The sequence below is a fragment of the Thioalbus denitrificans genome (assembly GCF_003337735.1).
GTDB classification, from domain to species: Bacteria; Pseudomonadota; Gammaproteobacteria; order DSM-26407; family DSM-26407; genus Thioalbus; species Thioalbus denitrificans.
Genome location: NZ_QPJY01000001.1, coordinates 713989 through 829331 on the forward strand (window position 1 = coordinate 713989; position 115343 = coordinate 829331).

The window sequence follows — 115343 nt, forward strand, 5'->3', positions numbered from 1 at the left end:
GACAACGGCGGCGCCGAGGACGTGGGCGAGGACTTCGCCGACTGGTGGAACGTCTCCGTGGACTATGACAATGGTCCGCTCTCCGTGGGCGCCTCCTACCTGGCGGCCCAGGGTGACGTGGACGGCGCCCTGTGGGGTCTGGCCGCGAAGTACAACTTCGGCATGTTCGCTCTCATCGGCCAGTTCGAGCAGGCTGACGAGGACTACATCGCTGCTGCGCGTCCCGGCAACTTCGGCGGCACCGCCGTGGAAGGTGATACCACTTCCTGGGCACTGGGAGGCGAGGTCTACCTCGGCAACAACACCCTGCGTGCCACCTATGGCAGCGTGGACAGCGACGAGAACGACGGCAGCACCTGGACCCTGGGCGCCGAGCACAACTTCAGCAAGCGCACCCGCGTCTTCGTCGAGTACGAGGATTCCGAGCTGAACCGCGTGAAGCACACCGCCTTCAGCACCTCCGACTACCACGACATCGAGGGTCAGCGCTTCGGCGTCGGTATCCGCCACGACTTCTAATCTCCCGACGGAGAGCTGAAGTGAAGACGGGCGCCCTTGGGCGCCCGTTTTTTATGATCATCCCTCTCCGCGTGTCGCTGCTGAACAACCAGTGTTGCAATTATGTCGGTCTTGTATTAAACAGTCGCATTACGAACGATTGAGTTGATTGCCAGCGGATCTCCTATCCGCCGGCTATTCGGGGGGATTATTAGAATGAAGAAACGACTTATCACAGTAGCTGTGGCTGTTGCCTGTGCCTCACCGCTGGTGGCTTCGGCCGACGCCATCATGTACGGACGCGTCAACGTCAACCTGGTGCACGAGGATGCCAAGCTCACCGTGTGCACCGATGGTTGCCTGAGTGCAAGCGACGATGCCTGGGACCTGCAGAACAACGCCTCGCGCATCGGCGTGAAGGGTTCCGAGGACCTGGGCAACGGCCTGGCCGCCATCTTCCAGTTCGAGTTCGGCGTCGACGCCTCCGACTCCGGCGACCTCAGTGGCCGCCTGGCCTATGCCGGCCTGACCGGCGGTTTCGGCACCATTGCCGTGGGCCGGCAGTGGACGCCCTACTACGGCTCCGTCGACAAGACCGACATCATGCAGGTCAACAGCATGAACAGCCATTACCTGGGGCTTACCCGCGTCGGCAACGCCGTGGCCTACGTGACCCCGAGCTTCAACGGCCTGTCCGGCAAGGTTGCGCTCGTGATCGACAACGGCGGCGCCGAGGATACCGGCGAGGATTTCGCCGACTGGACCAACGTCTCTGTCGACTACGACAACGGCCCCCTGTCGATTGGCGCTTCCTGGCTGCGTGAGAACAGTGGTGAGGGTGACCTCTGGGGCGTGGCCGGCAAGTACAACTTCGGCATGTTCGCCCTGATCGGCCAGTACGAGAATGCCGACGAGGATTACTACGGTGACGATACCACTTCCTGGGCGCTGGGCGGTGAAGTCTACTTCGGCAACAATACCCTTCGCGCCGTGTATGGCGACATGGACTTCGGGGGGTTCGGCGATGGCACCAACTGGGCCGTCGGTGTGGAGCACAACTTCAGCAAGCGCACCCGGATCTTTGCCGAGTATCAGGATTTCGATGCCGAGGCAAATCTCGCCAACGAATCCGCGAAGGCGGAGCTGAAGCGCTTCGGCGTCGGTATCCGCCACGACTTCTAATCTCCCGACGGAGAGTTGAAGTGAAGACGGGCGCCTGCGGGCGCCCGTTTTTTTGTCAAAGCATGTTGTAATAGTGAGACGGTTTGTTGCTATTTCGGCAATCAAGTGCTACATACTATTCATCATCAACATGAGGTGCTATCAATGCGCCTCGATCATTATCCATCAACAGGGACCGGAGCCAGAATTCCATGAAGAAGAACCTGCTTACCCTGGCCGTGGCCGCCGCCTGTGCGCTGCCTCTGGCCGCTTCCGCAGACGCCATCATGTACGGTCGCGTCAACGTCAACCTGGTGCATGAGGACTTCGATACCGGCGGGAACTTCCGCCTGGCCAACGACGACGATGCCTGGGACCTGCAGAACAACGCCTCCCGCATCGGCGTGAAGGGCTCCGAGGACCTGGGCAACGGCCTGGCCGCCATCTTCCAGTTCGAGTTCGGCGTCGATGCCTCCGACTCCGGCGACCTGAGCGGCCGCCTGGCCTATGCCGGTCTCACCGGCGGTTTCGGCACCTTTGCGATGGGCCGCCAGTGGACGCCCTACTACGGCTCCGTGGACAAGACCGACATCATGCAGATCGGCGCCATGAACGATCACTACCTGGGCCTGACCCGGGTGGGCAACGCCGTGGCCTACGTGACCCCGAACTTCAACGGGCTGTCCGGCAAGCTGGCCCTGGTGGTGGACAACGGGGGTGCCGAGGACCTGGGCGAGGACTTCGCCGACTGGTGGAACGTGTCGGTGGACTATGACAACGGTCCGATCTCCATCGGTGTGTCCTACCTGGGTGCCGAGGGCGATACCGACGGTTCGCTCTGGGGCGTGGCCGGCAAGTACAACTTCGGCATGTTCGCCCTCATCGGCCAGTACGAGAGCGCCGATGACAATTACACCGGTGATGATGACACCACCTCCTGGGCCCTCGGCGGCGAGGTCTATCTCGGCAACAACACCCTCCGCGCCGTCTACGGCAGTGTCGATGCCGGTTACATGGGCGACGGCAACAACTGGGCGCTGGGCGTGGAGCACAATTTCAGCAAGCGCACCCGCATCTTCGCCGAGTACGAGGATTCCGACTACCAGAAGACCACCTGTGCGGGTGATGGCGACTTCACCTGCTACCTCGAGGGGCAGCGCTTCGGCGTCGGTATTCGCCACGACTTCTGACATCGGAATCGACTGCTGACCATGACGGGCGCCTGCGGGCGCCCGTTTTGCATGGGGCGTTCCGCAGGAATGTTGTAATTTGTCAACTCATGTTGTGAATGTGTTACTCATGTGCTATCTAATCAACTACGCGATTCCTGATTTTTGCACTTGGGTAAGACCCGGGAGATTCACAAAATGAAAAAGCAGATCATCACCCTGGCTGTCGCCGCCGCCTGCGCCGCACCGCTGGTCGCGTCCGCCAACCCCATTCTCTACGGCCGGGTCAACGTCAACCTGGTCAACGAGGACATGGACAGCAAGCTCTGCCAGGCGGGAACGACCCGCTGCGTCAGTGACAGCAGCGAAGCCTGGGACACCCAGAACAACGCCTCCCGCATCGGCGTGAAGGGCTCCGAGGACCTGGGCAACGGCCTGGCCGCCGTCTACCAGTTCGAGTTCGGCGTCGATGCCTCCGACTCCGGCGGCCTGAGCGGGCGTCTGGCCTATGCCGGCCTGACCGGCGGGTTCGGCACCTTCGCCATGGGCCGCCAGTGGACGCCCTACTACGGCTCCGTGGACAAGACCGACATCATGCAGATTGGCGGCATGAATGACATCTACCTCGGCCTGACCCGCGTCGGCAACGCCGTGGCCTACGTGACCCCGAACTTCAACGGCCTGTCCGGCAAGCTGGCGCTGGTCATCGACAACGGTGGCGCCGAGGACGTGGGCGAGGATTTCGCCGACTGGTGGAACGCCTCCGTGGATTACGACAACGGCCCGCTGAGCGTCGGCCTCTCCTACCTGGCCGCCCAGGGTGACGTGGACGGCGCCCTGTGGGGTCTGGCCGGCAAGTACAACTTCGGCATGTTCTCCATCATCGGCCAGTACGAGGACGCCGACGAGGAGTACGCCGGCGCCGTGACCACCAGCAGCTATGGCGACTGGTATGCGCCGGGCGCGGTGGTGCCCGCCGATGATGCCAAGGCCTGGGCCATCGGTGCCGAGGTCTACCTCGGCAACAACACCATCCGGGCCGTCTACGGCGATCTCGATGCGGGTGATGCCGGTGAGGCCACCAGCTGGAGTCTGGGTGTCGAGCACAACTTCAGCAAGAGGACCCGCATCTTCGCCGAGTACCAGGACCTTGAAGCCGAGAAGAACTACTTCACGACGGGGAATGTGAAGGAGAATGCCGACGAGCAGCGTTTCGGCGTCGGTATCCGTCACGACTTCTGATCTCCCCCGGGAGCGGCGGATTAACAGGACGGGCGCCTTCGGGCGCCCGTTTTTTATTGCGCCATTGAGCGTGAACGCCCGTTGCGCCGGTCCGAACCGGCCTGCCCGCCGGTCGGCGGGTGTGGGCAGGGGCCACAAGAATCCCGGATAGCGATCGAGCACTGTTGCATTAACCACAAAACTATTGTGTGAATGTGACGAAGTTGTTATAAATTGTGACGCAGTTCACAACTCGATTGACTTTCAGGGAGAGTGTTCAATGAAGAAGCTTGTCACGATTGCAGTTGCCGCCGCCCTTGCCGCACCGCTGGCCGCTGCTGCCAACCCCACCCTCTATGGCCGTGTCAACGTGAACCTGGTCCACGAGGACACCGACTTTTTCGAGGATGGCAGCAGCGAGGCCTGGGACGTGCAGAACAACGCCTCCCGCGTGGGGGTGAAGGGCTCCGAGGATCTGGGCAACGGCCTGACCGCCGTCTATCAGTTCGAGTTCGGGGTGGACGCGTCCGATTCCGGCGATGTGAGCGGCCGACTGGCCTATGCCGGCATTGCCGGTGGCTTCGGCGTCTTCGCCATGGGTCGGCAGTGGACCCCGTATTACAACACGGTGGACAAGACCGACATCATGCAGATCAACGGCATGAACGACTCCTACATCGGTCCCAGCCGCATCGGCAACGCCGTGGCCTACATCACGCCGACCTTCAACGGCCTCACCGGAACCCTGGCGCTGGTCATCGACAATAATGGCGATGCGGGTGACCTGGCCGAAGTGCTGAACCTGGGCAACACCGGCGACGATGGCGTGGACATGATCAACGCCTCGGTGGACTACAGCAACGGCCCGATCTCCGCCGGTGTCTCCTACCTCGGCCTGGAGGGTGACTGGGACATCTCCATCTGGGGTCTGGGCGGCAAGTACACCATCGGCAACTTCGCCCTGATCGGCCAGTACGAGAATGCGGATGACCTGGATGTCGATGCCTGGCGTGTGGGCGGCGAGGTCTACCTGGGCAGCAACACCCTGCGCGCCGTGTACGGCAGCGTGGACGCCGGTTCCGACTACGACAGCTGGGCCATCGGCGTGGAGCACAACTTCAGCAAGCGCACCCGGGTCTTCGCCGAGTACGAGGACAGCGAGCTCAATGGCCTCTGGAGTGCGGAGTTGGGGGCTGGCGCCGAGCAGCAGCGCTTCGGCGTGGGCATCCGCCACGACTTCTGATCTCCCTGCGGGAAAGTCGGATGTGGACTGTGGGCGCCTGCGGGCGCCCACAGTTTTTTGTCAGTCCATGGGGAAGCATGGTGCGGGGTATTTCGGGGACAGTTTACTTATTTCATATCGGGCCTGGGGGTGGACCGAGTCTGAACCTATAAGTTTGTTTCACCTGACGCTGAGTCGGAAATAAGTAAACTGTCCCCGAAATACCCAGAAATGTGAATTCGTTTGTTGTAGTCACAAGACATCAGTTGTATTATTGCCACCATTAGGACGCGGTCCTGGCCGTACTCTCTGTGATTAACCTACTGGAGCTGCATTCATGAAGAAGATCCTCTCTGTCGCCATTGCCGCGGCGCTGGTCGCCCCGCTGGCCGCCACCGCCAATCCCACCCTCTACGGGCGCGTCAACGTCAGCCTGGCCCACGAGGATCTCGATGGCCTGGATTCCGCCTGGAACGTGCAGGACAACGCCTCCCGCATTGGCGTGAAGGGTTCCGAGGACCTGGGCAACGGCCTGTCCGCCATCTACCAGTTCGAGTTCTCCGTGGACGCCTCCGATTCCGGCAACCTGGGCGGTCGTCTGGCCTTCGCCGGCATCACCGGCGGCTTCGGCACCTTCGCCATGGGCCGCCAGTGGACTCCCTACTACAACACCGTGGACAAGACCGACATCATGGAGTCGGGCTTCTCCAACGACTACTACCTGGGCCTGTCCCGGGTGGGCAACGCCGTCGCCTATGTGACCCCGAACTTCAACGGGCTCTCCGGCGCCGTGGCGCTGGTGGTCGACAACGGCGGGGCCGAGGACACCGGCGAGGACTTCGCCGACTGGACCAACGTTTCCGTGGACTACAGCAACGGCCCGCTCTCCGTGGGCGGCTCCTGGTTGCGCGAGAACAACGGCGAGGGTGACCTCTGGGGCCTGGCCGCCAGCTACAACTTCGGCATGTTCTCCATTATCGGCCAGTACGAGGACGCCGATTCGGATTACTATGGTGACGACGCCACTTCCTGGGCGCTGGGCGGCGAAGTCTACTTCGGCAACAACACCCTGCGTGGCGTTTACGCCAACGTGGATGCCGGGATGTACGGCGACGCGACCTCCTGGATCATCGGCGCCGACCACGCCTTCAGCCAGCGCACCAAGGTGTTCGCCGAGTACATGGACACCGAGCTGGCCAGCTCCGACATGCTGAAGGGCTACACCGACGGCCAGTACTTCGGGGTCGGCATCCGCCACGACTTCTGAGTCGGACCCGGTCGGAAACTCGAGACGGGCGCCTTCGGGCGCCCGTTTCGTTTGCGGATGGTGTCGAGTCCCGGGTTTCGTGTTGCGAGGCGGATTCGTTGTTCACCACGAAGGTGGAAAGAAGAGGCAGTTTAACCGCAGATTACGCTGATTAACGCAGATGGCCCTTTGTACGAAGGCATGTTGAGGTGTCAGCTAGATATGCAGGGGCATCTGCCCGGTAAAGACTGTATCGGTAATCGACGGCTAAATCTGCGTATTCTGTGTAATCTGCGGAAAAAGTCTTTGTGTCCCTTCTTGGTGTCCTTCGTGCCTTCGTGGTGAGACCTTTTCCGTCGTCGGCAATTCGGGGACAGTTTACTTATTTCCAGGGTCGTCGAGGGGGCGGCATGGAAGGAGCCAGCCACGGAAATAAGTAAACTGTCCCGGAAGTGTCTACCCGCCCAGGTAGGCCCGGCGCACCGCGTCGTTGCTGAGCAGATTGTCGCCGCTGTCCTCCAGCACGATGCGCCCCGTCTCCAGGACATAGCCGCGATCGGCCAGCTGCAGGGCCCGGTGGGCGTTCTGCTCCACCAGGAAGATGGTCACTCCCTCGTCCCGGATCTCCTCGATGATGCGGAAGATCTGGCTGATGATCTGCGGCGCCAGGCCGAGGGAGGGTTCATCGAGAAGCAGCAGGCGCGGCCGGGTCATGAGGGCCCGGCCGATGGCGAGCATCTGCTGCTCGCCGCCCGAGAGGGTGCCGCCGCGCTGGCGCCGGCGCTCGGCCAGGCGGGGGAACAGCTCGAACACCCGCTCCATGTCCGCCCGCAGCTGCTCGGGCTGGGAGAAGAAGCCGCCCATGTGCAGGTTCTCCTCCACCGTGAGGCCGGGGAAGATGCGCCGGCCCTCGGGCACCACCGCGATGCCATGACGGATTACATCCCAGGTCTGCAGGGAGGTGATCTCACGGCCCTCGAACAGCACCTTCCCCGAAGCGGCGCGGGGATCGCCGCAGGCGGTCATCAACAGCGTGGTCTTGCCCGCGCCGTTGGCGCCGATCAGGGTGACGATCTCGCCGGCGTTCACCGCCACCGAAACCCCCTTCAGGGCCTCTACCTGCCCGTAGCGGGTATGGACGTTCTGCAGTTCGAGTATGGGTGTCATGTTCTCAAAAGCATCTCACCACGAAGGCACGAAGGACACGAAGATTTCAAAGGACGCGACGTCGTATGCCTTGGCGCAACAGTGGTACGTTGAAGTTGATGAGCAGGCCAGTGCCGATGCTTGTCGCCTTCATGTAGCTGAGCAACTGCGCCTCATGGATGGGCATGAGCCGTTCAACGCTCTTCAGCTCCACGATCAGGCTACTTCCCACGATGAGATCGACCCGATACGCGCAGTCCAGCAACAGCGACTTGTAACGGATTGCGACCTCCTGCTTCTGGGCGAAAGCCAATCCCCGTTGGGCCAGCTCATAGGCAAGGCACCGCTCATAAGCCGATTCCAACAACCCTGGACCCAGCTCCTTGTGTACTTCCAGGGCGCAGCCGATGACGCGCCTGGACAGGGCATCGAATTCCATTTCGCCCCCGGTTATTGTTTCGATCTCTCGTTTGTTTCACGCAGGAATTTCCGTGGTCTCCTCCTGCGGTCCTGGTCCACCAGTCATCGTCTGTCCCGTGCAACGAAACCACGCTCAGCTTCAGATCCTTCTTCGTGTCCTTCGTGCCTTCGTGGTGAAAGCAATGTTCCATATTATCAAGCCTCTCCGAGGTAGGCCTTGATAACCCGGGGATCGGACTGGATCTCGGCGGGGGTGCCGGTGGCCAGGGGGCGGCCCTGGTCGAGTACGACGATCTTGTGGGAGATGTCCATCACCATGCGCATGTCGTGCTCGATGAGGAGGATGCCGACCCCGTGTCCGTGGTGCAGCTCCAGCAGCAGGTCATCGAGAGCCCGGGTCTCCTGCGGGTTGAGGCCGGCGGCCGGTTCGTCCAGGAGCAGGAGCTTCGGGGCGGTGACCATGCAGCGGGCGATCTCCAGGCGCCGCTGCTGTCCGTAGGAGAGGGTGCCGGCGGGCTGGTTGGCCACCTCCAGCAGGCGGACCCGGCGCAGCCATTCCACGGCCCGATCCAGCGCCTCCTCCTCGCTGCGGCGGTAGGCGCGGCTGTTGAGCAGACCGTGCAGCAGGTTGGTCTTCACCCGCGTGTGTTGCGCCACGAGCAGATTTTCCACCACGGTCATCTTGCGGAACAGGCGGATATTCTGGAATGTCCGCACCAGGCCGAGGCGGGCGATCCGGTGCCCCGGCAGGCGCTGAATCGGCCGGTTGTTGAAGCTTACGCTTCCGCCCGTGGGATGGTAGAAGCCGCTGACGCAGTTGAACACGGTGGTCTTGCCGGCCCCGTTGGGGCCGATGACCGCGACAATCTCGTCGCTGGTGACGCTGAAGGAGACGTTGTCCACCGCCAGCAGTCCGCCGAAGCGCATGCTGAGGCTGTCCACCTCCAGCAGGGCGCTCATGAGGGGATCTCCATGTGCGGGCGGCTGCTGGGCATCAGGCCCTGGGGGCGCCAGACCATCATCAGGACCATCACCAGGCCGAAGATCAGCATCCGGTACTCGTTGAATTCGCGTGCGATTTCCGGCAGCACCGTCAGGGCGACGGCGGCGAGGATGACGCCCAACTGCGATCCCATGCCGCCCAGCACCACGATGGCCAGCACGATGGCCGATTCGATGAAGGTGAAGGACTCGGGATTGATGAAACCCTGGCGGGCCGAGAAGAAGGCGCCGGCGAATCCGGCGAAGGAGGCCCCCAGGGTGAAGGCGGAGAGCTTGATGGTGGTGGGATTGAGGCCCAGGGAGCGGCAGGCGATCTCATCCTCCCGCAGGGCCTCCCAGGCGCGGCCCACCGGCATCCGCAGCAGGCGGTTGATGACATAGAGGGTGAACATCACCAGCAACAGGGCCAGCAGGTAGAGGAAGATCACCTTCTGGCCGCCGTCGTAGGCGATGCCGAAGAACTCATGGAAGGGGACGTTGCCCTCGCTGGCGCGGCGGGAGAATTCCAGTCCGAACAGGGTGGGCTTGGGAATGCCGCCGATGCCGTCGGGCCCGCCGGTGAGGTCGTCCCAGTTGTTGAGCACCAGGCGGATGATCTCGCCGAAGCCCAGGGTGACGATGGCCAGGTAGTCGCCGCGCAGCCGCAGTACCGGGAAGCCGAGCAGGCAGCCGAAGGTGGCGGCCAGGAGCACGGCGATGGGCAGGCAGGTCCAGAAGCCGAGGCCGTAGTACTGGTTCAGCAGGGCGTAGGTATAGGCGCCCACGGCGTAGAAGGCCACGTAGCCGAGGTCGAGCAGGCCGGCGAAGCCCACCACGATGTTCAGTCCCAGCCCCAGCATGATGTAGATGAGGGCGAGGGTGGCCACGTCCACCGGGCCGCGGGCGGCGAAGAAGGGCCACAGGGTGGCCAGCACGATGACCAGCCCGATGGCCAGCCGCCGGAAGGTGGCGTTGTCGCGCAGGGGGTGCCCCAGGTCGGGCAGGCGCGGCCGGGGCAGTCGCGCGAGCACCGGTCCGCGCAACAGCCGGCCGAAGAATACCACGGCGATGGCGATGGCCACCGGCCATGGCTCCCAGGCGAGATCGATGCGGGGACCGTCCACGGTGATCTGGATCCCCATGATGGGAATGCTCAGCAGGGCGGCCAGCCCGGCGGCCAGCAGTGCGTCAGTCAGCTTGTGTCTCAGCATGTTGTTGGCTTGCTCGTTGAGCGCAAAAACCATTTCACCACGAAGGCACGAAGGACACGAAGAAAGGACATGAAGACTTTAACCGCAGATTACGTTGATTTACGCAGATTTTCCGTCGATTGCCGGGTTGAATGGAGGCCAGCCGGAAGCATGTGTCCAACTGGCTGAGGCCCCGACATATCAAGCAGGAACCACCACTGGACTTTCCATGAAATTCAACCTGCATCAATCAGCGTCAATCAACGTAATCTGCGGTTAAGAAATCTTTTGCCCTTTCTTCGTGATCTTCGTGCCTTCGTGGTGGATCTGAAAAAACATCTCAGACCTTTTCCACCTCGGGCTTGCCCAGCAGGCCGGTGGGGCGGAACAGCAGCACCAGCACCAGCAGGCTGAAGGAGACCACGTCCTTGTACTCGGTGGTGAGGTAGGCGGAGGCGAAGCTTTCCGAGAGCCCGAGGACAACGCCGCCGAGCATGGCCCCGGGGATGCTGCCGATACCGCCCAGCACGGCGGCGGTGAAGGCCTTCAGGCCGACGATGAAGCCCATGAAGGGGTTGACCACGCCGTAGTAGAGGCCCACCAGGACGCCCGCCACGGCGGCCAGGGCCGCGCCGATGACGAAGGTCAGCGAGATGACCCGATCGGTGTTGATGCCGAGCAGGTTGGCCATGTTCCGGTCCTCGGAGGTGGCGCGACAGGCGCGGCCGAGGCGGGAGCGGCCGATGAACAGGGTGAGCGCCGCCATGGACGCCACGGTGGCGACGGCAATGATGATCTGCATGTAGGAGAGGTAGACCTGGAATCCGGCCTCGTCACCGAAGCGCCAGCCGCCCGTGATCAGGGGCTGCATCGCCACGTCGCGGGCGCCCTGGGAGAGCTGCATGTAGTTCTGCAGGAAGATGGACATGCCGATGGCGGAGATGAGCGCCACCAGGCGCTCGCTGCCGCGCAGGGGGCGGTAGGCCAGCCGCTCGACGGTCCAGCCGTAGGCGCTGGTGACGATGATGCTGATGAACAATGCAATCAGCAGCACCAGCGGGATCGGGGTGATGCCGAGCATCCCCAGCGCGGTGATCACGATGAGCCCCACGTAGGCAGAGATCATGTAGATCTCGCCGTGGGCGAAGTTGATCATCCCGATGATGCCGTAGACCATCGTGTAGCCGATGGCGATGAGGGCGTAGATGCTGCCCAGCGTCAGGCCGTTGATGATCTGCTGGGAGAATTGGAGCAGGGAGTCGCTCATCTGTACCGGTCTGTCATGTTGGGCGAAGACTGCATTTTTACCACGAAGGCACGAAGGACACGAAAAAAAGGCGAAAAACATTTGACCGCAGATTACGCTGATTAACGCAGATTGAACGGCACAAGAAGATCGGTTGCACGGCTGAACCAGGCCGGGATGGGCGAGAACCGGTGGGGTGTTGGTCCCTCAACCATGCACAGTCCCCCGTATTGTCGCTTGGGGATTCAGTAATCGACGGAAAAATCTGCGCAAATCTGCGTAATCTGCGGTCAAACAGTCTTTATTCTTCGTGTCCTCCGTGCCTTCGTGGCGAACACAAAAAGACGCCCCGCTCCGGCCGGGAACGGGGCGTCGTGGGTGGTGGCGGCGTTACTGGACTTCGGTCTTGGTGGCGTCGGCGTGCCACTCGTAGATGACGAAGTTGAACTCCTTCAGATCGCCCTTGTCGTCGAAGGCCACCTTGCCGATGGGGGTGTCGTAGGTGGTCTCGCGCATGGCCGCGGCAATGGTCCCGGGATCGGTGGAGCCGGTGGCCGCAATGGTGTCGGTGATGATCTGGACCGCCGCGTAGGAGGGCATGACGAACGGGCCGCTGGGGTCCTCGCCCTTGGCTTCGAAGGCCGCCACCAGGTCGGCGTTGGCCGGATCCTTGGTGAAGTCGGCGGGCAGGGTCACGTAGAGCCCCTCCGAGGCGGGGCCGGCGATGGCGGAGATATCCTTGTTGCCCACGCCCTCGGGGCCCATGTAGCGGGCATCGAAGCCCTGCTCCCGGGACTGGCGCAGGATGAGGCCCAGTTCCGGGTGGTAGCCGCCGTAGTAGACGAAGTCCACGCCCAGGCTCTTCATCTTGGTAATGAGGGCGGAGAAGTCGTTCTGGCCCTTGTTCACGCCCTCGAACAGCACCGGCGTGATGCCCGCGGCCTCCACGGTCTTCTTGACCTCCTCGGCGATACCCTGCCCGTACTGCTGCTTGTCATGCAGGATGGCCAGCGCCTTGGGCTTGATCCTGTCGGCGATGAAGTGGCCGGCCACCGGTCCCTGCTGGCTGTCCAGGCCGATGGTGCGGAAAATCATCTTGAAGCCGCGCAGGGTGATGTCGGGGTTGGTGGAGGCCGGGGAGATCATGAGGATGCCCTCGTCCTCGTAGATGTCCGAGGCGGGCTGGGTGGACCCGGAGCAGAGGTGCCCCACCACGAACTTGATGCCCTGGTTGACCACCTGGTTGGCCACGGCCACGGCCTGCTTGGGCTCGCAGACGTCGTCCATGAGCACGGCGTCGATCTGCATGCCGTTGACTCCGCCGGCGGCATTGATGCGCTCCACCGCCATCTTCGCGCCGATCATCTGCATGTCACCATACTGGGCGACCGGTCCGGTGATGGGACCGACCACGGCGATCCTGAGATCCTCCGCCTGGGCCGCGGTGGCGCCCAGCAGCGCCGTCCCCAGTGCCAGTGCGGTCAGCGTATTCTGCAACGGTTTCATGGTTATTGTTCCTCCCGGAGGATGGTTGGCGAATCCGTGGTGGCAGTCCCGGCGGCCGTAAGCCGGTCCGCCGTGCAATGAAAATTGAAGTTATAACAACGCCAAAGGGGGCGCAAGGGTACGCCGTGCCCCGCTCCCGCCCCGCACCCTGCAGGCGTGGACCCGGGGGCGATTTCCCGCCCCGCGAGTATGGAGGGGGCGAAGAAAAGACAACAGCGTCCTATCCGCCCGATTTGTCATGCCATGCCCAATGGGCTACAAGAAAGGGCTGGAACCCAGTGCCAGTGTTCCTGACCCGCCGGGACGGAGCCCGTGGTGACCGTTCGTGCGAATGCCCGGTGTTGCCCGTATCGGCCCCCGGGCATCCCCACCGATCGTCGCATGGGTCCTTTCCGGCGCTGCAATGACCACCAACAAGGTCAACGGACCAGGAGGAGATTCATGAACAAAGCCCTGAAGCTGCTCTCCGCGGCTGCTCTCAGCCTTGGACTCGCGGTGCCTGCCACCCAGGCCCAGGCGGAAACCTTCATCACCATCGGCACCGGTGGCGTGACCGGCGTCTACTATCCCACCGGCGGCGCCATCTGCCGGCTGGTGAACAAGGGCCGCAAGGAGCACGGCATCCGCTGCTCGGTGGAGAGCACCGGCGGTTCGGTCTACAACATCAATACCATCCGTGCCGGTGAGCTCGATTTCGGCGTGGCCCAGTCCGACTGGCAGTACCATGCCTATCACGGCACCAGCAAGTTCGAGGAGCAGGGTCCGTTCAAGGAGCTGCGGGCGGTCTTCTCGGTTCACCCCGAGCCGTTCACCGTGGTGGCCCGCGCCGACTCGGGCATCACCAACTTCACCGATCTGAAGGGCAAGCGGGTCAACGTGGGCAATCCCGGCTCCGGCCAGCGCGGCACCATGGAGGTGGTGATGGAGGCCATGGGCTGGACCATGGATGACTTCACGCTGGCCTCCGAGCTGAAGGCGGCCGAGCAGTCCAAGGCCCTGTGCGACAACAAGATCGACGCCATGGTCTACACTGTGGGTCACCCCAGCGGTTCCATCCAGGAGGCCACCACCGCCTGTGACAGCGTGCTGGTCACGGTGGACGGCCCGGTGATCGACAAGCTGGTGGCCGACAACGCCTACTATCGCAAGGCCGTCATCCCGGGCGGCATGTACCGCGGCAATGACCAGGACACCGTCACCTTCGGTGTCGGCGCCACCTTCGTCACCTCCACCAAGGTTGCGGATGACGTGGTCTACAACCTGGTCAAGGCGGTGTTCGAGAACTTCGACGACTTCCGCCGTCTCCATCCCGCCTTCGAGCATCTGAAGAAGGAGCAGATGATCAAGGACGGTCTGTCCGCTCCCCTGCACCCCGGCGCCGAGAAGTACTACAAGGAAGTCGGGCTGCTCTGACCCGGCATGGGGAACCCGGCCGGCGGGCCCTGTTCCGCCGGCCGGTCCTGATCGCCTGCGGGGTCGGGTTGCGGGGCGCTGTTCCTCTCCCTGCCGACTCCGCCCCATTGATCGCATGGCGGCAAGCCGGTCGCCATGCCCGCCCGGCCGCTGTCGAAACCGGCCTTGGGGAGACTGCCAATGAGCGCGGAGAATACCCGCAAGCCCATTGTCGATGAGGATTCGCTCCAGGATCTCGTCGCCCAGGCCGATACCGGCGCACGTCAGCCGGGCGGCTTCGCCGGACGGCTCCTGGTCGCCGTTCCGCTGACCTGGTCCCTGTTCCAGCTATGGTATGCCTCGCCGCTGCCGTTCATCTTCAGGTTCGGCGTCCTCAACGACACCGAGGCACGGGCCATTCACCTGGCCTTCGCCCTGTTCCTGGCGTTCACCGCCTATCCGGCATTGAAGCGCTCACCGCGCGACCGGATCCCGATCCAGGACTGGGTGTTCGCGCTGGCGGGCGCATTCAGCGCCGGCTACATATTCCTGTTCTACAGCGAACTGGCGGACCGGGCCGGCGCCCCCACCGGCTTCGACCTGGTGGTGGCGGTGAGCGGCATGATCCTGCTGCTGGAGGCCACCCGCAGGGCCCTGGGGCCGCCGTTGATGGTGGTGGCCGGCGTGTTCCTGCTCTATACCTTCGGCGGTCCCTACATGCCGGACGTGATCGCCCACAAGGGCGCGAGCCTGACGAAGGCCATGTCCCACCAGTGGCTGACCACCGAGGGTGTGTTCGGCGTCGCGCTGGGCGTCTCCACCAGCTTCGTGTTCCTGTTCGTCCTGTTCGGCGCCCTGCTGGAGAAGGCCGGCGCCGGCAACTACTTCATCAAGGTGGCCTTCTCCCTGCTGGGCCACCTGCGCGGCGGGCCGGCGAAGGCGGCGGTGGTCTCCTCGGCCATGACCGGCCTCATCTCCGGTTCCTCCATCGCCAACGTGGTCACCACCGGCACCTTCACCATCCCACTGATGAAGCGGGTGGGATTCCCGGCCTACAAGGCCGGCGCCGTCGAGGTGGCCTCCAGCACCAATGGCCAGTTGACGCCGCCCATCATGGGCGCGGCGGCGTTCCTGATGGTGGAGTACGTGGGCATCTCCTACCTGGAGGTGATCAAGCACGCCTTCCTGCCGGCGATCATCTCCTACATCGCCCTGGTCTACATCGTCCATCTCGAGTCGCTCAAGGCGGGCATGGAAGGATTGCCGCGCCGCCACCGGCGCACCCTGGTCCAGAGCCTGCTCGGTTTCCTCACCGTGTTCATCGGCCTGATGGCCCTCACCGCGGTGGTCTACTACGGCATCGGCTGGCTCAAGGATGTCTTCGGCGAAGCCTCCATCTGGATCATCTCGGTGCTGGCCCTGGCCGCCTACGTGGGGCTGGTGTGGCATGCCGCGAAGTACCCGGAGCTGGAGGTGGACGATCCCAATGCCGAGATCCTGGAACTGCCCGACCCCGGACCCACGGTGAAGTCGGGGCTCTACTTCCTGCTGCCCGTGGTGGTGCTGGTCTGGTGCCTGACCGTGGAGCGCTTCTCGCCGGGGCTGTCGGCCTTCTACGCGACCCTGTTCATGATCCTGATCGTGGCCACCCACCGGCCCCTGCAGTCCTTCTTCCGTGGCCGCGGCCGGCTGGCGGCCGCGGCCCGGCAGGGTTTCGACGACCTGGTGCAGGGGCTCATCATCGGCGCCCGCAACATGATCGGCATCGGCGTGGCGACCGCGGCGGCGGGCATCGTGGTGGGTACGGTCACCCTGACCGGCATCGGGCTGGTGATGACCGAGTTCGTGGAGTTCATCTCCGGCGGCAACATCATGCTGATGCTGCTCTTCACGGCGGTGATCAGCCTGCTGCTGGGCATGGGGCTGCCCACCACCGCCAACTACATCGTGGTCTCCACCCTGATGGCTCCGGTCATCGTGACCCTGGGCGCGGAAAACGGGCTGCTGGTGCCGCTCATCGCCGTGCACATGTTCGTGTTCTACTTCGGCATCCTGGCCGACGACACCCCGCCGGTGGGGCTGGCGGCCTTCGCCGCCTCGGCCATCGCCCAGAGCGATCCCATCCGCACCGGCCTGCAGGGCTTCAGCTACGACATCCGCACCGCCATCCTGCCGTTCCTGTTCATCTTCAACACCGAGCTGCTGCTCATCGGCATCGAGGGCTGGTTCCACCTGCTGCTGACCATCGCCAGCGCGGTGGTGGCCATGCTGGTGTTCGCCGCCGCCACCCAGCGCTTCATGCTGGTGAAAAACCGGCTGTGGGAGACCCTGGCGCTGCTGCTCATCTCCTTCACCCTGTTCCGCCCCGGGTTCTGGTGGGACATGATCTACCCACCGATGATCGAGGTCGAACCCACGCGCATCGAGGCCGTCGCCGCGTCGATGCCGGCCGGCGGCAAGCTGTATCTGAGCGTGGCCGGCGAGACCATCGACGGGGATTTCGTCAGCAAGCTGGTCCAGCTGCCGCTGGGGCCCGCGGGTCCCGGGGCCGAGCGGCTCGCCCGCGCCGGGATCGAGGTCCGCATCGAGGGCGACCAGGTGTTCGTGGACAATGTCGTCTTCGGCAGTCCCGCCGCCGAGGCGCGGGTGGACTTCGACTGGGAGGTGCTGGGGCTGCAGGAGCCCGCCGACATTCCGCCCAAGCAGATCATGTACCTGCCGGCGATCATCCTGCTGGGGCTGGTCGTCGTCAGCCAGCGCAGCCGCCGCGCCCGCCTGCAGCCGGTGCCGGCGGCGGAGTGAAGTGCGCGGCCGATCGGAAAGCGCTCACCACGAAGGCACGGAGGACACGAAGAAAAAACCATTTAACCGCAGATTTACGTTGATTGACGCTGATTTTTATTTCCGGATGAGGGTTGCGCTGTCGTTCCCTGGTTGCCCGCTTGCGGCCGATGGCACGCTGCATTCTAAACACCGCAACCGGGATTGTCGGTAAGCAATCCCGTAATCGACCACAGGAATCAACGTCAATCAGCGTAAATCTGCGCTAATCTCATTTTTGTCTTTTCTTCGTGCCCTTCGTGCCTTCGTGGTGGAATTTTTTCTTACGCAACAGTCCAGAGGCGGAAATCATGTACCGGGATATCCTGTTGTGCGTGGACCTGGAGGATGAGAGCAGCTGGCGCAAGGCCCTGCCCACGGCGGTCGAGTATTGCCGGGCCTTCGGCTCGAGGCTGCACGTGCTCACGGTGATCCCGGACTTCGGGTTGAGCATGGTGTCCCAGTACTTCCCCGAGGACTACGAGGCGAAACTCCTGGAGCAGGCCGGCGCGCGGCTGCACGAGCTGGTGCGTGAGCAGGTGCCGGAGGAGGTGAAGGTGCAGCACATCGTCGCCCAGGGCACCATCTACCACGAGATCATCCAGGCGGCGGAGCAGGTCGATGCGGATCTCATCGTCATGGCCTCCCACCGTCCCGAGCTGGAGGACTATCTCATCGGCCCCAATGCCACCCGGGTGGTGCGCCACTGCAGCCGTTCGGTGCTGGTGGTGCGCAACTGAGTCATGTGACCATGCGGCCCGGCCGGCTGGTTGCCCTCCACGGCGGGCGGATGGCCGGGATTGCGCCGGGTCGCTACGGACTCCAGAGCAAGGAAGAATCATCGCCATGTTCAAGACCATACTCGTCCCGGTGGATCTGAAGGACACCCCGCTGGCCCGCAAGGCCATGGCCATCGCGGTTGACCAGGCACGCCAGGAGAACACCGGCCTGCACCTGATCTCGGTGCTGCCCGGCTTCGGGATGCCCATCGTGGCCTCCTACTTCCCCACCGCGGCGATGCGCGAGGCGAAGAAGGAGATACGCGCCAAGCTCAAGGCCTATGCCGAGCAGCATGTCCCGGAGGATGTCCAGGTGGCGGTAGCCGTGGCCGAGGGCAACCCCTACGAGCAGATCCTGAAGCAGGCGAAAAAGATCGGGGCGGATCTGATCGTCATGCCCAGCTATGCCAGGCGGGGTGGCGATGAGGTTCTGCTCGGCTCCTGCGCGTCGAAGGTCGTGCGTCATGCCCACTGCTCGGTGGCCGTGGTCCGGGTCTGAACGGGGCCGGGGAACTAGTGTACTGCGTCACTCTTGGAGGCACATTCAGCGAGTCGTTGGCCGGTCAGATGCAAGGCGCGCTTGCGCAGGAATGGCAGGCCCCCTTTCAAGCAAGCGCAACGCCGCAGATGGCCGGCCAACGGCTCGCCCGCAGGGAGCCCCCCGAAAGCGCCATGACTGCGTTGCAGCGCTTGACAAGGGAACAGCCATTGCCTGCGCACTGCGCCTTGTCCTGGCACTTTCGGGGGGCTCTGAAAGTACCTCCAAGAGTGACGCAGTACACTAGGTAACGGATGAAGGATAAATGGACCGCATCCTTCGAAAGCCGGGGTAGGGTGCGCCGTGCGCACCGATCTGCTGAATCGAGGCTTCCATGAGCCACGTCTTCTATCGCAATCCGTACAAGAAGTACCCGGTGGTCGCCCGCGGCAAGGGCGTCTACCTCTACGACAGGCAGGGCAAGCGCTACCTGGACGGCTGCGGCGGGGCGGTGGTCTCCGCCATCGGCCACCATGTTCCGGAGGTGGTGGAGGCCATCAAGGCCCAACTCGACTCGGTGGAGTTCGCCCACACCAGCCAGTTCACCAACGATCCCCAGGAGGAGCTGGCGGAGCTGCTGGCCGAACGGGCGCCGGGCGGGCTCGACTTCACCTACTTCGTCTCCGGCGGTTCCGAGGCGGTGGAGTCGGCGCTGAAGATGGCCCGCGCCTACTGGGTGCAGATGGGGCGGCCAGAGAAGTGGATGGTCATCGGCCGCGAGCAGAGCTACCACGGCAACACCCTGGGGGCGCTGGCGGTCGGCGGCAACCTGTGGCGCCGGGCCATCTATGAACCCATGCTCTACCCGCGGCCGCGGGTGGCCCCCTGTTACTGTTACCGCTGTCCCTTCGGCAGGCACCCGGAGAGCTGCTCGCTCGAGTGCGCCGACGATCTGGAGCGGGCCATCCAGGAGGTGGGGCCGGAAAAGGTCTCGGCGTTCATCGCCGAGCCCATCGTGGGGGCGACCGCGGGGGCGCTGACGCCGCCGGCGGGCTACTTCCAGCGCATCCGTGAAATCTGCGATCGCCACGATGTGCTGTTCATCGCCGACGAGGTGATGACCGGGCTCGGCCGCACCGGGGCCTGGTTCGCCATGAAGCACTGGGGCGTGGTGCCCGATCTCATGTGCCTGGCCAAGGGCCTGGCGGCGGGTTACGTGCCCGTGGGCGCCACCATGGTCCACCACCGCATCAACGACACCTTCCACAACCGGCGCAACGTCTTCCAGCACGGCCACACCTACATGGGGCACCCGCTGGCGGCGGCCGCCGGGGTGGCGGTCATCCGCTACATGAGCGAGCACAAGCTCGTGGATCGCAGCCGCAAGCTGGGCAAGTACCTGCGCGAGCAGCTCCAGGCCGCCTGCGGGGATCATCCCCACGTGGGGGAGATCCGCGGCCGCGGACTGTTCGTCGGCATGGAGTTCGTCAAGGATCGCGAGAGCCGGACGCCCTTCGAGCCGGAGACCGGCTTCCACAACCTGGTGGGCGACGCGGCCTTCGAGCTGGGCCTGATTCTCTACCCCACCGGCGGCACCATCGACGGCCGCCGCGGCGATCACGTCCTCATCGCCCCGCCGTTCATCATCACCCGCAGCCAGATCGACCGCCTGGTGGAGATCCTGGGCCGGGCCCTGGAGCGGGCGACGAAACAGGTGGCGGGCAGGGGTTAGTCGGGAAAATACATTTTCACCACGAAGGCACGAAGGACACGAAGAGAGGATGTATGAACCGCAGATTTGCGTTGATTGACGCAGATTCTTTTGCGCGAATGATGGTCTTGCGGCAGTTCTCCGGCAGCCGGATTTTACCCGATGGCTTTGGCGCTCAAACACCGTGGCCTGGATTTTCGGTGTGCAATCCAGTCATTCGCTGTACGAATCAACGCCAATCAACGCAAATCTGCGGTTAACTTCTTTTCTTGTTTTTTCTTCGTGTCCTTCGTGCCTTCGTGGTGAACCAGGAGTTCTATCAATATGACGGCCATCGAGACGGGCGGGGAGGTGGTGATCACCGTGGCGCCGAACGGGGCGCGGCGGGGGCGGGTTGACCACGCCGCGATTCCCCTGACGCCGGAGGCGATCGCCGCCGAGGCGAGTGCCTGCGAGGCGGCGGGGGCGGCCATCCTGCACCTGCACGTACGCGACGGGGACGGGGCCCATTCCCTCGATCCGGGGCGTTACCGCGAGGCCATGGCGGCGGTGGCCGGGGTCTGCGATCTCGTGGTGCAGCCCACCACCGAGCGCGCGGGCCGGTTCGGGCCGGCGGAGATGATGGCGGTCCAGCGGGCGCTCGCCCCGGAGATGATCTCGCTGAACCTGCAGGAGCTGCTGGGCGGGGACAGCGAACCGGAACAGGCCGCGGCGCGGGATTTCCTGGTGGAGATCCATGCCGCCGGCACGATACCCCAGTACATCGCCTACGCGCCGGAACAGCTTCAGCGACTGCGCGCCTGGTGGGACCAGGGCTGGATTCCCCAGCAGAATCCCTACGTGCTGCTGGTCGTCGGCCGCTACGCCGGTCCCCCCGGCAGCCGCGCCGACCTGCTGGCCTGGCTGCCCCTGCTGCCCGCGGCATGGACCTGGGGCGTATGCGCCTTCGGTCCGGAGGAGCTGGCGATCAATACCCTGGCGGCGCTCGCGGGCGGTCACTGCCGGGTGGGATTCGAGAACAACCTGGAGCGCCGCCCCGGGGAGCTCCTGGCCAGCAACAGTGCCCAGGTGGAGCGCCTCGGCGGCGTGCTCGCCGAGCTCGGCCTCGCGCCGGCCACCGCCGCCCGGGTCCGCGCCCGCTTCGGGATCGAAAGACCATGACAACGCACTACAGCACCTGTCCCCTGGACTGCCCCGGTGCCTGCGCCCTCGCGGTGGAGGTTGAGAACGGGCGCCTGGCCCATATCGGCGGCTGGAAGACGCACCCCTTCACCCGCGGGGTCATCTGCGGGAAGGTGAACCGCTACCGCGAGGTCCAGGAGGGGGCGCGCATCCTCAGACCCCTGCTGCGGGACGGGCCGAAGGGGAGCGGCCGGTTCCGCGAGGCGGACTGGGACGAGGCCCTGGAGGTTGCGGCAGGGCGCCTGCGGGCGGCCATGGCGCGCCACGGGCCGCAGACGGTGCTGCCTTATTACTATGGCGGCACCATGGGCGTGGTGCAGCAGAAGGCCGTGGAGCGCCTGGCCCATCATGCGGGATTCTCGCGCCTGGGGCGGACTATCTGCTTCCCCATCGCGGAGTCGGGCTGGCTGGCCGGGGTGGGCGCCACCATCGGTCCTGCGCCCGAGGAGGCGGCGGAGAGCGACCTGGTGGTGCTGTGGGGCATCAACGCCGTCTCCACCCACGTCAACTTCATGACGCTGGTAAAGGCGGCGCGCCGCAGGGGAGCGCGGCTGGTGGTGGTGGACCCCTATCGCACCCGCACGGCCAGGCTTGCCGATCTCCATCTCAATCCCCGTCCCGGCACCGACGCCGCGCTCGCCTGCGCGATGATGCAGGTGCTGCTCGAGGAGGGGTTCGCCGACCGGGACTACCTGGCGCGCCAGACCGATTTCGATGCCGGGGTGGAGGCCCATCTCGCCACCCGGACGCCGGAGTGGGCCGCGCCCGTCACCGGACTGGACGCGGAGACGATCCGGGCGTTCGCCCGTGCCTACGGGCGTGCCGCGCGGCCCTTCATCCGCATCGGCCTGGGGATGAGCCGGCAGCGCAACGGTGCGGTCAACGTCCATGCCGTCTCCTGCCTGCCGTCGGTGACCGGGGCCTGGCCCAGGCGCGGCGCTGGGGCCCTGTTCGCCACCGGCGCCGCGTTCCGGGTGGATGACGGGCCGGTGCGGCGCACCGACCTTGCCGACCCCGCGGTGCGGGAGCTGGACATGAGCCGGCTGGGCCGCTGGCTCACCGACCCGGGGCTGGAACCGCCGGTGACGGCCCTGCTGGTCTTCAACGCCAATCCGGCCGGTTCCTGCCCGGAGCTGGGGCGGGTCCATGCCGGGCTGGCGCGGGAGGATCTGTTCACCCTGGTGCACGAGCAGGTGATGAGCGATACCGCCCGGTTTGCCGACGTGGTTCTCCCGGCCACCACCTTCCTGGAGCATCCGGATCTCTACAAGTCCTACGGCCAGTACACCCTGCAGTTGGCGGAGGCGGTGCTGCCCCCGACCGGCGCGGCGCGCTGCAACCACGAGGTGGTCAACGCCCTGGCGCGGCGCCTGGGGCTCGACGGGCCGGATTTCAGCGGTGACAGCGAGGCGATGATCGACCGGGTGCTGACGGCGTCGGGACTGCCGCCGCGCGCGGAGCTGGCCCGGCGGCACTGGATCGATTGTGCGCCCCCGGAGGCGGATACCCACTTCCGCGCGGGATTCCCCCAGCCCGGCGGCCGCTTCAGGTTCCGGCCGGCGTGGTCCGATCCGGCCATGCCGGCGCTGCCAGATCACTGGCCGGTCAACCGCCGCGACCTGCCGGAAGCGGCGCGCTATCCCCTCGATTTCATGACACCGCCGGCCCACGAGGTGCTCAACACCACCTTCAGCGCCACCCCTTCGGCCGCCCGGCGGCTGCCGCCGCGGCTCTGGATTCACCCGGAGGACGCCGTTGCGCGCGGGATCGCCGATGGCGACCGGGTGGCCGTCTACAATGACCTGGGGCGGCTGCACCTGGTCGCCCGGGTGACCACGGATGTGCGCCCCGGGCTCACCTTGTGCGAGTCCAATTTCCGCAGCGGGGATTTTCCGGGCCCGGGGAATCTGAACCACCTCGCCCATGGGGATCCGGTGGCGCCACGGGGCGGGCCGGCCTTTCACGACAACCGGGTGGAGGTGGCCCGGATGGTATCCTGAGCCCGGCCTCCCGACGCGCGCCGCGGGCGCATCGTAAGCAGCATGACGGCCGTGCGGAAGGCCTGCCCGCAGGGCGGTTGCACGAGGACCCGGGGGTTGAGCCTGCCTGGATGGGCGACTCCCGCGCCACCTTCCGAACGCGACCGGCGACGGGGATGCGGCTGCGTATAACCCTGCGATAAGCAGGTCAATATGGCTCCCGATTGACGAAGCGCAAGGAATCCGGCCTTTGGTTGGCGTAAGGTGAGGCGCTCTCAGGAGGCTATTAATGTTATTAATATCATTGGGTTGTGAAATTAATATGCCTTAAGTGCAGGCTGCCGACTGAGAATTGTCAGAAACTGTATTGAAGTCTTTCGGGTTGTCAGTGCCGACCCGTTTCACTACCATATTGCAGGTTTTTATCTATTAGAAAGTGGTGAACTGTTAATCGCTTGGGCGCAGTCCTCAAGTGCACACATCGGAGACCTGGGGTAATGAGTAACGAGGGTGTAGATAAAGGCCGGCGCCGCCTCCTCATCGGGGCGACCACGGCCATGGGCGCGGTGGGCGCCGCCTACGTGGCGGTACCGTTCATCAAATCCATGTCGCCCAGTGCCAAGGCACGGGCGGCGGGTGCTCCGGTGGAGGCGGACATCAGCAAGCTGGAACCGGGCCAGCGCATCACCGTGGAGTGGCGCGGCAAACCGATCTGGCTCGTCCACCGTACCGAGCAGAACCTGAGCGATCTGGAGACGCTGCGCGATGTGCTCGCGGATCCCGATTCCGAGATGCCGCAGCAGCCCGATTACTGCAAGAACGCCACCCGTTCCATCAAGCCGGAAATCCTGGTGGCCATCGGCATCTGCACCCATCTGGGCTGTTCCCCCACCTACCGGCCGGACGTGGCGCCCGAGGACCTGGGCGCGGAGTGGAAGGGCGGCTTCTTCTGCCCCTGCCACGGTTCCAAGTTCGATCTGGCCGCGCGGGTCTACAAGGGCGTGCCCGCACCCACCAACCTGGTGATTCCGCCGCACAAGTATCTGTCCGACACGCTGATTGTGGTCGGTGAAGATGGGGAGGCCGCCTGATGAGCAGTCTGATGACCTGGATTGACGAGCGGTTCCCGCTCACCAAGGTGTGGAAGGAACACCTGTCCGAGTACTATGCGCCGAAGAACTTCAACTCCTGGTACTTCTTCGGCTCCCTGGCCCTGCTGGTACTGGTGCTCCAGATCCTGACCGGCATCTGGCTCGCCATGAGCTACAAGCCCGACGCGAAGCTCGCCTTCGACTCCGTCGAGTACATCATGCGCGACGTGGAGTGGGGCTGGCTCATCCGCTACATGCACTCCACCGGGGCCTCCGCCTTCTTCCTGGTGGTCTACCTGCACATGTTCCGCGGCCTTCTCTACGGCTCCTACCGCAAGCCGCGCGAACTCATCTGGATCTTCGGCGTCGTCATCTACCTGGCGATGATGGCCACCGCGTTTTTCGGCTATCTGCTGCCCTGGGGCCAGATGTCCTACTGGGGTGCGCAGGTGATCGTGAACCTGTTCGCGGCGGTGCCCTACGTCGGCCCCGACCTGGCGGTCTGGGTCCGCGGTGACTTCGTCATCTCCGATGTCACCCTGAACCGTTTCTTCGCCTTCCACTTCCTGCTGCCCTTCATCCTGGTGGCCCTCGTGTTCCTGCACATCGTGGCGCTGCACAAGGTGGGTTCCAACAACCCCGACGGCGTGGAGATCAAGAAGGGGCCCAAGGGCAACCGCTGGAGCGATACCGCCCCGGCCGACGGCATTCCCTTCCACCCCTACTACACGGTGAAGGATATCTTCGGCGTGGGCGTGTTCCTCATCCTGTTCTCGGCGGTGCTGTTCTTCGCCCCGGAGATGGGTGGCCTGTTCCTCGAGCACCCCAACTTCACCCCGGCCGATCCGCTGACCACGCCGCCGCACATCGCGCCGGTCTGGTACTTCACCCCCTACTACGCCATGCTGCGTGCCGTTCCGCCCATGTTCGGCTCCCAGTTCCCCGGCGTGGTGGTGATGTTCGCGGCGATTGCGGTGTTCTTCTTCCTGCCGTGGCTGGATCGCAGCCCGGTGAAGTCCATCCGCTACAAGGGGCCGCTGTTCAAGTTCTGGATCGTGGTGTTCGCGATCTCCTTCGTGATCCTGGCCTGGCTCGGCATGCAGCCGGCGACCGGTTTGCTGACCAACCTGGCGCGGCTGTTCACCGTGGTGTACTTCCTGTTCTTCCTGCTGATGCCGTGGTACAGCAAGATCGACAAGACCAAGCCGGTTCCGGAGCGGGTGACCGATTAAAGGGGTTCGTGAACGATGAAAAAGATCATTCTTGCAAGTCTGCTGGCCCTCGCCCCGCTGGTCTCCCTGGCCGCCGGTGAAGGTCCGCAGTTGGATAAGGCCGGGATCGACCTCGAGGACAAGGCGTCCCTGCAGCGGGGTGCCGGCCACTTCTTCAACTACTGCGTCGGCTGCCATTCCCTGAAGTTCATGCGCTACAACCGCATGGGCCAGGATCTGGGCATCTCCGACGAGGTGCTGAAGAGCACCATTCTGCCCTCCTACAAGAAGGCGGGTGACACGATCACCGTCTCCATGCCCGAGGATCTGGGCAAGAAGTGGTTCGGCAAGGCGCCGCCGGATCTCTCCGTGACCGCCCGCTATCGTGGCACGGACTGGATCTACACCTATCTGCGCTCCTTCTACCTGGATGACAAGCGTCCCTACGGCGTGAACAATCTCGTCTTCCCCGACGTGGGCATGCCCCATGTGCTGTGGGAACTGGAGGGCGCGAAGAAGGCGGTCTACAAGACCGAGACCAATGCCGAGGGCAACGAGCACCAGGTGTTCGAGGGCTTCGAGCAGGTCAAGCCCGGCAAGCTTACCCCGGCCGAGTACGACCGTTTCGCCCGGGACCTCACCAACTTCCTCACCTATGTGGCCGAGCCGGTGCGGGTGGAGCGCGAAAAGTTGGGAATCTGGGTTATCCTATTCCTGCTCGTCTTCACTGGAGTGGCCTATCTGCTCAAGAAGGAGTACTGGAAGGACGTGCACTGACCGCTTGCCGGCCGGGGCGGGCTGCGTGCCCCGGGTGCAATTCTTCCTGGCTGTACTGAACCGGGGGGGGGCGGGGCATACCCCGACCCCCCTCGGTCGTTTGTGTTCAACCTGATTGGAGGACCGTGATGGCGGTCGTGGCCAACAAGCGCTCGGTAATGCATCTCTATTCTGACCCCGTGGATCCCTTCAGCCACCGTGTGCGCGTGGTGCTGGCGGAGAAGGGGGTCAGCGTCGAGATCGTGGATGTTGATCCGGACAACAAGCCTGAAGATCTGCATGACCTGAATCCCTACGACACGGTGCCCGTGCTGGTGGACCGTGACCTGGTGGTCTACCAGTCGCGCATCATCATGGAGTATCTGGACGAGCGCTTTCCTCATCCGCCCCTGATGCCGGTCTATCCCGTGGCCCGCGCCCAGAGCCGGTTGATGATCTACCGGATCGACCGGGACTGGTATGCCCAGATGAAGCAGATCCAGGCCGGGCCCGAGAAGGCGGCCCAGCAGGCCCGCAAGGTGCTCCGCGACAGCCTGACCACCCTGGCGCCGCTGTTCGAGAAGCAGCCCTTCTTCCTTGGCGAGGAGTTCTCGCTGCTGGATTGCGCCCTGCTGCCGGTGCTGTGGCGGTTGCCCGCGCTGGGGGTGGAACTGCCGCCCCAGGCGCGGGATCTCGAGGCCTATGCCAAGCGCATGTTCCAGCGCGAGAGCTTCCGCGCCAGCCTGAGCGGGCGGGAGAAGGAGATGCGCAACTAGTGTGCTGTTTCGCCCTTGCAGGCGCATTCAGCGCGCCGTTGCAGGGCCATCCGCGGTGTTGCGCTTGCTTGAAAGGGGGCCTGCCCTTCCTGCGCAAGCGCGCCTTGCATCTGACCGGTCAGCGACTCGCTGGATGTATCGAAATCTGGCTCGTCCGCAGAATCCGTGGATGGATGTTTCGCTCGCAGCGAGCGCCAAGTGTATGATGCGCACGGACAAATGGTGGCAGCGAGCCGAATTATTCGGGTTGGTTTTTTCCGCAACGGAATTTCTTGCTCTCGCCAAGACGCCAAGAACGCCAAGGGATTGGGAGAATGACGGAAGACGCGATGGGGAAGCCGATCGTTGACACTGCGGTGCAGAAGCTCGGGATCACCCCCATCGTCAATCGCCTGGAAGAGAATTGCTGTTCCCTTGGCGTTCCTGGCGTCTTGGCGAGAGGAAAGCTCTTCTCTCTGCGCCCATGAATTCTGCTGACGAGCCCGAAATCTATGGGCCACAGTACTAGTACCATGACATCAAGCCGACCCTACCTTGTCCGCGCCCTCTACGAGTGGATCGTCGACAACGGGATGACCCCCCACCTGCTGGTGAATGCCGGCTATCCCGGCGCCGACGTGCCGGAGCGATTCGTGGAGGAGGGGCGCATCGTCCTGAACGTGGCGCCACAGGCGGTCCGCGCACTGGATCTGGGCAATGACGCCATACGCTTCAATGCCCGCTTCGGCGGTACGCCGACGGATGTCTACGTGCCCGCTGGTGCCGTGCTCGCCATCTATGCCCGCGAGAACGGCCAGGGCATGGCCTTCCCCGAGGAAGAGCCCCCACCCGAACCGCCCACGCCGCCGGAGGACGAGCCCCAGGACAAGCCCCGACGTCCCCACCTCAAGCTGGTGGACTGACTGCTCGAGCGTGTGCGGGTATCGGGACGACTGTCCATCCACGGATTGGCGCGGATCTACGCGAATTCTTCCTGCTTTCAGGCCGGACCTGTAGCCCTGTTCCACGGCAGTTTCCACGTTCAGGCCTGCGAGCCGGGGACCCGGTTGCAACATAATCAACGCCGATCAACGGTTGAATACCTGTGTCGGCGGGTTCGATGGGTTCCGGGAAGCTGCAGTTCAGCGCTGGGGGCGGCGGAAGGGCACGACCACGTTGCCGGGCTGCTTGTAGTCGGGGATATCCAGCTGCGGCGGCTCGCAGGGAGCCGGATCGGGCTCGGGCAGCCGCAGGTGCAGCACCCGCACTCCCCGCATGGCCAGTTCCCCCTCCTGCCGGGTGACGCCGTTGTCACTGAAGGCGAAGTCGTAGATGCGCACCAGCGCCGGCATCCTCCGCCCCGGTTCCCGTTCCAGGCGCATCCGCTTCAGCGCCACCGTCTGATCCAGCAGCTGCAGCCGCCGCAGCCGGCAGGCCTGGTCGGCAAAGCGCACCGCCGCCTCCCGTGCCTGCAGGCCCGTATGCCATGCCCGCCCCGCCAGGGCCGCGAGGACGAAGAACCAGAACCAGTTCAGACTGTTCATGGGGTCAGTTTACCGTCGGGCATCTGCCGGTTCACCACGAAGGCGCGAAGGTGTTGAACAAAGGTGCCGGGCCGTATCCCGAGACTGGCCAATCGGATCCCGGCCCGCTGTTGCCCGCAGCGCGTTTCTGCGTGGGGGTGGGGCTATTCTACATCCTGTGATGGCCGCAGCGTCCGCGGACGGCGGTCCTGGTGGTGGAGGGAGTGCGATGATTGCCGCGGTCTGTGCCGACATTACCACCCTGAGGGTGGACGCCATCGTCAACGCCGCCAACCGCTGGCTCCGGCCCGGCGGCGGGGTGGATGGCGCCATTCACCGGGCCGCAGGGCCGGAGCTGGAGGCCGCCTGCGGGGCCATCGGCGGCTGCCCCACCGGCGAGGCAAGGGTCACCCCGGGGTTCGGGTTGCCGGCGCGCTGGGTCATCCACACGGCGGGCCCCGTGTGGCGCGGGGGCGGAGAAGGGGAGGAAAGGCTGCTGGCCCGCTGCTACGCCAGCAGCCTGGAGGCGGCCATGGGCTGCGCTGCCCGCAGTATCGCCTTCCCGGCCATCAGCACCGGAATCTACGGGTTTCCCCGCGAGCGGGCCGCGGCCATCGCCCTCTCGGTCATGCGGGCGTACGAGTCCCGGTTCGCGCTGCTGGTGGCCTGCTGCTTCAGCGTGCCGGATGCGCTGCTCTACCGGCGGCTGCTGGCGCAGCCGCCGGCCTGAGCCGGAACCGCCTCATGGGCGCGAACGTCAGTCGATGTACTCGAAGACCTTCACCACCCGCTGCACGCCCTTGACCTGGCGGGCGATGGCCACCGCCTTGTCGGACTCCGCACGGCGCACCAGCCCCATCAGGTAGACGGTGCCGTTCTCGGTCACCACCTTCACGTTGTTCCCGTTGAAATCCTTCTCCGCGAACATGAGGGTTTTCACCTTGGTGGTGATCCAGGTGTCGCTGGTGCGGGTCATGACGGAGTTGGGCGCCGAGACGGTGATCTCGTTGACCACGCGCCGGACCTCGGGGTAGGCGCTGACGATGCGCTCGGCGCGCTCGCGCAACTCGGCGCGGGGCGCCTGGCCGGTCAGCAGCACCAGGCCGTTGAAGCTGGTGGAGCTGATGTGGGTCTGTTCGTAGAGTTCCTTGTCCGAGAGGATCGCATCGAGGGTCTTCAGCTCGACGGCCTGGTCGTCCACCATGGTGCCTGCCGTGCGACGATCGATGGCGACCGCCGTGCCTGTGGCGGCGGCCCCGCCGACGACCACCGGAGCGCAGGCCTGGAGCAGGGGGAATATCAGCGCGCCCGTCAGGGCGGTCATGAGCAGTGTGCGGGTTTTCATGGGGTTTGAACCTCCTGTCCGAAGAGACGATGGTCGATGAGGTCGCACAGGCAGTGTATGGCCAGCAGGTGCACCTCCTGTATGCGAGCCGTGCTGGTGGCCGGCACCCGGATCTCCACATCCGCCTGGCCGAGCAGGCCGGCGAGGGTGCCGCCCGCGCGCCCGGTCATTGCCACCACGCGCATGTTGCGATCGTGCGCCGCGTTGACCGCTTCGACGATGTTCGACGAGTTGCCGCTGGTGGAAATGGCCAGCAGCACGTCGGGCGGGTGGCCGAGGGCCCGTATCTGCTTGGCGAACACATCGTCGAAGCGGTAGTCGTTGCCGATGGAGGTCAAGGTCGAGCTGTCGGTCGTCAGGGCAATGGCCGGCAGCCCGGGACGCTCCCGCTCGAAGCGGTTGAGCAGCTCCGAGGAGAAGTGCTGGGCATCCGCCGCCGAGCCCCCGTTGCCGCAGGCCAGTATCTTGCCGTCACTGAGCAGGCTCTCCACCAGTATCTCGGCGGCCTGGGCGATGGCGGGGGCCAGAACCGCCGCCGCCTCGGTTTTTGTCTTGATGCTGTCCTGGAACAGACCCCGGACCCGTTGTTCAAGTTCCATCGGTTCGTCGGTTTCCTGATTCTGCGGTGCGCCGGTTATGTCTCTAGTGTACTACCTGTGGCCGGCCTGATCGGAGGTCGCCGGCAGCCGCTGATGTGCGCCTCAGTCGGTACCGAAGGCATCGCGAATCCAGTCGATGCCGCCGTTGCCGTCGCCAGGCCCGATGGCGACGACGTCGAAACGGCAGGGCCGATCGGCGGCCCCGGGGTGAAGCTGCAGGTAGTGCCGGGCGGCCGCCAGGATGCGGGACATCTTGCGCCTGTCGACGCTCTCCGCCCCGCTGCCGAAGCGGTCGCTGCGGCGGTAGCGGACTTCGACGAAGACCAGCGTGGCGCCCTCGCGCATGACGAGATCGATCTCGCCGCGACGACTGTTGAAGTTGCGCTCCAGCAGGCGTAATCCGGCGGCCGTGAGATGCCGGCAGGCACGCTCCTCGGCCTCGCGCCCCCGGTCCGTCGGGCGGGTTCCGGAGCCGGGCGGGGTGTTCAAGGGTTGACCGTGAATCCGGGCTCGACGTCGGGTGTCGCAATGCCCTGCTCGAAGTGGGCCCAGACCAGCGACCGGTGCACCCGTCCATCGGGTGCCAGGCTGAGCAGGCCTGTGCGGCCGGGAATGCTCAGGCTGGGATCCTGCGCCAGGGCCTGTAGGCGGGGAACCAGCGTGTAGGCGTCGAGTCCCAGGGCGAACAGGCGCGAGAAGCGTTCGGCCGAATCGGGCCACAGTGCGGCGAAGTGCTCCTTGAGCGCGAGATCCTCGGCGCCGGGATCGATGATCCAGGGCAGATCGGCGAAGTGGATGCCGTCCATGTCCTGGTCCGCGGAGGGGTTGTGGCCGCCGCTGTAGACATGGGAGGTGGCGTACACCGGCAGGTCGCTGGCGTAGTAGAAGTCCAGCAGGGGCCGGATCTGCCGGGCATCGCGCGGGAAGGCGGCCAGGAACACGGCATCGGCGTCCTGGCGGCGCTGGGGCTGGAACTTCAGCTGCCGACCCAGCTGGCCGGACAGCTGGCTGCGGCGCTGCTCGCTCTCGGTGATGTTGAGCAGGTCCTTCACCGAGTCGGCCAGGCTGTCGCCGCTGTAGTACTGCGTCTCCGCCACGCTGCCGCCGGCAGCGTACCAGGCCTCCAGGAAGGCCTGGGCCACCCGTTCGCCCCACTCGCCGGCGGGTACGAGGACGAGCACGCGCCGGTGGCCGTCATCCCAGGCGCGGCGGGCGGCTTCCCGGGCATCGTCCTCCGGGGCGAGACCGAACTGGTACAGCCCAGCGGGCGGGGGCGATACATCCACCCGGTTGAGGGCCAGGATCGGAACCGTGAGCTCGCCGCCCGTGACCAGGTCCGCCAGCTCCTCCTTGGTCAGCGGCCCCACCACCATGCCGGCCCCGGTGGCAACCGCGGCCTCGTAGGCGGCGCGGGCGCCGCCCGCCCTGGTATCGTGGACCTGCACCCGGGGTGCGTTGCTGCCGTGGCGGTCGGAGTAGTAGGCCGCCATGAAGCCCTCGCGAACGGCCTGCCCGATGGGGGCCAGCTCACCGCTCAGCGGCAGCAGCAGTGCCAGCCGATCGGGGTACCGGGCCGGTGCGGCCGGGGTTTCCGGGCTGGCCAGGAGATAGCGCTGGGCCGGGTGGTCCGGGTAGCGGGCGCGCCAGTTGTCGAGCTCCCGCGCCTGCTGCTCGGGGTTGCGGGCGAACAGCCGCTGTACCATGACCAGTTCCAGCCAGCCGCTGTAGGTGTCCGGTGCGGGCCGGGTGCGCTGTGCCGAGAGCTGCTCCGGAGACAGGCGGTTGAGATCGGCCCAGGTGCTGCGCTGGTTGGCGAGGATGGCCTCGGGGTTGGAGAGCAGGAAATCCAGGGCGATCCGCTCCCGGGCGGCATCCGCGAAGCGCCCGCTCCGCTCCAGGGCCTCGGCGCGGATACGGTGGTAGCGGCTCTCGCTGCGCGCGTCGAGGGGCGTTTCCTCCAGTCCGCGGAGGCTTGCCAGCGCCGCCTCGGGGTCGTTGTCACGCAGCTGCAGCCCGCCCGTCACGATCGCCCGGCGGGCAGCGAGCGCGGGCGGCAGGGCGCCGCTTCCCAGCGCCTCCAGCGTGGCGCGCGCGGCGGCGCCGTCGTCCGCTTCCAGCCAGGCCTCGGCGGCGCTCAGCAACAGTGCCTCGCGGCGCGGCGGGGACGCGGCGTCGGCCAGTCGTCTATACTCTCGGGCCGCCTGCGCGGGCTGTCCCGAGCGCAGCAGGGATTCCGCCTGCGCTTCTCCGCCCGTCGGGGCGGTGGTGGCCACGGGAGCCATCCCGGTACAGCCGGACAGTACCAGGACCAGGCTCAGCAGGGCCGCTTGCAGAAGGTGACGAGTCATGGCGCTCATGGCGCGACAGTATCTAACAGCAACGGCGTATTGCAAAGATCGGGAGGGGACGTGGCGACCGGTTCCGGGATTCTGTACATAGTGGCGACGCCCCTCGGCAACCTGGGGGACATGACCCCGCGGGCCGTCGCGGTGCTCAGGGAGGTGGACCTGATCGCGGCGGAGGATACCCGCCACAGCACGCCCCTGCTGCGCCACTTCGCCATTGCCACGCCCATCACCTCCCTGCACGAGCACAACGAGGCCCAGCGCGCCGCGACGCTGCTCGATCGCGTCGAGGCGGGGCAGTCCCTGGCCCTGATCTCCGATGCCGGTACCCCCCTGCTGAGCGATCCGGGCTTTCTCCTGGTGCGGGAGGCGCGCTCCCGCGGCCTGCGGGTCTCCCCGGTGCCCGGCCCCAGCGCACTGGTGGCGGCGCTGTCGGTGGCCGGGTTGCCGGTGGAGCGATTCGTGTTCGAGGGCTTCCTCCCGGCCCGCTCCGGTCCACGCCGCACCCGGCTGGAGGCGCTGGCCGGCGAGGCCCGCACCCTGGCCTTCTACGAGTCCCCCCACCGCATCCGCGAGACCCTGGCGGACATGGCCGCGGTCCTGGGCGGAGAGCGCGAGGCGGTCCTGGCCCGGGAGCTGACCAAGATTCACGAGACCGTGCGCGGGGGCAGCCTGGCGGAGCTGGTGGAGTTGCTGGAGCGGGATCCCGACCAGCGCCGCGGCGAGTTCGTGATCCTGGTCCACGGGGCTCCCGAACGGGCCGGAGAGGATGAGCGCGACGGGGAGCTGGTGCGGCAGCTTGCGGTCCTGCTCGGGGAGCTGCCCTTGAAGCAGGCGGTGCAGCTGGCCGTGAAGCTCACCGGCCGGCGCCGCAACGAGGTCTACCGGCTGGCAATGCGGTTGAGCGAAGGTGATTGAGGGCGTGAGTGCGTGAGTGCGTGAATGCGTGAATGCGTGAATGCGTGAATGGTCGGGCCGGATTCATCCGGCCAGGCGGTGCCCATTCCCCATCCGGCCGGCCGGCGCTTCGCAATGAATGAATATCGCCCCCCTGGCGGCCGGCCGCTGGTATAATGCTTGCGGGAGTCGGCCGGACAGCCGCGCCGCCTGCGGGCGGGGAGGAAAGTCCGGGCTCCACAGGGCAGGGTGCCAGGTAACGCCTGGGCGGCGCGAGCCGACGGAAAGTGCCACAGAAAACAGACCGCCAAAGCGCCCTCCGGGGCGCCGGCAAGGGTGAAAAGGTGCGGTAAGAGCGCACCGCGCCGGTGGCAACACTCGGCGGCACGGTAAACCCCACCCGGAGCAAGACCAAATAGGGGAGCAATGGCGCGGCCCGCGCCGCTCCCGGGTAGGTCGCTCGAGGCGCACGGCGACGTGCGCCCCAGATGAATGGCTGTCCACGACAGAACCCGGCTTACAGGCCGACTCCCCCATTTCTCCTCGCCTGCTTCCCGGCCCTTCCGGGAGGCGGCCTCCGTTTGATCGAGGCTGGTGCGCGGGTGGTCGCGGAAGGACCGCTCCCGGTGGTGATCGGCCGTTTTTTCCGTCGGCTGCCGGGGGGTCCAGGCGCCCCGTGAAGCCTGGAACCGGTCGGGAGAGGTGAAACGATCGCCCGGAAACGACGGTTTCCGCCTCATGGTGAGATTCTACTTGAACTTCCCGGACTAACCCCATGTGCCTGTGCCCAATGCTTTCGCGGGCGCAACTCCCACCTTGTCTCTCGAGCGTAAGTTACTGTGTTAAAAGCAGTAAATTCCCCGTTTTGGGGACCGATTCCCTTGACATTGATCTTGGCCGATACCTATAGTGTCGAAAAGTGGAATTAAGTGGGAAAAAATGGGCCGTCAGGCTCCGGGGGGTCGGGGTTGTTCCGAGGGATCACCAATCTCAATCTGGACGCCAAGGGGCGGATGGCCATGCCCACCCGCTACCGCGACCTGATCCTGGAGCGTTGCGACGGCCGCCTGGTGGTGACCATCGACACTGACGAGCGCTGCCTCCTTATCTATCCCATGCCCGACTGGGAGCTCATCGAGGGCCAGATCAACGCCATGGCCAACGTGAATCCCAGGGCCCGCCGTTTCCAGCGACTCCTGGTGGGTTATGCCACGGAAACGGACATGGATACCAACGGACGACTGCTGCTGACCACGCCGCTGCGCCAGTACGCCGGACTGGACAAGCGTACGGTGTTGATCGGCCAGGGCAAGAAGCTGGAACTCTGGGACGAGGAGAACTGGAACATCCGCCGCGATACCTGGCTTGAAGAGACCACGCTCGGGGGCGAGGACCTGCCTCCCGAGCTGGCGACCCTGTCGTTGTAGGCGGATGGCGGAAGTGGCGGTACATCATCCAGTCCTGTTCGGGGAGGTGCTGGAGGGGCTGGCCATACGCCCCGGGGGCATCTACGTGGACGGCACCTTCGGCCGCGGCGGACATGCGCGGGCGATTCTGGAGCGGCTGGGACCCGAGGGACGGCTGCTGGCCTTCGACAAGGACCCGGAGGCCGTGGCGGTGGCGCAGGCTGACCTGGCCAACGATGAACGCTTCGCGATCGTGCGGGGATCATTCGCGATGCTTGAGGCAGAGGTGGACAGCCGGGGCTGGACGGGCAGGGTGGATGGCATCCTCCTGGACCTGGGGGTCTCCTCGCCCCAGCTGGACGATGCCCGGCGCGGCTTCAGCTTCCTTCGCGATGGTCCGCTGGACATGCGCATGGACCCCGACAGCGGGATCGGCGCGGCCGACTGGCTGGCGCAGGCGGAGGAGGGGGAGATCGCGCAGGTGCTGCGCGGCTACGGCGAGGAGCGTCATGCCCGGCGCATCGCCCGGGCCATCGTCCGTGCCCGCGAGGAGGAGCCCATCAGAACGACCGCCCGGCTGGCGGCGGTGGTGGCCGCGGCGAATCCTTCCCGTGAAAAGGGCAAGCACCCGGCCACGCGTGTCTTCCAGGCCATCCGCATCCATGTGAACCGTGAGCTCGAAGAGCTGGACGCGACCCTGGCGCAGGCACTGGAAGTGCTCGCCCCGGGCGGGCGGCTCTGTGTCATCAGCTTCCACTCCCTCGAGGATCGCCGGGTGAAGCGTTTCATCCGCTCCCACGAGCGGGATACCCGCTACCCGGACGACCTGCCGGTGCCGGCCAGCGAGCTCCAGCCGCGGATGCGGGCGGTGGGGCGTTCGGTGCGCGCCGGGCCCGGGGAGGTGGAGCGCAATCCACGCGCCCGCAGCGCGGTGCTGCGCGTGGCGGAGAAGCTGGCATGAGTGGCCGGGGCGATACGCCGCCGCATGTCCGGGGCGCGCCGCGCGCCGCACGCGGCATCGGCCTCACCCGGGCGGAAGCGATCGGCGTCACGGTGCTGCTGGCACTGCTGCTGGTTTCGGCATTGGGCGTCGCCTACAGCAAGCATGTCAGCCGGCGGCTGTTCGTCGAGCTGCAGGGGTTGCAGCGGGTGCATGACCAGTTGAGCGAGGACTGGGGGCGGCTGCTGCTGGAGCAGAGTACCTGGGGGACCCACGGACGGGTGGAGTCCGAGGCGCGGGAGCGGCTGGGCATGGTTCTGCCCAGTCCCGATGCGGTGGTGATGGTGAGGCCATGAGCGGCGCGGAGCGGGAATACGCAGACTATCGCGGACGGCGCGTTTTCGTGCTGATCGGGCTGGCGCTCGCCCTCGGAACGCTGGGCTGGCGGCTCCTGGATCTGCAGGTGCTCGACCGGGATTTCTACCGCCATCAGGGTGACGCCCGCATGCTGCGCACGGTCACCATGCCCGCCCACCGCGGCATGATTACCGACCGCAACGGCGAGCCGCTGGCGGTGAGCACGCCGGTGGCCACGGTCTGGGGCAACCCGCGCGAGCTGGCCGCGGCCCGCGCGAGCTGGCCCGGGCTGGCGCGGACCCTGGGCCTGAGCCTGGAGAGCCTGGAGCGCACCCTGGCCGCCTATGCCGATCGGGAATTCTTCTATATAAAGCGCCAGGTGCCCCCGGATGTGGCCGAGCGGGTCGAAGCGCTGGAGGTGCCGGGGGTCTACCTGCTCAAGGAGTATCGCCGCTACTACCCGGCGGGAGAGGTGACCTCCCACGTGTTGGGTTTCACCGATGTGGATGACAGTGGCCAGGAGGGGATCGAGCTGGCCTATGAGCAGTGGCTGCGCGGCGTGCCGGGCAGCAAGCGGGTGCTCAAGGACGGGCGCCGGCAGACGGTCCAGGACGTGGAGCTGATCAATGCCCCGCGCCCGGGTCGCGACCTGGCGCTGAGCCTCGACCTCAGGCTCCAGTACCTCGCCTACCGTGAGCTCAAGGCGGCCATCCAGGAGTACGAGGCCCGTTCCGGCTCCATCGTGATCCTGGACGCCCGCTCCGGCGAAGTGCTGGCCATGGTCAACCAGCCGTCCTTCAACCCCAACAACCGGTCCGGACTGACCGGGGGGCGCTACCGCAACCGGGCCGTGACCGATCCCTTCGAGCCCGGCTCCACCATGAAGCCCTTCGCCGTCGCCGCGGCCCTCGAGAGCGGGCAGTACACCCCGGAGACGCCGGTGGAGACCAGCCCGGGCTGGATGCGCGTGGGCCGCGACACGGTCCGCGATGTGCACAACTACGGCCTGCTGGACGTGGCCGGGGTGATCCGCAAGTCGAGCAACGTGGGCGTCAGCAAAATCGCCCTGTCCCTCCCGCCCGACCGCCTCTGGGGGCTCTACTCGCGGGTGGGGTTCGGCATGGTCTCGGCCAGCGGATTCCCGGGCGAGACCAGCGGGCTGCTGGGGGATTTCAGTCGCTGGCGTCCCATCGAGCAGGCCACCTTCGCCTTCGGCTACGGTCTGTCGGTCACCTCCCTGCAACTGGCCCACGCCTACGCGGTCTTCGCCGCCGATGGTGTGCGCAACCCGGTCACGTTCCTCCGCCGGGATGAGCCGATCGAGGGTGAGCGCGTCATCGACCATCGGATCGTTGCGCAGATTCTGCCCATGCTGGAGTCGGTGGTGCAGACGGGCGGTACCGCCACCAAGGCCGCGGTGCCCGGCTACCGGGTGGGCGGCAAGACCGGCACGGTGCGCAAGGCCATCGCCGGCGGTTATTCGGAAGACCGCTACATCGCGGTGTTCAGCGGCCTGGCGCCCATCAGCCAGCCGCGGCTGGCGGCGGTGGTGATGATCAACGAACCCGGCGGCAAGGCCTACTACGGCGGCCAGGTGGCCGCCCCGGTCTTTTCCCGGGTCATGGCCGGCGCGTTGCGGCTGCTCAACATCGCTCCGGACGCGCCGCCGGAGCCTGGCGATGCCGTGCGCATGGCCAGCGTCGACAAGGTGAAGCCATGATGGCGGCCGAACGGATTCCCGCGGGTGTACCCCTCGGCCGGCTCCTGGAGGGCATGGCGCTGCTGCTCCCGGGCCAGGACCGCGAGGTGACGGGGCTGGCGCTGGACAGCCGTGCAGTGATGCCGGGGGACCTGTTCCTCGCCGTCGCGGGGGAGACCCGGCACGGTGGCGAATACGCGGCCCAGGCGGTGAGAGCCGGTGCCGTCGCGGTGGTCTGGGAGCAGGGCGAGGGACTGCCCGCGGTCCCCACTGCGCTGAGCGTTGCCGGTCATCCGGATGTGCCCGTAATCGGCGTGGATCGTCTCGCCCTGCGGGCCGGGGTGATCGCCGACCGGTTCTACGGCGCACCATCCGCGGCGGTGACGGTGGTGGGCATCACCGGCACCAACGGGAAGACCTCCTGCAGCCATTTCCTGGCCCAGGCCCTGGAGGGTGCCGGGCGCCCCTGCGGGATCATGGGTACGGTGGGCTATGGGCGTCCGGGGCAGCTGGAAGCCGCCAGCCACACCACTCCGGACGCGCTGGCCGTACAGCGCTGGCTGGCGCGGTTCCGGGACAGCGGGACGGAAACCGCGGTGATGGAAGTCTCCTCCCACGGCCTGCACCAGGGTCGCGTTGCGGGCGTACGCTTCCACGCCGCGCTGTTCACCAACCTGAGCCGCGATCATCTCGACTACCACGGCGACATGGCGAGCTACGGCGAGATCAAGCGCCGGCTGTTCCACTGGCCCGGGCTGGAGTGCGCGGTGGTGAATGCCGACGACGCCTTCGGGCGCGAGATCCTGGCCACCCTGCCGGCGGACCTGGAGGTGATCGCCTACAGCCTGGAAGAGGAGCGGCAGCTGCCCGAGTATCCCGAGGGCCTGGCCTGGGTGCGGGGCCACGATCTGCGCCTGGATCCGGCCGGGGTCGAGCTCCGGGTGGAGACGCCATGGGGTGACGGGTTGCTGCGCAGCCCGGTGCTGGGCCGCTACAACGCGGCCAACCTTCTCGGCGTGCTCGGTGTGCTCGGCGCCCTGGGCGTACCCCTCGGGACCGCGCTCGAACAGCTGGGCCGGGTGCGGACGCCGCCCGGCCGGATGGAACGCTTCGGCGGCAACGGCCGGCCGCTGGTGGTGGTGGACTACGCCCACACCCCGGATGCCCTGGAGCAGACCCTCGGGGCGCTGCGCGAGCACTGCCGCGGCCGGTTGTGGTGCGTGTTCGGCGCCGGCGGGGATCGCGACCGCGGCAAGCGGCCGGAGATGGGCGAGGTGGCCGAGCGGCTCGCCGACCGGCTGGTGGTGACCGACGACAACCCCCGCGGCGAATCACCGGCGGCCATCGTCGCGGAGATCATGGCGGGCCTGGGTGCGCCGGGGCAGGCGCAGGTGGAGCATGACCGGGCCCGTGCCATCGCCCTGGCGGTGTCCGGCGCCCGGGCCGGGGACGTGGTGCTGGTGGCCGGCAAGGGGCACGAGGACTACCAGCAGGTGGGCGATATCCGCCACCCCTTCAGCGACCGCGACGAGGTGCTGCGCCTGCTGCAGCCGGGAGGCCCGGCATGAATGCTTCCGCCGGCAACGTTTCCATGGGCTACAGCCTGCACTTCAGCGAGGCCGCGGCGCTGCTCGCCGGTACGCACCACGGCGGCGATGGCCTGTTCGGAGCGGTCAGCACCGATACCCGGACCCTGGCGCCGGGGGACCTGTTCGTGGCCCTGACCGGCCCCAACTTCGATGGCCACGACTACGTGGCCACGGCCCGGGAGCGGGGCGCCTGCGCGGCACTGGTCTCCCGGCCGGTGGACGATCCCCTGCCCCAGATCCGGGTGGCGGACACCCGCCTGGCGCTGGGGGAGCTGGCGGCCTGGTGGCGCACCCGGGCCGATCTGCCGGTCGTGGCGGTGACCGGCAGCTCCGGCAAGACCACGGTCAAGGAGATGATCGCCGCGATTCTCGCCCGGCGCGGTCCGGTGCTGGCCACCCGGGGCAACCTCAACAACGATATCGGGGTGCCTCTGACCCTGCTCCGCCTGCGGCCGGAACACCGCTACGCGGTGGTGGAGCTGGGCGCCAACCACCCCGGCGAGATCAGCTACACGACCGCCATCGCCCGTCCCGACGTGGCGCTGGTCACCAACGCCGGTCCGGCCCACCTGGAGGGCTTCGGCTCCCTGGAGGGTGTGGCGCGGGCCAAGGGCGAAATCTATGCCGGCCTGGCCGAAAACGGCATCGGGGTGGTGAACGCCGAGGATCCCTTCGCCGCCTACTGGACCGGCCTGCTGGCCGGGAGACGCTGCCTCACCTTCGGGCTGGGCGACCGGGCCGAGGTGCGCGCGCTGCCGCTGGCCGAGGACGCCGATGGCCAGCGCTTCCGGCTCGAGAGCCCGTGGGGCGCGGCGGAGGGGCGGTTGCCGCTGCCCGGCCGTCACAACCTGCTCAACGCCGCCGCCGCGGCGGCCGCGGCGCTAGCCGTCGATGCCCTGCCCGGGGAAGTGGTGGCGGGGCTGGCGGGGCTGGGGATCATCCGCGGGCGGCTGCAGGTGCAGGCGGGTCGCGGCGGCTGCCGCCTCATCGATGACAGCTACAACGCCAATCCCGGCTCGGTGCGGGCGGCCATCGACGTGCTGGCCGGCTGCGGTGGCGAGCGGGTGCTGGTGCTCGGCGACATGGCCGAGCTGGGGCCCGAGGCCCCGGCGCTGCACGCCGGCATCGGGCGCGCGGCCCGCGCCGCCGGCCTGGAACGGCTCTACGCGCTGGGTCCCCTGTGCCGCGAGGCGGCGGCGGCCTTCGGGCCCGGCGCCCAGCAATTCGACTCCCATGCGGCGCTGGCGGCCGCGCTGGAACAGGTGGTGCATCCCGAGATGACGGTGCTGGTGAAGGGCTCCCGCAGCATGCGCATGGAGCGGGTGGTGGACGCGCTGCGCGCGCCGGCGGAGGACTGAGACGATGCTGCTCTGGCTCACCGAATGGCTGGCCCAGGTGCACACGGGATTCAACGTGTTCCAGTACCTGACGCTGCGGGCGATCCTGGGGGTGCTGACGGCACTGGTGATCTCCCTGGTGGTGGGGCCGCGGATGATCCAGCGCCTGACCCTGCACCAGGTGGGCCAGGTGGTGCGCAACGACGGACCGCAGAGCCACCTGAGCAAGGCGGGTACGCCCACCATGGGCGGGGCGCTGATCCTGGTGGCCATCGGGGTGGCGACCCTGCTGTGGTCGGATCTCTCCAACCGCTTCGTCTGGGTGGTGCTGCTGGTGACCCTGCTGTTCGGCGTCATCGGCTGGGTGGATGACTATCGCAAGTTGGCCAGGAAGGATTCGCGCGGCCTCCCGGCGCGCTGGAAGTACCTGTGGCAGTCGGTGTTCGCCCTGGGGGTGGCGGTGTTCCTCTACAGCACCGCCCAGCAGCCCGTGGAGACCCAGCTCATCGTGCCCTTCTTCAAGACCGTGGCGCTGAACCTGGGCTGGCTCTACATCCCGCTGGTCTACTTCGTGGTGGTGGGCTCCAGCAACGCGGTGAACCTGACCGACGGCCTCGACGGCCTGGCCATCCTGCCGGCGGTGATGGTGGGCGGGGCGCTGGGCGTGTTCGCCTACGCCACCGGTCATGTCAACTTCTCCCAGTACCTGTCCATCCCCTACATCCCGGGCGTGGGCGAGGTGGTGGTGTTCTGCGGCGCCCTGGTGGGAGCCGGCCTCGGTTTCCTCTGGTTCAACACCTATCCCGCCCAGGTGTTCATGGGCGACGTCGGCGCGCTCGCCCTGGGGGCGGCGCTGGGGATCCTGGCGGTGCTGGTGCGCCAGGAGCTGGTGCTGCTGGTGATGGGCGGGGTGTTCGTGATGGAGACGGTGTCGGTGATCCTGCAGGTGGCCTCCTTCAAGCTCACCGGGCGGCGCATCTTCCGCATGGCGCCCCTGCATCACCACTTCGAGCTGAAGGGGTGGCCGGAGCCGCGGGTGATCGTGCGCTTCTGGATCATCACCGTGATCCTGGTGCTGGTGGGTCTGGCGACCCTGAAGATTCGCTAAGGAAACGATGGCAGCCGTGATGCGCGACAAGCCGAACGACAGCCGGGTGCGGGATTCCGCCCTCAGCGTGGTGGTGGGCCTGGGCAAGACCGGGCTCTCCTGCGCCCGCTGGCTGGCTGCGCGCGGCGAGCGGGTGGCCGTCATCGACAGCCGCGACGAGCCGCCGGGCCTGGCCGGGCTGCGCGCCGAGTGTCCGCAGGTGGAAGTGCGCACCGGCGGGTTCGATCCGGCGCTGCTGGCGCGGGCCGGGCGCATCGTGCTCAGCCCCGGGGTGCCGCTGGCCGAACCGGCGCTGGCCGCGGCAATCGCCGACGGGGTCGAGGTGGTGGGCGACATCGAGCTCTTCGCCCGGGTCGCGAAGGCCCCGGTGGTGGCCATCACCGGCTCCAACGCCAAGAGCACCGTCACCACCCTGGTGGGGGAGATGGCCCGGGCCGCCGGCATCGACGCGCGCGTGGGCGGCAACCTGGGCACCCCGGCACTGGATCTGCTGCCGGTCCCCGGCGCGGCGGAGCCGGACCTGTACGTGCTCGAGCTTTCCAGCTTCCAGCTCGAGACCACCGCCACGCTCGATGCCGCCGCGGCGGTGGTGCTCAACATCAGTCCCGATCACCTCGATCGCTACCCGGACCTGGCGGCCTACGCGGCCGCCAAGCGGCGGGTGTTCCATGGCGGCGGGGTGATGGTGGTCAACGCCGATGACCCGGTGGTGACGGCCATGGTGGAGCCGGAACGGCGGGTCGTCCGCTTCGGCCTGGGCGTTCCCGCCGCGGGTGATTACGGCCTGTGCGAGCGGGACGGCGCGGACTGGCTGTGCCGGGGCCGGGAGCCGTTGCTCCCCCTCGGGGAGCTGCGTATCCGCGGCCACCACAACGCGGCCAACGCCCTCGCGGCGCTGGCGCTGGGCGAGGCCGTGGGCCTGCCCCGCACGGCGATGCTGGCGGCGCTGCGGGAATTCCCCGGGCTGCCCCATCGCTGCCAGTGGGTGGCCGAGATCGGGGGCGTGCACTTCTACGACGACTCCAAGGGCACCAACGTGGGGGCGACGCTGGCGGCGCTGCAGGGCCTGGGCGCCACCGGGCGGGTGGTGCTCATCGCCGGCGGACTCGGCAAGGAACAGGACTTCGGCCCCCTGCGCCCCGGCCTGGCGGCCTGCGGCCGCGCGGCGGTGCTCATCGGCCGCGATGCGCCCCGCATCGAGGCGGTGCTCGAGGGCGCGGTGCCGGTGGTGCACGCCGCGGGCATGTCCGCGGCGGTGGCCGCCGCCGCGGCACTGGCGCAGGCCGGCGACAGCGTGCTGCTCTCGCCGGCCTGCGCCAGCTTCGACATGTTCCGCGACTATGTCCACCGCGGCGAAGTGTTCGTGGCGGCGGTCCGGGAGCTGGCGCCATGAGCGCCCAGGCCCTGCCTCTTGGCGCCGGCACCCGGCCGCTCCCGGTCTGGGACCTGTGGCTGCTCGGCACCGCCGCGCTGCTGCTGCTGATCGGCCTGGTGATGGTGGGATCGGCCTCCATGGCCATCGCCGACCGCGCCAGCGGCGGGCCGCTGTTCTACCTCTACCGCCAGCTGGCCTACTGCGGGGTCGGCATCGGCCTGGGCGTCGCGGTGCTGCGGGTGCCGATGGCCCTGTGGGAGCGGCTGGGACCCTACCTGCTGGTGCTGGGGGTGATGCTGATCGGACTGGTGCTGGTGCCGGGGGTGGGGCGCGAGGTGAACGGCAGCGTGCGCTGGCTGGCCTTCGGCCCGGTCAACCTCCAGCCCTCGGAGCTGATGAAGCTGTTCATGGTCATCTACCTGGCTGGCTACCTGGTCCGCCGGGAGGAGGAGGTGCGCACCCGCTTCTCCGGCTTCCTCAAGCCGGGCCTGCTGCTGGGCCTGGTGGGCGTGCTGCTGCTGCTGGAGCCCGACTTCGGCGCCGTGGCCGTGCTCTCCGCCACCGTCCTGGGCATGCTGTTCCTGGGCGGGGTGCGGCTGTGGCAGTTCGCCCTGGTGGTGCTCCTGGCCCTGGGCGCCCTGGCCGCCGTGGCCATCTCCTCGCCCTACCGGCTGGAACGCCTGACCACCTTCCTGGATCCCTGGGCGGACCCGTTCAACAGCGGCTTCCAGCTCACCCAGGCGCTCATCGCCTTCGGCCGCGGCGAGTGGCTCGGCGTGGGGCTTGGCGCCGGGGTGCAGAAGCTCTTCTACCTGCCGGAGGCGCACACCGACTTCCTGTTCGCGGTGCTGGCCGAGGAGCTCGGCCTGCTGGGCGCGCTGGGAGTGCTGGGCCTGTTCACCCTGCTGGTCTGGCGCGCCTTCGCCATCGGTTCGCGGGCGCTGCGCGCGGGGCGCCGCTATCCCGCCTACCTCGCCCTCGGGCTGGGCCTGTGGATTGCGCTGCAGGTCATCATCAGCGTCGGCGTCAACACCGGGTTGCTGCCCACCAAGGGCCTGACCCTGCCGCTGATGAGCTACGGCGGCAGCAGCCTGGTGACCAACTGCATCGCCATCGCCCTGCTGCTGCGGGCGGATTACGAGCTGCGCACCGCGCCGCCGGAGACCCTTCCGGCCCGGCGCGGCAAGACGCGGGAGGAGGAGGCATGAACGCGCCCGGCGTGCAGCGCCTCGACCGTCCGGTGCTGATCATGGCCGGCGGTACCGGCGGCCATGTCTTCCCAGCCCTGGCCGTGGCCCGCGAGCTGCAGGCCCGGGGCCGCGAGGTGGCCTGGCTCGGCACGCTCCGCGGACTCGAGGCCCGGGTGGTGCCCGAGGCCGGCCTGGCGCTGCACACCATCGACGTGACCGGCCTGCGGGGCAAGGGCGCGACCGGCTGGCTGCTGGCGCCCCTGCGCCTGGTCCGCGCCCTGTGGCAGGCACAGCAAGTGGTGCGGCGCCTGCGCCCGGGCGCGGCGCTGGGCATGGGCGGCTTCGCCTCCGGCCCCGGCGGGCTGGCGGCCCGCCTGCTGGGGGTGCCGCTGGTGGTCCACGAGCAGAATGCGGTAGCCGGGCTCACCAACCGGGTGCTGGCCCGCATCGCCACCCGCGTGCTCGAGGCGTTTCCGGGCAGCCTGCCCGGCGCCCGGACCGTGGGCAACCCGGTGCGCGCGGAGATCGCCGCGCTGCCCGCGCCCGCGGAACGCTTTGCCGGGCGCGCCGGTGCGCTGCGCCTGCTGGTGGTGGGCGGCAGCCAGGGTGCGCGGGCGCTGAACACGACGCTCCCCGAGGCAATCGGCCGGCTGGCGCCGGAGCGGCGTCCCGAGGTGCTGCACCAGGCCGGCGCCGCCGATGTCGAGGGGGTGCGCGCGGCCTATGCCGGGGCGGGTGTCGCGGCGCGGGTGGAGTCCTTCATCGCCGACATGGCGGGGGCCTATGGCTGGGCGGACCTGGTGGTGTGCCGCTCCGGCGCGCTGACGGTCAGCGAGCTGGCCGCCGCCGGGGTGGGTTCGGTGCTGGTGCCGTTCCCCCACGCGGTGGACGACCACCAGACCCACAACGCCGCCTGGCTGGTGGAGGCCGGCGCGGCGGAATTGCTGCCCCAGTCGGTGCTGACGCCCGCGCGGCTGGCGGAGACCCTGCAGCGACTGGGCGATCGCCCGCGGCTGCTGGCCATGGCCACGGCCGCGCGCAGCCGGGCGACTCCGGCGGCCGCCGCGGCGGTGGCCGACGACATCGTGGAGATTGGGCATGGCTGAAACGGACCGCAACCCGCTTCCCGCACCGGGCATGGGCCGTACCCGCCGCATCCACTTCGTGGGCATCGGCGGTGCGGGCATGGGCGGCATCGCCGAGGTGCTCGCCAACCTCGGCTACGAGGTGAGCGGCTCCGATCTGCAGGAGGGCGCCATGACCCGGCGCCTGCGCGGGCTCGGGGTGCGGGTGGACCTTGGGCATGCCGCCGGTCACGTGGCGGGGGCGGACGTGGTGGTCACCTCGAGCGCCGTGCACGGCGACAACCCGGAAGTGCTGGCGGCGCGCGAGGCGCGCATTCCCGTGGTGCCGCGGGCCGAGATGCTGGCGGAGCTGATGCGCTTCCGCTACGGCATCGCGGTGGCCGGCACCCACGGCAAGACCACCACCACCAGCCTCATCGCCAGCGTCCTGGCCGAGGGCGGGCTCGATCCCACCTTCGTCATCGGCGGCCGACTGAACAGCGCCGGCACCAACGCCCGCCTCGGCACCGGGCGCTACCTGGTGGCGGAGGCGGACGAGTCGGATGCCTCGTTCCTCTACCTGCAGCCGATGCTGGCGGTGGTCACCAACATCGATGCCGATCACATGAGCACCTACGGCGGCGACTTCGGCCGGCTGCGCGGCACCTTCGTGGAGTTCCTCCACCACCTGCCCTTCTACGGGCTGGCGGTGATGTGCCTGGACGACCCGGTGGTGCGGGAGGTGCTGACGGAGGTGACCCGGCCGGTGATGACCTACGGCTTCGAGGCCGGGGCCGACGTGCGGGTTCGCGACCTCAGCCAGAAGGTGGCCCGCACCGAGTTCACGGTGGAGCGGGCCGGGCGCGAGCCGCTGCGGCTGCGGCTCAACCTGCCGGGTCGCCACAACGTGCTGAACGCCACCGCCGCGGTGGCCATCGCCACCGAGCTGGGGGTGGAGGACGGGGCCATCGCCCGGGCGCTGGACGGCTTCCAGGGCATCGGCCGGCGATTCCAGATGTACGGCGAGCTGCAGACCGCCGCCGGTCGGGTGGAGCTGGTGGACGACTACGGCCACCACCCGCGGGAGGTGGCGGCCACCATCCGCGCGGTGCGCGACAGCTGGCCGGAACGGCGCCTGGTCATGGTGTTCCAGCCCCACCGCTACAGCCGTACCCGTGATCTGTTCGAGGATTTCGCCGAGGTGCTCTCGGAGGTGGACGTGCTGCTCATGCTGGAGGTTTACCCCGCCGGTGAGGAACCGGTACCGGGCGCGGACGCCCGCAGCCTGTGCCGGGCCATCCGCAGCCGCGGGCGGGTGGAGCCGATCCTGGTGACCGACAACGGCGAGCTGCCCCGAACCCTGCTCGGGGTGCTGGAGGCGGGGGACGTGATGGTGACCCAGGGCGCCGGCGACATCGGGCGCCTGGCGGCCCTGCTGGCGGGCGGGGCACTCAAGGGGGAGGGCTCGTGACCATGTACAGGCTCCGGGGGGCTATGGGTGTGGGCATGATCATGCAGGGCGACACGCCGGGCGGGAACGGCGGCTGGCAGCCGCGGGGCGAGCTGCGCGAGGACGAGCCCATGGCGGTCCATTGCAGCTGGCGGGCCGGGGGCCCCGCGGCGCGCTACTACATCCCCGCCGATCTCGAGGATCTGCAGGAGTTCCTGGCCAACCTGCCGGAGGACGAGCCGCTGCTGTGGCTGGGGCTGGGCAGCAACCTGCTGGTGCGCGACGGCGGCTTCCAGGGCACCGTGATCGCCCTGCTGGGAGTCCTGGACAGCCTCGAGGCGCTGCCCGGCAACCGCATCCGCGTCGGCGCCGGCGTGCCCTGCGCCAAGGTGGCCCGCTTCTGCAGCCGCGAGGGGCTGACCGGCCTGGAGTTCCTGGCCGGCATCCCGGGCACGATGGGCGGTGCCCTGGCCATGAACGCCGGGGCCTTCGGTGGCGAGACCTGGTCCCGCGTGACCACGGTGGAAACCGTGAACCGCGGCGGGCGCCTGCACCGGCGCATCCCGGCCGATTTCACGGTGGGATACCGGCGCGTGCAGGGGCCGGCGGGGGAGTGGTTCACCGCCGCCGAGTTCGCCCTGCAGCCGGTGACGGCCGACGGCGAGGCGCAGGCGCGGGTCAAGGCGCTGCTGGAGCGGCGCGAACAGACCCAGCCCATCGGCCTGCCCAGCTGCGGATCGGTATTCCGCAACCCGCCCGGGGATCACGCGGCGCGGCTCATCGAGGCCTGCGGCCTGAAGGGCGAGTGCGAGGGCGGGGCGTGCGTCTCGGAGAAGCACGCCAACTTCATCATCAACACCGGCGGCGCCACGGCGGGCGACATCGAGGTGCTGATCCGGCGGGTGGCCGCGACCGTGGAGCGGAAACAGGGCGTGCGGCTGGTGACAGAGGTCCACATCGTGGGCGAGCCGGGACCGCGGGGAGGAGGGAACCATGGCGATTGAGACGCGGCCGGTCTCCGACTACGGCCGGGTGGCGGTGCTGATGGGCGGCTGGTCCGCGGAGCGGGAGGTGTCGCTCAAGAGCGGCGCGGCGGTGCTGGCGGCGCTGCAGCGCGCCGGGGTGGACGCCCACGGCATCGATGCGGGGCGGGACATCCTCGCGGTGCTGGAGCAGGGGCGGTTCGACCGGGTGTTCATCGTCCTGCACGGCCGCGGCGGGGAGGACGGCGTCATCCAGGGGGCGCTGGAGCTGCTGGAGCTGCCCTATACCGGCAGCGGGGTGCTCGGCTCGGCGCTGGGCATGGACAAGCTGCGCTGCAAGCGGCTGTGGCAGGGCGCGGGGCTGCCCACGCCCGACTACGCGGAGCTGCGCTCGGAGGCGGAGTGCGCCGAGGCCGCGCAGCGGCTGGGGCTGCCGCTGGCGGTCAAGCCGGCCACCGAGGGCTCCAGCATCGGCATCACCAAGGTGACCAGCCTCGACCAGCTCACGGCGGCCTGGCGGGCGGCGGCGGAGTTCGACCCGGTGGTCCTCGCGGAGCACTGGGTGGAGGGCGGCGAGTACACCGTGGCCGTGCTGGGGGAGACGGCCCTGCCGGCAATCCGGCTGGAGACGCCGCGCAGCTTCTACGACTACGAGGCGAAGTATTTCGCCGACGACACCCGCTACCACTGCCCCTGCGGCCTGGAGCCGGCGCGGGAGCGGGAGCTCGCCGGGCTGGCGCTGGAGGCCTACCGGGCGGTGGGGGCGAGCGGCTGGGGCCGGGTGGACGTGATGATGGACGCCGCCGGCGGGTTGTGGTTGCTGGAGGTCAACACGGTGCCGGGCATGACCGATCACAGCCTGGTGCCCATGGCGGCCCGGGCCGCGGGTCTGGGCTTCGAGGCGCTGGTGCTGCGCATCCTCGACACCAGCTTCCCGCGGGAGGTTGCTCATGGCACGGCGTGACCAGCGCCGGCAGGCGGTGGCGAAGGCACCGCCGCCCCCGCCGCGGGAGCGGCTCTGGGGCTTGCTGATGCTGGCCGGCGTCCTGCTGGGCGCGATCCTGCTGGGCGGCGTCGGCTGGGGCGTGGCGCAGCTGCGCGACCCCGCCACCCTGCCCATCCGGACGGTGGTCATCGAGGGTGATCTGCGCCACCTGGACCGGACCGAGCTGGAGCATACCGCCACCCCGGTGGTGCGCGGCGGGTTCTTCACGGTGGATGTGGCGGCCGTGCGCGGGGCGCTGGTGGCCCTGCCCTGGGTTGAGGCGGCCACGGTCCGCCGGGTCTGGCCCGACACCCTGCTGGTGACGGTGCGCGAGCAGGTGCCGGTGGCGCGCTGGGGGGACAAGGCCCTGGTGAATGCCCGGGGCCGGGTGTTCAGCCCGGACCCGGCCAGTTTCCCCGAGGGGCTGACGCAGCTGCGCGGACCGGAGGGGATGGCGGCGCAGGTGCTGGCCGAGCACAAGCGGATGAATGCGGCGCTGGCCGCCCTGGGGCGTGAGGTCCGCATGCTGGAGCTGGACGGCCGCCGGGCCTGGTCGCTGGAGCTCGACGACGGCATCCGCGTGGTGCTGGGGCGCAGCGAAGTGAACGAGCGCCTGGGACGCTTCGTCCGCCTCTGGACCGAGGCGCTGGCCGAGCAGGCCGAACGGATTGAAAACGTGGACGCCCGGTATACGAACGGCCTGGCGGTGCGCTGGAAGCAGCCAACGGGCGGAGAGGGCGAATCATGAACGGTGGAGGGAGGTCGATGCGGTCTGTGCGCGTCCTCTGCGCAACGGGGAGAGAGTGCGGGGCATGGTGAAAAAACCGGAGAAGAGCCTGATCGTGGGGCTGGATATCGGCACCTCCAAGGTGGTGGCCATCGTGGGCGAGGTCACCGCCGAGGACAAGCTCGACATCGTGGGCATCGGCTCCCACCCCTCGCGCGGACTGAAGAAGGGCGTGGTGGTGAACATCGAGTCCACCGTCCAGTCCATCCAGCGCGCGGTGGAGGAGGCTGAGCTGATGGCCGGCTGCCAGATTCACTCGGTGTTCGCCGGGATCGCGGGCAGCCACATCCGCAGCCTCAACTCCCACGGCATCGTGGCCATCCGCGATCACGAGGTGACCCAGGCGGACGTGGACCGGGTCATCGACGCGGCCCGCGCGGTGGCCATCCCGGCCGACCAGAAGATCCTCCACGTGCTGCCGCAGGAATTCATCATCGACAACCAGGAGGGCATCCGCGAGCCCATCGGCATGTCCGGGGTGCGCCTGGAGGCGAAGGTCCACCTGGTGACCGGCGCGGTGAGCGCGGCCCAGAACATCATCAAGTGCGTGCGCCGCTGCGGGCTGGAGGTGGACGACGTCATCCTCGAGCAGCTCGCCTCCAGCCACTCGGTGCTCACCGACGACGAGAAGGAGCTGGGGGTGTGCATCGTGGACATCGGCGGCGGGACCACCGACATCGCCGTGTTCACCGAGGGGGCCATCCGCCACACCGCGGTGATCCCCATCGCCGGCGACCAGGTGACCAACGACATCGCCGTGGCCCTGCGCACGCCGACCCAGTTCGCCGAGGAGATCAAGATCAAGTACGCCTGCGCGCTGACCCAGCTCGCCAACATCGAGGACCACATCGAGGTCCCCGGGGTCGGCGATCGGCCGCCGCGCAGGCTGAGCCGCCAGACCCTGGCCGAGGTGGTGGAGCCCCGCTACGAGGAGCTCTTCCAGCTGGTGCAGGACGAGCTGAGGCGCAGCGGGTTCGAGGACATCGTCGCCGCCGGCATCGTGCTCACCGGCGGCAGCGCCAAGATGGAAGGGGTCATCGAACTGGCGGAAGAAGTGTTTCACATGCCGGTGCGGCTGGGCCTGCCCCAGCACGTCACCGGCCTGGTGGACGTGGTGCGCAACCCCATCTACGCCACCGGCGTGGGGCTGCTGATCCACGGCCACCGGCAGCAGATGCAGAGACTCCCGGAGATGAAGATGGGCGGGGGCATGCGAGGGATCTGGGAACGGATGAAAGGCTGGTTCCAGGGTAATTTCTGAACCGATGGTGGCGACTGCCCGCCGCTGCGGCGGTGGTGCTCGAAGCGCTCCCGGGGCGCGACGACAAGCGGAGACAGGAGGCGATAACAATGGTCTTTGAACTGATGGATACCTACCCGCAGAATGCGGTCATCAAGGTGATCGGCGTGGGGGGCGGCGGCGGCAACGCGGTCCAGCACATGGTCCAGGCGAACATCGAGGGCGTGGATTTCATTTGCGCCAACACCGACGCCCAGGCGCTGAAGAACGCCGCGGCGCGCACGGTGCTGCAGCTGGGTGGCAACATCACCAAGGGGCTCGGCGCCGGCGCCAACCCGTCGGTGGGCAAGCAGGCGGCCATCGAGGACCGTGAGCGCATCGCCGAGGTGCTGGAGGGGGCCGACATGGTCTTCATCACCGCCGGCATGGGCGGCGGCACCGGTACCGGCGGTGCGCCGGTGGTGGCGGAGGTGGCCAAGGAGATGGGCGCCCTGACGGTGGCGGTGGTCACCAAGCCGTTCCCGTTCGAGGGCAAGCGGCGCCTGCTGGTGGCCGAGGAGGGCATCCGCGAGCTGACCGGGCACGTGGACTCGCTCATCACCATCCCCAACGAGAAACTGCTGAGCGTGCTGGGCAAGAACATCTCGCTGCTGGACGCCTTCAAGGCGGCCAACGACGTGCTGCTCGGCGCGGTGCAGGGCATCGCCGAGCTCATCACCCGGCCCGGGCTCATCAACGTGGACTTCGCCGACGTGCGCACGGTGATGTCGGAAATGGGCATGGCGATGATGGGCACCGGCGCGGCCACCGGCGAGGAGCGTGCGCGCCGCGCCGCCGAGGCGGCCATCTCCAGCCCGCTGCTGGAAGATGTCAACCTGGCCGGTGCCCGCGGCATCCTGGTCAACATCACCGCCGGCCTGGACATGTCCATCGGCGAATTCGACGAGGTGGGCAGCACGGTCAAGGAGTTCGCCTCCGAGGACGCCACGGTGGTGGTGGGCACGGTCATCGACCCGGACATGACCGACGAGCTGCGGGTGACGGTGGTGGCCACCGGCCTGGGGACCCGGGCCGCGGAGATCCAGAAACCGGTACGTCCGGTGGCGGTGGCGAAGAAGGCCGACGGCAGCACCAACTTCGACGAGCTGGAGCGTCCGGCGGTGATGCGCAAGAAGGCCGTGGGCCAGCAGTTCGGCGCCGAGCCGGAGGGCGGGAACATGGATTACCTGGATATTCCCGCCTTCCTGCGCCGGCAGGCCGACTGACCGGAGGCGGAGGCAGCGCGCCGCGGCAGGTGCGTTGCCGGATGGGTGCGGCCGGGCGGAAGGAAGGTTGCCCGCCCGGGCGGAATGGCGGCGGGGGGTGGCGCCGGTTGTGTGAACCGGTGCACAGGTTGTGTGCGGCTGCACAACCTGTGCTACTATGTCCACCAATTTTTTGGTGTTGCCGCACGGCGACAGGCAATCTGGGGCGCGCATGATCAGACAGCGGACTCTCAAGAACGTGATCCGGGCGACGGGCGTTGGCCTGCATACCGGAGACAAGGTCTACATGACCCTGCGGCCGGCGCCGGCGAACACCGGCATCGTCTTCCGCCGGGTGGACCTGGCCGAGCCGGTGGAAGTGCCGGCGCGGCCGGAGTTCGTGGGTGACACGACCCTGTCCACCACCCTGGTGCGGGACGGGGTGCGCATCGCCACCGTGGAACACCTCCTCTCGGCCTTCGCCGGCCTGGGAATCGACAACGCCTACGTGGACCTGAGCGCGCCGGAAGTGCCGATCATGGACGGCAGCGCAGGGCCCTTCGTCTTCCTCATCCAGTCCGCCGGGGTGGAGGAGCAGACCGCGGCCAAGCGCTTCATCCGCATCAAGCGGGTGGTGCAGGTGGAGGACGGCGACAAGTGGGCCCGCTTCGAGCCCTTCGACGGCTTCAAGGTGGACTTCGCCATCGAATTCGATCACCCGCTGTTCAAGCGGGCGGCCAAGCGCGCCGAGGTGGACTTTTCCACCACCTCGTTCGTGCGCGAGGTGAGCCGCGCGCGCACCTTCGGCTTCATGCGTGATATCGAGATGCTGCGGGAGCGCAACCTGGCCCTGGGCGGCAGCCTGGACAACGCCATCGTGGTGGACGAGTACCGGGTGCTGAACGAGGACGGTCTGCGCTACGAGGACGAATTCGTGAAGCACAAGATCCTCGACGCCATCGGCGATCTCTACCTGCTCGGGCGCAGCCTGGTGGGGGCATTCCGCGGACACAAGTCGGGCCATGCACTGAACAACCGCCTGCTGCAGGAACTGCTGGCGGATGTGGACGCGTGGGAAGAGGTGACCTTCGAGGATCCCGCCGAGGCGCCCATCTCCTTCATGCAGCCCGCGTTCGGCGGCAGCTGACGGGGCAGGGGGCCCGTCCCGCGCGGCGGGCAGTCACGATTCCGGCCGCCCGCGCCGCCGTGCCAGGCGCAGCAGGGCCGACCGCAGCGCCTCATCCCCGACCGCCTCGGCGGTCTCGCGCAGGTTGCGCGCCGTCTCCTCTCCCAGCGGCCGGGCTCGACGCGACGCCGGTTCACGGGCTATGCTGGCCCGCCCGACGCGGACCTGTATCTCCCGCACCGGGATGTCGCCCTCGCCTTCGAGTCTCTCCAGCAGCGCGGGCACCGCGTAGCGGATGCGGGTGGCCCAGACGGGGGAGTCGGCCAGCAGCACCAGCCGTCCGCCGGTGAGGCCGCCGGCCCGGCAGTGGGCGCCCAAATCGACTCCCAGGGTCTCCCTCAGCAGATGCTCGGCCCGCTGCAGCAGCCGGACCCGCTCGAGCAGCGGCGTCAGGCGGCCGCTGCGGGATTCGAGTAACCTTGCGAAGCGTATTGGAAATCGGCTGCGGTTCAAGTTAATCTTCACCAGTTGGATATCAGAGCGGCGACGCCATGCATATCATTCTCTTTCGGAATCGCGACGGCAAGTCCGGCGCCACGCGGCTGGGGCGGGGTCAGATGCTCTCGGTCCTGCTGCTGGCGATCAGCCTGCCCTTGGCCACAGCCTATCTCGGCTATCACCTGGGTTCCGCCGGCAGGTCCGCCCCGGGTGATGGCCAGGATTGGCTCCCTCTGCCCCAGGCCGAGCTGCAGACCTGGCGCCAGGAACTGCAGTTCCAGCGCTTCGCCCTGGACGCCCTGCGGGACGATCAGCAGGCGCGTACGGAAACCCTCGCCGCCCGCGTGGCCCAGCTCCAGGCACAGATGATGCGCCTGGACGCATTGGGCGAACGGCTGACCAAGCTGGGCGGGCTCGAGGAAGGGGAGTTCGATTTCAGCCAGCCGCCGCCCCAGGGTGGTCCCGAGGTGATGGACAACCTGGAGCCGGACGGGCTTAAGAGTCTCGAGTCGGCCATCGACGAGCTGTCGCTCCAGGTCGACAGCCGTGAGCGCCAGCTCGGACTGCTCTCGGACCTGTTGCTGGACCGCAGTCTCGCCGCCGAGACCCGGCCCACCGGCCGCCCGGTTGAAAGCGGCTGGATATCATCCAGTTACGGCCGGCGCACCGATCCCATCACCGGCAAGCGAACCCTGCACGAGGGGGTCGATTTCGCCGGGAAATCGGGCTCGGACATCCTCGCGGTCGCCTCGGGCGTCGTGGTCTTCGCCGGCAGGAAGGACGGCTACGGGCTGCTGGTGGAGATCGATCACGGCAATGGCCTCAGCACCCGTTACGGCCACAACAGCAAGCTCCTGGTGCAGGAGGGCGAGGTGGTGAAGCAGGGCCAGACCATCGCGCTCCTGGGGTCCACCGGCCGTTCCACCGGTCCCCACGTGCACTTCGAGGTGCTCCGGGACGGCCGCCACGTGAACCCCGCACGCTATCTGCGATCGAAGGGATAGTCACCAGTTACCAGTTTCGAGGTAGACAATCCCTTCCCGCGACCTCGCTCGCTGCTAGTAACTCGACTGAAAAGCCTTTAACCACGAAGGACACGAAGAACACGGAGGATATGCAGCAATCGAGATTGTCAGCATCCAGCGGGCGGCCGGTGATCGTCGAGTGGTGAATGCTGAGAGAAAGCGGGATCCCACCAAGCCTCATCTTGCTCTTCTTCGTGCCCTTCGTGTCCTTCGTGGTGAAATCTTGGCCTGTTTACGCCCGTTGTCGACCCTTGAAGATAACTATCCCGTAGCAAGCAATTTCCCCTTTCAGGCGGTACAATCAGCGCTTTATTCTCGTGGCCGGTTCCCCCATGCAGGGATGCCCGTCCAAACCCGATCTCCGGAAGAGACCCATGGCCAGCAATTTCCTCAGCAAGATTTTCGGCAGCCGCAACGAGCGTCTGCTCAAGCGGATGCGCAAGACGGTGGAGAGCATCAACGCCCTGGAGGAGGGCGTCCGCGCGCTGGATGACGAGGCGCTGCGAGCCAAGACCGACGAATTCCGCCGGCGCTTCGCCGACGGCGAGGATCTCGAGCGGCTGCTGCCCGAAGCCTTCGCCGTCGTGCGCGAGGCAGCCGACCGGGCGCTCGGGCTGCGCCATTTCGATGTCCAGCTCATCGGCGGGATCGTGCTGCACCAGGGCAAGATCGCCGAGATGCGCACCGGTGAGGGCAAGACCCTGGTGGCGACCCTGCCGGCGTACCTGAACGCCATCACCGGTCGCGGGGTGCATGTCATCACCGTGAACGATTACCTGGCGCGGCGCGATGCCCAGTGGATGGGGCCGGTCTACCACAAGCTGGGGCTTTCGGTGGGCGTGGTGCAGTCCTCCGGCGGCCTGGGTCCGGACAACGCCTCCTACCGCTTCGATCCCGAGCACCGGGGCGAGGAGAGCTACCGCAACGTGGTGAACGTGACCCGCCGCGAGGCCTATGCCTGCGACATCACCTACGGGACCAACAACGAGTTCGGCTTCGACTACATGCGCGACAACATGGCCTTCCGCATGGAGGAGAAGTCGCAGCGCGATCTCTACTACGCCATCGTGGACGAGGTGGACTCCATCCTCATCGACGAGGCCCGGACCCCGCTCATCATCTCCGGACCCGCCGAGGACAGTTCGGCGATGTACATGAAGATGAACGAGCTGGTGCCGCAGCTGGTCAAGCAGGAGGTCGAGGACGGCCCGGGCGACTACTCGGTGGACGAGAAGGCGCGCCAGGTCTACCTGACCGAGGAGGGCCACCAGCACGTGGAGGAGATGCTCACCGGCGCCGGGTTGCTGGACGAGGGCGAGAGCCTCTACAGCGCGGTGAACATCTCGCTCGTGCATCACATCTACGCGGCGCTGCGGGCCCACGCCCTGTTCCGGCGCGATGTGGACTACATCGTGCGCGACAACCAGATCGTGATCGTGGACGAGTTCACCGGCCGCACCATGCCCGGCCGGCGCTGGTCGGAGGGGCTGCACCAGGCCATCGAGGCCAAGGAGGGGGTGAGCATCCAGCAGGAGAACCAGACCCTGGCCTCCATCACCTTCCAGAACTACTTCCGCCTCTATGACAAGCTCGCGGGCATGACCGGCACCGCCGACACCGAGGCCTACGAGTTCCAGCAGATCTACGGGCTGGAGGTGGTGGTGATGCCCACCCACCGCCCCATGATCCGGCAGGACCTGGGCGACCTGGTCTACCTGACCCAGAAGGAAAAGTTCAACGCCATCATCGAGGACATCTCCGAGTGCCGCAAGCGGGGCCAGCCGGTGCTGGTGGGCACCGCTTCCATCGAAGCCTCCGAGCACCTCGCCAGGCTGCTGGACAAGTACAAGGTTGCCCACGAGGTGCTCAACGCCAAGCACCATGAGCGGGAGGCCCAGATTGTGGCCCAGGCCGGCCGCCCCGGGGCGGTGACCATCGCCACCAACATGGCCGGTCGCGGTACCGACATCGTGCTGGGCGGCAGCCTGGCATCGGATTTGTCGATGCTGCCCGAGGATGCCCCGGAGGCGGAGCGCACGCGGGTGCGGGAGGAGTGGCAGCGCCGCCACGAGCAGGTGCTGGAAGCCGGGGGGCTGCACATCATCGGCACCGAGCGTCACGAATCGCGGCGCATCGACAACCAGCTGCGCGGCCGCTCCGGCCGCCAGGGCGACCCCGGATCGACCCGCTTCTACCTGTCGCTGGAAGACAACCTCATGCGCATCTTCGCCTCCGACCGCGTGTCGGGGCTGATGCAGAAGCTGGGCATGCAGGAGGGCGAGGCCATCGAGCACCCCTGGGTCACCAAGGCCATCGAGAACGCCCAGCGCAAGGTGGAGGGACGCAACTTCGACATCCGCAAGCAGCTGCTGGAATACGATGACGTGGCCAACGACCAGCGCAAGGTGATCTACGCCCAGCGCAACGAGCTCATGGCCGCGAAGGACATCGCCGAGGCCCTTCATGAGATCCGGATCGATGTGGTGAACGGCGTCATCAACCAGTTCATTCCGCCCCAGAGCATCGAGGAACAGTGGGACCTTGCCGGCCTGGAGCAGGCGCTGGAGCAGGAGTTCGGTCTCCGCGCCGACATCCGCGGCTGGCTGGAGGCCGACGAGAACCTGCACGAGGAGCCCCTGCGCGAGCGTATCGTCGCTGAACTGGAGGCGATCTACGCGGCCAAGGAGGCCCAGGCCGGGGCCGAGTCCATGCGCCAGTTCGAGAAGGTGGTGATGCTGCAGGTGCTGGACAACCACTGGCGCGAGCACCTGGCCTCCATGGACCACCTGCGCCAGGGCATCCACCTGCGCGGCTACGCCCAGAAGAATCCCAAGCAGGAGTACAAGCGCGAGGCCTTCGAACTGTTCTCGAGCATGCTCGATCGGGTCAAGCACGACGTGGTGGGCATCATCTCCAAGGTGCAGCTGCAGGCGCCCGAGGAGGTGGCGGCCCTGGAGGCCCAGCGCCGTCGTCCCAGCGAGCAGGAGATGCAGTACCAGCATGCCGAGGCCGCCGCCCTGGCGGACGAGGAGAGTGCCGGCCAGCCGTCGCCCGGCGGTGAGGAGCGGGAGCAGCCGTTCGTGCGCGAGGGGCGCAAGGTGGGGCGCAACGAGCCCTGCCCGTGCGGTTCCGGCAAGAAGTACAAGCACTGCCACGGGCGGCTGGGGTGACGGGTGAGTGCGTGAATGCGTGAGTGCGTGAGTGCGTGAATGCGCGAGCGCCTGTAGGGCCGGATTTATCCGGCCGGGCAGGGCGTGTGGCTGTTGTCCCCCTGTTCCCGGCGCGCTTGGAGTCTCTGCGCGGGGCCGTATTCTGATTTCTCTCGCCAAGCCGCAAAGAAAAGCCGCGAAGGCCGGCGCGGGAGGGGGTACGGCCCCCAGCCATTGGTTGGGTCATCCTTTGCGTGCTCTGCGCCTTGGCGAGAGCAGCCGCGGTCTCGGGTTCAATCTCAATTTTCACAGAGGTGAGTGCATCATGGCGGTGGGTCTGACGGGCTTGCCGGAGCTCTATCCGGTGGCGGGCATTTCTCTCGGCACGGCGGCGGCCGGTATCCGCTACCGGGGCCGCGATGACCTGGTGTTGATGGAGATGGCGCCCGGCGGAACGGCCGCGGCGGTCTTCACCCGCAATGCCTTCTGCGCCGCCCCGGTCAGCGTGGCGCGCGAGCACCTGGAACTGTTCAGCCCCCGCTTCCTGCTCATCAACGCCGGCAATGCCAATGCGGGCACCGGGAAGCAGGGGTTGGCCGATGCCCGACAGAGCTGCAAGTCGCTGGCCGAGGCGGGCGGCTGCCGGCCGGCCGAGGTGCTGCCCTTCTCCACCGGGGTCATCGGCGAGCCGCTGCCGCTGGCGCGCCTGCAGGCGGGCATCCCCGCGGTGCTGGCCGACCGCGCCGGCGATGCCGCCGCCTGGGAGCGGGCGGCGCGCGCCATCATGACCACCGACACGGTGCCGAAGGGCGCCTCGCGGCGCTTCGAGCAGGCTGGCCGGACGGTGACGGTGACCGGCATCGCCAAGGGCTCGGGGATGATTCACCCGGACATGGCAACCATGCTCGCCTACGTGGCCACCGATGCCGCGGTGGAGCGCGATCTGCTGGCCGACTGCCTGAAGCGGGCGGTGGAACGCTCCTTCAACCGCATCAGCGTGGACGGCGACACCTCCACCAACGACGCCTGCGTCCTGCTGGCCAGCGGCGCCGCGGGGCTGCCGGCCATCGACAACGAGGGCGATCCCGCGCTGGCCCTCTTCCAGGAAGCACTGGACGGCGTATGCCTCGAACTGGCCCAGGCCATCATCCGCGACGGCGAGGGCGCCACCAAGTTCATCACCGTCCGGGTGGAGGACGGCGCCACCCCCGAAGAGTGCGCGGCCGTGGCCTTCACCATTGCCCACTCCCCCCTGGTCAAGACCGCCTGTTTCGCCTCCGATCCCAACTGGGGCCGCATACTCGCCGCCGTCGGCCGGGCCGGGCTCGAGGCGCTCGACATCGCCCGGGTGACCATCCACCTGGACGATGTCTCCATCGTGATGAACGGCGGACGCCATCCCGACTACCGCGAGGAGATGGGCGCGGCGGTCATGAAGCTGCCCGAGTTCACCATCCGCGTCAACCTCGGCCGCGGCAACCACACCACCGAGGTGTGGACCACCGATCTCTCCTACGACTACGTCAAGATCAACGCCGAGTACCGTTCCTGAGTGCTCACCACGAAGGCACGAAGAACAAGAAGAAAATCGTTTTAACCGCAGATTACGCAGATTTTCACAGATTATTGTTAGTGTTCTAACGGCATGGCACATGCTGTGCGCGTGAGTGCGTTCGGGGCTGCTCGTCCGGTAAACTCGCTCTGAACCGCGTCAGCCTGGTTCCACTGACGATAGTTCCGGGTTTCACATTCCAATCAACGTCAATCAGCGGAATCTGCGGTTAGCTGCTTTTTCATTCTTCGTGTTTTTCGTGCCTTCGTGGTGAATGTTCCATGACCGATGCAACGGACTGGCTGCGGGTGGTCGCGGCGGCGGTGTTCGACGACGCGGGCCGGGTGCTGCTGGCGCGGCGCCCGGCGCACCTGCACCAGGGCGGGCTGTGGGAGTTTCCCGGGGGCAAGGTGGAGCCGGGCGAATCCCTGGAGCAGGCGCTGGCGCGGGAGCTGGAGGAGGAACTCGGCATCCTGCCCCGGCGCAGCCGGCCGCTCATCCGCATCCGCCACGCCTATCCCGATCGCCGGGTGGAGCTGGATGTCTGGCGGGTGGATGCCTTCAGCGGCGAGCCCCACGGGCGGGAAGGTCAGCCGGTGGAATGGGTCGCACCGGAGGAGCTGCCGGAACGCGAGTTTCCGGCGGCCAACCGGCCCATCGTCAACGCCGTCCGTCTCCCGGACCGCTATCTCGTCACCGGCGAGCCGGCAGGTGATCCACGCCGGTTTCTGGCCCGGCTGGACCAGGCACTAACCGGCGGCGTGCGTCTCGTGCAACTGCGGGCCAAGGGGCTGCCGGAGGCGGAGTACCTGCGGCTCGCCGGGCAGGCGATCGAGTGCTGCCGGCAGCATGGTGCACGGCTGCTGCTGAACGGGCCGCCTGGGTGGGTGGAGCGGGTGGGCGCCGACGGGGTGCACCTGGACAGCCGCCGCCTCGCCTCGCTCGGCCAGCGGCCCCTCGACTCCCGCTACTGGGTGGCCGCCTCCTGCCACGATGCCCGGGAACTGGCCCGGGCCGAGGCCATCGGCTGCGACTTCGCCGTCCTCTCGCCGGTGCTGCCCACCGCCAGCCACCCCGGCGCGCCGACCCTCGGCTGGGGGGGCTTCGCCGAACTGGCCGATGCCGCCCGCATCCCAGTCTACGCGCTGGGCGGCGTCGGCCCGGCCGACATTCCCCGCGCCCACGGCCACTACGCCCAGGGCATTGCCGCCATCCGCGCCCTCTGGGAGCCGGTATCGGCCAGGAGTTGAAAACCCTTTTATCCACAGATTACGCCGATTACACGGATTTCCACCGATCAAACCTGTTACCAGAAACGGCGAGCAGGAAACATCTTCGGGCGGGAGGTTCCCGCTCCATTGCCTGGCGCTGAAGCCGGTTGATGACAGGCTGGAAATCGGTGTAATCGGCGTACTCTGTGGATGGATCAGGAAGCTTTTTCCACGTTCCGGTCGCGGTGGCTGACGCGCTCAGTGTTGCGGTTCGTCGTCGGAGGGGGTGCCGGCGTCGCCGTTGCTGCCGGGTACCTGGTACTCCTCCGAGGCCCAGGCGCCAAGGTCGATGAGGCGGCAGCGCTCGCTGCAGAAGGGCCGCCATTTCGATGCCTCGGTCCACTCCACGGATTTGCCGCAGGTGGGACACTGCACCACGGTGGGGCGGTCACGCTTGGGGCGGGATTCGGTCATGGGGCTCGGGCTCGGTTCGCGTTCCGTGTTCACATGCTCGCACGCGGGGATGTAGGTGCAGATTCATCTGCACGCCTGTGCCGGGTGGAGAGGCCGCGTCCCCTCCCCCCAACCCCCTCCCGCGAGGGGAGGGGAAGCAGGCCGTGCCGCATTCACGCATTCACGCACTCACGCACTCACGCACTCACGCACTCACCCATCACCCATCACCCATAACACCCGTCATATCGGGCAGGAGGTCAGCTGGAAGTCCACGTCCTCCTCGGTCTGGGTGGGCCGCTGATCGCGGCTGGCGACGAGAAAGCGGACGGTGAAGCGGTGCTTGCCGGCGCTGATCTCGGGATAGAGGACGGAGGTTGCGGGCAGGCTGACACGGAGCATCTGGTAGGGTATGCCCGGGTCGAGGGAGCGCTGGAAGAAGCCGGCTGCGGCCAGGACCGGCGTCGGGGCGGCGCTCGAGCGTACCAGCCGCAGGATCAGGTTGATGGCGAGGCGTATCGGCTCGAAGTCCGTGAGCCAGCGCTCCAGATCGCGGATGCGCTCCTCCGGCGAGCGTTCCAGCCAGTGGTGATAGAGGGGCAGGTCGAAATCGCAGGTGCCGCCGGGGATGGCGCTGCGCTGGCGGATGGTGCTGAGAAACTCGTTCTCGCGCAGCGCCTGGCCAATGCGCCCACTGTAGTTGTAGAGGCCTTCCAGCAGCACCTCAATTTCGTCCAGTACCCGGTTCAGCTTGTCCCAGTCCACCCCGGGGGATTGTTCCAGGCGGGCGAGGCTGGCGGTATGGCGCTCCAGTTCCTTGAGCACCTCGGTCTTCAGGTCGGTGCGATCGAAGACGTTGAGGATATCGATGAGGGTCTCGAGCGTCTGGCGGCTGTCCCAGACCGAAGCGCCGCGGAGGTTGTACAGGGCCTGGCTGAACAGGTGCTCGAGGCGCATGAAGATTCGCATACGCTCATTCAGAGGCTGTTCGTAGATCACCAGTTCGCCGGGCACGGTCACTCGCTGTCGATGTCAGGGGTTCATCGTGATGTGTTGGCGATTGTCACCCACAAGGCGCGTCCGTGGCAATCGGGACCGGGGCGGCGTCAGTCGCCGCGATCGCGGCGGTTTGCGGCCAGTTCAAGGTAATAGCGGTGCAATCGACGAATATCGGCTTCAAGATCGGTCAGTTCACGATCATTGACGATGATGTCGTCGGCCCGCGCCAGGCGTTCATCACGGGGCAGCTGGGCGGACAGGATGGCGCGGACCCGCTCGGTTGTGTCGCCGTCCCGCTGCCGCACGCGCTCCACCTGGAGCGCCTCGGGAACATCCACCACGAGGATCCGTTGCACCAGGTCGGACTGCCCGCCCTCCAGCAGCAGCGGAACCACCAGCAGGCAGTAGGGTGCGGCGCAGGCCGCGATTCGGCGCCGCATCTCCGCGCGGATGAGCGGATGCAGGAGCGCCTCCAGGCGGCGGCGTTCGGCCGGCTCCGCGAACACCCGCTCGCGGAGCCGTTTCCGGTCCAGCCGGCCATCCGCGCCGATTATCTCCGCGCCGAAAGCCCGCGCCACGGCGGCCAGTCCCGGCTGGCCCGGTTCCACCACCTCGCGGGCGATGAGATCGGCGTCGATGACCGGGACGCCCAGCCTGGCGAAACCTTCGGCCACGGTGGACTTCCCGCTCCCGATGCCGCCGGTGAGGCCGATCACCAGGGTGCGCGGGGTATTCGATTTATCGGTGGACACTGGCTGCATGGGGACAAGTATATGGCCGGTGGCCTCAATATGAGGGGTCAGGTTACGAACCCGGATTTTTCTCGCCAAGACGCCAGGAACGCCAAGGTAAAAAAATTAACAGGACCATTATGAATGGAGCGTCGGGCATCGTCTCGTACGAGTGCCACAGCAGGACAAGACCGTCAGTCCCGTGTTCTCCTGGCGTTCTTCGCGTCCTTGCGGGAGATTTGTGAAATGTTGGGGCCAGGGGGTGGCTTTGCCCAGGTGTGGAGCTCCCGCCTGGCCGACAGGGTGTTGGCCGGAGCCGTTATCGCCGCGGGGGCGCGCCTCCCACAAGGTCTCCCGGTCCCGGTGGCCAGGCCGAAGCCTGTGGGAGGCCCGCCCTCGGGGCGAATGAGTCCTGGCCGGACCCTTTGGCTCACCATGGCCCGGGGTGCCCCTGATGAGTTGGAAAATCCTGTCAGTCCCCCCCCATTCGAAGAAGAAGTGATTACTGCGGGGTCGCACCTCCCACGAGGTCTCCCGGTCCTGGTGGTCAGGCCGAAGCTTGTGGGAGGCCCGCCCTCGGGGCGATAGGGCCCTGGCCGCAACTCGGGGTGTGTAGTGCGCCAGGCCGGCATGAATGCCACCGGCCTGCCTGTTCCCCGCTCCCCTTTATCCGATACCCGCGAAATGCAGGTAGGCGCCGGTAATCTGCTCGCCCCAGAGCAGGGCGATCCAGCCGGCGCCGGCGAGATAGGGGCCGAAGGGGATGGGCTTGCCGCCCTCGTGACGCTTGAGGGCGATGAGGCTGACCCCGACCACGGCGCCCACCAGGGCGGACAGGAGGATGGTGAGCGGCAGCATCTGCCAGCCCAGCCAGGCGCCCAGGAGGGCCAGCAGCTTGAAGTCGCCGTAGCCCATGCCCTCCTTGCCCGTGAAGAGCTTGAACAGCCAGTAGACGGTCCACAGGCTCAGGTATCCGGCCAGTGCGCCCGCGATGCTGCTGCGGGGATCCACGAAGACGCCGAACAGGCTGAGGCCCAGGCCCAGCCACAGGAACGGCTGGGTGATGCCGTCGGGCAGCAGCTGGTGGTCCAGGTCGATGACCGTCAGCGCCATGAGGGCCCAGGTGAGCAGCAGCGCCGCGGGCAGGGCGGCGCCCCAGCCGAAGCGCCAGGCCACCACCACCGACAGCAGGGCGGTGACCGCCTCCACGACGGGATAGCGCAGCGAGATGGCGGCGCCACAGTGTCGGCAGCGCCCACGCAGCCACAGGTAGCTGAGGATGGGTATGTTTTCCAGGGCGCCGATCTCATGACCGCAGTGGGGGCAGTGGGAGCCGGGCAGCACCAGGTTGAAGCGTTCCGGTGCCGTGGCGGAGGATGTTTCCCGGCCCAGCAGCTCCCGGCACTGCTCGGCCCACTCCCGCTCCAGCATCAGGGGCAGGCGGTGGATGACCACGTTGAGAAAGCTGCCGATGACCAGTCCGAATACGGCGACAATCGTCAGCAGTGCGGACGGGTTGTCACGCAGCAGGGCGATCAGTTCCATGGGAAGGATCGGGGGACGGAGAACGGATGAAGGATGTAAGAATTTATCGCCACGAAACGTGTCGCTTGAAATTCGCCGCCCTGCCGTAGGGTGCGCCGCGCGCACCACACCGGTTTTCAGTGGCCCATTGGTCGGTGCGCATGGCGCACCCTACGGCACTGCCCAGACTGTCTGTCAGATGACCGCGGCCAGCTTGAAGATGGGCAGGTACATGGCCACGACCATGCCGCCGATGAGTACGCCCAGGATGACGATGATGAGCGGCTCCAGCAGGCTGCTCAGGGCGTCCACGGCGTTGTCCACCTCCTCCTCGTAGAACTCGGCCACCTTGGCGAGCATGTCGTCCAGGGAGCCGGATTCCTCGCCGATGGCCACCATCTGGATGTCCATGTTCGGCCACAGGTTGGTCATGCGCATGGCGAGCTGCAGCTGCTGGCCGGTGGCCACGTCCTCGCGGATCCGGTAGACGGCGTTTTCGTAGATGATGTTGCCGGTGGAGCCGGCCACCGAGTTGAGCGCCTCCACCAGCGGCACGCCGGCGGCGAAGGTGGTGGAGAGGGTGCGGGCGTAGCGGGCCAGGGCGGACTTGCGCAGGATGTCGCCCACCACCGGTATCTTCAGCGACATGCGGTCGAGGAAATGGGCGAACTTCCGCGAGCGCTTCTTGGCCTGCACGAAGCCCCAGGCCGCCAGGATGATGACGCCGAAAATCGCCCACCAGTACTCGCGGAAGAACTGCGAGAAATCGATGACCCCACGGGTGAAGGCGGGCAGGTCGGCGCCGAAGCCCTTGAACAGGGACTCGAAGGTGGGGATGACGAACAGCAGCAGGATCGATGTCACCAGGCCCGCCACCACGAGGACCGCGGCGGGATAGAACAGGGCCTTCTTGATCTTGCCCTTCAGGGACTCGGTCTTTTCCTTGTAGGTGGCGATGCGGTCCAGCAGTGTCTCCAGGGCGCCCGACTGCTCGCCGGCCTGGACCAGGTTGCAGTAGAGATCGTCGAAGTAGAGGGGGTGCTTGCGCAGGGACTCGGTCAGCGAGGTGCCCCCCTCGATGTCGTTCTTGATGGAGAGGATGAGCTCCTGGAAGGTGGGGTTCTCAAGGCCGCGGGCGATGATGTCGAAGGACTGCACCAGCGGCACGCCGGCGTTCATCATGGTGGCCAGCTGGCGGGTGAAGAAGGCGATGTCCTTGGGCCGGATACGGCGGCGGCTGCTGAAGATCTCCAGCGGCTTCTTCTTCACCTTCAGCGGCGTGACGCCGAGCCGGCGCAGCTCGGCCTTGACCTTGCCGATGTTCTCGCCCCGGCTCTCGCCCTTGAGGCGGACTCCGCGCTTGTCCGTTCCTTCCCAGACGAAGACCTGGGACTTCACCGCTGCTGCTTTGGCCATAGCTTAGTCCTTGGTGACGCGGTTGATTTCCTCGAGGCTCGTGAGGCCGTCACGAACCTTGTTCAGTCCGGCGCGGCGCAGATCCACCATGCCCTGCTGCCGGGCCAGGTCGGCGATCTCCATCGAGTTGCCCCCTTCCATGATGAGGCGCCCGATCTCGTCGGTCACGGGCATCACCTCGTAGAGGCCCACGCGGCCCTTGTAACCCGCCGTGCAGCGATCACACCCCACTGGACCAAATATAGTAATGTCCTGCAGCTCCGTTTCCGTGAACCCTTCCGCAAGGAGGGCTTCCGGCGGCACCTCCTCCTCCCGCCGGCAATGGGGGCAGAGCCGCCGGGCCAGGCGCTGGGCGATGATGAGGGTCACGGTGCTGGCGATGTTGAAGGGCGCCACGCCCATGTTGGCCAGGCGGGTCAGGGTTTCCGGGGCGCTGTTGGTGTGCAGGGTGGAGAGCACCATGTGACCGGTCTGGGCCGCCTTGATGCCGATTTCGGCGGTCTCCAGGTCGCGGATCTCGCCCACCATGATGATGTCCGGATCCTGGCGCAGGAAGGCGCGCAGGGCGGAGGCGAAGGTGAGTCCGGCCTTGGGGTGGATGTTGACCTGGTTGATGCCCGGCAGGTTGATTTCCACCGGATCCTCGACCGTGGAGATGTTCTTGTCCGGAGTGTTGAGGATGCTCAGGGCGGTGTAGAGGGTCACGGTCTTGCCGCTGCCGGTGGGTCCGGTGACCAGCACCATGCCCTGGGGCTTGTGGATTACCCGCTGGAAGAGATCCTTCTGGGCCTCCTCGAAGCCGAGCGCATCGACGCCCAGGCGGGCGCTGGCGGGGTCGAGGATACGCATCACCACCTTCTCCCCGTACAGGGTCGGGCAGGTGCTGACGCGGAAGTCGATGGCCCGGTTCTTGGACAGGGTCATCTTGATGCGCCCATCCTGGGGGATGCGGCGCTCGGAAATGTCCAGGCGGGACATCACCTTGAGGCGGGCGGCGATGCGCGAGCCCAGCGTCACCGGGGGGCTGGCCATCTCGTGCAGGATTCCATCCTGGCGGAAACGCACCCGGTAGTTACGCTCGTAGGGCTCGAAATGGATGTCCGAGGCGCCCTTGTTGATGGCGTCGAGCATCACCTTGTTGACGAAGCGCACGATGGGCGCGTCGTCCACATCGGTGTCCCGGACCTCGTCCTGCGGCAGTTCATCGCCGCCGCTGATATCGAGCCCATCGAGATCGGAGTCGGAGAGGTCGCCCAGGTTGGTGGCTTCCTGGGCTTCCACCACCCGGTCGATGAACCGGCTGAGCTTGGACTCCTCGACCACGACGGCATCGGTGTTGATGCCGGTATGGAACTTGATCTCGTCCAGGGCCTGCAGGTTGGTGGGATCGGCCAGCCCAACGTAGAGCCGGCTGCCGCGCTTGAACAGGGGGATGGCGCGGTGCTTGCGGATCAGCTTCTCGCTGACCAGATCCTTGGGGAGGAGACCGATGTCCAGGGAATCGATGTCCAGCACCGGCGCGCCGAACTCCTCGGAGGCGGCCACGGCGATCCGGCCGTCCTCCACCAGGCCGTTCTGCACCAGGTAGGTGACCAGCGGGATCTTTTCCTTGAGCGACTGATCAAATGCCGCCTGAGCATCGGTCTCCGTGAGAAGACCATCAATGACCAGGCGACGTGCGAGACCGCTCAATCTGACGGGGGTGCTTTGGGTCGCCATGCGCAATGGGTACCACTCGTTTTCTTAACTATTGGCACAATCATAGCACCGGCTCGAACGATTTGAACTAACCGGCTGAATTGAAAGCGGGAAGGGAGGATCCGGGGATACGGATAAGCCTCCAATCCGTAGGAGCGCCTTCCAGGCGCGATAGTTACAGCCCCGCGCAGGTATTCGATGCTGATGCTCATGCGTTGTAGAACTATTTATCCATCCCATGATGGCCCGTTCGATCCCCAGGATCCAGGAAACCAGGATACAGACTGTTGAAATTTGTGACGCATCACCCGTTCGCCTCACTATCCTGTTGACTTCATTCGGTAGAAGTCTACTTTGTTCTATAAAGTAGAACGTAATGTGAGATCCTGAATAGTAATGACCAGCCTCCTCAGCTCACTCATCACCTCCAAGACCCGGGTCCGCATCCTCATGCGCCTGTTCCTGAACCCGGACGGGCAGGCCTACCTGCGTGAACTCGCGGAGGAGTTCGCAATCTCCCCAAGCCAGGTCAAGGATGAACTGGACCAGCTCAGCCAGGCTGGGCTGCTTGTGAGCGCCAAACAGGGCCGTCAGGTCAACTTTCGGGCCAATCGAGCGCACCCCCTCTTCCCTGAGCTTCACTCCATGGTGCAGAAGGCGCTGGGAATGGATCGCATCCTCGAGAGTATCGTCCAGCGCCTCGGTCGATTGGAGCGTGCCTTCCTGTTGGACGACTACGCTGTGGGCAGGGACTCCGGAATCATCGACCTGGGACTGGTGGGCGAGATCGACCACGCCAACCTGGCCGACCTGACCGCCAAGACCGAGCGTTACATCGGCAGGAAGATCCGCACCCTGGTGCTGAGCGGTGAGGACTTCGAGCGGTTGCAGCCGGTGCTGGAGAGGCGGCCGATGTTGAACTTGTGGGAAAGCCCTCACAAAGACGTCATGAGAAACGTTGGCGATGACTAGATGTGAATTGTCATCAGTTGCCACTCAGCCTATGGCGAGGCGCCCGCACTGACCACGGTCCACCCATGAAAAATCCGATCTACGTCACCCAGCCCAATCTGCCCCCGCTGGAGGAGTTCATCCCCTATTTGGAGCAGATCTGGGACAACAAGATTCTCACCAACAATGGCCCGTTCCACCGGCAACTGGAGCAGGCACTCTGTGAATACCTCGGCGTTGACCACCTCGCGCTCTTCACCAACGGCACAATTGCGCTGGTCACCGCCCTGCAGGCGCTGCGCATCAGCGGCGAGGTCATCACCACACCATACTCCTTCGCAGCGACTGCACATTCACTGCTCTGGAACAACATCAAGCCGGTCTTTGTAGACATCGATCCCGACACTTGTAACCTCGACCCGGCACGCATCGAGGAGGCCATCACACCGAAAACCACGGCGATCCTGCCTGTGCACTGCTACGGCAACCCCTGTGCAGTAGAACACATCCAGCAGATTGCCGACATCTATGGGCTCAAAGTTATCTACGACGCGGCCCATGCCTTCGGCGTCCGCTACAAGGGCAAAACCGTACTGCGCCACGGGGATCTCTCGGTGCTCAGCTTCCACGCCACCAAGGTTTTCACCACGTTCGAAGGTGGCGCCATCATCTGCCCCGACGCCAAGACCAAGCAGCGCATCGACTACCTGAAGAACTTCGGCTTTGCCGACGAAGTAACAGTCACTGCCTCTGGCATCAACGGCAAAATGAGCGAGTTCAATGCGGCGCTAGGGCTGTTGCAGCTCAAATACATCGATGACGCGCTGCAGCGTCGCAGGCAGATCGAGGCTCGGTATCGACAGGCCCTTGCTGAGGTTCCAGGGATTTCGGTACTCCCGGTGCCCCCTGAGACCAAGGGCAACGCCTCCTATTTCCCTATCCTTGTCGGAGCTGACTACCCGCTCAGCCGCGATGGGCTCTACCAAAGGATGAAAGATGCGGGAATCAATGGGCGGCGCTACTTCTATCCGTTGATCAGCGACATGCCGATGTACCGCGGGCTTTCAAGCGCAAAGGCGGAAAACCTTCAGCACTCCCACCAGTTATCTGGCCACGTCATCTGCCTGCCGATTTATCCGGGACTGCCAGAGGAGCAGGTGGATGTTATCACGGGGTTGATCGCGAAGCCGAAATGAAACTCGCTATCATGCAGCCCTACTTGTTTCCCTATCTGGGCTACTTTCAGCTCATACGGGCGGTGGATGCTTTCGTGGTTTACGATGATGTCAATTACATAAAGGGTGGATGGATAAACAGAAACTTTATTCTTGGTCCGCGTGGCAAGCAGCTTATCACCTTGCAATTGCAGGGTGCGAGCCCAAATAAATTAATTAACACCATACTGATAGGCGGGAGGAATACGAAACTATTGCGGACTATAAAGCAGACCTATTGTAAAGCGCCATACTTCACCGAAGTATACCCAGTTATTGAAAAAATACTCAACCACAGAGAAATAAATCTGTCCCGCTTCCTTGTTTATCAGTTGCTAACCATATGCGACTATCTAAACATTCAACCAAATTGGTATATCTCATCGTCGTTGAAAAAAAATAGTGTGTTACGCGGCGAGGACAAAGTCCTTGCTATTTGTGCAGAGCTAGGCGCGACGCATTACATCAATCTCCCAGGCGGACAATCACTCTACAAAAAGGACGCGTTCGCCAGTCGCCAGATCCAGCTTTCATTTATAGAACCTAGAGTCTACGCGTATCGGCAATTCGGTGACGAATTTATATCCGGTCTATCTATGGTCGATGTGATGATGTTCAATGATAAAACACAATGCAGGGCCTTGCTCCAGGAGTACGAACTTGTCTGAGCGCAAGGCCGACCCGATCGGTGGCTATTTTGAGCTTGAGCTACCAGATGATAAAGGCCTTCCCCACCACGGTGCAATGAGATTTCAGTCTGCCAGGGCGGCGTTCTTAGCCCTACTGCGCACCGGAACGCCAAAGAAGGTCTGGATGCCGAGATACATCTGCGACGCCATGTTGGCTCCCTTGAGAAATGCGCAAGTCGAGTACCGATGGTATGACCTGACCGAGCAACTGGAAGTCGCTCCAAACGTAAGCATTGATAGCCACGACTGGCTGCTCTATGTGGACTATTTTGGCATTTGCCATAGGAACGTGCGCGAACTGCTTGCGCGCTTTGATCCTGACCAAGTGGTATTAGATTATTCGCAATCGTTTTTTTCGCCGCTGGTACAGGATGCTTTGGCAACAATATTTTCACCGAGAAAATTTTTCGGAGTGCCTGATGGGGGGTTATTGCTAGGGCGGTTGCGGGTCCCGTTGCCGGCAATGCGGGATACCGGTTCCTTATCCCGCGCTTCGCATCTCCTCCGACGGCTGGCAGTTTCTCCTGAGGCAGGGTATCCAGGATTTCTTCGCGCAGAACAAAGCCTAGAAGATTGTGAGCCAAGGCAAATGTCAAAACTTACGGACCGTATTCTTTCCTCCATCAATTATCATCGTGTCTCGAATAGGCGGCGAGAGAACTTTTTTTTCCTCCATGAACAGTTGGGCGTGCACAATCACCTGCTATTTGATGCTTCGAATATTGTGGCGCCCATGTGTTATCCATTCGTGACCCGTGATGCCGGTCTGAGGGAGAGGCTTAGACGAAATAGAATTTTTGTGCCGACCTACTGGCCCGAGGCGGTTGACCGGATGGAGGAGCGATCAATAGGAGAAATCATAAAGAATCTAGTCCCTCTGCCCATAGATCAGAGGTACGGAAGAACACAGATGAAAAGACTGGTATCCGTCGTCCTTGGTGCAAAGACATGAATACAATGCGCGACTCCGCCCTAGGGAGAACAGCAAATTTCGCTCGAAATATGCAATTGGAAACTCTCTTGAAGGATATCAATTCATTGCTCTGGGAGAGCGAAAAGACTCTTCTGCGAAATCACAAGCCAGCAAAATGGCCGGTAGTTTTGATAATGGGATCGGCGCGGAGCGGGACTACTTTGTTACTACAGTGGCTCGCGAACACTGGAGTCATCGCATATCCAACCAATCTTCTATCACGTTTCTACCATGCGCCGATTATTGGCGCAAAGATCCAGCTGCTGCTAACAGATGACCGCTACAACTTCAGGGATGAACTGAATGATTTGGGTCAAAAGTGCAACTATGTTTCGGAAAACGGCAAAACAAAAGGTGTTTTGGCTCCCAACGAATTTTGGTATTTCTGGCGGCGCTTCTTAACGGAACCCTGTCGTGATGTTTGGACAAACGAAGAGATGCGCGAAGGCATGGACGCAAAAACCATGGCTGCGGAACTTTATGGAATTATCGATGTGTTCAATAAGCCTTTTGTCACCAAAGGTATGCTATTTAACTATAATATCGAATTGCTCGATTCTATCTTGGATAAAGTCCTATTTATTCATATGCATCGAGATCCGGTTGAGAATGTCGCTTCTCTTATCGATGCTAGGCGGCGGCAATTGGGAAGCAGCGACGCCTGGTATTCGTTCAAGATTCCGGAATATGCCCGGTTGTCAGAAATGAACACGATCCAACAAGTGGCCGGGCAAGTGCACTACATTAATCAGGCGGTGCGTCGGGGTCTAAATAGCGTCGACAACAACCGAAAACTCGTAGTGCAATACAAGGAGTTATGTGATAGGCCGGCTGATGTATTTGAAAGAGTGATGAAAAAAATTGGGATGGCCAGCATCCAATACAAAGGTCCTGGTCGCTTCGAAAACACACGTGAAGGGGGCGTTAAGAATCGTCGTGAGATTGAAGATGCACTGCGGTTCTTTGATCGTGGACTAACCAGTGGTGGATCCTAATTGTTGGGGGAGGTTGCTATCAGAGAAAATAACGGAACCCGACGACTGTCGACGAAAAGAGCAGATTAAAGAGGTGTTATTTAAAGCGGTCGGCAATTTAATGCCTGCCGAAAAGGATTCAGCAAAAGGTTCATGTAATGTCGCTTGGTAAAAAAGCGTTATCTGGTGCGCTATGGAACTTATTTCAGCGGGCGGGTACGGCTTTAATAGAATTCCTTGTAACGTTAATTCTTGCGCGGTATCTGAGTCCTGGTGAGTTTGGGTTGCTGGCAATGATGGCGCTGTTCATTGCAATTGCAAACAACGTTATGGACTCAGGTTTCACAGAGGCACTTATACGAAAGTCAGATGTGAAGTCGGTGGATCTAGATACCGTTTTTTACTCAAATCTTGTTATGGGTATGGTTGCGTACACTATATTGTTTTTCAGTGCACCAATTATTGCGGGCTTTTATCAAGAAGAAAAATTATTGAATTTAATTCGCGTTACTGGTTTGGTTGTTTTAATTAATGCATCAAGAATGGTCCATGTTGCCATATTGAGTCGAAAATTAAATTTTAAAAGACAACTGCAAGCAACTATTCCTGCGGTTATTATTTCTGGTGTAGTTGCGGTTACTCTAGCGCAAGCCGGTGTGGGTGCATGGTCGCTTGTTGTGCAGATGCTTGTGACTGCATTTGTTAGCAGTGGCATTTACTGGCGGTTAAGCATATGGCGCCCCGGTTTTAGGTTTAGGCGAAGTACGTTTCGTGAGTTGTTTGGATTCGGCTCAAGATTATTTGGAGCTAATTTAAATAACATTGTTTTTGAAAACATTTACGTACTAGTAATAGCGCGAATATTCAGCGCAACGGTCGCTGGGCATTACTTTTTGGCAGATAAAATTAAGAATATGTTACTACAGTTGCTTGTCGGAACCATGCAGACTGTCATGTATCCAGCCTTTGCAAGCATACAAAACGAAACTGAAAAATTAAAAAGCGGTTTTCGCCAGATCGTGAAAGTGACAACATTCATATTGTTTCCACTTCTGCTATTTGTGGCAGCTTTGGCAAAACCGCTGTTTTCTTTCCTGTTACCAGAAGACTGGTCATCTGCTGCGCCATATTTGCAGTTGCTATGTTTTACGGGCTTGCTTTACCCATTGCATGCGATAAATCTAAATGTTTTAAAAGTAAAAGGTCGTTCAGAGCTTATTCTCTATTTGGATATAATAAAAAAATTATTTATGATATTTGTGCTTTTTTTAAGCTACCGTTTCGGAGTGATAGGAATATTAATAGGGCAGTTTGTAGGTTCAGTAATATCATATGTGCCAAATAGTTACTATTCGTCGCGCTTGATAGGTTACTCAATAAAGGAGCAGTTGGCTGACATCTATCCATCGCTTCTTCTTTCAGCGGCTATTGCAGGCGCGGTATTCGTGCTTGTTGAATTGTTGCCACTAACATCAGAGTTGCAGTTGACTATATTGGGGTTGGCGTCTGTGGCTGCATATCTTGGTCTAGCGGTCATGTTTAATATGTCGTCTATGCAGATTGCTGTATCTATATTTGGCATAATGCGTATTCAAAAATAGAATTGCAATTATACGTTGTATTAAAATGCCAATAATTTTAATGGCTAAACTTATAAATATTGTATTCAATAGCAAAATGGCCTGCGCCTGTACTATTTTCAGAGTAATTAATTGATGCGCAATGTCTAGAAATATATGAAGGAGAACAAGCGTTGTGGCAAACTATTCCTGTGATGTCAGTGTATGTATAACCTCTTATAACCACGAAGATTATATACGCGACTGTGTCATGAGCGTAATTGCTCAACGCGAGGATGTCTCGTTAGAGGTAATCATCGGTGACGATTGCTCAAATGACAAAACAAAACAAATTCTGAAAAAACTGAAAACAACATACCCTGATATAATAACAGTGGTGAGACATGAGGCGAACCTCGGGTATGGTGCATTGAATCTTAGATCCATTCTTCCTCTGACCAGAGGTCGCTATATTGCTCACTTGGATGGAGACGATTTTTGGCTTCCAGGAAAACTTCGTCAACAAATGCAATACATGGAGAAAAATGATGGATGTGTAGCGGTGTGTACAAATTCATTATGTCTGGACAAAAATGGTGTGGCATTGGGTGTATTCAACAATCAGGGAAAAATAAAAAGAATAAGCAGAACATATCTTATGCAATATGGTAATTTCATCAATCATAGTACCCTGCTCTACAAAGCGGAATTGCGTGAGTCAATAATACCGCCAGATGGATTGTTCATAGATTATACGCTACTTATGAACTTGGCTTCGCTTGGGGATATTGGATACATAGACAAGATTCTGTCAGTGTACAGGATAGGTACCGCATCGTCTGTTATTGATAATTTGAACGAGCATGTGCGTTCATTGTACTGGGAGTCAATAAATAAACCGTCTGGTGAAGTGGTTGGTGATAGAAATAAGCGGTTGGCATCCGCGGACTTTCTCAGCAAAGTCTTCTATCGATCCATTAAAACGCGCTCAATGGCATTGATGAAAAAATGGTGGCCTATAGTCTCTGCTGAGCATCGAGAACATAAAGCAAGGCTCACATTGTTGGCCATATCAAATATCCTGATTACTGGAATTCGTCTGTTTTTGTCATTGGTGGCATCCCGTATCGGTGGGACTCGCCTTCGAGTTATCTATTGGCGATAAGGCTAGATGAACAGGATCAACTACAAAAAAGCATTACTTGCTTTGGCATACCGTTTGGCATGGCCGCGTAATCACAAATGTATTCTTTGTGCGCATTCTTTCTTCAGGTACCTTCCCTATCGAAAAGGTAGCCTGCATTCCGCACCTTTAATGCGCGCACTTGATGTCGTCGGTAGTGACACTGATCGCTTCAGTTGCCCCTGGTGTGGTTGCCATGATCGCGAACGGCATCTTTACATGTACATGAACGCTAGCGGTATATTTGATGCGATCACAAATAGAAGCGTGCTACATTTTGCGCCTGAGAGAAGATTGTCAGAGCGTATAGTGTCTGCAGGGCCTGAGAAATACATCAAATGCGACTTCATGCCACAGGCGATCGATGTGATGCCTGTGGACATTCTTGATATACCATTCAATGACTGTAGTTTCGACATTCTGATCGCCAATCATGTAATGGAGCATGTGGCGGATGATGCCCGTGCCCTAACAGAAATATATCGAGTCTTGAAACCTGGCGGTTACGCAATTCTGCAAACTCCATACAGTTCCAAGTTGCAAAAAACATGGTCAGACCCAGGTATTGATACGGATGAGTGCCGCTATCAAGCATATGGGCAAGAGGACCACGTTAGGCTCTATGGGCTCGATATATTCGAGCGATACAAGCTCTCGGGATTGTCATCTTGTGTCAAGTGGCATGACGAACTGCTGGGAGATTTCGATGGGTGGTCTTATGGTGTCAACGAAAATGAACCATTCTTTCTATTTATGCGAAAGCAGATGGAGTTCGATCGCTAATTACCGTATTTCAGGTAAACCGTAATGCAAAAGCAGTTTTAATTTTCTGGGAAATATTATGAAAACATTTCCGTAAACACGGGGTGTAATGCGACGCAGCCTGTGAATTTTGTGACGTTCTCCATGGAGATGTCGGGCCTGCATGAAAAGGCTCTGAAATACATTCCAATAAATAACTATAAATAACTTAGCATTACGTTTGAAAAGTGTTAATGAAGCACCTTCAATAGCGAGCAGTATCAAATGCAAAGGTAGGATCAGGCAGAGTCGCAATAGGGGGCTACACAACACCATTACGAACGTCTTGTTACGTTCAGACAGGCGACGTCGACGGTAGGTCGTTGACAACCCATTGTCGCTGGCGCGCCCTCCACCAAAGCTGGCTCCCTGGCGATGTCGGTAGTAACTGCCAGCAGTCGTCTGAACCGGATAGCCCGCGAGTCTTGCACGACAACAGAGATACATATCCTCTGCAATGGATTCGAACCAATCCGGGAATCCGCCAAGTTCCTTCCATAGCAAGCGTGGCAGCCACATGCAGGCACCGATGACCATTGCGACATCGCGTCGTGCAGGGTCAATGTTAGGCACAGGATTGTAAAAGGGGTCGAGGAGGCAGCCGCGGTCAACGACATCATAACTTTCCCAGTCACGTTGTGGCAGGGTGAGGATGCCTTCGGGCGACTGTGCTTGGGATGCAGTCAGCAGTGTAATCAGTGCATCAGGGGCTAAGGCGGCGTCATTGTTGAGCAGTAAAACGTACTTTCCACGAGCAGTTTCAACCATCCGATTGTTGCTGATGCAGAACCCGACATTTTCCTGACTTTCGATTACACGAATGTTCGGGTACATGTCGACCGGATAACGTTCACGCAGCAGGGCGAGGGAACGGTCAGTGGATGCGTCATCGTGAATGATAATCTCGACCGGGATACCGCCAGTCTGTGTTAACAAGGAGTCTATGCAGTCTGAAAGGACATGCTCACCATTATAGTTAGCGATGCAGATGGAGCAGAGGGGGTGAACCTGCCCGTTCATGCCTGTTGTATCCACCATTGCCAGGTGAACTCGAGTCCGCGCCGCAGGGAAGTTCGCGGCGACCAGTCGTACTCCTGTGACGCTTGGCCGGGGTCAAGGACGACCCGGTTGATGTCGACTGTCCTGCCGGTGTCATGGACAATATTCAGCGTTGCGCCTGTAACGTCTCGGATTTCATCTATCAGCGAGTTGAGGCTGACACCGACCCCGCTTGAAGCATTGAAAATATGGGTGCCGGCAGGTATGGGACGGCCCAGTATGGCGAGGCAGAGCTGGATGAAATCGTCGATGTAGAGGTAATCCCGAACGGAGGTTCCGTCACCCCACACGGTCAGCGGAATCTGGCTCTTCACACAATCGAGCGCGGTCGGGATGATGCCGAATCCGCTTCTCCTGTTCTGTCCGGGACCATAAAGATTGGAGGGGCGCAGTATGACGGCTGACCGCTGGAATTGCATGCAGAAGGCATGGATGAAGTGTTCGGCGGCGGCCTTTCCGGCCCCATAGTAGGACCTCGGGCGTATGCTGTCCTGCTCGCAGGCGGCGCGACCATTGGTCTCTCCGTAGAGTGTACCCCCCGACGAAAGGTACAGGAGTTCGCAGTGGGGTGCTGACTGAAGTGCCTCCAGCAAGGCGAGGGTCGGTCGCAGGTTGGCATCCAACTCGGCGATGGGCAGCCCAGCCGTTTGGCCGGGTGTGGATCGGGAGGCGGTGTGGATGACTGCACGTGCGCGGCTCAGCAAGGGAGACAATTCTGCCGGGGTGTCGAATGTGCCAGTAACTGTTTCAATAGCAGGGGACAGTTCTGCGGATGGTCTGCGCACCAGAGCGATGACAGGTACGCCATGTGAGGCAAGAGTCGTCACGAGGTGTCTGCCGACAAATCCGCCGGCGCCTAAGACCAGGACTGCGTCAGCCATACCGCTTGTCCTCGATCAACTCGTGGTACAGGCTGACATAGCGCGCGGCGCAGTCCTCCCAAGTGCCGAATTCACGGCTTGCCCAGTTCCGGGCGGCGGTCCCTATCCTGTGGTTGTCAGGCCAGGTCTCAAGTTCTTTGACTCCTTCGCTGAGTTCTTCGGGTTTTCCACACAGCCAGCCGGTTTCGTTGTGAAGAATGAGGTCTTCGTGGGCAGGAATGCGTGATGCGATGATGGGCAGACCGGCGGCCATCGCCTCGAGTAGGACCTGCGGTCGCCCCTCAGCATGGCGGCTCAGTGTAATGAACCCCTGTGCGGTCGGAAACCAGGTCTTGCACAGGTTTTCCGGGTTTTCCGGGCCATGGTAGTGCAGCCAGGGTGGCAGCTTGATGGACTCCTGCATTGGCCCGAAGAGATGCAATTCGCGGTGTTGACCCTCGAACAATGGTGCGCACCAGTCAAACAGGGGGCCCAGCTTGTCCCGGGTGATGCGGGTAACTGCCAGCCATCTTGCAGGGCTCCTGGTCTGGCAGTCGCGCGTGATGGCATACCACATTGGATCGATGCCAAAAGGAACGAACACTACCTTGGCGAGTTCTGAGAACTGGCTCTTGAGTATGGGTACCATCCAGTCGGCATTCGGGCAGATGATCGTGGGATGGTTATTGAATATCCGCCGGAGCATGGCCCGCATCATTGGGAGTTTCAGAAGCAGCATATCCGTGCCGAGGACACTGACAATCAAGGGTTTTCTGTCCGCCGGCAGGGGCAGAGCGTTTTGCAACCAGTTGACATGATAAAGATCGACAGATGCTGAACGCTTATATGCCGACCGCAGCATCATAAGCAGCTTGACTGCGCTTATGAATGCGACGCCCTTGTTCGTTCGCAAGAGATGTGCGATTCCTCCCTTATGCATCAACTCACTCAGCCAGGCAGACTCCCGAAGGGTGGTGGCTGGATTGATTGCAGTGTGCATGTCGCCAGGTGGTGCCCACAGGTTGAGTTCCAGATCGGCTCGTAAGGCCAGGGCATTGCAAAGGTTTCTGATGAATATGCCCTTCCAGTCTTCCGTGCTTGCTGGATAGGTAGTGCTTACCATGAGCGCAGTGATTGGTTCGTTCATGGTGGTGATCCTTGACTCGGCATCCTGGGCGAAATTATTGATGCTCAGACGGCGGAAGAACGTGCGAGTGGTTATTGTTTACTGATCCGGTCAACGGTGGGTCTCTCCACATTGAAATTCCCATTGCGATATGAGGTTTCCGATGTGGTGCGATACATCAGCTGGGTGATTTGTTCCGACACCAGGCCAATCAGGAATATGGTTACCGAGGCAGTCAGCAGGAACAGCGTTGCCAATGACAAGCGCCCCTGGGTGGCAAATGTGTAGACATAGTAGCCAACGCCGAATAGGCCATGTACTGCGGCAACAGGAGCGAAGAGCTTGAGCGGCGAGTAGAGAGTCCCTATGCGGAATATGATGAGCAGGAACCGAAGTCCGTCCTTCAATGGCTTGATGTGACTGCTGCCTATGCGTTCCGATGCGACGATAGGCACGTAGGCTACGGGGTAGCCGCTGCGAAAAAATGCCATGGTGCTGGTGGTCGGGTAGGAGAAGCCGTTGGGCAGGAGGTAGAGGAACTGGCGGAACTTCTCGGCCCTTACGGCCCGGAAGCCCGATGTCAGATCGGCGATGGGCTGCCCGGTCATGAGGCTCGCCAGACGATTGTAGAAGCGGTTGGCGAGGCCGCGTCCTACGGTTGCCTGGGAGCCCTTCTGCCGTGCGCCCACCACCATGTCATAGCCCCTGTCCAGTTTCTCCAGCAGGCGGGGGATATCCGCCGGGTCGTGCTGTCCGTCAGCATCCATGAAGACCAATATGTCGCCTATTGCCACCCGGGCGCCGCTCTTGATGGCTGCGCCATTGCCCATGCCGTAAGGGTGGCTGACGACCCTGGCGTCCAAGGCCTCGCACACAGTGGCTGTATCGTCTGTGGAACCGTCGTCCACGACAATGATCTCCCCTGTGGCCACCACTTCCCGCAGCCTGGGCAGCAGTGTACGCAGAGAGGCGGCCTCATTGCGGGCGGGGATTACGATAGACACGCTCAACGCATTGCCTCCATCAGGATAGGGTTTGAGAGTATCCGGATTCATAACATGTGGTTAATCATACAGAACTTTGTGCAGAAAGGTGTGAACGATGCACATGACCGCCTTCGCCCTGGATTCCATTCCGGTCCATGCGTTGGAGATCAAGCCCCGGATGCAGAGGTCGAACGAAATGACGATCGGTACTAAAGGGCAAGGCCATATGGGTCGACAGCCATGCCGGGACGACGACATTCGTGGACCGTCTGTAGCGCTGGGGTGGCATCCCACCAGTTATGGCAGGTTCGCGGTCACTTCCGGTCGGATGTTGGTTATTTGTTCTTCTTGTGACATTCCGGAGTTTTTTATATCACGAATGTATCGCTCGATTGCGTCCCTGTAGAGGCTGCTGAGTGGCCAAGGCCGGTTTTGTACTCTTCTCAACGCCGCCTGAAGAAAATCAAGCGCAAGGTCATATCGCTTGGCCGAAATCAGGATATTTGCGGCGAGGTAATAGGTTCTAATCAAGTCTTTGCTTTTTATTGCGTATTGAATGGACTCCATCGTTTTATTGAGATTTCTGTCATCTGCATAAAGAGTGGATTTTGCGATGTATAGATTGTGCATGCTGATCCTGCTTTTATGAAAATTTTCATTTGTAAGCAAGCTGTCAAGCAGGATATGCATGTCCTTGTTGTCAACTCCTTGGCATTGGTCTGACACTACGCTCTCTGTCATTTGTTGCGCGAGACCAACGGCGCCAAGATTCAGGGGGCTTGTGTTCAGTGCTATTTGTGCGTCTTTCAGGCCCGTTGGGCTTATGCCTGTAGTCTCTGGGTGCAGGCATTCGTGGTATAGCTGGAGGAGAATTAGGCCGGAATTATTCTTGTCACGGTCCAGGGCCTCGGAAATGATTCTGCCTGCTTCATTGTATTTGTGTTTAAAGGTAAGTCTGTTTACATAGAATTCAGTGGCGCGAACGGAATCAGGATGTTCATAGAGGCTGTAGATTGCCAAAGCGTTGGCATCGCCCCAGGTCTTTGCATTGGTGTGAGTGCTGTATGCAAAAACAGATGTTGCCAGAATGACGATAAATATGAAGTAGGAATTCGAAATATTTCTGGTCGCAAAGACAAGCGAGCTGGCGGTTAATAGGGAAATGCCCATGCCTGGCAAGTAGTTTCTATGCTCGAAATACAGTTCGAGTGGTATGAATGAAGATTCGAGCAAATGGCCAATGAAAAACCACAGAACACAGAAAGCATACATCGGGGCCCGTTTTCTGAAATAAATGGAAGAGCCCAGGAGCGCCCCAAGAAAGAGTATTGCCGCAAGAGTGGTCGCCGGCGAAAGTATGCTGTGAGAAATCTCTATGTCGTCATAAAAGATGCTGGAGCTGGTAGATGTTGGGATGACTAGGTTGTAGAGAGATAGTATCAATACCCTTGACTGGGTCAGCAGACGCTCCCATATGCTGAAGTCCCTGATCTCATAAGTGACGAGATAGCTGGGGATGGCCGACAAGACTTTAATGACAAGAAGAGCGCACGGTAGTATTACAACGATTAGTCTCCATCTCCTGAATGAAGCGGGCTCATCGGTGCGGTTTGACTGTATGAGGAAATAGTCGATTAATAGAGTCAGTGGGATGCCGAGAACTGCATTCTCTTTCGACAAGACGCCAAGTGACAATAGAAACGGATATATGATCCAGAGTAAAATTGCGGCAGAATATTTTGAGTTGCTGGCGGTCGTTTTTCCATAAACAAAAGCTATCAGGGCGAGTATTACAAACAACGCCGAGAGGATGGTCATTCGTTGAACGACGTAGAGGACGGTTGAGACATTCAGCGGATGGAGAAGCCAGATCGCAGAACCAAGCAAGGCGACAAGATTTGCGCTCTTTCTCAGGAACGCAATGTTAGAGTTGCGGCAGATTATTAATAACAGCCACGCCCAGGAAAGGCCTGTAATCAAATGCAGGCACAGGTTGACGTACTTGAAACTCCAGGCGTCAAACGGGTAATCCTCGGCGGTGAGAATGAAGCTGAGCATGGAGACGGGGCGGCCTGGCAGCCCGGCCTGGTCCGCTCGGCTGAGGGCGACAGCTATGGGATCGGGAAAATATCTTTTGACCAATTCAAGGGAGGAAAAGTCATCCAAAAGGAACGGGCCGCCCAACCCGATCCAATAAATATATATGGTGACGAGGCAGACAAAGAAAAGCGATCCGATAAAAACCCTATCCGAAGCGTCTTGCATGGGTGATTGCATGGAAGATATTCATACAGCAAAAGAAAACGCCCACCGAAGTGGGCGTTTTCATCAACTTGGAACCTTGTTCCTTGTCGCGAAGAACGACACGGATCAGTTGCGGCAGTTGGAGGGGTAATATTTCTGATCCGCAATAGCGCCGGAGTTGCTGCAGGACCACTCGATATCCTTGCGCGCGGAGTCGCGGGTGCCGGTCAACTGTACCCGGGTCCCGTTGACGGCAGTGTTGATGTTGGTCAGGAACACGCCCACGACAGGCTGAGCGGCGTTGCTCCAGGTCATGCCGCTGGTATAGGGGGTGGTGCGTCCCGTATCAATGCCGATTGAGACAGAGCTGGCGGCCAGGGTGCCGTTGGTGGAGTAGTACTCGGCTACTGTGGTCTTTGCCTCGGCCAGGGACGCCAGACCCTCGGACACTTTCGAGCGGGCGATGTAGTCCTGATAGGCCGGGATGGCGATGGCGGCGAGGATGCCGACGATGGCCACCACGATCATGAGTTCGATGAGGGTGAAGCCCTGCTGGGTGCGCTTCATGGTGATTCTCCTTGCTGTTCTCTGAGCGGGAAACGATGGTCTTCTTTGTTGCCGGGATGATGCCCTTGTATTCCTGATGAAGCAGGATGCATGCCAGGAAGCATCAATCTAAAGCATTGTCGCTGATTGTTATTGTAAGCAGATGATGTTAGGTGAATATGTAGACTGTCTCACACTCCTGTCAAGACGAGAAACCCTCATGTGGGCTGGTTTTTCCCTTCCGGCCAGTAATTGCTCGTGACCTGCAGCGTTAGAAAGTGACGCGATGTGTCACCTTGCCTGTCTCCTGATTCCGCGCTCACGGGATAGACTTTGTCTAAACCGTGTACGTATACTGTAACACCATGGGAACGTTAACGAATTCACAGCCCGTGCCGGCCCCCGACCTGATGGGGCTCCTGAGGCACCACGGCATCAACCCCACCCAGCAGCGGCTCGAGATCGCCCAAATTCTGCTCGCACGTCCGCAGCACATGTCGGCGGAGCAGGTGTTGCTGGAGGTCAACCAGGGCCAGGCCCTGGTTTCGAAGGCGACGGTCTACAACACCCTCGGCCTCTTTGCCCGCAAGGGGCTGGTGCGCGAGGTCATCGTCGATCCCTCCAAGGTCTTCTACGACTCCAATGTGAGTGCTCACCAACACTACTTCAATGTGGATACGGGCGAGCTGACCGATATCCCCGGGCACACCATGACCATGCCCGGCCTGCCCACGCCACCGGAGGGCACGGAGGCGGTGGCCGTGGATGTCATCGTGCGGGTGCGTAACAAGGACTAGCGGCGAGTTCCTGGTTTCGGGTATCGAGGAGGTGGCTTCGCTCTGGCGGGTGAGTTGGCAGAGGAATCCGCCCCTCCGGGGTTGGTTCAAGGTCCTCCATTCCCTGCGGCCGTAGGGCTGGATTCAGCCGGCCGGACGAGGCGCCCTGTTCGATGCTGTTGTGCAGATGAATCTTGCACCTACGAACCGGTGGCCGGTGGCCTGTGGCGCTCATTCCAAGGCCGGGTTCGTCCGGCCGGATACAGATCTCCGGCAATACACCCCTTCGTGTTCTTCGTGGCTTCGTGGTGAAAGGGCGGACTGGGATCCGGGGAGGGTTTCAGGTGGCTCCGCGTCATCCGGGGGATGTGGGGTGCGGTGGGTGGACTCTCCATTTGACACTGGGTGTGAACGTGGTTTGGTGTTTTCCCAGCCTTACCTTATACTTTGCGGCCTTGTGCCGGAGTAGCTCAGTCGGTAGAGCAACTGATTCGTAATCAGTAGGTCGGGGGTTCGATTCCTCTCTCCGGCACCAGAGATTTCAAGGGCCTGCGTTACCGCGCAGGCCCTTTTTTCGTTTTGGCGCGACTGGAATCGCCACGGGGCCGGTCATGTGTGCCGGGCCTACCCAGTCTACCCGCCCGATGCCCTGTCGCGGCGAGGGCGCCCCTCCCACCAGGCTGTCCGGCTCCCGGGGCTGGGCGCGCCCGGTGGGGGCCCATCCCCAGGCCGACGGCTGTGCTATGTTGCATGTTGTGCCGCAGCAACCCGGTTGCACGCGGTCCGTCTATGCTCATAGCGAATCCATGAACAGGAGGAATGATGGCGGAGGTTCGTTACCAGGACCTGGATTACGGGATCACGGTCATCGATGCGGAGTTCCACCGCCCCGGCGTGGCGGCCAGCTACCTGGTGGTGGAGAGGGGGCGCGCCGCCTTCGTGGAGACCGGGACGAGCCTGTCGGTGCCCGGCCAGCTGGCGGTGCTGGAGAAGAAAGGGATCCCGCGGGAGAGCGTGGACTACGTCATTCCCACCCACGTCCATCTCGACCACGCCGGCGGGGCCGGCGAGCTGATGCGCCATCTGCCCGCGGCGCGCCTGGTGATCCATCCCCGGGGCGCGCGCCACATGATCGATCCCTCGAGGCTCATCGCCGGGGCCGCCGCGGTCTATGGCGAGGAGGCCATCCGGCGCCACTACGGCGAGGTGGTGCCCGTCCCGGCGGAGCGGGTGATGGAGGCCGGCGAGGGCGATGAGGTGGATCTCAATGGCCGCACCCTGCGCTTCCTCGATACGCCGGGGCACGCCCTCCACCACTTCTGCGTCGTTGACGAGGCGGGGCGGGGCATCTTCACCGGCGACACATTCGGTATCTCCTACCGGGAGTTCGACAACGAACAGGGCGCCTGGATCTTCCCCACCACCACGCCGGTGCAGTTCGACCCGCCGGCACTGCATGCCTCCATCGACCGGCTGGTGGCCCAGGGGCTCGACTACATGTACCTGACCCACTATGGTCGGGTGGGTGGGGTCGATCGGCTGCGACGGCTGCTGCACGAACAGATCGACGGCATGGTGGCGCTGGGCCGGGAGCATGCGGCTGCCGGTGCCCGCCGGAAGGAGCGCCTGATCGGGGGGCTGATGGAGCAGATGCTGGCGCAGTTAGAGCGCCACGGCTGCACCCTGCCGGTGTCGCGGCGCCGGGAGCTGTTGACGATGGACGTGGAGCTCAACGTCCAGGGACTTGAGATATGGCTCGATCGCGAAGCGAAGACGGCGGCCTCCGCCTGAGCGGTGTGTTCTCCGGGCGCGTTGCCGCACGGCTCATGGTGCTGTCGCTGCTCTTGGGGTTCTGGGGCGCGCAGGCGGCGGGCGGCGGCGGTGTCCTGCGCCTGGAGATCAGCGGCGCCATCGGTCCGGCCACGCTCGAGTACCTGGAGCAGGGCCTGGAGGAGGCCCGGAGCCGCAATGCAGAGCTCGTGGTCGTGGTGCTCGACACCCCGGGCGGTCTCGACGGGGCCATGCGCGGGATGGTGCAGGCGATTCTCGCCTCGCCGATACCGGTGGCGGCTTACGTTTCGCCCCAGGGCGCCCGCGCGGCCAGCGCCGGGACCTACCTGATGTACGCCAGCCACGTGGCGGCCATGGCGCCGGCCACCAATCTCGGCGCCGCCACGCCGGTGCGCATCGGCGGGGTGCCCGGCGGCGATTCCGGTCCGGACGACGGGGACGGCAACGGCGATGCCATGGAGCGCAAGCTGGTCAACGACGCGGTGGCCTACATCCGCGGACTGGCCGAGCTGCGCGGGCGCAACGCCGACTGGGCCGAGACGGCGGTGCGGGAGGGGGCCAGCCTGAGTGCGGAGCAGGCGCTGAAGGCGGGTGTCATCGACCGGTTGGCGACCGACCTCCCGGCGCTGCTCAAGAGCCTGGACGGATTGGTGCTCGACGTGGACGGCCGCGAGGTGACCCTGGCCACGGCCGATGCGCCGGTGACCGTCCTGGAGCCCGACTGGCGCGCCCGGCTGCTCGCTTTCATCACTGACCCCAACGTGGCCTACATCCTGCTGCTGGTGGGCATCTACGGGCTCATCTTCGAGTTCGCCAATCCCGGCGGCTTCGCCCCGGGCGTGGTGGGCGCCATCTGCCTGGTCCTGGCGCTCTACGCCTTCCAGCTCCTGCCCATCAACTATGCCGGCCTGGCGCTCATGCTGCTGGGCATCGCCTTCATGGTGGCCGAGGCGGTGGTGCCGAGCTTCGGCGCGCTGGGCATCGGCGGCGTGGTCGCCTTCGTGGCGGGGTCGGTGATGCTGCTGGACACGGACGTGCCGGGCTTCGAGATCGCCTGGCCCATCATCGGCACCCTGGCGCTGTCCAGCGCGGCGTTCTTCATCCTCGTGGTGGGCATGGCCATCAGGGCCCGGCAGCGCCGGGTGGTGAGCGGGGCCGAGGAGATGGTCGGCAGTCCCGGCGAGGTGCTGGAGGATTTCGTCGACGGGCATGGCTGGATCCGCGTGCACGGCGAGACCTGGCAGGCCTGGAGCGGGGTCCCCCTGCGCCGCGGCATGCCGGTGCGGGTCACGGCGCGGGAGGGGCTGCGGCTGAGGGTGGAGCCTTTGCCGGACAAGGAACGGTAGGCGGCCCTGCAGGCGTAGGATGGGCAAAGGAGCGCAGCGACGTGCCCATCGGCATGGAGGTCGGTGCGGGCGTGATGGGACGCGGCGCCTTGCCCATCCTGCCGGCTTGGCGTCCCTGGCGCCTTGGCGGTGAACCGACAACGAGCAGCGCTGGGTGGGCAGGAATCCCTGCCCGTTGCGAACCAGGAAACGGAAGCCGAGGAGAATGCTCATGATTACCCCTCTCTACGTGATAGTGGGCCTTGTCGTTGCCCTCCTGTTCTACTCCTTCAAGATCCTGCGCGAATACCAGCGCGGCGTGGTCTTCCTCCTCGGGCGCTTCTGGAAGGTGAAGGGCCCCGGACTGATCATCATCATCCCCTTCATCCAGCAGATGGTGCGGGTGGACCTGCGCACCGTGGTCATGGACGTGCCGAGCCAGGATGTCATCTCCCGCGACAACGTGTCGGTGAAGGTGAACGCGGTGATCTACTTCCGCGTCATCGACCCGGAGCGGGCCATCATCCAGGTGGAGGACTACTTCGCCGCCACCAGCCAGCTGGCCCAGACCACCCTGAGATCGGTGCTGGGTCAGCACGAGCTGGACGAGATGCTGGCGGAGCGGGACAAGCTCAACGAGGATGTCCAGCGGATCCTCGACACCCAGACCGACGCCTGGGGCATCAAGGTGGCCAACGTGGAGATCAAGCACGTGGACCTGGACGAGAGCATGATCCGGGCCATCGCCAAGCAGGCGGAGGCGGAGCGTGAGCGGCGGGCCAAGATCATCCACGCCGAGGGCGAGATGCAGGCCTCGGCCAAGCTGCTGGAGGCCGCCGAGGTCCTGTCCCAGAAGCCCCAGGCCATGCAGCTGCGCTACCTGCAGACTCTCTCCGGCATCGCCGGCGAGAAGAGCTCCACCATCATCTTCCCGGTCCCCGTGGACACCATCGACACCTTCATCGAGAAGGTGTCGCACGCGGTCCGGCCCCGGGCGGAGAGCTGATCGGTTTATTGATTCACCACGGAGAAGGACGAAAGGCTGAAGGAAAAGGCAGTTAACCGCAGATTACGCTGATTAACGCAGATTTTCCTGTCATGTTTCCAGACGTTCAGGGTCGATTGAGGCGCCCCTGGCCGTCGCGGACACTGCCTGGAGAACCCGTTGCGCGTGGTTCATCTCCGGGCCAGTCGGCGTAGGATGGGCAAAGGAGCGCAGCGACGTGCCCATCGGTGTGGAGGTCCGTGCGGACGTGATGGGCACGCTGCGCTTTGCCCATCCTACGGGCTGCCTTTTTCCTTTCACCTTTCGCCTTTCTTCGTGTCCTCCGTGCCTTCGTGGTGAAAATCTGCCTTTTATCAGAAAACTCTGAAATGCCGATGGGTTGCCGTATACTCGGACGCCTGTACCTGCGTTTCCTGGTGAACTGAGTCGTGGATTTTCCCGCCGGCATCGTGGGCGCCCCGTGGAACTGGCTGGGGCACCTCATCTACATCCCGGTTCTGCTCTGGGCCCTGTACCGGGCGCCCTGGTGGCGTATCCGCCAGGGCGAGGGCCAGCACCTGTTCCTGGGCGCCTGCGCCCTGGCGGTGGTGCTGTGGAGCATCCGCGCCGGCGTGACGCCCGGGCTCAACTTCCATCTCCTGGGCGCGAGCCTGATCACGCTCATGTTCGGCTGGGAGTTCGCCATCATCATCCTGAGCATCGCCCTGGCGGGCATCACCGGCTACGGAAGGGCGGGCTGGGACATGTTCTCCCTCAACGGGGTGATGATGATCCTGCTGCCGGTGCTGGTCAGCTACCGCATCTTCCTGATCGTCGACCGGAAGATGCCCAACTTCTTCATCTATGTCCTCGCCTGCGGCTTCTTCGGCGCCGGGCTGACCATCGCGGTCGCCGGCCTGGGCGCCATGCTGGTGCTGTGGCTGGGCGGGGTCTACAGCATCGATTACCTCGCCAACAACTACCTGCCCTACTTCCCCCTGCTGATGTTTCCCGAGGGGTTCCTCAACGGCTGGCTCACGGCGGTGCTGGTGGGCTTCAAGCCCCACTGGATGCGCACTTTCCGCGACGAGCGCTACATTGACGGGAAATAGTTGCCGGTTGCCGGGAATCGCGCGGCGGGTCGCGGAGACGTAGCAGAGACGTAGGATGGGCAAAGGAGCGCAGCGACGTGCCCATCGGTGCGCAGGAGGTGACGGCCACACCGCACCGCGCCCACCCGACGCCCTTGGAATGCGGCCGTGATGGGCACGCTGCGCTTTACCCATCCTCCGGACTCGCAACCATCACCTATTCAAACCGCATGGAGAGGTCCACGGCCCTGACGTCCTTGGTGAGGGCGCCGGTGGAGATGTAGTCCACCCCGGTCTCGGCGATGGCGCGGACGGTGTCCAGGGTGACCCCGCCGGAGGCCTCCAGCTTCACCCGCCCGGCGGCCTTCTCCACCGCCGCGCGCAGTCCGTCCAGGTCGAAGTTGTCCAGCAGCACGGTATCGGCGCCGGCGCCGACGGCCTCGTCCAGCTGCCCGAGGGTCTCCACCTCCACTTCCACCGGCCGACCCGGCGCGCTCCTGCGGGCGGCGGCGATGGCGGCGGTGATGGAGCCGCAGGCGGCGATGTGGTTCTCCTTGATGAGGAAGGCGTCCCAGAGGCCCATGCGGTGGTTGTGGCAGCCGCCGCAGGCCACGGCATATTTCTGGGCCGCGCGCAGGCCGGGGAGGGTCTTGCGGGTGTCCAGCACCCGCGCACCGGTGCCGGCCACCGCCTCGGCGTAATGGCGGGCGAGGGTGGCTGTGGCGGAGAGGGTCTGGAGCAGGTTGAGCGCGCTGCGCTCGCCGGTCAGCAGCGCCCGCGCAGGTCCCTCCAGGGTGCAGAGGGTCTGCTCCGGCTGCGCCGCGTCCCCGTCCTCCAGCTCCCAGTCCACCCGCACCGTGCCGTCCAGCTGGCGGAAGACCTCGTCGAACCAGGCCCGCCCGCACAGCACCGCCGTCTCGCGGGTGATGACCCGCGCCCGGCCGGCCGTGCCGGCGGGGATGAGCGCGGCGGTGATGTCGCCGCCGCCCACGTCCTCGGCCAGGGCCCGCGCGACGAGTTCCCGGATGGCTTCCGCTTCCATGGGATCAATCCACCGCCAGCAGTTCCACCTCGAACACCAGCGTGGCGTTGGGCGGAATGACGCCGCCGGCGCCCTGGCGGCCGTAGCCGAGCTGGGGCGGGATGGTCAGCCTGCGCATGCCGCCCACCTGCATGCCGGCCACCCCCTCGTCCCAGCCGCGAATCACCCGGCCGCCCCCGAGGGGAAAGCTGAAGGGCTCGCCGCGGTCGCGGCTGGAGTCGAACTGGCGCCCGTCCGTGAGCCAGCCGGTGTAGTGCACGGTGACGCGCTTGCCGGCCTCGGCGGTGGCGCCGTCGCCGGCCTTGAGGTCCTCGTACTTCAGTCCCGAGTCGGTAATCATCGCGGTCATGGTGGAGTTCCCGTATCTGCGGCAATCCGCACAGCATAGCGGAGGGGCGATATCCCGGGCTACTGTTGCCGGGCTCACTCCGGGCATCGGGTCGCGGCGGCATATCGCCCCGCGGCGATGCCGTACGGGCTCCCCGGCCGCTTTGCAGGGCCGAATTCATTCGGCCGGGCACGGCAGCGGCTGGTGTCGAGTTGTGAGCGGATATCGCCCCGGGGGCGGCCCCCGCGCCCGCTGAATGCGTCTCCAGGGGTGAAGCAGTACACTGGATCAGGCATATACCAAAATAAGATGCCCGGCCGTGATGGCCGGGGCGGGGCGGGGGTGATGGGCGGAAACCAGCTGCGGGTACTGTTCCGGTCTCTGGCGGAGAGCGCCAGGGACCTGCTGCCCATCGTGGTGGTGATCGCCGTGTTCCAGCTGGCGCTTCTGCGCCAGCCCATTCCCAACCTGCTGGATCTGCTGGTTGGCGCACTGCTGGTGCTGCTCGGCCTGACGCTCTTCATCCGCGGCCTGGAGATGGGGCTGTTCCCCATCGGCGAGACCATGGCCTACGCCTTCGCGCGCAAGGGCAGCCTGTTCTGGCTGCTGCTGTTCGCCTTCGCGCTGGGGTTCGGCACCACGGTGGCGGAGCCGGCGCTCATCGCGGTGGCCGACGAGGCGGCGAAGATGGCGGCGGCGGACCGGGTCATCGCGAACGACCCCGCGGCGCTGGCGGGCTATGCCAAGGGGCTGCGCTATACCGTGGCCGTGTCGGTGGGGTTCGCCATCGTCGTGGGCGTGTTCCGCATCATCCGCGGCTGGCCCATCCAGTACCTGATCGTGGGCGGCTACATGGGCGTGGTGATCATGACCATCTTCGCGCCGAAGGAGATCGTGGGCATCGCCTACGACTCCGGCGGGGTCACCACCTCCACCATCACGGTGCCCCTGGTGACGGCGCTGGGGGTGGGGCTGGCCTCCTCCATCAAGGGCCGCAATCCCATGGTTGACGGCTTCGGCCTCATCGCCTTCGCCTCGCTCACCCCCATGATCTTCGTCATGGGCTACGGCATGGTGGTGGGATGAGCGGCCTGCTCGCCGCGCTGCTCGATACCCTGCGCGATGTGCTGCCCATCGCCGTGGTGGTGTTCGGCTTCCAGCTGCTGGTCATCCGCCGGCCCATACCCAACCTCAAGCGGGTGCTGCTGGGATTCGTCTACGTGCTGCTGGGGCTGGCCCTGTTCCTGGAGGGGCTGGAGCAGGCCCTGTTCCCCCTGGGGCGGCTGATGGCCGAGCAGCTCACCGCGCCGGAGTTCATCAGCGGCGGGGCCGAACTGCTGAGCCGGCCCCTGGGGGCCTGGGACTACCGCTGGATCTATCTCTTCGCCTTCGCCATCGGCTTCGCCACCACCATCGCCGAGCCGTCGCTCATCGCCGTGGCGCTGAAGGCCCACGAGGTCTCGGGCGGCGCCATCAGCGTCTGGGGGCTGCGCATCGCCGTGGCCATCGGGGTGGCGGTGGGCATCGCGCTGGGCACCTTCCGCATCGTCACCGGAACGCCCATCCACTGGTACATCATCGCCGGCTACGTGGTGGTCATCATCCAGACCCTCTACGCACCCCGGCTCATCATCCCGCTGGCCTACGACTCCGGCGGCGTCACCACCTCCACCGTGACGGTGCCGCTGGTGGCGGCGCTGGGGCTGGGCCTGGCCTCCACCGTGCCGGGGCGCAGCCCGCTGGTGGACGGTTTCGGACTCATCGCCTTCGCCAGTCTCTTTCCCATGATCAGCGTCATGGGCTACGCCCAGCTCAGCCGCTACCTGGGCCGATCCGGTGGTGGTGCAAACAGAAGCAGACAGGGACTCTGACCCGGAGGAACGCACATGCGCTTCAAACTGATCGTGGTGTTCGTTGAGGACGGCAAGACCGAGGCCGTGCTCACGGCGGCCCGTGAGAAGGGGGCCACCGGGGCGACGGTCATCAGCAATGCCCGCGGGGAGGGGCTGAACCAGCCCAAGACCTTCTTCGGGCTGAGCCTGGAAACCCAGCGGGACATGGTGCTGCTGCTGGTGGAGGAGCACCTGGCGCGCAGCATACTGGAGAAGATTGCCGAGGTGGCGGAGTTCGATGAACGGCCCGGCACCGGCATTGCACTGCAGCTGGATGTGGAGGACGCGGTGGGAGTCGCCCACCAGGTCCGCGAACTCGCTTCCGTGGTAGAGGAACAGATATGAGCCCGAGCAAGCTGGTACAGGTGCGGGACGTGATGAACCCGCAGGTGGACATGGTGGACGGCATGGCGACCGTGCGCGAGGCCCTGCGGGCGCTCCAGCACGTGGAGAACAAGTGCCTGGTGGTGAAGAAGCGGCACGAGCATGACGAGTACGGCATGCTGCTGCTCTCGGACGTGGCCCGCAAGGTGCTGGCCCAGGACCGGGCACCGGACCGGGTCAATGTCTACGAGGTGATGACCAAGCCCGTGATCAGCGTGGAGCCCGGCATGGACATCCGCTACTGCGCCCGCCTGTTCGACCGCTTCGGGCTGACCCGGGCCCCGGTGGTGGAGTGCGGCGAGGTGCTGGGCGTGGTCAGCTTCACCGACCTCGTGCTGCGGGGGATGCTGGCCGGGGAGTGATGCGCCTCTGTGTGTGAACGGATTCACAGGCAGGGCGGTTTTCGGTGTTTCCCCGGCGGCCGTTGTGATGGCAGTCACGACGCATGCAGGGCGCAGCGCCTATATTTGCCACAGTAGCGTGTGGCATCCATATCCAATTGCCCAGTGTCGTCTGTATGGCCGGTGACAAGATAGTTCCCATTCCGGGCCGGAACGCTCCCAACCAGGCGCGCGGCTCCACGCGCCTCACGGACATGCTGGTGCGCATGCAGAGCCGCTCTGCCGAGCACCTGACCCGGTTGCTGGAGCGGTTTCTCAACACCTCCGACGACTCCCTCTTTGCCCTGGCCGACAAGTCCGAGGAGACAGCGGCCCGGGATCTCTACTTCAACGCCATGCGCGAGGTCCGCATCAAGCGCCAGGGGATGCGCAATATCTTCCTCCAGGAGTGGGACCGCAGCTATCGCCGCTTCCTCACCAATCCCTATGCCCTGGCCGGGGAGCGTAGCCCGGAGGGGGCGTTCAACGTCGATTCCATGAAGCTCATGGACAACGACGAGCTCGAGGAGGACCTGGCCATCAAGACCATGGAGGGCAAGGCGGAGCAGCACTATGTCCTGCCCCTCACCCACCTGGGTGTCCGCCTCGGCTGGCTGGCCGGCGATACCAAGCTGGCCGAGGTTCCCACGCCCTTCAGCCCCACGATCGTCTGCAACGCCTTCCGGGCCTGCGCGCGGGGGCTGGAACTGGACATCCGCTCGCGCCTGGTGGTCTACAAGCTGTTCGAGCACGGCCTGATGGAGGGGTTGGGTGAGCTCTACCAGGAGTTGAACCATCTCCTCGTGGATGCCGGAGTGCTGCCGGAGCTCAAGACCACCTACCGCGCCAGGAGCCGTCCCGGTGACGAGGCGGGGGGCGCGCGCACCGGCGCGGCGGCCGAGGCGCCGGGCCGGGAGCCGGCCGGACGGGAAGCCCCCGCGGCGGGGCAGCGGCCGGGCGCCGACCCGGGTGTCGGCCTTTCGGGCAGCGAGGTGTTCGATCTCCTGCGCCGGGTGGAGAGCCGCATCGGCTCCCTGCCCGGCGGGCCCGGCGGCGGTGGCCTGGCCGTTTCCGAGCAGCCCCGGTTCGGTACCGGTGAGGTGATGCAGGCCCTCTCGGGCATCCAGCAGCGAGTCAAGGGCGGGGAGACCTACAGCCTCTCGGACGTGCGTGCCCTGCTCAACAGTCAGCTGCAGTCCCTGGCGCCCGGCGGGCAGACCAGCATCGGGCGCAGCGAGAGCGAGGCCATCGACGTCATCGGGATGCTGTTCGACTTCATCCTCGACGATCCCAACCTGACGCCGGTGGTGAAGGTTCTGCTCAGCCGCCTGCAGATCCCGATGATCAAGGTGGCCGTGGTGGACCGCAGCTTCTTCAGCAAGCGGCTGCATCCGGCCCGGCGACTGTTGAATGCCCTGGCCCAGGCGGGGATGGGGCTGGGCGAGGAGGGCGCCCCGGGTCACGACCAGCTGCTCGGCAAGATCGAGGAGGTGGTCAACCGCGTCCTGCTGGAGTTCGTCGATGACGTGGCCATCTTCGCCGGGCTGCTCGAGGACTTCGAGAGCTTCCAGCGCCAGGAGCGCCGGCGCTCGGAGATCATCGAGCAGCGGACCCGGCAGGCCGAGCAGGGCCGGGCCCGGGCGACGTCCGCCCGCCGTCGCGTGGACGAGGAGATTGGCGCCCGCCTGCGGGGGAAGCGGGTGCCGGAGGTGATCCGGGAGTTGCTCCAGGACGCCTGGTCACGGGTGCTGTTCATCACCTACCTGCAGGAGGGTCCCGAGAGCGACGCCTGGCGCCGCGGCCTGGAAACCGCCGACCTGCTGTTCTGGACCCTCGAGCCCAAGGGGGGGTACGAACAGCGCAAGGAGCTCATCGCCACCATTCCGAAGCTGCTGCAGGCCCTGCGGGTGGGGCTCACGAGCATCTCCTATGACCCGGTCGCCATGCGCCGCCTGTTCAAGGGGCTCGAGGAGTGCCACATCGGGGCGCTCCGGGTGAGCCGGGGCGAGCCGGCCGCCCCGTCCGCCGAGGATCGGAGCCAGGCTTTCGGGGTGGTGACGCCCGGCGGCATCGAGGTCCAGGAGTGGGAGGAGCAGTTCTTCGAGCCTGCCTCCACTCAGCCACCCGAGGTGAGCAGTCCGGAACCGCAGGCGCCCGCCGCACCCGCCTTCGACGAACAGGGAGAGGCGACAGTCGAGGCCATCGTGGTGGAGGAGCCGGGGGCCGATCAGCGCTCCGCGATCTTCGCCCCGGAGCCGGCCGAGTACCGGGAGCGGGTGGCGAAACTCGCCGTGGGCGGCTGGGTGGAGTTCCGGGGGCCGGGCGCTGGCGTGCTGCGGGCCAAGCTTTCCGCCCGAATCCGGGACGATGGGGGCGAACGGCTCCTGTTCGTCAATCGCAGCGGGGTCAAGGTGGCCGAAAAGGACATCGAGGAACTGGCGCGGGCGCTGCGCCAGGGGCAGCTGGTGTTGCTGGACGACCGGCTGCTGTTCGATCGCGCCCTGGAGGCGGTCATCACCAGCCTGCAGGATCTCAACCGCTCGTGACGGGTTTTCTGTTCACCACGAAGGCACGAAGGGCACGAAGAAAGACGAACAACAGTAACCGCAGATTTGCGTGGATTGGCACAAATTGGCTGTTCCACTTGGCAGTCTCGGAGTCGAACCACACCCAGAGAGTCTCGATGTCGGCGCCAAGTGAGGAGATGCGATCGCAATCAACTATGACCGTGGGAAACAGGACAGAAAAATCAGCGTTAATCCACGTAAATCTGCGGTCAACTGCCTTTGCTTCTTATCTTTCTTCGTGCCCTTCGTGGTGAATAGCTTCGCTACCCGCCGGTCAGGAGCCGGTGTTCCGCCTGCTCCAGCGCCTCCGGGGTGCCGTAGAGCACCAGCACGTCGCCTTCCTGCAGCCGCGTGTGGGGCTCGGGCTGGGGGCCGCGGATGTCGCCCCGGCGCACCGCGGTGACGGTGACGCCGCTGCGTTCGAGCTCCAGTTCCTCCAGACTCCGGTCCACCGCGTGGGCGGCGGCGGGCAGGCTCACGGCGTGGAGCCGCTCGCGCGCACCATCCTCGTCCGCCAGCGGGACGGGCTCCAGCCCGGGAAAGAAGCCCCGTAGCGACTGGTACTGGGCCTGCCGCACCGCCTGGGTCTGGCGCAGGATTCGCGTGACCGGCACCCCGAGCAGCACCAGCAGGTGTCCGGCCAGCAGCAGGCTCGATTCCAGCGTTTCCGGGAACACCTCCGTGGCGCCCATGGCCCGCAGCTGATCCAGCTCGGAGGCGTCGCGGGTGCGGACCAGCACCGGCAGCCCGGGCCGCAGCTGCCGTACCTGCTCCAGAATCTTCATCGCCGAGGCGGTGTCGGCATAGCTCACCACCAGTGCGCCCGCCCGCATCAATCCGGCGGAGAGGAGCATCTCCCGGCGGGTGGAGTCGCCGTAATGGACCCGCTCGCCGGCGTCCCGGGCCTCCCGCACGCGCAGGGGATCCAGATCCAGGGCCACGTATTCGCGCCCCTCCTGCTCGAGGAAACGGGCCAGTGCCTGTCCCATGCGGCCGTAGCCGCAGATGATGACCTGCTCCTGGAGCGCCTGGGTGCTCTCGCGCACCTGATCCTCCATGCGGCTGAAGCCACGACCGTAACTCAGGGCGCAGAACCGCTGTGCGATCACCAGGCTCGACCGGATCAGCACCGGAGCCAGCCCCATGCTGAGCACGATGGCCATCAGCAGGGGCTGGCTCTCGGCGGGCTGGTAAAGTCCATAGGCCAGGGCCAGAGAGATGATGACGAAACTGAACTCGCCGCCCTGGGCCAGGGTCACCCCGGTGCGCAGGGCCACGCCGGTCTCGGTGCCGGCGAGGCGTGCCAGGCCCATGATCAGTCCGGTCTTGAATACCAGGATGACGGCCAGCAGCAACAGCATCCAGGGCCAGACCGCGGGCAGCGCGGATAGATCGAAGAGCATGCCCACGGTGACGAAGAACAGGCCCATCAGCACGTCCTGGAAGGGCCGGATGTCCGCCTCCACCTGGTGGCGGAACTCCGTCTCGGCAATCATCATCCCGGCGATGAAGGCGCCGAGCGCCAGCGACATCCCGGCGGCATGGGTAAGCCAGGCCGCGCCCAGGGTCACCAGCAGCACGGTGAGCATGAACAGCTCGGCGGAACGTGCCGCCGCCACCTCCCGGAACAGGGGGCGCAGGGCCCAGCGCCCCACCGCCAGGAGCAGCGCGAAGACCAGCAGCCCCTTGGCCAGGGTCAGGGTCAGCAGGGCCAGGAGGTCGCCCCCGCCCCCGCTGCCCAGCGCCGGGATAAGGATCAGGAACGGCACCACGGCCAGGTCCTGGAACAGCAGCACGGCGATGGACTGGCGGCCGTGGCGGGAATGGATCTCGGTCTGTTCCGCCAGCTGCTTGGTGACGATGGCGGTGGAGGACATGGCCAGTGCGCCGCCGGTCACGAAGGCCGCCTCCGGGGAGCGTCCCAGCAGCCAGGCGGCCACCCCCACCAGCAGGGTGGTGATGAGCACCTGGCTGCCGCCGAGCCCGAGGACGGTGCGGCGCATGGCCAGCAGGTGCGGCAGGGAGAACTCCAGGCCGATGGTGAACATCAGGAACACCACCCCGAACTCGGCCAGCAGGCGGGTGTCCTCGGTATCCGGGATCCAGCCGAATCCGTGCGGACCCACGGCCATGCCCACCGCCAGGTAGGCGAGGATCGGGGGCAGGTGCAGGCGGCGGAACAGGGCCACCACCAGCACCGCGCTGGCCAGCAGCACCAGCACTTCCAGGAGGATGCCGTAGGTCATGAGTCTGATTATGCCTCACCATGAAGGCACGAACATTCACCACGAAGGCACGAAGGGCACGAAGAACAGGCAACAGGAAGAGTTATCCGCAGATTACGCAGATGACGCAGATTTCCTTCATGCGGTCTAAAGCGCAGTACTCATTGTTCGGGAGGGGTGCTGCTTGAAGGACCGGGAAAAACCCCGGTCTTGGCTTCCGGTACCGAACCCGCAATCAGAACAAACAAATCTGCGTAATCTGCGTAATCTGCGGATAAACAGTCTTTGTCTCTGTTCGTGCCTTCGTGGTGGGATCCCTTCTGTAGACCGCAGTGGGTCTACTCCGAAGGCGCGAGCACCAGGCGCAGGCCGCTGAAGCCGTGGCGCTGCTGCGGCGCGGCGGGGTGGCGGAAGCTGGCCCGGCGCACGGCGGGCTGGGCATGGAGCGTCGCGCCCCGCAGCACCCCGGGTTCGCCCTCGAACAGGCGGGGCGAGGGGCTGCCTTCCGGGAACGGGCTGAAGCCGGCGTAGGGCTGCAGCGTGTTGGCGCACCACTCCCGCACCTGCCAGGGGTCGTCCAGGCTGCCCAGGCGGCAGGCCGCCTCCCACTGGTACTCGTGGGGCAGGCGGGCGCCGGCGAGTTCCGGCACGGCGTGGCCGGCCCAGGCCGCGAAGGCCTCGGCCTCGTGCCGGCATACCCCCTGGACCGGAGCCTCGGGGGCGAGCGCATAGGCGCCGTTGAGCCCGATGCCGAACCACTCGCCCCGGCCGTTGCGGCGCCAGCTGTCCGGCTGCTCCACACCGCTGCCCCGCAGCCACGCCAGGCCGGCCTCGCTCCACCAGCGGGGCTCGGCGTAGCCGTCCTCCTCCATGAACGCCAGGTACTCGGCGTTGGTGACCGGGCGGACGGCGATGCGGTAGGCGGTCAGCTCCACCGCCTGGGGCGGCAGCTCGAGGTCGAGGGCGCGGGGATTGTCGGTGCCGCCCACCCGATAGTGGCCCCGGGGAATCTCATGGGTGGCGGTCGCCGGGCGGGCCGGGCGCAGCGGCTCCGCCACCGGGAACTCGGTCGCCGGCTGTCGCAGCGCCCGCTGGGTCAGCACCATGAGCATCTCCTCGTAGATGAGGGCCAGGTGCTGCACGAGATAGTGGACCAGGTACTCCCGCTCCAGCAGGGGATGGTCCGGCAGCAGCCCGGGATTGGCCAGCCGCATCAGGGTGTCGTCGAACCAGGCCTGCGCCCAGACGAGCAGGTCGTCGCGCCCCGGCAGCTCGCTGCCGCGCCGGGCGACGGGCAGGGGGGCGGGGCCGTAAAGGGGTTCGAGCGGGCCCACCACGCCCTGCTCGCCCAGCACGCGATCGCGCAGCCAGTAGGCCTCCAGCCAGGCCGCGCGGCCCAGGTACCAGCCGAGGGGCGCGAGATCGGGGTGGAACTGCTCCCGGCAGTCCGGGTCGCTGACTCCCTCCACGAGGAGCGATATCAGGTTCTGGAGCTGGCTCAGCTGGCCGAGCGTGCTGGCGGAAATGGCGGGCATGGGATGAATGCTTCCTGGACTGATACGCTGTGCCTGGGGGTGTCGCGCAAAGCCTGTGGTACGGGCGGACCGGGAGCCTGCCGGGACCGGGTGGAACGGCGTCGCGGGGCGGTTCGCTTCCGGTCCATGGGACGGCCGCGGCGGCCGGTACGATGCTTTGCGTTTTCACAACAAACCGGGCAATGGTAGCCTATACGCCCCGCGATGGCACATGCCTTCCATGCCCGATACCGACTTCACAGTCCTCGACGAATTCAACTTCTATTCCACGCTGGCGGATGCCAGCGGGGCGAGCCTGGTGCTGTTCACCACCCCGGAGTGCGGCGCCTGCCGTGTCTATCGGCGCGCCCTGCACGAAACCCGGGCGCAGGGCGCCGGGTTCAGGGTGTTCGTGGTGGACGCCGGGAACAGCCTGGCGCTGACCCGTGAATACGAGGTATTCCACCTGCCGGCCCTGTTCCTGTTCCGCGACGGCCACTTCCATGCCCGCGTCGATGCCGCCCCCGTCCCCCGGGAGTTGTGCCGGGCCGTGGACGAACGGCTCGGGCACCCGGCCGAGGAGGCGCCCTGATGGAGCTGAGCGTCGACCCGGAAACCGGGCTGCTGGCCGCCGCCGGGTACCTTCCCTCGCCCAATTGCGACGCGCGCCCGCCCGATTCGAGCATCGACCTGGTGGTGGTGCACGGCATCAGTCTGCCGCCGGGGGAGTTCGGCGGCGGACATATCGCCGCGCTGTTCACCAACCGGCTCGACCCGGGGGCGCATCCCTACTTCGCGGAGATCGCCCACCTGCGCGTCTCGGCCCACCTGCTCATCCGCCGTGACGGCGAGCTGCTGCAGTTCGTGCCCTTTCACCAGCGGGCCTGGCATGCCGGCGTTTCCAGTTTCGAGGGGCGCAGCGCCTGCAACGACTTCTCCGTGGGGATCGAGCTGGAGGGCGTCGATGATCTCCCCTACGAGCCGGTGCAACTGGAACGGCTCGCCGCGGTCATCCGGGCGTTGAGCCGTGCCTATCCGGCGATCCGCCTCGATCGCGTGGTGGGGCACAGCGATGTGGCGCCCGGACGCAAGACCGATCCGGGGCCGGCCTTCGACTGGCGCCGGCTGCATGCCCTGCTGGAACCGCACCGGCCGGTCCTGGCCCGGGCGACGGACACCAACCCGACGGAATAAGGATTGATGACCACGACCATCGATTTCATCCGCCACGGCGAGCCCGTGGGCGGCAGCCGCTATCGCGGTGGCGGCGTGGACGACCCGCTGAGTGAGAATGGCTGGGCCCAGATGCGGGCGGCGGTCGGCAACCACCGCCCCTGGCAGGCCATCTACACCTCGCCGCTGGTTCGCTGCCGGGCCTTTGCCGAGGAACTTGCCGCCCGCCATGGCGTGCCGCTGCGGGTGGATGAGCGCCTGCGCGAGATCGGTTACGGTGAGTGGGAAGGCCGTTCCCATGCCGAGGTGCAGGCCGAGGATCCCGGGCTGCGCAAGCGCCTGTGGCTCGACCCGGTGGTGTTCATGCCCCCGGGCGCCGAGTCGCTCGAGTCCGCCCGGGCGCGGATGACGGGAACCTGGGAGGATATCCTCGACCAGCATCCCGGACAGCATGTGCTGGTGGTGGCCCATGCCGGGGTCATCCGCATGCTGCTCAGCCAGATGCTGGGGATGCCCCTGGAGCGGCTGTTCAGCTTCTCCGTCTCCTACGCGGCCCTCAGCCGGGTGGCCGTGGACGCCATCGACGGCGCGCGCCTGCAGCGCCTGCTGTTCCATGGCGCCAGCCGGCTGCCGGAATCCGCCCCGTGAAGCCGGTGATCCCCACTTCGGCGACGGCTCCCGCGGATCGCCCCGCCGCGGCGATCTGGTTCAGTGCGCCCGGCTGCGGTGTCTGCAGTGTCCTTCGGCCACGGGTCAAGTCGCTGTTCGAGCAGGAGTTTCCGCAGATCCTGTGGCAGGATGTGGATACTGCGGCGCAGCCGGAGGTAGCGGCACAACACCAGGTTTTCACCATTCCCACACTGCTGGTGTTCCTCGACGGGCGCGAATTTCTGCGCCGGGCGCGCAACTTCAGTCCGGCCGAGGTGCGGGACGCCCTCGCCCGACCCTACGGTCTGTTGTTTGGTGATGCGTGAGTGCGTCAGTGCGTGATGCGTGATGTGAGGCACCCGGCCGGGCGGGGCATCGTGCTCCGGCCTCCCGGCGTGCAGCCAGGATAGCCCTTGTCCCTGGTCTCTTGTCCCGCTATATCCTTATATTCTATTGCGCCGCAAAATGAGTTCCGGCGGACGGTTCGATACAATGGGAATCAAGTCATTAAGATTTCTTATTCGTACATAAGAACACTTGTTGTTTTGGTTTGCCGGTCCAACCAGCCGGTTCCGGGCCCATGCGCACCGATTCAGACCCCGTCCCCGGCACGGCCGGAGGAAGCGGGGCGTTCTGGTGCGGTTCTGATTGAGGATGAGTGCGTATGTCCGTAGTAGCGAACGATATCGACCCCGTCGAAACCTCGGAATGGGTTGAGGCGATGGAGGCCGTCCTTGAGCGCGAGGGGCCCGAGCGCGCCCACTACCTTCTTGAGCGCCTGGTGGACAAGGCGCGCCGCTCCGGGGCCTATCTGCCCTATACGGCCAATACCGCCTACCTGAACACCATTCCGGCCGCCCTGGAAGAGCACATTCCGGGGGATCCGGAGATGGAGCGGCGCATCCGCGCCATCATCCGCTGGAACGCCATGGCCATGGTGGTGCGCGCCAATCGCGAAAGCTCCGAGCTCGGGGGGCACATCGCCACCCACGCCTCGGCGGCCACCCTCTACGATGTGGGCTACAACTACTTCTTCCACGGGCCGGAGGCGGAGCAGGGCGCCGACCTGGTCTACATCCAGGGCCATGCATCGCCCGGGGTCTACGCCCGCGCCTTCCTCGAGGGGCGCATCAGCGAGGCGCAGCTGGATCGTTTCCGCCAGGAGGTGGAGCCGGGCGGTCTTTCCTCCTATCCCCACCCCTGGCTGATGCGGGATTTCTGGCAGTTCCCCACCGTGTCCATGGGGCTCGGTCCGCTGCAGGCCATCTACCAGGCCCGGTTCATGAAATACCTGCACAATCGCGGCCTGGCGGACACCAGCCAGCGCAAGGTATGGGCCTTCATGGGCGACGGCGAGATGGATGAGCCGGAGTCCCTGGGGGCCATCTCGCTGGCCGCCCGCGAGAAGCTCGACAACCTGGTGTTCGTGATCAACTGCAACCTGCAGCGGCTCGACGGCCCGGTGCGCGGCAACGGCAAGATCATCCAGGAGCTGGAGGCGGGCTTCCGCGGCGCCGGCTGGAATGTCATCAAGGTGATCTGGGGCCGCTACTGGGATCCGCTCATCGCCCGCGACACCCAGGGCATGCTGCTCCGGCGGATGGAAGAGGCGCTCGACGGCGACTACCAGAAGTACAAGAACCGCGGCGGCGCCTACACCCGCGAGAATTTCTTCGGCAAGTACCCCGAGCTCAAGGAGATGGTGGCCAACATGTCCGACCAGGACATCTGGCGCCTGAACCGCGGTGGCCACGATCCGCACAAGGTCTATGCCGCCTACGCCGCGGCGGTGAAGCACAACGGCCAGCCCACGGTGATCCTCGCCAAGACGGTCAAGGGCTACGGCATGGGCGCGGCGGGCGAGGCGGCCAACGTCACCCACTCCCAGAAGAAGATGGATTTCGCGGCGCTGAAGCAGTTCCGCGATCGCTTCAACATCCCCGTACCCGACGACCAGCTGGAGCAGGTGCCCTACTACTACCCGGGCGAGGACAGCCCCGAGATCCGCTACCTGCGGGATCGCCGGGAGCGGCTCGGCGGCTCCCTGCCGGTGCGCCTCAACCAGGCCCCGTCCCTCGAGACTCCCCCGCTGAAGGCGTTCCAGAGCCAGCTCGACGGCTCCGGCGAGCGGGAGATCTCCACCACCATGGCCTTCGTGCGCATCCTCACCCAGCTGTCCCGGGACAAGGGCATCGGCAAGAACCTGGTGCCCATCGTGCCCGACGAGGCGCGCACCTTCGGCATGGAGGGGCTGTTCCGCCAGCTCGGCATTTACTCCCACTCCGGCCAGCTCTACGAGCCGGAGGACAAGGACCAGCTGATGTGGTACCGGGAGGACAAGGCCGGACAGATCCTCGAGGAGGGCATCACCGAGGACGGCGCCATGGCCTCGTGGATGGCCGCCGCCACCGCCTACAGCAGCTACGGGATCAACATGGTCCCCTTCTACATCTTCTACTCCATGTTCGGGTTCCAGCGCGTCGGCGACCTGGCCTGGGCGGCGGGTGACATGCAGGCGCGCGGCTTCCTCATCGGCGGCACCGCCGGGCGCACCACCCTGGCGGGCGAGGGCCTGCAGCACCAGGACGGCCACAGCTTCCTGCAGGCGGCCACCATTCCCAACTGCGTGGCCTACGATCCCTGCTACGCCTACGAACTGGCGGTGATCATCCAGGACGGACTGCGGCGCATGTTCCGCGAGCAGGAGAACGTCTTCTACTACATCACCACCATGAACGAGAACTACGCCCAGCCGGCCATGCCGCAGGGCGTGGAGGAGGGCATCCTCAAGGGCATGTACCGGCTCCACGAGGCGCCTGCGCCGAAGGGACGCAAGAAGGCACCGCCGCGGGTGCAGCTGCTGGGTGCCGGCACCATCCTGCGCGAGGTGGAGGCGGCCGCCGAGCTGCTGGCCGCGGACTTCGGGGTGAGCGCCGACGTGTGGAGTGTCACCAGCTTCAACGAACTGCGCCGTGAAGGGCTGGACGTGGACCGCTGGAACCTGCTGCACCCCGGCGAAGCCCCGCGCACCTGCCACGTGACGCAGGCGCTCGGCGAGCGTCCCGGCCCGGTGGTGGCCGCCACCGACTACATCAAGGCCTACGCCGACCAGATCCGCGCCTGGGTCCCGGGCCGCTATGTCGTGCTCGGCACCGACGGCTTCGGCCGTTCCGATACCCGTGCCCATCTGCGCCGTTTCTTCGAGGTGGATCGCCACTACGTGGTGGTGGCGGCACTGCACGCCCTCGCGGGCGAGGGAACGATTCCCCCGGCGAAGGTGAAAGAGGCCATGGAGCGCTACGGCATCGACCCGGAGAAGCCCAATCCGGTCACCGTCTGACGGCCCCGGCTTCCGGTCACAGGCAATCGGCAGCGGGGCCGGCGGCGGCCGGCCCCACGCAGTGGAGGAATACCCTTGGGAACCCAGAAAGACGTCTTGATTCCCGACATCGGCGACTTCGCCGATGTGGATGTGATTGAAGTGGTGGTGGCCCCCGGCGACCGGGTGGATGTCGACGATCCGCTCCTCACCCTGGAGAGCGACAAGGCCTCCATGGACATCCCGGCGCCCTTCGCCGGCGTGGTGAAGGAGGTGAAGGTCAAGGTGGGCGACAAGGTCTCCGAGGGGGATGTCGCGTTCGTCATCGAGGCCGAGACGGCAGGAGCACAGGTACCCGCCGTGGAGTCGGCGCAGGCGGCTGTCCCGGCTCCTGAGCCGAAGGCCGTGCCCGCCCCGGAGACCCGTGCCGCGCCTCCGCCTGCCCAGGCGGCAGCGGAATCCATGGCGGAGACGCCGGCATCGCCCTGGCAGCCGCCGCCCGTGCCCGCCTATCCCGCCATGAGCGAGGTGGCCACGGGGCAGGTTCACGCCAGCCCCTCGGTGCGTCGCTTCGCCCGTGAGCTGGGGGCGGATCTCGCCAAGGTGACCGGAACCGGGCCCAAGGGGCGCATCCTCAAGGAGGACGTCCAGGGTTTCGTCAAGTACGAGCTTTCCCGGCCCAAGGCCACCCCCGCCGGCGGCTCCGGGTTCAGCCTGCCGGAGATGCCGGAGGTGGATTTCAGCCGCTTCGGCGAAATCGAGACCCAGCCTCTTTCGCGCATCAGGAAGATCTCCGGTGCGAACCTGCAGCGCAACTGGATCACCGTTCCCCACGTGACCCAGCACGACGAGGCCGACATCACCGACATGGAGGCCTTCCGCAAGGCTCAGGGCGAGATCGCGGCCAGGGAGGGTGTGCGCCTGACCCCGCTGGTGTTCCTGATGAAGGCCTGCGTGGCGGCGCTGAAGGCCTACCCGGACGTGAACAGTTCGCTCGCGCCCGACGGCGAGAACCTGATCCTGAAAAAGTACTTCCATATCGGCGTGGCGGTGGACACCCCCAACGGCCTGGTGGTGCCGGTGATCCGGGACGTGGACCGGAAGGGGCTCATGGCGCTGGCCCGCGAGCTCGGCGACGTGAGTGCCAAGGCGCGCGAGGGCAAGCTCGGCCCGGCGGACATGCAGGGCGGCTGCTTCACCATCTCGAGCCTCGGCGGCATCGGGGGAACCCAGTTCACCCCCATCGTCAACGCCCCCGAAGTGGCCATCCTCGGCGTCTCCCGCGCCGAGATGAAGCCGATCTACGACGGCCAGGGCGGATTCGTGCCGCGGCTGATGCTCCCCCTGTCGCTCTCCTATGACCACCGGGTCATCGACGGCGCCGCCGCCGCCCGCTTCACCACCTACCTGCGCCGCTTGCTGGGGGACATCAGGACGTTGTTGCTGTGATGGGTGAATGCGTGAGTGCGTGATGGGTGATGGGTGATGGGTGATGGGTGATGGGTGATGGGTGATGGGTGATGGGTGATGAGTGATGGGTGATGAGTGATGAGTGATGGGTGATGGGTGATGGGTGATGGGTGATGAGTGATGGGTGATGAGTGATGGGTGATGAGTGATGAGTGATGAGTGATGAGTGATGAGTGATGGGGTGCTCTCATGGATGAGACGAGCAACGCATATGGACACAAACGACTTCTGGTGTGGAAGCAATCCATGGAGCTGGTGGTGGCAACCTATGCTGCGACACGCGCCTTTCCGGCAGTTGAGCGTCATGGATTGGCCTCACAGATGCAGCGTGCGGCAGTATCCATTCCGAGCAATATCGCAGAAGGATCTGCCAGGGGATCAAAGCGCGATTCGTTGAGGTTTTATGTCTTTGCCAGGGGAAGCATCGCCGAGCTTGACACCCAGTTCGAGATTGCCAGGAGGCTTGGGTACCTTGACGAAGTAAGGTTTCGCGAGCTGACCTTGAGGCTGGATCGGATTAGTCGCCTGCTGAACGGCTTGAGGAATGCCCATTCGGCGGGTTCTTGAGAGCCCATCACCCATCACCCATAACGCATCACAGCGATTTGAGTTTCCACGGCATTCACGCCAACCCAATGACAGGAACAAAGCCGAATGAGCAAGACAGTCGAAATCCGCGTTCCCGACATCGGCAATTTCGAGAACGTGGATGTGATCGAGGTGCTGGTGGCGCCGGGGGACGCGGTCGAGGCCGAGACCTCGCTCATCACCCTGGAGAGTGACAAGGCCACCATGGATGTCCCGTCGCCGCAGGCCGGCGTGGTGCGGGAGCTGCATGTGGCGGTGGGCGACAAGGTCTCCACGGGCAGCCTCGTCCTGCTGCTGGAGACTGCGGCCAGTGGCGCGGCGGTTGCCCAAGCGCCCGCGGCGGCCCCCGAAAAGGCCCCGGCCGCCGCTCCCTCGCCGCAGGCGGCAACCACCGCCGAGGGGGACCTCCATGCCGAGGTGGTGGTGCTGGGTGCCGGCCCCGGCGGCTACACGGCCGCGTTCCGGGCCGCGGACCTGGGCCTGAAGACCGTGCTGGTGGAGCGCCACGCCCGCCTGGGCGGGGTGTGCCTCAACGTGGGCTGCATTCCCTCCAAGGCGCTGCTGCACGCGGCGAAGGTCATCGACGAGGCCGCCGAGATGGCGGAGCACGGCATCCGCTTCGGCGCGCCCGAGGTGGACCTGGACGCCCTGCGCGGCTGGAAGGAGAGCGTGGTGGACCGCCTCACCAAGGGTCTCGGCGGCCTGGCGAAGCAGCGCAAGGTGACGGTGGTGCAGGGGCGGGCCCGCTTCGCCGCCCCCAACCAGCTGCTGGTGGAGACCGCGGAGGGAGCCCGCCGGATCCTGTTCGACAAGGCCATCATCGCCGCCGGTTCGCGCCCGGTCCGGCTGCCGTTCCTGCCCGAGGATCCGCGCATCATCGACTCCACCGGGGCGCTGGCCCTGGCGGATGTGCCGGGGCGCATGCTGGTCATCGGCGGCGGCATCATCGGCCTGGAGATGGCGACCGTCTATCACGCCCTGGGCGCGGCGGTCTCGGTGGTGGAGCTGCAGGACAGCCTCATTCCGGGCTGCGACAAGGACCTGGTGACCCCGCTCACCCGGCGGGTGAAGAAGCGCTACGAGAACATCTGGCTGCAGACGAAGGTGACCGCCGTGGAGGCGCGCGAGGACGGCCTGCACGTGACCTTCGAGGGCGCCCAGGCGCCGGCGGAGCCGCAGCGCTTCGATCGTATCCTGGTGGCGGTGGGGCGCACCCCCAACGGCCGTGACATCGGCGCCGAGGCCGCCGGCGTGGCGGTGGACGAGCGCGGCTTCATCCCCGTGGACGCGCAGATGCGCACCAACGTGGCGCACATCCATGCCATCGGCGACATCGTCGGCAATCCCATGCTGGCCCACAAGGCGAGCCACGAGGGCAAGATTGCCGCCGAGGTATGCGCCGGCCTGAAGAGCCGTTTCGATGCCCAGGTGATCCCCTCGGTGGCCTACACCGACCCGGAAGTGGCCTGGGTGGGCGTCACCGAGACCGAGGCGAAGGCCGAGGGGCGCAAGGTGGGCAAGGGCGCCTTCCCCTGGGCCGCCAGCGGCCGCTCCCTGAGCCTGGGGCGCGACGAGGGCCTGACCAAGCTCATCTTCGACGAGGAGACCCACCGGGTCATCGGCATGGGCGTGGTGGGCCCCAATGCCGGCGAGCTCATCAGTGAGGGGGCGCTGGCCATCGAGATGGGGGCCGATGCCGCCGACATCGGGCTGACCATCCATCCCCACCCGACCCTGTCCGAGAGCGTCATGATGGCCGCCGAGGCCTTCGAGGGCACCCTCACCGACCTCTACCTGCCGAAGAAGAAGTGATTGTTGATAGACAGGATTTACAGGATTGACGGGATAGAGACCAAACGCCGTTTATCCGCAGATTACGCAGATTACGCAGATTGAATCCGGAGCCGGGCCGTGTCGGGCAAGACGTGGCCATCCGATGTCTCACGGTATGAGCGCAATCGATGGCCGAAACGTCTTCAAACATCCTGTAAATCCTGTAAATCCTGTTAATCCTGTCTATTCCAGAATTTCATTCCCTGAAGGAGATGCCCGTGAGGAGAGTGCTGGCGGTTGCGTTGATGGCGCTGGGTCTGGCGGGGTGCGGAACGGTGCCCGAGCGGATGAACGTGGAGCCGCAGCCGGAGCTTTCGAGCGCGGAGATCGGGCGGGAGCAGCCGGTGGCGGTGACCGTGGTGGATCGGCGCGGCGAGACCCCGCTCGGCAGCTACGAGAGCGTCTACGGCAAGCGGGTCCGGATCGATCTCGAGAACGATCTCACCAGCTCGATCCGCGACCAGGTGGGCGAGGGGATCGCGGCGCTCGGCTTCATCCCCATGCATGGCGCCGGAGAGGAACTGCCCCGGGGGCTCACCGTGGAGATCCTGCACCTGGAGTACCAGGCCGCCCGCGGCTACGTCTCCGGGGAGATGACGGTGTGGGCCGAGCTGCGCGGCATCGCCCGCAACGGCGGGGAGACCTACCGGGTCCGCTACCGGATGCGGCAGCACAAGGAGGGACTGTTCAACCCCGGTTCGCCCGAGAGCCTGCGCCTCATCAACACTACCCTGACCACCGTGCTGGAAGAACTGCTCAAGGACCCGAAGCTGATCGCCGTGCTGGCGGCGGAGTGAATGCGTGCGTGTGGCAACTGGTAACCGGCAACTGGCGACTGACCACCGGCACCCGGCACCGTTTTGAGCCGGATCAAGGTGTTTGTGCGGCCGGCGGGGCAAACTACGCCATTGGTGTCCATCCGCAGGAGAGTCATTCCGATGCAGCGAATCAGCCTTCTGGTGTCCTTGTTCACGTCTCTTCTCATCGGCGGGAATGCCGTGGCCTCCACATCCGTGGACCAGGCCGAGCAGCTGTTCGAGCGCTATACGGCGCTGGAACAGGCCTATGATCCGGCCATCCTGGAGCTCTACGCCGATGATGCCATGGTGACCCGGGTCCAGCTGCTGCCCGACGGGACGCGCAAGGTGAATCAGCTGGAGGGACGCTGGTACAAGGACCTGGTGCGGCAGATGCTGCCCCGCGCGAAGGTCGAACCGGACACCATCAGCTACAGCCAGATGAGCTTCACCGGGCTGGAGGATGGCCGGGTGGAGGTGCGCGGCATGCGCCACTCGGCCCGCCAGGATCGCTATCAGCCCATCCAGATGGTCGTGGGTCCGACGGCCACCGGCGAGTGGCGGATTCTCGAGGAGCGGGTGGTGGTGGTCCGCGAGGAGTGAGTCTCAGCCGTCGCTGCTTTGCCCGGCGTCCCGGCGCCGGTTCTTCTTCCACAGGACGTCGGGTACGCCCGCCGCGGCGTTGAGCGCCCGGGACAGCACGAACAGCAGGTCCGAGAGGCGGTTGAGATAGGCGATCGCCTCCGGGTTGATGCCGGCCTCCGGCGCCAGCCCCGCCACCAGGCGCTCGGCGCGGCGGCAGACGGTGCGGGCCAGGTGGCAGGTGGCGGCGGCCGCGGTGCCGCCGGGCAGGATGAACTCCGCGAGCGGCGGCAGTTCGGCATTGAAGCGATCCAGCACCTGCTCCAGCCAGCCGACGTAGCGCGCGTCGATGGCCACGAACCCGGGCACGCTCAGCTCTCCCCCCAGATCGAACAGATCGTGCTGGATGTCGGTCAGGCAGTCGCGGACCGCCTCGGGCACTTCGCCCGCGAGCAGCACGCCGATGACGCTGTTGAGCTCGTCCACCGTGCCGTACGCTTCCACGCGCGGGTCATCCTTGCGTACCCGGCTGCCGTCGCCGAGGCCGGTGGTGCCCTTGTCGCCGGTGCGGGTGTAGATCTTGGATAGCCGGTAGCCCATGGGACACGCTCCTCCGGGTTGATGTGCCGCGGAGAGGGACTATCGCCCAGCGCTGCGCCGGGGGCAAGCCCAGCCTGTTTTTTTCACCACGAAGGCACGGAGGACACGGAGAAAAACAGATAAACCGCAGATTGACGTTGATTGGCGTTGATTTCTCAGGTGTTGAACGAGAACCAGTGTACTGCTTCACTCTTGGAGGAACAGGACGGCAACTGGTATGACACTGTGCCTGCCACATGGTGTGGCCTGCTGCCAACGCTGTCCACACCCCGCCGTCCCGGCACCTGCCATGCCCATCTTGTTGTTCCCAAATAAACGTAAATCAACGTCAATCTGCGGTTAATCCCAATCCTTTCGTTTTTCTCCGTGTCCTTCGTGCCTTCGTGGTGAACAGGTCTTTTGGCGCTGAAATGTTCGCCCTCACTGGTACGGAGGGGGTGCGCCGGGCGGCGGGGGATGCGATCATGGGCGACCTCGCAAGCGGTGGAGCAGCAGCGTGAAGGAACTGATCCTGGGTGGGGCCCGCTCGGGCAAGAGCACGCTGGCCGAGCGGCTGGCCCTGGAGAGCGGAATGGAGGTGACCTATCTCGCCACCGCCGCGCCCGCGGACGGGGAGATGGCCGAGCGGATCGCCCGCCACCGGGCCCGCCGGCCCGGTCACTGGACCCTGGTGGAGGAACCGGTGGCCCTTGCCGCCGCGCTGGCCCGGCACGCCGCCGGTGGGCGCTGCCTGCTGGTGGACTGCCTGACCCTGTGGCTGACCAACCTGCTGGCCCTGGAGGACGAGGCGCGGCTGGCCGCTGAGCGCGGGGCCCTGCTGGAGGTCCTGCCCGATCTCCCGGGACGGCTGATCCTGGTGAGCAACGAGGTGGGCCTGGGCATCGTTCCCGTGAACGGTCTGGCACGCCGGTTCCGCGACGAGGCGGGGTGGCTGCACCAGGCCCTGGCGGCACGCTGCGAACGGGTCGTCTTCACCGCCGCCGGCCTGCCGCTGGTGCTGAAGGGACCGCCCCTGGCGTGACGCCCGTGGCGGGCACCGGGGGGGCGCGGACCCGGCCCGACTTCCTGTTCCGTCAGCCGCAATCCCGTTGTGCGCACGGCGCATCCCGCGTTCTGGCAACGGGCAACTGATAACTGGTAACTGATAGCCCGCAAGGAGAATCCGTTGACACCGACCTGGCTGGAAGCCCCCGTACACCCCGTCGATGAAGCCGCAGCCGCCGCCGCGCAGGCCCGGCAGGCCCGGCTGACCAAGCCTCCGGGCTCCCTCGGCGAGCTGGAAGCGGTCGCGGTGCGCCTGGCGGCGCTGCAGGGGCGCGAGCGCCCGGCGGCGGAGCGGGTGCGGATGGTGGTCTTCGCCGCCGATCACGGCGTCGCCGCCTCGGGCGTGTCCGCCTTTCCCCAGGCGGTGACGGTGCAGATGGTGCGCAATTTCGCCGCCGGGGGCGCGGCCATCAGCGTGCTGGCGCGGGCGCTGGGGGCGGAGCTGGAGGTGGTGGACGTGGGCACCCTGGAGCCGCCGGGGGAACTCCCCGGGCTGGTGAGCGCCCGGGTCGGTCCCGGCACCGCCAACTTCCAGCACCAGGACGCCATGACCCCGGCCCAGCTCGGCGCCGCCCTGGAGGCCGGCCGGGCCGCGGTGGAGCGCGCCGCGGTGGCGGACTGCCAGCTGTTCATCGGGGGCGAGATGGGCATTGCCAACACCTCCGCCGCCGCGGCGGTGGCCTGCGCGCTGCTGGCGGAGGATCCTTCCGTCCTGGCCGGCCCCGGCACGGGGCTGGACACGGCGGGGGTGGGTCGGAAAGTGACTGTGCTGAGGGAGGCGCTGGCGCGCCACGGGGATCTCGCCGCCGCCCCCCTGGAGGCGCTGCGCTGCTTCGGCGGATTCGAGCTGGCCGCCCTGGCCGGCGCCTTCCTCGCCTGCGCCCAGCGCGGCATCCCGGTGCTGGTGGACGGCTTCATCGCCGGCGTGGCGGCCCTGGTGGTGCAGCGGCTGCGCCCGGAGACGACGCCCTGGCTGCTGTTCGGCCATGTCTCCGCCGAGCCCGGCCACCGGCGCGTGCTGGAGGCCCTGGGCGGGCGGCCGCTGCTTGACCTGGGCATGCGGCTGGGCGAGGGCACGGGAGCGGCGGTGGCCGTGCCGCTGCTGCGCCTCGCCTGCGCCCTGCACAGCGGCATGGCCACCTTTGCCGAGGCCGGGATCGCGGGGGGGTGACCATGGATCGGCAGGATGCGGAAACCACCCTGGATCTCATCCGCCACGGCGAGCCCGAGGGCGGGACCCGCCTGCGCGGCTGGCGGGACGATCCCCTGAGCGCCCGGGGCTGGGAGCAGATGTGGGGCACGGTGGGAGAAGCGAATTCCTGGGACGTCATCGTCACCTCGCCCCTATCGCGCTGCGCGGCCTTCGCCGCGGCCCTGGGGGAGCGGCACGGGCTGCCGGTGGAGATCGAGCCCCGGCTGCGCGAGGTGGGGTTCGGTGACTGGGAGGGACGCATACCCGGCGAGCTCTATGACGAGGATCCGGACGGGGTGATGGGCTTCTGGACCGATCCCGTCGGTCACCCGGCGCCCGGCGGCGAACCCATCGAGGCCTTTGGTGAGCGGGTACAGGCGGCCTGGTCCGAGCTGCTGGAGCGGCATGGGGAGCGGCACCTGCTGCTGGTGACCCACGGCGGCGTGATCCGGGTTCTGCTGGGCGGGGTGCTGGGTGCGCCGCTCTCCCACCTGTTCCGGCTCGAGGTGCCCTATGCCGGGCTCAGCCGGGTACGGGTCAGCGGCGGCCTGCCGCGGGTGGTGTTCCACGGCGGGCGCCCCTGATGGGACGGCTGCTGCTGGCGCTGCAGTTCCTGACCCGGCTGCCGGTCCGGGCACCCTGGCCGGGGAGCCCCGGCGAGCGGGCCGCCGCCGTGCCCTTCTACCCGCTGGTGGGGCTGTTGCTGGGCCTGCTGCTGGCCGCGCTCCACGGGACGCTCGGCGCCACCGATCCCGGTGTCCAGGCGGCACTCCTGCTGGCCGCCTGGGTGCTTCTCACCGGCGCCCTGCACCTGGACGGCCTGGCCGATACGGTGGACGCCTGGGTGGGCGGTCAGGGCGACCGGGCGCGCACCCTGGCCATCATGAAGGATTCCCGCACCGGTCCCATGGGCGCGACCGCGCTGGGGGTGGTGCTGCTGGCCAAGTTCGCTGCGCTGCAGGCGCTTCTCGGTGCCGGGAGCTGGGGCGCGGTGGTGCTGGCGCCGGTGGCGGGCCGGGCGCTGCTGGTGGCGGTGCTGCTGTGGCTGCCCTATGTGCGGCCCGGCGGGCTCGGCGCGGAGCTCGCCGGGCACCTGCCGCGGGAGACGGCCCGGGTGGCCGTGGGTGTGGCGGCCGCCGCGCTGCTATTGGCGGGGTTCGCCGGGCTGTGGATGCTGGTGGCGGCCACGGCGGTGTTCCTGGGCGCGCGCGCCGCGCTCCTGAGCCGTCTCGGCGGCACCACCGGTGATACGGCCGGGGCCCTGTGCGAAATCGGCGAGGCGGCGGTCCTGCTGGCCGCCGCGATGGCGCTGTGATCCCGGCGCCGCTGGCGGCGGCGGGGGTCTGTGCCGCCGCCGTGCTGCTGGACCGGTTCCTGGGCGAGCCGCGGCGCGGGCACCCGCTGGTGGGGTTCGGGCGCCTGGCGGCGGCCATCGAGCGGCGGTTCAATCCCGCCGACTGCCGCGATTCGCCCCGCGCCCGGACTGCAGGACTGGCGGCGGTTTTCCTGCTGGTGGCGCCCTTCACCCTGCTGGCGGGGCTCGCCGCGCGGGGTGCGGCGGCACCGCTGGTCGAGGCGCTGCTGCTCTACCTCGCCATCGGCGCCCGCAGCCTGGCCGAGCATGCCCGGGCCGTCGCCACGCCGCTGGCCGCCGGCGACCTGCCCGCCGCCCGCGCCCGGGTGGCCTGGCTGGTGAGCCGGGAGACAGAGGGTCTGGAGGAAGGGGAGGTGGCCGCGGCGGCCACGGAGTCGGTGCTGGAGAACGGCGCCGACGCGGTCTTCGCCCCCCTGTTCTGGTACCTGCTGGCCGGCGCCCCGGGGGTGGTGCTGCACCGGCTCGTCAACACCCTGGACGCCATGTGGGGCTACCGCACCGGGCGCTACCGCCGCTTCGGCTGGGCCGCGGCGCGGCTGGACGACGGCCTCGGCTGGCTGCCGGCCCGCGCCACGGCCCTGACCTACACCGTGCTCGGGCATGCCCGCACCGCGCTGGCCTGCTGGCGCTGGCAGGCGCCGGCCTGGGAGAGCCCCAACGCCGGGCCGGTGATGGCCGCCGGGGCCGGTGCGCTGCGGGTGCGCCTCGGCGGTGCGGCCAGTTACCACGGCGAGCGCCGCGTGCGGCCGCGGCTCGGGGCTGGGGAGCCGCCGCGGGCGGCGGACATCGGCCGGGCCCTGGCGCTGGTGCGGCACGGGATATGGCTGTGGCTGGCCGTGATCCTCGCTGTGGCGTTGGCCGGGGGAGCGGCCGGTGCTTGAGCACGGCGGCCGGGTACGGGCCGCGGCACGCCGCCACGGGATTCCGGCGCGGGAGTGGCTCGATCTCTCCACCGGCATCAACCCGTGGGGCTACCCGGTGCCGCCGCCACCGGCGGAGGCGTGGGGCCGGCTGCCGGAGGAGGATGACCTCGAGGCGGTGGCGGCGTCCTGCTACGGCGGCGGCCCGTTGCTGGCGGTGCCCGGCACCCAGGCGGCCATCCAGCTGTTGCCGCGGCTGCGCCAACCCGGGCGGGTGGCGGTGCTGGCACCGGGCTATGCCGAACATGCCCGGGCCTGGGCCGGGGCGGGCCACCGGGTGGAGCCGGTGGCCGTCGGCGGGATCGAGGCGGCGTGCGCGCACGTCGAAGTGG

At 65.3% G+C, this 115343-nt stretch carries 102 protein-coding genes, 1 tRNA gene, 1 other RNA gene and 1 pseudogene (2 of these 105 only partly in view); 76 read left to right on the forward strand and 29 right to left on the reverse strand.

Going from position 1 to position 115343, the window contains the following annotated elements; all coding sequences use genetic code 11:
* From DFQ59_RS03405 to DFQ59_RS03430, 6 genes are all read left to right on the forward strand, one after another.
* Positions 1 to 519 carry the 3' portion of a porin gene (locus DFQ59_RS03405; RefSeq protein ID WP_170142015.1) on the forward strand. The gene continues 498 nt to the left of window position 1, outside the view, so 519 of the gene's 1017 nt are visible here — the last part of the coding sequence; its start codon lies off the left edge, out of view; it ends in the stop codon at positions 517 to 519.
* Positions 520 to 714: 195 nt separating this feature from the next.
* Positions 715 to 1680, forward strand: coding sequence for a porin (locus DFQ59_RS03410; RefSeq protein ID WP_114278236.1), 966 nt, complete (start codon positions 715 to 717; stop codon positions 1678 to 1680).
* Positions 1681 to 1871: 191 nt separating this feature from the next.
* Complete coding sequence (locus tag DFQ59_RS03415) at positions 1872 to 2849, forward strand: porin (RefSeq protein WP_114278237.1); 978 nt, start codon at positions 1872 to 1874, stop codon at positions 2847 to 2849.
* Positions 2850 to 3026: 177 nt separating this feature from the next.
* Positions 3027 to 4070 (forward strand): porin, encoded by a 1044-nt coding sequence (locus DFQ59_RS03420; protein WP_114278238.1) that lies wholly within the window; start codon positions 3027 to 3029, stop codon positions 4068 to 4070.
* 259 nt (positions 4071 to 4329) lie between these two features.
* Positions 4330 to 5292 (forward strand): porin, encoded by a 963-nt coding sequence (locus DFQ59_RS03425; RefSeq protein WP_114278239.1) that lies wholly within the window; start codon positions 4330 to 4332, stop codon positions 5290 to 5292.
* Between the two features lie 316 nt (positions 5293 to 5608).
* Positions 5609 to 6538, forward strand: coding sequence for a porin (locus DFQ59_RS03430; protein WP_114278240.1), 930 nt, complete (start codon positions 5609 to 5611; stop codon positions 6536 to 6538).
* Positions 6539 to 6973: 435 nt separating this feature from the next.
* On the opposite strand, the gene DFQ59_RS03435 is transcribed toward DFQ59_RS03430, so the two are convergent.
* The 6 genes from DFQ59_RS03435 to DFQ59_RS03460 form a co-directional block, all read right to left on the reverse strand.
* The gene (locus DFQ59_RS03435; protein WP_245937160.1) at positions 6974 to 7684 is read right to left on the reverse strand and encodes an ABC transporter ATP-binding protein; all 711 of its coding nucleotides are present in this window, start codon (positions 7682 to 7684) and stop codon (positions 6974 to 6976) included.
* Positions 7685 to 7730: 46 nt separating this feature from the next.
* Complete coding sequence (locus DFQ59_RS03440; RefSeq protein ID WP_114278241.1) at positions 7731 to 8102, reverse strand: GxxExxY protein; 372 nt, start codon at positions 8100 to 8102, stop codon at positions 7731 to 7733.
* 176 nt (positions 8103 to 8278) lie between these two features.
* The gene (gene livG, locus DFQ59_RS03445; protein WP_114278242.1) at positions 8279 to 9043 is read right to left on the reverse strand and encodes a high-affinity branched-chain amino acid ABC transporter ATP-binding protein LivG; all 765 of its coding nucleotides are present in this window, start codon (positions 9041 to 9043) and stop codon (positions 8279 to 8281) included.
* A complete protein-coding gene (locus tag DFQ59_RS03450; protein ID WP_211314765.1) occupies positions 9040 to 10275 on the reverse strand; it encodes a high-affinity branched-chain amino acid ABC transporter permease LivM in 1236 nt (411 codons plus the stop codon). Before DFQ59_RS03450 ends, livG begins: the two co-directional genes overlap by 4 nt.
* Before the next feature lie 319 nt (positions 10276 to 10594).
* Positions 10595 to 11521 carry a high-affinity branched-chain amino acid ABC transporter permease LivH gene (gene livH / locus DFQ59_RS03455; RefSeq protein ID WP_114278244.1) on the reverse strand — a complete coding sequence of 309 codons (927 nt, stop codon included), beginning with the start codon at positions 11519 to 11521 and terminating at the stop codon, positions 10595 to 10597.
* A gap of 369 nt (positions 11522 to 11890) precedes the next feature.
* Positions 11891 to 13006 (reverse strand): branched-chain amino acid ABC transporter substrate-binding protein, encoded by a 1116-nt coding sequence (locus DFQ59_RS03460; protein WP_114278245.1) that lies wholly within the window; start codon positions 13004 to 13006, stop codon positions 11891 to 11893.
* 441 nt (positions 13007 to 13447) lie between these two features.
* Between DFQ59_RS03460 and DFQ59_RS03465 the strand changes: the two genes are divergently transcribed.
* The 12 genes from DFQ59_RS03465 to DFQ59_RS03525 all read left to right on the forward strand — a co-directional run bounded on the left by DFQ59_RS03465 (position 13448) and on the right by DFQ59_RS03525 (position 28083).
* Positions 13448 to 14419 carry a TAXI family TRAP transporter solute-binding subunit gene (locus DFQ59_RS03465; RefSeq protein ID WP_114278246.1) on the forward strand — a complete coding sequence of 324 codons (972 nt, stop codon included), beginning with the start codon at positions 13448 to 13450 and terminating at the stop codon, positions 14417 to 14419.
* Positions 14420 to 14599: 180 nt separating this feature from the next.
* The gene (locus tag DFQ59_RS03470; RefSeq protein ID WP_114278247.1) at positions 14600 to 17200 is read left to right on the forward strand and encodes a TRAP transporter permease; all 2601 of its coding nucleotides are present in this window, start codon (positions 14600 to 14602) and stop codon (positions 17198 to 17200) included.
* Positions 17201 to 17529: 329 nt separating this feature from the next.
* The gene (locus tag DFQ59_RS03475; RefSeq protein ID WP_114278248.1) at positions 17530 to 17958 is read left to right on the forward strand and encodes a universal stress protein; all 429 of its coding nucleotides are present in this window, start codon (positions 17530 to 17532) and stop codon (positions 17956 to 17958) included.
* 106 nt (positions 17959 to 18064) lie between these two features.
* Positions 18065 to 18496 (forward strand): universal stress protein, encoded by a 432-nt coding sequence (locus DFQ59_RS03480; protein WP_114278249.1) that lies wholly within the window; start codon positions 18065 to 18067, stop codon positions 18494 to 18496.
* Between the two features lie 373 nt (positions 18497 to 18869).
* Positions 18870 to 20207: an aspartate aminotransferase family protein gene (locus DFQ59_RS03490; protein ID WP_114278251.1), complete on the forward strand. Its 1338-nt coding sequence runs from the start codon at positions 18870 to 18872 to the stop codon at positions 20205 to 20207.
* A 303-nt stretch (positions 20208 to 20510) separates the two neighbouring features.
* Positions 20511 to 21347 carry a beta-keto acid cleavage family enzyme gene (locus DFQ59_RS03495; protein WP_114278252.1) on the forward strand — a complete coding sequence of 279 codons (837 nt, stop codon included), beginning with the start codon at positions 20511 to 20513 and terminating at the stop codon, positions 21345 to 21347.
* Positions 21344 to 23368 carry a molybdopterin-dependent oxidoreductase gene (locus tag DFQ59_RS03500; protein WP_114278253.1) on the forward strand — a complete coding sequence of 675 codons (2025 nt, stop codon included), beginning with the start codon at positions 21344 to 21346 and terminating at the stop codon, positions 23366 to 23368. Before DFQ59_RS03495 ends, DFQ59_RS03500 begins: the two co-directional genes overlap by 4 nt.
* Positions 23369 to 23844: 476 nt before the next feature.
* Positions 23845 to 24438, forward strand: coding sequence for a ubiquinol-cytochrome c reductase iron-sulfur subunit (gene petA / locus DFQ59_RS03505; RefSeq protein WP_114278254.1), 594 nt, complete (start codon positions 23845 to 23847; stop codon positions 24436 to 24438).
* Positions 24438 to 25670, forward strand: coding sequence for a cytochrome b (locus DFQ59_RS03510; protein WP_114278255.1), 1233 nt, complete (start codon positions 24438 to 24440; stop codon positions 25668 to 25670). The genes petA and DFQ59_RS03510 overlap by 1 nt, the downstream gene beginning before the upstream one ends.
* Positions 25671 to 25685: 15 nt before the next feature.
* Positions 25686 to 26426, forward strand: a complete 741-nt coding sequence (locus DFQ59_RS03515) for a cytochrome c1 (RefSeq protein ID WP_114278256.1) — start codon at positions 25686 to 25688, stop codon at positions 26424 to 26426.
* A 128-nt stretch (positions 26427 to 26554) separates the two neighbouring features.
* The gene (gene sspA / locus DFQ59_RS03520) at positions 26555 to 27181 is read left to right on the forward strand and encodes a stringent starvation protein SspA (RefSeq protein WP_114278257.1); all 627 of its coding nucleotides are present in this window, start codon (positions 26555 to 26557) and stop codon (positions 27179 to 27181) included.
* 512 nt (positions 27182 to 27693) lie between these two features.
* On the forward strand, positions 27694 to 28083 hold the full coding sequence (locus DFQ59_RS03525; RefSeq protein ID WP_114278258.1) for a ClpXP protease specificity-enhancing factor: 390 nt from the start codon (positions 27694 to 27696) through the stop codon (positions 28081 to 28083).
* A gap of 219 nt (positions 28084 to 28302) precedes the next feature.
* Here DFQ59_RS03525 and DFQ59_RS03530 read toward each other — a convergent pair whose 3' ends face one another.
* On the reverse strand, positions 28303 to 28704 hold the full coding sequence (locus tag DFQ59_RS03530; RefSeq protein ID WP_114278259.1) for a DUF3301 domain-containing protein: 402 nt from the start codon (positions 28702 to 28704) through the stop codon (positions 28303 to 28305).
* Positions 28705 to 28912: 208 nt separating this feature from the next.
* Between DFQ59_RS03530 and DFQ59_RS03535 the strand changes: the two genes are divergently transcribed.
* Complete coding sequence (locus tag DFQ59_RS03535; protein ID WP_114278260.1) at positions 28913 to 29413, forward strand: macro domain-containing protein; 501 nt, start codon at positions 28913 to 28915, stop codon at positions 29411 to 29413.
* A gap of 27 nt (positions 29414 to 29440) precedes the next feature.
* Here the strand turns inward: DFQ59_RS03535 and DFQ59_RS03540 are convergent, their stop codons facing one another.
* The 4 genes from DFQ59_RS03540 to DFQ59_RS03555 all read right to left on the reverse strand — a co-directional run bounded on the left by DFQ59_RS03540 (position 29441) and on the right by DFQ59_RS03555 (position 32984).
* Positions 29441 to 30028 (reverse strand): BON domain-containing protein, encoded by a 588-nt coding sequence (locus DFQ59_RS03540; RefSeq protein WP_114278261.1) that lies wholly within the window; start codon positions 30026 to 30028, stop codon positions 29441 to 29443.
* Positions 30025 to 30627 carry a phosphoheptose isomerase gene (locus tag DFQ59_RS03545; protein WP_114278262.1) on the reverse strand — a complete coding sequence of 201 codons (603 nt, stop codon included), beginning with the start codon at positions 30625 to 30627 and terminating at the stop codon, positions 30025 to 30027. The genes DFQ59_RS03540 and DFQ59_RS03545 overlap by 4 nt, the downstream gene beginning before the upstream one ends.
* A gap of 102 nt (positions 30628 to 30729) precedes the next feature.
* Positions 30730 to 31116, reverse strand: a complete 387-nt coding sequence (locus DFQ59_RS03550) for a YraN family protein (RefSeq protein ID WP_114278263.1) — start codon at positions 31114 to 31116, stop codon at positions 30730 to 30732.
* Positions 31113 to 32984, reverse strand: coding sequence for a penicillin-binding protein activator (locus tag DFQ59_RS03555; protein WP_114278264.1), 1872 nt, complete (start codon positions 32982 to 32984; stop codon positions 31113 to 31115). Before DFQ59_RS03555 ends, DFQ59_RS03550 begins: the two co-directional genes overlap by 4 nt.
* A 51-nt stretch (positions 32985 to 33035) precedes the next feature.
* Here DFQ59_RS03555 and rsmI point away from each other — a divergent pair, with 51 nt between their 5' ends.
* The 19 genes from rsmI (at position 33036) to lpxC (ending at position 53770) form a co-directional block, all read left to right on the forward strand.
* Positions 33036 to 33890: a 16S rRNA (cytidine(1402)-2'-O)-methyltransferase gene (gene rsmI, locus DFQ59_RS03560; RefSeq protein WP_245937161.1), complete on the forward strand. Its 855-nt coding sequence runs from the start codon at positions 33036 to 33038 to the stop codon at positions 33888 to 33890.
* Positions 33891 to 34054: 164 nt separating this feature from the next.
* Positions 34055 to 34405, forward strand: an RNA gene (gene rnpB, locus DFQ59_RS03565) — RNase P RNA component class A.
* Between the two features lie 432 nt (positions 34406 to 34837).
* On the forward strand, positions 34838 to 35296 hold the full coding sequence (gene mraZ, locus DFQ59_RS03570) for a division/cell wall cluster transcriptional repressor MraZ (protein WP_114278265.1): 459 nt from the start codon (positions 34838 to 34840) through the stop codon (positions 35294 to 35296).
* Between the two features lie 4 nt (positions 35297 to 35300).
* Positions 35301 to 36236: a 16S rRNA (cytosine(1402)-N(4))-methyltransferase RsmH gene (rsmH, locus tag DFQ59_RS03575; protein WP_114278266.1), complete on the forward strand. Its 936-nt coding sequence runs from the start codon at positions 35301 to 35303 to the stop codon at positions 36234 to 36236.
* Positions 36233 to 36571, forward strand: a complete 339-nt coding sequence (gene ftsL, locus DFQ59_RS03580) for a cell division protein FtsL (RefSeq protein ID WP_114278267.1) — start codon at positions 36233 to 36235, stop codon at positions 36569 to 36571. The genes rsmH and ftsL overlap by 4 nt, the downstream gene beginning before the upstream one ends.
* Complete coding sequence (locus tag DFQ59_RS03585) at positions 36568 to 38292, forward strand: peptidoglycan D,D-transpeptidase FtsI family protein (RefSeq protein ID WP_114278268.1); 1725 nt, start codon at positions 36568 to 36570, stop codon at positions 38290 to 38292. The genes ftsL and DFQ59_RS03585 overlap by 4 nt, the downstream gene beginning before the upstream one ends.
* Positions 38292 to 39839, forward strand: a complete 1548-nt coding sequence (locus tag DFQ59_RS03590) for a UDP-N-acetylmuramoyl-L-alanyl-D-glutamate--2,6-diaminopimelate ligase (protein ID WP_342768414.1) — start codon at positions 38292 to 38294, stop codon at positions 39837 to 39839. The genes DFQ59_RS03585 and DFQ59_RS03590 overlap by 1 nt, the downstream gene beginning before the upstream one ends.
* Complete coding sequence (locus tag DFQ59_RS03595) at positions 39836 to 41218, forward strand: UDP-N-acetylmuramoyl-tripeptide--D-alanyl-D-alanine ligase (RefSeq protein WP_245937163.1); 1383 nt, start codon at positions 39836 to 39838, stop codon at positions 41216 to 41218. The genes DFQ59_RS03590 and DFQ59_RS03595 overlap by 4 nt, the downstream gene beginning before the upstream one ends.
* Positions 41219 to 41222: 4 nt before the next feature.
* The gene (gene mraY / locus DFQ59_RS03600) at positions 41223 to 42305 is read left to right on the forward strand and encodes a phospho-N-acetylmuramoyl-pentapeptide-transferase (protein ID WP_114278270.1); all 1083 of its coding nucleotides are present in this window, start codon (positions 41223 to 41225) and stop codon (positions 42303 to 42305) included.
* 19 nt (positions 42306 to 42324) lie between these two features.
* Positions 42325 to 43698 (forward strand): UDP-N-acetylmuramoyl-L-alanine--D-glutamate ligase, encoded by a 1374-nt coding sequence (gene murD / locus DFQ59_RS03605; protein ID WP_114278271.1) that lies wholly within the window; start codon positions 42325 to 42327, stop codon positions 43696 to 43698.
* Entirely contained in the window at positions 43695 to 44888 is a 1194-nt protein-coding gene (gene ftsW / locus DFQ59_RS03610) for a putative lipid II flippase FtsW (protein WP_114278272.1), read from the forward strand. Before murD ends, ftsW begins: the two co-directional genes overlap by 4 nt.
* A complete protein-coding gene (gene murG, locus DFQ59_RS03615) occupies positions 44885 to 45976 on the forward strand; it encodes an undecaprenyldiphospho-muramoylpentapeptide beta-N-acetylglucosaminyltransferase (protein WP_245937164.1) in 1092 nt (363 codons plus the stop codon). The genes ftsW and murG overlap by 4 nt, the downstream gene beginning before the upstream one ends.
* On the forward strand, positions 45969 to 47405 hold the full coding sequence (murC, locus tag DFQ59_RS03620) for a UDP-N-acetylmuramate--L-alanine ligase (RefSeq protein WP_245937165.1): 1437 nt from the start codon (positions 45969 to 45971) through the stop codon (positions 47403 to 47405). The genes murG and murC overlap by 8 nt, the downstream gene beginning before the upstream one ends.
* A gap of 41 nt (positions 47406 to 47446) precedes the next feature.
* Entirely contained in the window at positions 47447 to 48388 is a 942-nt protein-coding gene (gene murB / locus DFQ59_RS03625) for a UDP-N-acetylmuramate dehydrogenase (protein ID WP_114278499.1), read from the forward strand.
* On the forward strand, positions 48378 to 49331 hold the full coding sequence (locus DFQ59_RS03630) for a D-alanine--D-alanine ligase (RefSeq protein WP_114278273.1): 954 nt from the start codon (positions 48378 to 48380) through the stop codon (positions 49329 to 49331). Before murB ends, DFQ59_RS03630 begins: the two co-directional genes overlap by 11 nt.
* Complete coding sequence (locus DFQ59_RS03635; protein ID WP_114278274.1) at positions 49318 to 50100, forward strand: cell division protein FtsQ/DivIB; 783 nt, start codon at positions 49318 to 49320, stop codon at positions 50098 to 50100. Before DFQ59_RS03630 ends, DFQ59_RS03635 begins: the two co-directional genes overlap by 14 nt.
* A 64-nt stretch (positions 50101 to 50164) precedes the next feature.
* Positions 50165 to 51400 carry a cell division protein FtsA gene (ftsA, locus tag DFQ59_RS03640; protein WP_114278275.1) on the forward strand — a complete coding sequence of 412 codons (1236 nt, stop codon included), beginning with the start codon at positions 50165 to 50167 and terminating at the stop codon, positions 51398 to 51400.
* A gap of 89 nt (positions 51401 to 51489) precedes the next feature.
* Positions 51490 to 52644 carry a cell division protein FtsZ gene (gene ftsZ, locus DFQ59_RS03645; protein ID WP_114278276.1) on the forward strand — a complete coding sequence of 385 codons (1155 nt, stop codon included), beginning with the start codon at positions 51490 to 51492 and terminating at the stop codon, positions 52642 to 52644.
* A 211-nt stretch (positions 52645 to 52855) separates the two neighbouring features.
* Entirely contained in the window at positions 52856 to 53770 is a 915-nt protein-coding gene (gene lpxC / locus DFQ59_RS03650; protein WP_114278277.1) for a UDP-3-O-acyl-N-acetylglucosamine deacetylase, read from the forward strand.
* A gap of 33 nt (positions 53771 to 53803) precedes the next feature.
* Here the strand turns inward: lpxC and DFQ59_RS03655 are convergent, their stop codons facing one another.
* Positions 53804 to 54262, reverse strand: coding sequence for a DciA family protein (locus tag DFQ59_RS03655; protein ID WP_170142018.1), 459 nt, complete (start codon positions 54260 to 54262; stop codon positions 53804 to 53806).
* A gap of 38 nt (positions 54263 to 54300) precedes the next feature.
* Here DFQ59_RS03655 and DFQ59_RS03660 point away from each other — a divergent pair, with 38 nt between their 5' ends.
* From DFQ59_RS03660 to DFQ59_RS03675, 4 genes are all read left to right on the forward strand, one after another.
* Positions 54301 to 55251: a M23 family metallopeptidase gene (locus DFQ59_RS03660; RefSeq protein ID WP_114278279.1), complete on the forward strand. Its 951-nt coding sequence runs from the start codon at positions 54301 to 54303 to the stop codon at positions 55249 to 55251.
* A gap of 395 nt (positions 55252 to 55646) precedes the next feature.
* On the forward strand, positions 55647 to 58442 hold the full coding sequence (gene secA, locus DFQ59_RS03665) for a preprotein translocase subunit SecA (RefSeq protein WP_114278280.1): 2796 nt from the start codon (positions 55647 to 55649) through the stop codon (positions 58440 to 58442).
* A gap of 304 nt (positions 58443 to 58746) precedes the next feature.
* A complete protein-coding gene (gene argJ / locus DFQ59_RS03670) occupies positions 58747 to 59973 on the forward strand; it encodes a bifunctional glutamate N-acetyltransferase/amino-acid acetyltransferase ArgJ (RefSeq protein WP_114278281.1) in 1227 nt (408 codons plus the stop codon).
* A 281-nt stretch (positions 59974 to 60254) separates the two neighbouring features.
* Positions 60255 to 61223: a Nudix family hydrolase gene (locus tag DFQ59_RS03675; RefSeq protein ID WP_114278282.1), complete on the forward strand. Its 969-nt coding sequence runs from the start codon at positions 60255 to 60257 to the stop codon at positions 61221 to 61223.
* A gap of 219 nt (positions 61224 to 61442) precedes the next feature.
* Here DFQ59_RS03675 and yacG read toward each other — a convergent pair whose 3' ends face one another.
* The 6 genes from yacG to pilB form a co-directional block, all read right to left on the reverse strand.
* The gene (yacG, locus tag DFQ59_RS03680) at positions 61443 to 61658 is read right to left on the reverse strand and encodes a DNA gyrase inhibitor YacG (RefSeq protein ID WP_114278283.1); all 216 of its coding nucleotides are present in this window, start codon (positions 61656 to 61658) and stop codon (positions 61443 to 61445) included.
* 222 nt (positions 61659 to 61880) lie between these two features.
* On the reverse strand, positions 61881 to 62651 hold the full coding sequence (gene zapD / locus DFQ59_RS03685) for a cell division protein ZapD (RefSeq protein WP_245937166.1): 771 nt from the start codon (positions 62649 to 62651) through the stop codon (positions 61881 to 61883).
* Positions 62652 to 62743: 92 nt separating this feature from the next.
* Positions 62744 to 63388 carry a dephospho-CoA kinase gene (gene coaE / locus DFQ59_RS03690; protein ID WP_245937167.1) on the reverse strand — a complete coding sequence of 215 codons (645 nt, stop codon included), beginning with the start codon at positions 63386 to 63388 and terminating at the stop codon, positions 62744 to 62746.
* Between the two features lie 645 nt (positions 63389 to 64033).
* Positions 64034 to 64912, reverse strand: coding sequence for a prepilin peptidase (locus tag DFQ59_RS03695; RefSeq protein WP_114278285.1), 879 nt, complete (start codon positions 64910 to 64912; stop codon positions 64034 to 64036).
* 174 nt (positions 64913 to 65086) lie between these two features.
* The gene (locus tag DFQ59_RS03700; protein ID WP_114278286.1) at positions 65087 to 66307 is read right to left on the reverse strand and encodes a type II secretion system F family protein; all 1221 of its coding nucleotides are present in this window, start codon (positions 66305 to 66307) and stop codon (positions 65087 to 65089) included.
* 3 nt (positions 66308 to 66310) lie between these two features.
* Positions 66311 to 68026, reverse strand: a complete 1716-nt coding sequence (gene pilB / locus DFQ59_RS03705; protein ID WP_211314766.1) for a type IV-A pilus assembly ATPase PilB — start codon at positions 68024 to 68026, stop codon at positions 66311 to 66313.
* Between the two features lie 375 nt (positions 68027 to 68401).
* Between pilB and DFQ59_RS03710 the strand changes: the two genes are divergently transcribed.
* From DFQ59_RS03710 to DFQ59_RS03745, 8 genes are all read left to right on the forward strand, one after another.
* Positions 68402 to 68977, forward strand: a complete 576-nt coding sequence (locus tag DFQ59_RS03710) for a winged helix-turn-helix domain-containing protein (protein ID WP_114278288.1) — start codon at positions 68402 to 68404, stop codon at positions 68975 to 68977.
* A 65-nt stretch (positions 68978 to 69042) separates the two neighbouring features.
* Positions 69043 to 70152, forward strand: a complete 1110-nt coding sequence (vioA, locus tag DFQ59_RS03715; protein ID WP_114278289.1) for a dTDP-4-amino-4,6-dideoxy-D-glucose aminotransferase VioA — start codon at positions 69043 to 69045, stop codon at positions 70150 to 70152.
* On the forward strand, positions 70149 to 70838 hold the full coding sequence (locus DFQ59_RS03720) for a WbqC family protein (protein WP_114278290.1): 690 nt from the start codon (positions 70149 to 70151) through the stop codon (positions 70836 to 70838). The genes vioA and DFQ59_RS03720 overlap by 4 nt, the downstream gene beginning before the upstream one ends.
* The gene (locus DFQ59_RS03725; protein WP_211314767.1) at positions 70831 to 71811 is read left to right on the forward strand and encodes a hypothetical protein; all 981 of its coding nucleotides are present in this window, start codon (positions 70831 to 70833) and stop codon (positions 71809 to 71811) included. Before DFQ59_RS03720 ends, DFQ59_RS03725 begins: the two co-directional genes overlap by 8 nt.
* Before the next feature lie 68 nt (positions 71812 to 71879).
* Positions 71880 to 72827 (forward strand): sulfotransferase, encoded by a 948-nt coding sequence (locus DFQ59_RS03730; protein WP_245937168.1) that lies wholly within the window; start codon positions 71880 to 71882, stop codon positions 72825 to 72827.
* 137 nt (positions 72828 to 72964) lie between these two features.
* Positions 72965 to 74407 (forward strand): lipopolysaccharide biosynthesis protein, encoded by a 1443-nt coding sequence (locus DFQ59_RS03735; RefSeq protein ID WP_114278293.1) that lies wholly within the window; start codon positions 72965 to 72967, stop codon positions 74405 to 74407.
* Between the two features lie 154 nt (positions 74408 to 74561).
* Positions 74562 to 75530, forward strand: a complete 969-nt coding sequence (locus tag DFQ59_RS03740; protein ID WP_114278294.1) for a glycosyltransferase — start codon at positions 74562 to 74564, stop codon at positions 75528 to 75530.
* 6 nt (positions 75531 to 75536) lie between these two features.
* The gene (locus tag DFQ59_RS03745; RefSeq protein WP_211314768.1) at positions 75537 to 76331 is read left to right on the forward strand and encodes a class I SAM-dependent methyltransferase; all 795 of its coding nucleotides are present in this window, start codon (positions 75537 to 75539) and stop codon (positions 76329 to 76331) included.
* On the opposite strand, the gene DFQ59_RS03750 is transcribed toward DFQ59_RS03745, so the two are convergent.
* The 6 genes from DFQ59_RS03750 to DFQ59_RS03770 all read right to left on the reverse strand — a co-directional run bounded on the left by DFQ59_RS03750 (position 76332) and on the right by DFQ59_RS03770 (position 83191).
* Complete coding sequence (locus tag DFQ59_RS03750; protein WP_114278295.1) at positions 76332 to 77369, reverse strand: glycosyltransferase family 2 protein; 1038 nt, start codon at positions 77367 to 77369, stop codon at positions 76332 to 76334. It lies immediately after the preceding gene.
* Positions 77366 to 78289 (reverse strand): NAD-dependent epimerase/dehydratase family protein, encoded by a 924-nt coding sequence (locus DFQ59_RS03755; protein WP_114278296.1) that lies wholly within the window; start codon positions 78287 to 78289, stop codon positions 77366 to 77368. The genes DFQ59_RS03750 and DFQ59_RS03755 overlap by 4 nt, the downstream gene beginning before the upstream one ends.
* Complete coding sequence (locus DFQ59_RS03760) at positions 78282 to 79415, reverse strand: glycosyltransferase family 4 protein (protein ID WP_114278297.1); 1134 nt, start codon at positions 79413 to 79415, stop codon at positions 78282 to 78284. Before DFQ59_RS03760 ends, DFQ59_RS03755 begins: the two co-directional genes overlap by 8 nt.
* Before the next feature lie 71 nt (positions 79416 to 79486).
* On the reverse strand, positions 79487 to 80449 hold the full coding sequence (locus tag DFQ59_RS03765) for a glycosyltransferase family 2 protein (RefSeq protein ID WP_114278298.1): 963 nt from the start codon (positions 80447 to 80449) through the stop codon (positions 79487 to 79489).
* A 228-nt stretch (positions 80450 to 80677) separates the two neighbouring features.
* Positions 80678 to 82645 carry a hypothetical protein gene (locus DFQ59_RS19435; protein ID WP_147275159.1) on the reverse strand — a complete coding sequence of 656 codons (1968 nt, stop codon included), beginning with the start codon at positions 82643 to 82645 and terminating at the stop codon, positions 80678 to 80680.
* A 105-nt stretch (positions 82646 to 82750) separates the two neighbouring features.
* A complete protein-coding gene (locus DFQ59_RS03770; protein ID WP_114278299.1) occupies positions 82751 to 83191 on the reverse strand; it encodes a pilin in 441 nt (146 codons plus the stop codon).
* 344 nt (positions 83192 to 83535) lie between these two features.
* On the opposite strand from DFQ59_RS03770, the gene DFQ59_RS03775 reads away from it, so the two are divergent.
* The 6 genes from DFQ59_RS03775 (at position 83536) to DFQ59_RS03800 (ending at position 89159) form a co-directional block, all read left to right on the forward strand.
* A complete protein-coding gene (locus DFQ59_RS03775) occupies positions 83536 to 83967 on the forward strand; it encodes a Fur family transcriptional regulator (protein ID WP_114278300.1) in 432 nt (143 codons plus the stop codon).
* A gap of 438 nt (positions 83968 to 84405) precedes the next feature.
* Positions 84406 to 84481: transfer RNA gene (locus tag DFQ59_RS03780), tRNA-Thr, on the forward strand.
* A gap of 287 nt (positions 84482 to 84768) precedes the next feature.
* Positions 84769 to 85737: an MBL fold metallo-hydrolase gene (locus DFQ59_RS03785; RefSeq protein ID WP_114278502.1), complete on the forward strand. Its 969-nt coding sequence runs from the start codon at positions 84769 to 84771 to the stop codon at positions 85735 to 85737.
* Positions 85698 to 87083 (forward strand): NfeD family protein, encoded by a 1386-nt coding sequence (locus DFQ59_RS03790; protein ID WP_245937170.1) that lies wholly within the window; start codon positions 85698 to 85700, stop codon positions 87081 to 87083. Before DFQ59_RS03785 ends, DFQ59_RS03790 begins: the two co-directional genes overlap by 40 nt.
* A 211-nt stretch (positions 87084 to 87294) precedes the next feature.
* Entirely contained in the window at positions 87295 to 88068 is a 774-nt protein-coding gene (locus DFQ59_RS03795; protein WP_114278503.1) for a slipin family protein, read from the forward strand.
* 428 nt (positions 88069 to 88496) lie between these two features.
* Positions 88497 to 89159: an energy-coupling factor ABC transporter permease gene (locus tag DFQ59_RS03800; protein WP_114278302.1), complete on the forward strand. Its 663-nt coding sequence runs from the start codon at positions 88497 to 88499 to the stop codon at positions 89157 to 89159.
* Between the two features lie 196 nt (positions 89160 to 89355).
* On the opposite strand, the gene nadC is transcribed toward DFQ59_RS03800, so the two are convergent.
* The gene (gene nadC / locus DFQ59_RS03805) at positions 89356 to 90180 is read right to left on the reverse strand and encodes a carboxylating nicotinate-nucleotide diphosphorylase (protein WP_114278303.1); all 825 of its coding nucleotides are present in this window, start codon (positions 90178 to 90180) and stop codon (positions 89356 to 89358) included.
* Positions 90181 to 90184: 4 nt separating this feature from the next.
* Positions 90185 to 90529, reverse strand: a complete 345-nt coding sequence (locus tag DFQ59_RS03810) for an FKBP-type peptidyl-prolyl cis-trans isomerase (RefSeq protein WP_114278304.1) — start codon at positions 90527 to 90529, stop codon at positions 90185 to 90187.
* Between the two features lie 324 nt (positions 90530 to 90853).
* On the opposite strand from DFQ59_RS03810, the pseudogene DFQ59_RS20020 reads away from it, so the two are divergent.
* The 4 genes and pseudogenes from DFQ59_RS20020 (at position 90854) to DFQ59_RS03835 (ending at position 95710) form a co-directional block, all read left to right on the forward strand.
* Positions 90854 to 92379: pseudogene (locus tag DFQ59_RS20020) on the forward strand (DUF1538 domain-containing protein).
* 15 nt (positions 92380 to 92394) lie between these two features.
* Entirely contained in the window at positions 92395 to 92745 is a 351-nt protein-coding gene (locus tag DFQ59_RS03825; protein WP_114278306.1) for a P-II family nitrogen regulator, read from the forward strand.
* Positions 92742 to 93146 (forward strand): CBS domain-containing protein, encoded by a 405-nt coding sequence (locus DFQ59_RS03830; protein WP_114278307.1) that lies wholly within the window; start codon positions 92742 to 92744, stop codon positions 93144 to 93146. Before DFQ59_RS03825 ends, DFQ59_RS03830 begins: the two co-directional genes overlap by 4 nt.
* A 155-nt stretch (positions 93147 to 93301) precedes the next feature.
* Positions 93302 to 95710, forward strand: coding sequence for a DUF1631 domain-containing protein (locus DFQ59_RS03835; RefSeq protein ID WP_281268229.1), 2409 nt, complete (start codon positions 93302 to 93304; stop codon positions 95708 to 95710).
* A 284-nt stretch (positions 95711 to 95994) separates the two neighbouring features.
* Here the strand turns inward: DFQ59_RS03835 and DFQ59_RS03840 are convergent, their stop codons facing one another.
* Together DFQ59_RS03840 and DFQ59_RS03845 are read right to left on the reverse strand one after the other, a co-directional pair.
* Positions 95995 to 97977, reverse strand: coding sequence for a monovalent cation:proton antiporter family protein (locus DFQ59_RS03840; protein ID WP_114278309.1), 1983 nt, complete (start codon positions 97975 to 97977; stop codon positions 95995 to 95997).
* Between the two features lie 317 nt (positions 97978 to 98294).
* A complete protein-coding gene (locus DFQ59_RS03845; protein WP_114278310.1) occupies positions 98295 to 99491 on the reverse strand; it encodes an SUMF1/EgtB/PvdO family nonheme iron enzyme in 1197 nt (398 codons plus the stop codon).
* A 220-nt stretch (positions 99492 to 99711) separates the two neighbouring features.
* Here DFQ59_RS03845 and DFQ59_RS19735 point away from each other — a divergent pair, with 220 nt between their 5' ends.
* From DFQ59_RS19735 to DFQ59_RS03895, 10 genes are all read left to right on the forward strand, one after another.
* Positions 99712 to 100062 (forward strand): thioredoxin family protein, encoded by a 351-nt coding sequence (locus DFQ59_RS19735; RefSeq protein WP_170142020.1) that lies wholly within the window; start codon positions 99712 to 99714, stop codon positions 100060 to 100062.
* On the forward strand, positions 100062 to 100664 hold the full coding sequence (gene ampD / locus DFQ59_RS03855) for a 1,6-anhydro-N-acetylmuramyl-L-alanine amidase AmpD (RefSeq protein ID WP_211314769.1): 603 nt from the start codon (positions 100062 to 100064) through the stop codon (positions 100662 to 100664). Before DFQ59_RS19735 ends, ampD begins: the two co-directional genes overlap by 1 nt.
* Before the next feature lie 6 nt (positions 100665 to 100670).
* A complete protein-coding gene (locus DFQ59_RS03860) occupies positions 100671 to 101291 on the forward strand; it encodes a histidine phosphatase family protein (protein ID WP_114278312.1) in 621 nt (206 codons plus the stop codon).
* A complete protein-coding gene (locus DFQ59_RS19740) occupies positions 101288 to 101617 on the forward strand; it encodes a thioredoxin family protein (protein WP_170142021.1) in 330 nt (109 codons plus the stop codon). The genes DFQ59_RS03860 and DFQ59_RS19740 overlap by 4 nt, the downstream gene beginning before the upstream one ends.
* Positions 101618 to 101955: 338 nt before the next feature.
* A complete protein-coding gene (aceE, locus tag DFQ59_RS03870) occupies positions 101956 to 104631 on the forward strand; it encodes a pyruvate dehydrogenase (acetyl-transferring), homodimeric type (protein ID WP_114278313.1) in 2676 nt (891 codons plus the stop codon).
* Positions 104632 to 104706: 75 nt separating this feature from the next.
* Positions 104707 to 106059 (forward strand): dihydrolipoyllysine-residue acetyltransferase, encoded by a 1353-nt coding sequence (gene aceF, locus DFQ59_RS03875; protein ID WP_245937171.1) that lies wholly within the window; start codon positions 104707 to 104709, stop codon positions 106057 to 106059.
* A gap of 210 nt (positions 106060 to 106269) precedes the next feature.
* Positions 106270 to 106647 carry a four helix bundle protein gene (locus DFQ59_RS03880; RefSeq protein WP_114278315.1) on the forward strand — a complete coding sequence of 126 codons (378 nt, stop codon included), beginning with the start codon at positions 106270 to 106272 and terminating at the stop codon, positions 106645 to 106647.
* An 87-nt stretch (positions 106648 to 106734) separates the two neighbouring features.
* On the forward strand, positions 106735 to 108480 hold the full coding sequence (gene lpdA / locus DFQ59_RS03885) for a dihydrolipoyl dehydrogenase (RefSeq protein WP_114278316.1): 1746 nt from the start codon (positions 106735 to 106737) through the stop codon (positions 108478 to 108480).
* Positions 108481 to 108719: 239 nt separating this feature from the next.
* Positions 108720 to 109298, forward strand: a complete 579-nt coding sequence (locus DFQ59_RS03890; RefSeq protein WP_170142022.1) for a YajG family lipoprotein — start codon at positions 108720 to 108722, stop codon at positions 109296 to 109298.
* A 201-nt stretch (positions 109299 to 109499) separates the two neighbouring features.
* Positions 109500 to 109901, forward strand: coding sequence for a hypothetical protein (locus DFQ59_RS03895; protein WP_147275161.1), 402 nt, complete (start codon positions 109500 to 109502; stop codon positions 109899 to 109901).
* A gap of 3 nt (positions 109902 to 109904) precedes the next feature.
* Here DFQ59_RS03895 and DFQ59_RS03900 read toward each other — a convergent pair whose 3' ends face one another.
* The gene (locus DFQ59_RS03900; RefSeq protein WP_114278319.1) at positions 109905 to 110480 is read right to left on the reverse strand and encodes a cob(I)yrinic acid a,c-diamide adenosyltransferase; all 576 of its coding nucleotides are present in this window, start codon (positions 110478 to 110480) and stop codon (positions 109905 to 109907) included.
* Between the two features lie 496 nt (positions 110481 to 110976).
* Between DFQ59_RS03900 and cobU the strand changes: the two genes are divergently transcribed.
* The 6 genes from cobU to cobD form a co-directional block, all read left to right on the forward strand.
* On the forward strand, positions 110977 to 111501 hold the full coding sequence (gene cobU / locus DFQ59_RS03905; RefSeq protein ID WP_114278320.1) for a bifunctional adenosylcobinamide kinase/adenosylcobinamide-phosphate guanylyltransferase: 525 nt from the start codon (positions 110977 to 110979) through the stop codon (positions 111499 to 111501).
* 144 nt (positions 111502 to 111645) lie between these two features.
* Positions 111646 to 112695, forward strand: coding sequence for a nicotinate-nucleotide--dimethylbenzimidazole phosphoribosyltransferase (gene cobT, locus DFQ59_RS03910; RefSeq protein ID WP_114278321.1), 1050 nt, complete (start codon positions 111646 to 111648; stop codon positions 112693 to 112695).
* A 2-nt stretch (positions 112696 to 112697) separates the two neighbouring features.
* Positions 112698 to 113300: a histidine phosphatase family protein gene (locus DFQ59_RS03915; protein WP_114278322.1), complete on the forward strand. Its 603-nt coding sequence runs from the start codon at positions 112698 to 112700 to the stop codon at positions 113298 to 113300.
* Positions 113300 to 114031, forward strand: a complete 732-nt coding sequence (locus tag DFQ59_RS03920; protein ID WP_114278323.1) for an adenosylcobinamide-GDP ribazoletransferase — start codon at positions 113300 to 113302, stop codon at positions 114029 to 114031. The genes DFQ59_RS03915 and DFQ59_RS03920 overlap by 1 nt, the downstream gene beginning before the upstream one ends.
* An 11-nt stretch (positions 114032 to 114042) precedes the next feature.
* The gene (gene cbiB / locus DFQ59_RS03925; RefSeq protein WP_211314787.1) at positions 114043 to 114972 is read left to right on the forward strand and encodes an adenosylcobinamide-phosphate synthase CbiB; all 930 of its coding nucleotides are present in this window, start codon (positions 114043 to 114045) and stop codon (positions 114970 to 114972) included.
* Positions 114965 to 115343, forward strand: the start of a protein-coding gene (gene cobD / locus DFQ59_RS03930; protein WP_114278324.1) for a threonine-phosphate decarboxylase CobD. It continues 599 nt past the right edge of the window; 379 of the gene's 978 nt are visible here — the first part of the coding sequence; it begins with the start codon at positions 114965 to 114967; the stop codon falls past the right edge of the window. Before cbiB ends, cobD begins: the two co-directional genes overlap by 8 nt.

Coding starts and splice junctions, on each gene's coding strand:
- DFQ59_RS03825 (WP_114278306.1), top strand. CDS start 92,395: ATGCGCTTCAAACTGATCGTGGTGTTCGTTGAGGACGGCAAGACCGAG.
- DFQ59_RS03775 (WP_114278300.1), top strand. CDS start 83,536: ATGGGAACGTTAACGAATTCACAGCCCGTGCCGGCCCCCGACCTGATG.
- DFQ59_RS03420 (WP_114278238.1), top strand. CDS start 3,027: ATGAAAAAGCAGATCATCACCCTGGCTGTCGCCGCCGCCTGCGCCGCA.
- DFQ59_RS03710 (WP_114278288.1), top strand. CDS start 68,402: ATGACCAGCCTCCTCAGCTCACTCATCACCTCCAAGACCCGGGTCCGC.
- DFQ59_RS03720 (WP_114278290.1), top strand. CDS start 70,149: ATGAAACTCGCTATCATGCAGCCCTACTTGTTTCCCTATCTGGGCTAC.
- DFQ59_RS19435 (WP_147275159.1), bottom strand. CDS start 82,645: ATGCAAGACGCTTCGGATAGGGTTTTTATCGGATCGCTTTTCTTTGTC.
- DFQ59_RS03750 (WP_114278295.1), bottom strand. CDS start 77,369: ATGAACGGGCAGGTTCACCCCCTCTGCTCCATCTGCATCGCTAACTAT.
- secA (WP_114278280.1), top strand. CDS start 55,647: ATGGCCAGCAATTTCCTCAGCAAGATTTTCGGCAGCCGCAACGAGCGT.
- DFQ59_RS03790 (WP_245937170.1), top strand. CDS start 85,698: ATGGCTCGATCGCGAAGCGAAGACGGCGGCCTCCGCCTGAGCGGTGTG.
- DFQ59_RS03795 (WP_114278503.1), top strand. CDS start 87,295: ATGATTACCCCTCTCTACGTGATAGTGGGCCTTGTCGTTGCCCTCCTG.
- DFQ59_RS03460 (WP_114278245.1), bottom strand. CDS start 13,006: ATGAAACCGTTGCAGAATACGCTGACCGCACTGGCACTGGGGACGGCG.
- DFQ59_RS03530 (WP_114278259.1), bottom strand. CDS start 28,704: ATGAACAGTCTGAACTGGTTCTGGTTCTTCGTCCTCGCGGCCCTGGCG.
- DFQ59_RS03515 (WP_114278256.1), top strand. CDS start 25,686: ATGAAAAAGATCATTCTTGCAAGTCTGCTGGCCCTCGCCCCGCTGGTC.
- DFQ59_RS03675 (WP_114278282.1), top strand. CDS start 60,255: ATGACCGATGCAACGGACTGGCTGCGGGTGGTCGCGGCGGCGGTGTTC.
- DFQ59_RS03880 (WP_114278315.1), top strand. CDS start 106,270: ATGGATGAGACGAGCAACGCATATGGACACAAACGACTTCTGGTGTGG.
- rsmH (WP_114278266.1), top strand. CDS start 35,301: ATGGCGGAAGTGGCGGTACATCATCCAGTCCTGTTCGGGGAGGTGCTG.
- DFQ59_RS03510 (WP_114278255.1), top strand. CDS start 24,438: ATGAGCAGTCTGATGACCTGGATTGACGAGCGGTTCCCGCTCACCAAG.
- DFQ59_RS03810 (WP_114278304.1), bottom strand. CDS start 90,529: ATGACCGCGATGATTACCGACTCGGGACTGAAGTACGAGGACCTCAAG.
- ftsW (WP_114278272.1), top strand. CDS start 43,695: ATGAGCGCCCAGGCCCTGCCTCTTGGCGCCGGCACCCGGCCGCTCCCG.
- murC (WP_245937165.1), top strand. CDS start 45,969: ATGGCTGAAACGGACCGCAACCCGCTTCCCGCACCGGGCATGGGCCGT.
- DFQ59_RS03500 (WP_114278253.1), top strand. CDS start 21,344: ATGACAACGCACTACAGCACCTGTCCCCTGGACTGCCCCGGTGCCTGC.
- DFQ59_RS03540 (WP_114278261.1), bottom strand. CDS start 30,028: ATGAAAACCCGCACACTGCTCATGACCGCCCTGACGGGCGCGCTGATA.
- DFQ59_RS03900 (WP_114278319.1), bottom strand. CDS start 110,480: ATGGGCTACCGGCTATCCAAGATCTACACCCGCACCGGCGACAAGGGC.
- DFQ59_RS03700 (WP_114278286.1), bottom strand. CDS start 66,307: ATGGCCAAAGCAGCAGCGGTGAAGTCCCAGGTCTTCGTCTGGGAAGGA.
- argJ (WP_114278281.1), top strand. CDS start 58,747: ATGGCGGTGGGTCTGACGGGCTTGCCGGAGCTCTATCCGGTGGCGGGC.
- DFQ59_RS03585 (WP_114278268.1), top strand. CDS start 36,568: ATGAGCGGCGCGGAGCGGGAATACGCAGACTATCGCGGACGGCGCGTT.
- DFQ59_RS03435 (WP_245937160.1), bottom strand. CDS start 7,684: ATGACACCCATACTCGAACTGCAGAACGTCCATACCCGCTACGGGCAG.
- DFQ59_RS03495 (WP_114278252.1), top strand. CDS start 20,511: ATGACGGCCATCGAGACGGGCGGGGAGGTGGTGATCACCGTGGCGCCG.
- DFQ59_RS03555 (WP_114278264.1), bottom strand. CDS start 32,984: ATGAGCGCCATGACTCGTCACCTTCTGCAAGCGGCCCTGCTGAGCCTG.
- DFQ59_RS03755 (WP_114278296.1), bottom strand. CDS start 78,289: ATGGCTGACGCAGTCCTGGTCTTAGGCGCCGGCGGATTTGTCGGCAGA.
- murG (WP_245937164.1), top strand. CDS start 44,885: ATGAACGCGCCCGGCGTGCAGCGCCTCGACCGTCCGGTGCTGATCATG.
- DFQ59_RS19735 (WP_170142020.1), top strand. CDS start 99,712: ATGCCCGATACCGACTTCACAGTCCTCGACGAATTCAACTTCTATTCC.
- livH (WP_114278244.1), bottom strand. CDS start 11,521: ATGAGCGACTCCCTGCTCCAATTCTCCCAGCAGATCATCAACGGCCTG.
- DFQ59_RS03770 (WP_114278299.1), bottom strand. CDS start 83,191: ATGAAGCGCACCCAGCAGGGCTTCACCCTCATCGAACTCATGATCGTG.
- vioA (WP_114278289.1), top strand. CDS start 69,043: ATGAAAAATCCGATCTACGTCACCCAGCCCAATCTGCCCCCGCTGGAG.
- DFQ59_RS03760 (WP_114278297.1), bottom strand. CDS start 79,415: ATGAACGAACCAATCACTGCGCTCATGGTAAGCACTACCTATCCAGCA.
- DFQ59_RS03830 (WP_114278307.1), top strand. CDS start 92,742: ATGAGCCCGAGCAAGCTGGTACAGGTGCGGGACGTGATGAACCCGCAG.
- petA (WP_114278254.1), top strand. CDS start 23,845: ATGAGTAACGAGGGTGTAGATAAAGGCCGGCGCCGCCTCCTCATCGGG.
- ftsA (WP_114278275.1), top strand. CDS start 50,165: ATGGTGAAAAAACCGGAGAAGAGCCTGATCGTGGGGCTGGATATCGGC.
- DFQ59_RS03745 (WP_211314768.1), top strand. CDS start 75,537: ATGAACAGGATCAACTACAAAAAAGCATTACTTGCTTTGGCATACCGT.
- sspA (WP_114278257.1), top strand. CDS start 26,555: ATGGCGGTCGTGGCCAACAAGCGCTCGGTAATGCATCTCTATTCTGAC.
- DFQ59_RS03430 (WP_114278240.1), top strand. CDS start 5,609: ATGAAGAAGATCCTCTCTGTCGCCATTGCCGCGGCGCTGGTCGCCCCG.
- DFQ59_RS03835 (WP_281268229.1), top strand. CDS start 93,302: ATGGCCGGTGACAAGATAGTTCCCATTCCGGGCCGGAACGCTCCCAAC.
- DFQ59_RS03915 (WP_114278322.1), top strand. CDS start 112,698: ATGGATCGGCAGGATGCGGAAACCACCCTGGATCTCATCCGCCACGGC.
- DFQ59_RS03630 (WP_114278273.1), top strand. CDS start 48,378: ATGGCGATTGAGACGCGGCCGGTCTCCGACTACGGCCGGGTGGCGGTG.
- DFQ59_RS03465 (WP_114278246.1), top strand. CDS start 13,448: ATGAACAAAGCCCTGAAGCTGCTCTCCGCGGCTGCTCTCAGCCTTGGA.
- DFQ59_RS03545 (WP_114278262.1), bottom strand. CDS start 30,627: ATGGAACTTGAACAACGGGTCCGGGGTCTGTTCCAGGACAGCATCAAG.
- DFQ59_RS03635 (WP_114278274.1), top strand. CDS start 49,318: ATGGCACGGCGTGACCAGCGCCGGCAGGCGGTGGCGAAGGCACCGCCG.
- pilB (WP_211314766.1), bottom strand. CDS start 68,026: ATGGCGACCCAAAGCACCCCCGTCAGATTGAGCGGTCTCGCACGTCGC.
- DFQ59_RS03535 (WP_114278260.1), top strand. CDS start 28,913: ATGATTGCCGCGGTCTGTGCCGACATTACCACCCTGAGGGTGGACGCC.
- DFQ59_RS03595 (WP_245937163.1), top strand. CDS start 39,836: ATGAATGCTTCCGCCGGCAACGTTTCCATGGGCTACAGCCTGCACTTC.
- lpxC (WP_114278277.1), top strand. CDS start 52,856: ATGATCAGACAGCGGACTCTCAAGAACGTGATCCGGGCGACGGGCGTT.
- aceE (WP_114278313.1), top strand. CDS start 101,956: ATGTCCGTAGTAGCGAACGATATCGACCCCGTCGAAACCTCGGAATGG.
- DFQ59_RS03440 (WP_114278241.1), bottom strand. CDS start 8,102: ATGGAATTCGATGCCCTGTCCAGGCGCGTCATCGGCTGCGCCCTGGAA.
- DFQ59_RS03470 (WP_114278247.1), top strand. CDS start 14,600: ATGAGCGCGGAGAATACCCGCAAGCCCATTGTCGATGAGGATTCGCTC.
- murD (WP_114278271.1), top strand. CDS start 42,325: ATGCGCGACAAGCCGAACGACAGCCGGGTGCGGGATTCCGCCCTCAGC.
- yacG (WP_114278283.1), bottom strand. CDS start 61,658: ATGACCGAATCCCGCCCCAAGCGTGACCGCCCCACCGTGGTGCAGTGT.
- DFQ59_RS03410 (WP_114278236.1), top strand. CDS start 715: ATGAAGAAACGACTTATCACAGTAGCTGTGGCTGTTGCCTGTGCCTCA.
- DFQ59_RS03415 (WP_114278237.1), top strand. CDS start 1,872: ATGAAGAAGAACCTGCTTACCCTGGCCGTGGCCGCCGCCTGTGCGCTG.
- DFQ59_RS03845 (WP_114278310.1), bottom strand. CDS start 99,491: ATGCCCGCCATTTCCGCCAGCACGCTCGGCCAGCTGAGCCAGCTCCAG.
- DFQ59_RS03490 (WP_114278251.1), top strand. CDS start 18,870: ATGAGCCACGTCTTCTATCGCAATCCGTACAAGAAGTACCCGGTGGTC.
- DFQ59_RS03860 (WP_114278312.1), top strand. CDS start 100,671: ATGACCACGACCATCGATTTCATCCGCCACGGCGAGCCCGTGGGCGGC.
- DFQ59_RS03475 (WP_114278248.1), top strand. CDS start 17,530: ATGTACCGGGATATCCTGTTGTGCGTGGACCTGGAGGATGAGAGCAGC.
- nadC (WP_114278303.1), bottom strand. CDS start 90,180: ATGGAAGCGGAAGCCATCCGGGAACTCGTCGCGCGGGCCCTGGCCGAG.
- DFQ59_RS03765 (WP_114278298.1), bottom strand. CDS start 80,449: ATGAATCCGGATACTCTCAAACCCTATCCTGATGGAGGCAATGCGTTG.
- livG (WP_114278242.1), bottom strand. CDS start 9,043: ATGAGCGCCCTGCTGGAGGTGGACAGCCTCAGCATGCGCTTCGGCGGA.
- ampD (WP_211314769.1), top strand. CDS start 100,062: ATGGAGCTGAGCGTCGACCCGGAAACCGGGCTGCTGGCCGCCGCCGGG.
- DFQ59_RS03695 (WP_114278285.1), bottom strand. CDS start 64,912: ATGGAACTGATCGCCCTGCTGCGTGACAACCCGTCCGCACTGCTGACG.
- murB (WP_114278499.1), top strand. CDS start 47,447: ATGCAGGGCGACACGCCGGGCGGGAACGGCGGCTGGCAGCCGCGGGGC.
- DFQ59_RS03450 (WP_211314765.1), bottom strand. CDS start 10,275: ATGCTGAGACACAAGCTGACTGACGCACTGCTGGCCGCCGGGCTGGCC.
- DFQ59_RS03525 (WP_114278258.1), top strand. CDS start 27,694: ATGACATCAAGCCGACCCTACCTTGTCCGCGCCCTCTACGAGTGGATC.
- DFQ59_RS03735 (WP_114278293.1), top strand. CDS start 72,965: ATGTCGCTTGGTAAAAAAGCGTTATCTGGTGCGCTATGGAACTTATTT.
- DFQ59_RS03480 (WP_114278249.1), top strand. CDS start 18,065: ATGTTCAAGACCATACTCGTCCCGGTGGATCTGAAGGACACCCCGCTG.
- mraY (WP_114278270.1), top strand. CDS start 41,223: ATGCTGCTCTGGCTCACCGAATGGCTGGCCCAGGTGCACACGGGATTC.
- DFQ59_RS03425 (WP_114278239.1), top strand. CDS start 4,330: ATGAAGAAGCTTGTCACGATTGCAGTTGCCGCCGCCCTTGCCGCACCG.
- DFQ59_RS03840 (WP_114278309.1), bottom strand. CDS start 97,977: ATGACCTACGGCATCCTCCTGGAAGTGCTGGTGCTGCTGGCCAGCGCG.
- ftsZ (WP_114278276.1), top strand. CDS start 51,490: ATGGTCTTTGAACTGATGGATACCTACCCGCAGAATGCGGTCATCAAG.
- ftsL (WP_114278267.1), top strand. CDS start 36,233: ATGAGTGGCCGGGGCGATACGCCGCCGCATGTCCGGGGCGCGCCGCGC.
- DFQ59_RS03660 (WP_114278279.1), top strand. CDS start 54,301: ATGCATATCATTCTCTTTCGGAATCGCGACGGCAAGTCCGGCGCCACG.
- DFQ59_RS03785 (WP_114278502.1), top strand. CDS start 84,769: ATGGCGGAGGTTCGTTACCAGGACCTGGATTACGGGATCACGGTCATC.
- lpdA (WP_114278316.1), top strand. CDS start 106,735: ATGAGCAAGACAGTCGAAATCCGCGTTCCCGACATCGGCAATTTCGAG.
- DFQ59_RS03590 (WP_342768414.1), top strand. CDS start 38,292: ATGGCGGCCGAACGGATTCCCGCGGGTGTACCCCTCGGCCGGCTCCTG.
- DFQ59_RS03920 (WP_114278323.1), top strand. CDS start 113,300: ATGGGACGGCTGCTGCTGGCGCTGCAGTTCCTGACCCGGCTGCCGGTC.